118 protein-coding genes, 4 tRNA genes and 1 pseudogene (1 of these 123 running past the window's edge) are annotated in these 114,557 nt (G+C 45.9%); 56 read left to right on the top strand and 67 right to left on the bottom strand.

From position 1 onward, the window contains the following. The 6 genes from tig to ACIQZ3_RS00590 form a co-directional block, all read left to right on the top strand. Nucleotides 1-427, top strand: the 3' end of a protein-coding gene (gene tig / locus ACIQZ3_RS00615; protein ID WP_397389654.1) for a trigger factor. Its footprint begins 911 nt before the window's first position; 427 of the gene's 1,338 nt are visible here — the last part of the coding sequence; its start codon lies beyond the left edge, outside the window; the stop codon is at nt 425-427. Nucleotides 428-453: 26 nt separating this feature from the next. Beyond that, a complete protein-coding gene (clpP, locus tag ACIQZ3_RS00610) occupies nt 454-1,083 on the top strand; it encodes an ATP-dependent Clp endopeptidase proteolytic subunit ClpP (protein WP_215306976.1) in 630 nt (209 codons plus the stop codon). A 26-nt stretch (nt 1,084-1,109) separates the two neighbouring features. Beyond that, entirely contained in the window at nt 1,110-2,471 is a 1,362-nt protein-coding gene (gene clpX, locus ACIQZ3_RS00605) for an ATP-dependent Clp protease ATP-binding subunit ClpX (protein WP_397389653.1), read from the top strand. 178 nt (nt 2,472-2,649) lie between these two features. Next, on the top strand, nt 2,650-5,082 hold the full coding sequence (lon, locus tag ACIQZ3_RS00600) for an endopeptidase La (protein WP_397389652.1): 2,433 nt from the start codon (nt 2,650-2,652) through the stop codon (nt 5,080-5,082). A gap of 118 nt (nt 5,083-5,200) precedes the next feature. Then, nucleotides 5,201-5,276: transfer RNA gene (locus tag ACIQZ3_RS00595), tRNA-Val, on the top strand. Nucleotides 5,277-5,380: 104 nt separating this feature from the next. Then, complete coding sequence (locus ACIQZ3_RS00590; protein WP_397389651.1) at nt 5,381-6,847, top strand: peptidylprolyl isomerase; 1,467 nt, start codon at nt 5,381-5,383, stop codon at nt 6,845-6,847. Between the two features lie 2 nt (nt 6,848-6,849). On the opposite strand, the gene ACIQZ3_RS00585 is transcribed toward ACIQZ3_RS00590, so the two are convergent. Beyond that, nucleotides 6,850-7,443, bottom strand: a complete 594-nt coding sequence (locus ACIQZ3_RS00585) for an arylesterase (protein WP_397389650.1) — start codon at nt 7,441-7,443, stop codon at nt 6,850-6,852. 81 nt (nt 7,444-7,524) lie between these two features. On the opposite strand from ACIQZ3_RS00585, the gene ACIQZ3_RS00580 reads away from it, so the two are divergent. Genes ACIQZ3_RS00580 through ACIQZ3_RS00570 form a run of 3 tightly spaced genes read left to right on the top strand, consistent with a single transcriptional unit; the run spans nt 7,525 to nt 13,038 of the window. Further along, the gene (locus tag ACIQZ3_RS00580; protein ID WP_397389649.1) at nt 7,525-8,205 is read left to right on the top strand and encodes an ABC transporter ATP-binding protein; all 681 of its coding nucleotides are present in this window, start codon (nt 7,525-7,527) and stop codon (nt 8,203-8,205) included. A 21-nt stretch (nt 8,206-8,226) separates the two neighbouring features. Then, nucleotides 8,227-12,258, top strand: a complete 4,032-nt coding sequence (purL, locus tag ACIQZ3_RS00575) for a phosphoribosylformylglycinamidine synthase (protein ID WP_397389648.1) — start codon at nt 8,227-8,229, stop codon at nt 12,256-12,258. Nucleotides 12,259-12,261: 3 nt separating this feature from the next. Further along, nucleotides 12,262-13,038 (top strand): spermidine synthase, encoded by a 777-nt coding sequence (locus ACIQZ3_RS00570; protein WP_397389647.1) that lies wholly within the window; start codon nt 12,262-12,264, stop codon nt 13,036-13,038. 74 nt (nt 13,039-13,112) lie between these two features. Here ACIQZ3_RS00570 and ACIQZ3_RS00565 read toward each other — a convergent pair whose 3' ends face one another. Further along, nucleotides 13,113-15,698: a bifunctional aconitate hydratase 2/2-methylisocitrate dehydratase gene (locus ACIQZ3_RS00565; protein WP_397389646.1), complete on the bottom strand. Its 2,586-nt coding sequence runs from the start codon at nt 15,696-15,698 to the stop codon at nt 13,113-13,115. A gap of 389 nt (nt 15,699-16,087) precedes the next feature. Between ACIQZ3_RS00565 and ACIQZ3_RS00560 the strand changes: the two genes are divergently transcribed. Genes ACIQZ3_RS00560 through ftsB form a run of 4 tightly spaced genes read left to right on the top strand, consistent with a single transcriptional unit; the run spans nt 16,088 to nt 20,293 of the window. Beyond that, complete coding sequence (locus ACIQZ3_RS00560; RefSeq protein WP_397389645.1) at nt 16,088-17,749, top strand: CTP synthase; 1,662 nt, start codon at nt 16,088-16,090, stop codon at nt 17,747-17,749. 9 nt (nt 17,750-17,758) lie between these two features. Beyond that, nucleotides 17,759-18,622 carry a 3-deoxy-8-phosphooctulonate synthase gene (kdsA, locus tag ACIQZ3_RS00555; protein WP_397389644.1) on the top strand — a complete coding sequence of 288 codons (864 nt, stop codon included), beginning with the start codon at nt 17,759-17,761 and terminating at the stop codon, nt 18,620-18,622. A gap of 36 nt (nt 18,623-18,658) precedes the next feature. Beyond that, nucleotides 18,659-19,945, top strand: coding sequence for a phosphopyruvate hydratase (gene eno, locus ACIQZ3_RS00550; protein ID WP_216272022.1), 1,287 nt, complete (start codon nt 18,659-18,661; stop codon nt 19,943-19,945). A 21-nt stretch (nt 19,946-19,966) separates the two neighbouring features. Next, nucleotides 19,967-20,293 (top strand): cell division protein FtsB, encoded by a 327-nt coding sequence (gene ftsB / locus ACIQZ3_RS00545; RefSeq protein WP_397389643.1) that lies wholly within the window; start codon nt 19,967-19,969, stop codon nt 20,291-20,293. Nucleotides 20,294-20,300: 7 nt separating this feature from the next. On the opposite strand, the gene ACIQZ3_RS00540 is transcribed toward ftsB, so the two are convergent. Continuing rightward, on the bottom strand, nt 20,301-21,266 hold the full coding sequence (locus ACIQZ3_RS00540; RefSeq protein WP_397389642.1) for an Hsp33 family molecular chaperone HslO: 966 nt from the start codon (nt 21,264-21,266) through the stop codon (nt 20,301-20,303). A gap of 69 nt (nt 21,267-21,335) precedes the next feature. Here ACIQZ3_RS00540 and gltX point away from each other — a divergent pair, with 69 nt between their 5' ends. From gltX to ACIQZ3_RS00520, 4 genes are all read left to right on the top strand, one after another. Further along, nucleotides 21,336-22,739 carry a glutamate--tRNA ligase gene (gene gltX / locus ACIQZ3_RS00535; protein ID WP_397389641.1) on the top strand — a complete coding sequence of 468 codons (1,404 nt, stop codon included), beginning with the start codon at nt 21,336-21,338 and terminating at the stop codon, nt 22,737-22,739. Between the two features lie 81 nt (nt 22,740-22,820). Then, a tRNA-Ala gene (locus ACIQZ3_RS00530) sits at nt 22,821-22,896 on the top strand. A gap of 40 nt (nt 22,897-22,936) precedes the next feature. Next, nucleotides 22,937-23,012, top strand: a tRNA-Glu gene (locus ACIQZ3_RS00525). Between the two features lie 57 nt (nt 23,013-23,069). Beyond that, a tRNA-Asp gene (locus ACIQZ3_RS00520) sits at nt 23,070-23,146 on the top strand. 53 nt (nt 23,147-23,199) lie between these two features. On the opposite strand, the gene ACIQZ3_RS00515 is transcribed toward ACIQZ3_RS00520, so the two are convergent. Together ACIQZ3_RS00515 and ACIQZ3_RS00510 are read right to left on the bottom strand one after the other, a co-directional pair. Then, the gene (locus ACIQZ3_RS00515) at nt 23,200-23,922 is read right to left on the bottom strand and encodes a M48 family metallopeptidase (protein ID WP_397389640.1); all 723 of its coding nucleotides are present in this window, start codon (nt 23,920-23,922) and stop codon (nt 23,200-23,202) included. Nucleotides 23,923-24,061: 139 nt separating this feature from the next. After that, nucleotides 24,062-24,661 carry a hypothetical protein gene (locus tag ACIQZ3_RS00510; RefSeq protein ID WP_397389639.1) on the bottom strand — a complete coding sequence of 200 codons (600 nt, stop codon included), beginning with the start codon at nt 24,659-24,661 and terminating at the stop codon, nt 24,062-24,064. 152 nt (nt 24,662-24,813) lie between these two features. Here ACIQZ3_RS00510 and hyi point away from each other — a divergent pair, with 152 nt between their 5' ends. From hyi to ACIQZ3_RS00490, 4 genes are read left to right on the top strand one after another with little or no spacing between them, the layout of a single operon-like run. Further along, nucleotides 24,814-25,596: a hydroxypyruvate isomerase gene (gene hyi / locus ACIQZ3_RS00505; protein WP_397389638.1), complete on the top strand. Its 783-nt coding sequence runs from the start codon at nt 24,814-24,816 to the stop codon at nt 25,594-25,596. 13 nt (nt 25,597-25,609) lie between these two features. Then, nucleotides 25,610-26,506, top strand: a complete 897-nt coding sequence (locus ACIQZ3_RS00500) for a 2-hydroxy-3-oxopropionate reductase (protein WP_397389637.1) — start codon at nt 25,610-25,612, stop codon at nt 26,504-26,506. A gap of 9 nt (nt 26,507-26,515) precedes the next feature. Next, nucleotides 26,516-27,103, top strand: a complete 588-nt coding sequence (locus ACIQZ3_RS00495; protein WP_397389636.1) for a YqiA/YcfP family alpha/beta fold hydrolase — start codon at nt 26,516-26,518, stop codon at nt 27,101-27,103. 4 nt (nt 27,104-27,107) lie between these two features. Then, nucleotides 27,108-28,112: a DUF3108 domain-containing protein gene (locus ACIQZ3_RS00490; protein WP_397389635.1), complete on the top strand. Its 1,005-nt coding sequence runs from the start codon at nt 27,108-27,110 to the stop codon at nt 28,110-28,112. Between the two features lie 27 nt (nt 28,113-28,139). On the opposite strand, the gene ACIQZ3_RS00485 is transcribed toward ACIQZ3_RS00490, so the two are convergent. The 6 genes from ACIQZ3_RS00485 to mltG all read right to left on the bottom strand — a co-directional run bounded on the left by ACIQZ3_RS00485 (nt 28,140) and on the right by mltG (nt 33,129). Further along, nucleotides 28,140-28,679, bottom strand: coding sequence for an ion channel (locus ACIQZ3_RS00485; protein WP_397389634.1), 540 nt, complete (start codon nt 28,677-28,679; stop codon nt 28,140-28,142). 85 nt (nt 28,680-28,764) lie between these two features. Beyond that, the gene (locus tag ACIQZ3_RS00480) at nt 28,765-29,466 is read right to left on the bottom strand and encodes an ankyrin repeat domain-containing protein (RefSeq protein WP_397389633.1); all 702 of its coding nucleotides are present in this window, start codon (nt 29,464-29,466) and stop codon (nt 28,765-28,767) included. Then, nucleotides 29,463-30,251: a TatD family hydrolase gene (locus ACIQZ3_RS00475; RefSeq protein WP_397389632.1), complete on the bottom strand. Its 789-nt coding sequence runs from the start codon at nt 30,249-30,251 to the stop codon at nt 29,463-29,465. The genes ACIQZ3_RS00480 and ACIQZ3_RS00475 overlap by 4 nt, the downstream gene beginning before the upstream one ends. A gap of 11 nt (nt 30,252-30,262) precedes the next feature. After that, entirely contained in the window at nt 30,263-31,336 is a 1,074-nt protein-coding gene (locus tag ACIQZ3_RS00470; RefSeq protein WP_397389631.1) for a DNA polymerase III subunit delta', read from the bottom strand. Nucleotides 31,337-31,408: 72 nt separating this feature from the next. Beyond that, nucleotides 31,409-32,047, bottom strand: coding sequence for a dTMP kinase (tmk, locus tag ACIQZ3_RS00465; RefSeq protein ID WP_397389630.1), 639 nt, complete (start codon nt 32,045-32,047; stop codon nt 31,409-31,411). 5 nt (nt 32,048-32,052) lie between these two features. Beyond that, the gene (gene mltG, locus ACIQZ3_RS00460) at nt 32,053-33,129 is read right to left on the bottom strand and encodes an endolytic transglycosylase MltG (protein ID WP_397389629.1); all 1,077 of its coding nucleotides are present in this window, start codon (nt 33,127-33,129) and stop codon (nt 32,053-32,055) included. Between the two features lie 19 nt (nt 33,130-33,148). On the opposite strand from mltG, the gene ACIQZ3_RS00455 reads away from it, so the two are divergent. Then, nucleotides 33,149-34,156 carry a YgfZ/GcvT domain-containing protein gene (locus ACIQZ3_RS00455; RefSeq protein ID WP_397389628.1) on the top strand — a complete coding sequence of 336 codons (1,008 nt, stop codon included), beginning with the start codon at nt 33,149-33,151 and terminating at the stop codon, nt 34,154-34,156. A 27-nt stretch (nt 34,157-34,183) separates the two neighbouring features. Continuing rightward, a complete protein-coding gene (locus tag ACIQZ3_RS00450; RefSeq protein WP_397389627.1) occupies nt 34,184-35,041 on the top strand; it encodes an NRDE family protein in 858 nt (285 codons plus the stop codon). 16 nt (nt 35,042-35,057) lie between these two features. Here the strand turns inward: ACIQZ3_RS00450 and ACIQZ3_RS00445 are convergent, their stop codons facing one another. Continuing rightward, a complete protein-coding gene (locus ACIQZ3_RS00445; RefSeq protein WP_216229058.1) occupies nt 35,058-35,540 on the bottom strand; it encodes a PaaI family thioesterase in 483 nt (160 codons plus the stop codon). Nucleotides 35,541-35,595: 55 nt separating this feature from the next. Between ACIQZ3_RS00445 and ACIQZ3_RS00440 the strand changes: the two genes are divergently transcribed. The 8 genes from ACIQZ3_RS00440 (at nt 35,596) to ACIQZ3_RS00405 (ending at nt 41,108) form a co-directional block, all read left to right on the top strand. Further along, the gene (locus ACIQZ3_RS00440) at nt 35,596-37,062 is read left to right on the top strand and encodes a YdiU family protein (protein WP_397389626.1); all 1,467 of its coding nucleotides are present in this window, start codon (nt 35,596-35,598) and stop codon (nt 37,060-37,062) included. 18 nt (nt 37,063-37,080) lie between these two features. Continuing rightward, the gene (gene msrB / locus ACIQZ3_RS00435) at nt 37,081-37,494 is read left to right on the top strand and encodes a peptide-methionine (R)-S-oxide reductase MsrB (protein WP_397389625.1); all 414 of its coding nucleotides are present in this window, start codon (nt 37,081-37,083) and stop codon (nt 37,492-37,494) included. A 26-nt stretch (nt 37,495-37,520) separates the two neighbouring features. Next, a complete protein-coding gene (locus ACIQZ3_RS00430) occupies nt 37,521-38,069 on the top strand; it encodes a septation protein A (RefSeq protein ID WP_216229055.1) in 549 nt (182 codons plus the stop codon). After that, the gene (locus ACIQZ3_RS00425; protein ID WP_397389624.1) at nt 38,066-38,350 is read left to right on the top strand and encodes a BolA family protein; all 285 of its coding nucleotides are present in this window, start codon (nt 38,066-38,068) and stop codon (nt 38,348-38,350) included. The genes ACIQZ3_RS00430 and ACIQZ3_RS00425 overlap by 4 nt, the downstream gene beginning before the upstream one ends. 52 nt (nt 38,351-38,402) lie before the next feature. Continuing rightward, nucleotides 38,403-39,197: a peptidylprolyl isomerase gene (locus ACIQZ3_RS00420; RefSeq protein WP_397389623.1), complete on the top strand. Its 795-nt coding sequence runs from the start codon at nt 38,403-38,405 to the stop codon at nt 39,195-39,197. A gap of 91 nt (nt 39,198-39,288) precedes the next feature. Continuing rightward, nucleotides 39,289-39,675: a lactoylglutathione lyase gene (gloA, locus tag ACIQZ3_RS00415; protein WP_397389622.1), complete on the top strand. Its 387-nt coding sequence runs from the start codon at nt 39,289-39,291 to the stop codon at nt 39,673-39,675. A gap of 9 nt (nt 39,676-39,684) precedes the next feature. Then, nucleotides 39,685-40,857, top strand: coding sequence for a GNAT family N-acetyltransferase (locus ACIQZ3_RS00410; protein ID WP_397389620.1), 1,173 nt, complete (start codon nt 39,685-39,687; stop codon nt 40,855-40,857). Next, a complete protein-coding gene (locus ACIQZ3_RS00405) occupies nt 40,854-41,108 on the top strand; it encodes a DUF1289 domain-containing protein (protein ID WP_397389619.1) in 255 nt (84 codons plus the stop codon). The genes ACIQZ3_RS00410 and ACIQZ3_RS00405 overlap by 4 nt, the downstream gene beginning before the upstream one ends. Here the strand turns inward: ACIQZ3_RS00405 and ACIQZ3_RS00400 are convergent. Both ACIQZ3_RS00400 and ACIQZ3_RS00395 read right to left on the bottom strand, forming a co-directional pair. After that, nucleotides 41,105-42,712 (bottom strand): ABC-F family ATPase, encoded by a 1,608-nt coding sequence (locus ACIQZ3_RS00400; RefSeq protein ID WP_397389618.1) that lies wholly within the window; start codon nt 42,710-42,712, stop codon nt 41,105-41,107. The two genes, ACIQZ3_RS00405 and ACIQZ3_RS00400, sit on opposite strands and share 4 nt — an antisense overlap. Nucleotides 42,713-42,814: 102 nt before the next feature. Next, complete coding sequence (locus ACIQZ3_RS00395) at nt 42,815-43,525, bottom strand: queuosine precursor transporter (RefSeq protein ID WP_397389617.1); 711 nt, start codon at nt 43,523-43,525, stop codon at nt 42,815-42,817. Between the two features lie 95 nt (nt 43,526-43,620). Here ACIQZ3_RS00395 and ACIQZ3_RS00390 point away from each other — a divergent pair, with 95 nt between their 5' ends. Further along, nucleotides 43,621-44,799, top strand: coding sequence for an acyl-CoA dehydrogenase (locus ACIQZ3_RS00390; RefSeq protein WP_397389616.1), 1,179 nt, complete (start codon nt 43,621-43,623; stop codon nt 44,797-44,799). On the opposite strand, the gene mnmH is transcribed toward ACIQZ3_RS00390, so the two are convergent. From mnmH to ACIQZ3_RS00305, 17 genes are all read right to left on the bottom strand, one after another. Further along, nucleotides 44,796-45,869: a tRNA 2-selenouridine(34) synthase MnmH gene (mnmH, locus tag ACIQZ3_RS00385; RefSeq protein WP_397389615.1), complete on the bottom strand. Its 1,074-nt coding sequence runs from the start codon at nt 45,867-45,869 to the stop codon at nt 44,796-44,798. The genes ACIQZ3_RS00390 and mnmH overlap by 4 nt on opposite strands. 8 nt (nt 45,870-45,877) lie before the next feature. Beyond that, nucleotides 45,878-46,297, bottom strand: coding sequence for an acyl-CoA thioesterase (locus tag ACIQZ3_RS00380; RefSeq protein WP_397389614.1), 420 nt, complete (start codon nt 46,295-46,297; stop codon nt 45,878-45,880). Between the two features lie 17 nt (nt 46,298-46,314). After that, nucleotides 46,315-46,659, bottom strand: a complete 345-nt coding sequence (locus tag ACIQZ3_RS00375) for a TIGR01244 family sulfur transferase (RefSeq protein ID WP_397389613.1) — start codon at nt 46,657-46,659, stop codon at nt 46,315-46,317. Between the two features lie 60 nt (nt 46,660-46,719). Next, entirely contained in the window at nt 46,720-47,151 is a 432-nt protein-coding gene (locus tag ACIQZ3_RS00370) for a DUF6691 family protein (protein ID WP_397389612.1), read from the bottom strand. Nucleotides 47,152-47,154: 3 nt separating this feature from the next. Continuing rightward, on the bottom strand, nt 47,155-47,592 hold the full coding sequence (locus tag ACIQZ3_RS00365; RefSeq protein ID WP_397389611.1) for a YeeE/YedE family protein: 438 nt from the start codon (nt 47,590-47,592) through the stop codon (nt 47,155-47,157). A gap of 23 nt (nt 47,593-47,615) precedes the next feature. After that, nucleotides 47,616-48,737 (bottom strand): YeeE/YedE family protein, encoded by a 1,122-nt coding sequence (locus tag ACIQZ3_RS00360; protein ID WP_397389610.1) that lies wholly within the window; start codon nt 48,735-48,737, stop codon nt 47,616-47,618. 21 nt (nt 48,738-48,758) lie between these two features. Continuing rightward, entirely contained in the window at nt 48,759-49,073 is a 315-nt protein-coding gene (locus ACIQZ3_RS00355) for a hypothetical protein (protein WP_397389609.1), read from the bottom strand. Between the two features lie 60 nt (nt 49,074-49,133). Beyond that, the gene (locus tag ACIQZ3_RS00350) at nt 49,134-50,078 is read right to left on the bottom strand and encodes an MBL fold metallo-hydrolase (RefSeq protein WP_397389608.1); all 945 of its coding nucleotides are present in this window, start codon (nt 50,076-50,078) and stop codon (nt 49,134-49,136) included. A 12-nt stretch (nt 50,079-50,090) separates the two neighbouring features. Continuing rightward, a complete protein-coding gene (locus ACIQZ3_RS00345; RefSeq protein WP_397389607.1) occupies nt 50,091-50,516 on the bottom strand; it encodes a DsrE family protein in 426 nt (141 codons plus the stop codon). Between the two features lie 23 nt (nt 50,517-50,539). Next, nucleotides 50,540-52,270, bottom strand: a complete 1,731-nt coding sequence (gene soxB / locus ACIQZ3_RS00340; protein WP_397389606.1) for a thiosulfohydrolase SoxB — start codon at nt 52,268-52,270, stop codon at nt 50,540-50,542. 43 nt (nt 52,271-52,313) lie between these two features. After that, complete coding sequence (gene soxX / locus ACIQZ3_RS00335) at nt 52,314-52,952, bottom strand: sulfur oxidation c-type cytochrome SoxX (protein WP_397389605.1); 639 nt, start codon at nt 52,950-52,952, stop codon at nt 52,314-52,316. 19 nt (nt 52,953-52,971) lie between these two features. After that, entirely contained in the window at nt 52,972-53,787 is an 816-nt protein-coding gene (gene soxA, locus ACIQZ3_RS00330; RefSeq protein WP_397389604.1) for a sulfur oxidation c-type cytochrome SoxA, read from the bottom strand. A gap of 54 nt (nt 53,788-53,841) precedes the next feature. Further along, nucleotides 53,842-54,150 (bottom strand): thiosulfate oxidation carrier complex protein SoxZ, encoded by a 309-nt coding sequence (gene soxZ / locus ACIQZ3_RS00325; protein WP_088527539.1) that lies wholly within the window; start codon nt 54,148-54,150, stop codon nt 53,842-53,844. Nucleotides 54,151-54,206: 56 nt separating this feature from the next. Further along, the gene (soxY, locus tag ACIQZ3_RS00320; protein WP_216274026.1) at nt 54,207-54,659 is read right to left on the bottom strand and encodes a thiosulfate oxidation carrier protein SoxY; all 453 of its coding nucleotides are present in this window, start codon (nt 54,657-54,659) and stop codon (nt 54,207-54,209) included. Nucleotides 54,660-54,745: 86 nt separating this feature from the next. Next, nucleotides 54,746-55,825, bottom strand: coding sequence for a c-type cytochrome (locus ACIQZ3_RS00315; protein ID WP_397389603.1), 1,080 nt, complete (start codon nt 55,823-55,825; stop codon nt 54,746-54,748). Beyond that, complete coding sequence (soxC, locus tag ACIQZ3_RS00310) at nt 55,809-57,164, bottom strand: sulfite dehydrogenase (RefSeq protein WP_397389707.1); 1,356 nt, start codon at nt 57,162-57,164, stop codon at nt 55,809-55,811. Before soxC ends, ACIQZ3_RS00315 begins: the two co-directional genes overlap by 17 nt. 81 nt (nt 57,165-57,245) lie before the next feature. Beyond that, nucleotides 57,246-57,533 (bottom strand): ArsR/SmtB family transcription factor, encoded by a 288-nt coding sequence (locus ACIQZ3_RS00305; RefSeq protein WP_397389602.1) that lies wholly within the window; start codon nt 57,531-57,533, stop codon nt 57,246-57,248. Nucleotides 57,534-57,691: 158 nt separating this feature from the next. Between ACIQZ3_RS00305 and modB the strand changes: the two genes are divergently transcribed. The 3 genes from modB to ACIQZ3_RS00290 are packed head-to-tail and all read left to right on the top strand — an operon-like array spanning nt 57,692 to nt 60,394. Next, nucleotides 57,692-58,342 (top strand): molybdate ABC transporter permease subunit, encoded by a 651-nt coding sequence (gene modB / locus ACIQZ3_RS00300; protein ID WP_397389601.1) that lies wholly within the window; start codon nt 57,692-57,694, stop codon nt 58,340-58,342. Then, nucleotides 58,342-59,451: an ABC transporter ATP-binding protein gene (locus ACIQZ3_RS00295; protein WP_397389600.1), complete on the top strand. Its 1,110-nt coding sequence runs from the start codon at nt 58,342-58,344 to the stop codon at nt 59,449-59,451. Before modB ends, ACIQZ3_RS00295 begins: the two co-directional genes overlap by 1 nt. Nucleotides 59,452-59,494: 43 nt before the next feature. Further along, a complete protein-coding gene (locus ACIQZ3_RS00290; RefSeq protein WP_397389599.1) occupies nt 59,495-60,394 on the top strand; it encodes a prenyltransferase in 900 nt (299 codons plus the stop codon). Between the two features lie 58 nt (nt 60,395-60,452). On the opposite strand, the gene ACIQZ3_RS00285 is transcribed toward ACIQZ3_RS00290, so the two are convergent. Then, nucleotides 60,453-60,533: a YgaP-like transmembrane domain gene (locus ACIQZ3_RS00285; protein WP_397389706.1), complete on the bottom strand. Its 81-nt coding sequence runs from the start codon at nt 60,531-60,533 to the stop codon at nt 60,453-60,455. Nucleotides 60,534-60,554: 21 nt separating this feature from the next. Here ACIQZ3_RS00285 and ACIQZ3_RS00280 point away from each other — a divergent pair, with 21 nt between their 5' ends. Further along, complete coding sequence (locus ACIQZ3_RS00280) at nt 60,555-60,839, top strand: high-potential iron-sulfur protein (protein ID WP_397389598.1); 285 nt, start codon at nt 60,555-60,557, stop codon at nt 60,837-60,839. 64 nt (nt 60,840-60,903) lie between these two features. Here ACIQZ3_RS00280 and ACIQZ3_RS00275 read toward each other — a convergent pair whose 3' ends face one another. The 28 genes from ACIQZ3_RS00275 to ACIQZ3_RS00140 form a co-directional block, all read right to left on the bottom strand. Then, entirely contained in the window at nt 60,904-61,425 is a 522-nt protein-coding gene (locus tag ACIQZ3_RS00275; protein ID WP_397389597.1) for a Crp/Fnr family transcriptional regulator, read from the bottom strand. A 9-nt stretch (nt 61,426-61,434) separates the two neighbouring features. Continuing rightward, nucleotides 61,435-61,620, bottom strand: coding sequence for a hypothetical protein (locus ACIQZ3_RS00270; protein WP_397389596.1), 186 nt, complete (start codon nt 61,618-61,620; stop codon nt 61,435-61,437). After that, complete coding sequence (locus ACIQZ3_RS00265) at nt 61,617-62,240, bottom strand: class I SAM-dependent methyltransferase (protein WP_397389595.1); 624 nt, start codon at nt 62,238-62,240, stop codon at nt 61,617-61,619. Before ACIQZ3_RS00265 ends, ACIQZ3_RS00270 begins: the two co-directional genes overlap by 4 nt. A 33-nt stretch (nt 62,241-62,273) precedes the next feature. Further along, nucleotides 62,274-63,482, bottom strand: coding sequence for an O-succinylhomoserine sulfhydrylase (locus tag ACIQZ3_RS00260; RefSeq protein WP_397389594.1), 1,209 nt, complete (start codon nt 63,480-63,482; stop codon nt 62,274-62,276). A 69-nt stretch (nt 63,483-63,551) separates the two neighbouring features. After that, nucleotides 63,552-65,090 carry an amidophosphoribosyltransferase gene (gene purF / locus ACIQZ3_RS00255; RefSeq protein WP_397389593.1) on the bottom strand — a complete coding sequence of 513 codons (1,539 nt, stop codon included), beginning with the start codon at nt 65,088-65,090 and terminating at the stop codon, nt 63,552-63,554. Between the two features lie 4 nt (nt 65,091-65,094). Then, nucleotides 65,095-65,661, bottom strand: a complete 567-nt coding sequence (locus ACIQZ3_RS00250; RefSeq protein ID WP_397389592.1) for a CvpA family protein — start codon at nt 65,659-65,661, stop codon at nt 65,095-65,097. Beyond that, nucleotides 65,661-66,467, bottom strand: coding sequence for an SPOR domain-containing protein (locus tag ACIQZ3_RS00245; RefSeq protein WP_397389591.1), 807 nt, complete (start codon nt 66,465-66,467; stop codon nt 65,661-65,663). The genes ACIQZ3_RS00250 and ACIQZ3_RS00245 overlap by 1 nt, the downstream gene beginning before the upstream one ends. Before the next feature lie 3 nt (nt 66,468-66,470). Beyond that, nucleotides 66,471-67,796 carry a bifunctional tetrahydrofolate synthase/dihydrofolate synthase gene (gene folC, locus ACIQZ3_RS00240; RefSeq protein ID WP_397389590.1) on the bottom strand — a complete coding sequence of 442 codons (1,326 nt, stop codon included), beginning with the start codon at nt 67,794-67,796 and terminating at the stop codon, nt 66,471-66,473. A 5-nt stretch (nt 67,797-67,801) separates the two neighbouring features. Then, nucleotides 67,802-68,689 (bottom strand): acetyl-CoA carboxylase, carboxyltransferase subunit beta, encoded by an 888-nt coding sequence (gene accD, locus ACIQZ3_RS00235; protein WP_397389589.1) that lies wholly within the window; start codon nt 68,687-68,689, stop codon nt 67,802-67,804. Nucleotides 68,690-68,711: 22 nt separating this feature from the next. Further along, nucleotides 68,712-69,509 carry a tryptophan synthase subunit alpha gene (gene trpA / locus ACIQZ3_RS00230; protein WP_397389588.1) on the bottom strand — a complete coding sequence of 266 codons (798 nt, stop codon included), beginning with the start codon at nt 69,507-69,509 and terminating at the stop codon, nt 68,712-68,714. Nucleotides 69,510-69,557: 48 nt separating this feature from the next. Then, a complete protein-coding gene (trpB, locus tag ACIQZ3_RS00225; protein ID WP_397389587.1) occupies nt 69,558-70,751 on the bottom strand; it encodes a tryptophan synthase subunit beta in 1,194 nt (397 codons plus the stop codon). Between the two features lie 32 nt (nt 70,752-70,783). Next, nucleotides 70,784-71,458: a phosphoribosylanthranilate isomerase gene (locus tag ACIQZ3_RS00220; protein ID WP_397389586.1), complete on the bottom strand. Its 675-nt coding sequence runs from the start codon at nt 71,456-71,458 to the stop codon at nt 70,784-70,786. 36 nt (nt 71,459-71,494) lie between these two features. Continuing rightward, entirely contained in the window at nt 71,495-72,421 is a 927-nt protein-coding gene (locus ACIQZ3_RS00215; protein ID WP_397389585.1) for a M23 family metallopeptidase, read from the bottom strand. A 15-nt stretch (nt 72,422-72,436) separates the two neighbouring features. Beyond that, complete coding sequence (locus ACIQZ3_RS00210) at nt 72,437-72,865, bottom strand: polymer-forming cytoskeletal protein (RefSeq protein WP_397389584.1); 429 nt, start codon at nt 72,863-72,865, stop codon at nt 72,437-72,439. Between the two features lie 91 nt (nt 72,866-72,956). After that, nucleotides 72,957-73,793 carry a tRNA pseudouridine(38-40) synthase TruA gene (gene truA, locus ACIQZ3_RS00205; RefSeq protein WP_397389583.1) on the bottom strand — a complete coding sequence of 279 codons (837 nt, stop codon included), beginning with the start codon at nt 73,791-73,793 and terminating at the stop codon, nt 72,957-72,959. An 8-nt stretch (nt 73,794-73,801) separates the two neighbouring features. Continuing rightward, complete coding sequence (locus tag ACIQZ3_RS00200) at nt 73,802-75,187, bottom strand: FimV family protein (RefSeq protein WP_397389582.1); 1,386 nt, start codon at nt 75,185-75,187, stop codon at nt 73,802-73,804. Beyond that, nucleotides 75,187-76,344, bottom strand: a complete 1,158-nt coding sequence (asd, locus tag ACIQZ3_RS00195; protein WP_397389581.1) for an aspartate-semialdehyde dehydrogenase — start codon at nt 76,342-76,344, stop codon at nt 75,187-75,189. The genes ACIQZ3_RS00200 and asd overlap by 1 nt, the downstream gene beginning before the upstream one ends. Nucleotides 76,345-76,384: 40 nt before the next feature. Further along, nucleotides 76,385-77,458: a 3-isopropylmalate dehydrogenase gene (gene leuB / locus ACIQZ3_RS00190; RefSeq protein WP_397389580.1), complete on the bottom strand. Its 1,074-nt coding sequence runs from the start codon at nt 77,456-77,458 to the stop codon at nt 76,385-76,387. 23 nt (nt 77,459-77,481) lie between these two features. Beyond that, the gene (gene leuD, locus ACIQZ3_RS00185; RefSeq protein ID WP_397389579.1) at nt 77,482-78,129 is read right to left on the bottom strand and encodes a 3-isopropylmalate dehydratase small subunit; all 648 of its coding nucleotides are present in this window, start codon (nt 78,127-78,129) and stop codon (nt 77,482-77,484) included. A 27-nt stretch (nt 78,130-78,156) separates the two neighbouring features. Further along, nucleotides 78,157-78,363, bottom strand: a complete 207-nt coding sequence (locus ACIQZ3_RS00180) for a hypothetical protein (RefSeq protein WP_397389578.1) — start codon at nt 78,361-78,363, stop codon at nt 78,157-78,159. Between the two features lie 9 nt (nt 78,364-78,372). Further along, complete coding sequence (leuC, locus tag ACIQZ3_RS00175; protein WP_397389577.1) at nt 78,373-79,782, bottom strand: 3-isopropylmalate dehydratase large subunit; 1,410 nt, start codon at nt 79,780-79,782, stop codon at nt 78,373-78,375. A gap of 18 nt (nt 79,783-79,800) precedes the next feature. After that, nucleotides 79,801-81,114 (bottom strand): citrate synthase, encoded by a 1,314-nt coding sequence (gltA, locus tag ACIQZ3_RS00170; protein ID WP_397389576.1) that lies wholly within the window; start codon nt 81,112-81,114, stop codon nt 79,801-79,803. A gap of 82 nt (nt 81,115-81,196) precedes the next feature. Continuing rightward, complete coding sequence (locus ACIQZ3_RS00165) at nt 81,197-81,466, bottom strand: succinate dehydrogenase assembly factor 2 (protein ID WP_397389575.1); 270 nt, start codon at nt 81,464-81,466, stop codon at nt 81,197-81,199. Further along, nucleotides 81,463-82,167: a succinate dehydrogenase iron-sulfur subunit gene (locus ACIQZ3_RS00160; RefSeq protein ID WP_216269319.1), complete on the bottom strand. Its 705-nt coding sequence runs from the start codon at nt 82,165-82,167 to the stop codon at nt 81,463-81,465. The genes ACIQZ3_RS00165 and ACIQZ3_RS00160 overlap by 4 nt, the downstream gene beginning before the upstream one ends. 16 nt (nt 82,168-82,183) lie before the next feature. Next, nucleotides 82,184-83,962 carry a succinate dehydrogenase flavoprotein subunit gene (gene sdhA, locus ACIQZ3_RS00155; RefSeq protein WP_397389574.1) on the bottom strand — a complete coding sequence of 593 codons (1,779 nt, stop codon included), beginning with the start codon at nt 83,960-83,962 and terminating at the stop codon, nt 82,184-82,186. Nucleotides 83,963-83,965: 3 nt separating this feature from the next. Continuing rightward, nucleotides 83,966-84,331: a succinate dehydrogenase, hydrophobic membrane anchor protein gene (sdhD, locus tag ACIQZ3_RS00150; RefSeq protein WP_397389573.1), complete on the bottom strand. Its 366-nt coding sequence runs from the start codon at nt 84,329-84,331 to the stop codon at nt 83,966-83,968. Between the two features lie 24 nt (nt 84,332-84,355). Continuing rightward, nucleotides 84,356-84,775: a succinate dehydrogenase, cytochrome b556 subunit gene (gene sdhC / locus ACIQZ3_RS00145; RefSeq protein WP_397389572.1), complete on the bottom strand. Its 420-nt coding sequence runs from the start codon at nt 84,773-84,775 to the stop codon at nt 84,356-84,358. A 142-nt stretch (nt 84,776-84,917) separates the two neighbouring features. Beyond that, the gene (locus ACIQZ3_RS00140) at nt 84,918-85,661 is read right to left on the bottom strand and encodes a GntR family transcriptional regulator (protein WP_397389571.1); all 744 of its coding nucleotides are present in this window, start codon (nt 85,659-85,661) and stop codon (nt 84,918-84,920) included. Between the two features lie 145 nt (nt 85,662-85,806). On the opposite strand from ACIQZ3_RS00140, the gene ACIQZ3_RS00135 reads away from it, so the two are divergent. Together ACIQZ3_RS00135 and ACIQZ3_RS00130 are read left to right on the top strand one after the other, a co-directional pair. Further along, nucleotides 85,807-86,796, top strand: a complete 990-nt coding sequence (locus ACIQZ3_RS00135; protein WP_397389570.1) for a malate dehydrogenase — start codon at nt 85,807-85,809, stop codon at nt 86,794-86,796. A gap of 12 nt (nt 86,797-86,808) precedes the next feature. After that, nucleotides 86,809-87,183 (top strand): hypothetical protein, encoded by a 375-nt coding sequence (locus ACIQZ3_RS00130; RefSeq protein ID WP_397389569.1) that lies wholly within the window; start codon nt 86,809-86,811, stop codon nt 87,181-87,183. A gap of 78 nt (nt 87,184-87,261) precedes the next feature. Here ACIQZ3_RS00130 and ACIQZ3_RS00125 read toward each other — a convergent pair whose 3' ends face one another. Continuing rightward, complete coding sequence (locus ACIQZ3_RS00125) at nt 87,262-88,473, bottom strand: DUF2863 family protein (RefSeq protein ID WP_397389568.1); 1,212 nt, start codon at nt 88,471-88,473, stop codon at nt 87,262-87,264. A gap of 11 nt (nt 88,474-88,484) precedes the next feature. Continuing rightward, nucleotides 88,485-89,261 carry a peroxide stress protein YaaA gene (yaaA, locus tag ACIQZ3_RS00120; RefSeq protein WP_397389567.1) on the bottom strand — a complete coding sequence of 259 codons (777 nt, stop codon included), beginning with the start codon at nt 89,259-89,261 and terminating at the stop codon, nt 88,485-88,487. Nucleotides 89,262-89,329: 68 nt separating this feature from the next. Here yaaA and ACIQZ3_RS00115 point away from each other — a divergent pair, with 68 nt between their 5' ends. The 13 genes from ACIQZ3_RS00115 to ACIQZ3_RS00055 all read left to right on the top strand — a co-directional run bounded on the left by ACIQZ3_RS00115 (nt 89,330) and on the right by ACIQZ3_RS00055 (nt 101,142). Then, on the top strand, nt 89,330-90,532 hold the full coding sequence (locus ACIQZ3_RS00115; protein WP_397389566.1) for a methionine aminotransferase: 1,203 nt from the start codon (nt 89,330-89,332) through the stop codon (nt 90,530-90,532). A gap of 40 nt (nt 90,533-90,572) precedes the next feature. Beyond that, a complete protein-coding gene (locus ACIQZ3_RS00110) occupies nt 90,573-91,280 on the top strand; it encodes a glutathione binding-like protein (RefSeq protein WP_397389705.1) in 708 nt (235 codons plus the stop codon). 1 nt (nt 91,281) lies between these two features. Beyond that, on the top strand, nt 91,282-92,136 hold the full coding sequence (locus tag ACIQZ3_RS00105) for a 3-hydroxybutyryl-CoA dehydrogenase (protein ID WP_397389565.1): 855 nt from the start codon (nt 91,282-91,284) through the stop codon (nt 92,134-92,136). Between the two features lie 42 nt (nt 92,137-92,178). Beyond that, nucleotides 92,179-92,658: a DUF3429 domain-containing protein gene (locus tag ACIQZ3_RS00100; RefSeq protein WP_397389564.1), complete on the top strand. Its 480-nt coding sequence runs from the start codon at nt 92,179-92,181 to the stop codon at nt 92,656-92,658. Between the two features lie 10 nt (nt 92,659-92,668). Beyond that, complete coding sequence (locus ACIQZ3_RS00095) at nt 92,669-93,982, top strand: replication-associated recombination protein A (RefSeq protein WP_397389563.1); 1,314 nt, start codon at nt 92,669-92,671, stop codon at nt 93,980-93,982. Then, entirely contained in the window at nt 93,979-94,626 is a 648-nt protein-coding gene (locus ACIQZ3_RS00090; RefSeq protein ID WP_397389562.1) for a 2-hydroxychromene-2-carboxylate isomerase, read from the top strand. The genes ACIQZ3_RS00095 and ACIQZ3_RS00090 overlap by 4 nt, the downstream gene beginning before the upstream one ends. A gap of 79 nt (nt 94,627-94,705) precedes the next feature. Further along, nucleotides 94,706-95,254, top strand: coding sequence for a peptidylprolyl isomerase (locus ACIQZ3_RS00085; RefSeq protein ID WP_397389704.1), 549 nt, complete (start codon nt 94,706-94,708; stop codon nt 95,252-95,254). A 37-nt stretch (nt 95,255-95,291) separates the two neighbouring features. After that, nucleotides 95,292-97,118, top strand: coding sequence for a chorismate-binding protein (locus tag ACIQZ3_RS00080; protein WP_397389561.1), 1,827 nt, complete (start codon nt 95,292-95,294; stop codon nt 97,116-97,118). 9 nt (nt 97,119-97,127) lie between these two features. Beyond that, on the top strand, nt 97,128-97,688 hold the full coding sequence (locus ACIQZ3_RS00075) for an NUDIX hydrolase (protein WP_397389560.1): 561 nt from the start codon (nt 97,128-97,130) through the stop codon (nt 97,686-97,688). Nucleotides 97,689-97,701: 13 nt separating this feature from the next. Then, on the top strand, nt 97,702-98,439 hold the full coding sequence (aat, locus tag ACIQZ3_RS00070; RefSeq protein WP_397389559.1) for a leucyl/phenylalanyl-tRNA--protein transferase: 738 nt from the start codon (nt 97,702-97,704) through the stop codon (nt 98,437-98,439). Beyond that, a complete protein-coding gene (locus ACIQZ3_RS00065; protein ID WP_397389558.1) occupies nt 98,436-99,191 on the top strand; it encodes an arginyltransferase in 756 nt (251 codons plus the stop codon). The genes aat and ACIQZ3_RS00065 overlap by 4 nt, the downstream gene beginning before the upstream one ends. Before the next feature lie 9 nt (nt 99,192-99,200). Beyond that, nucleotides 99,201-100,232 (top strand): quinone-dependent dihydroorotate dehydrogenase, encoded by a 1,032-nt coding sequence (locus tag ACIQZ3_RS00060; protein ID WP_397389557.1) that lies wholly within the window; start codon nt 99,201-99,203, stop codon nt 100,230-100,232. A gap of 85 nt (nt 100,233-100,317) precedes the next feature. Next, on the top strand, nt 100,318-101,142 hold the full coding sequence (locus ACIQZ3_RS00055; protein ID WP_397389556.1) for an IclR family transcriptional regulator: 825 nt from the start codon (nt 100,318-100,320) through the stop codon (nt 101,140-101,142). Between the two features lie 23 nt (nt 101,143-101,165). Here the strand turns inward: ACIQZ3_RS00055 and ACIQZ3_RS00050 are convergent, their stop codons facing one another. After that, complete coding sequence (locus tag ACIQZ3_RS00050; protein WP_397389555.1) at nt 101,166-102,164, bottom strand: serine hydrolase; 999 nt, start codon at nt 102,162-102,164, stop codon at nt 101,166-101,168. A 152-nt stretch (nt 102,165-102,316) separates the two neighbouring features. Next, nucleotides 102,317-103,204, bottom strand: coding sequence for a DMT family transporter (locus tag ACIQZ3_RS00045; RefSeq protein ID WP_397389554.1), 888 nt, complete (start codon nt 103,202-103,204; stop codon nt 102,317-102,319). Nucleotides 103,205-103,409: 205 nt separating this feature from the next. Here ACIQZ3_RS00045 and ACIQZ3_RS00040 point away from each other — a divergent pair, with 205 nt between their 5' ends. Beyond that, nucleotides 103,410-103,976, top strand: coding sequence for a phasin family protein (locus tag ACIQZ3_RS00040; protein ID WP_397389553.1), 567 nt, complete (start codon nt 103,410-103,412; stop codon nt 103,974-103,976). Nucleotides 103,977-104,079: 103 nt separating this feature from the next. Here ACIQZ3_RS00040 and lpdA read toward each other — a convergent pair whose 3' ends face one another. Genes lpdA through aceE form a run of 3 tightly spaced genes read right to left on the bottom strand, consistent with a single transcriptional unit; the run spans nt 104,080 to nt 109,905 of the window. Further along, complete coding sequence (gene lpdA / locus ACIQZ3_RS00035; RefSeq protein WP_397389552.1) at nt 104,080-105,876, bottom strand: dihydrolipoyl dehydrogenase; 1,797 nt, start codon at nt 105,874-105,876, stop codon at nt 104,080-104,082. A gap of 9 nt (nt 105,877-105,885) precedes the next feature. Next, complete coding sequence (gene aceF, locus ACIQZ3_RS00030; protein WP_397389551.1) at nt 105,886-107,193, bottom strand: dihydrolipoyllysine-residue acetyltransferase; 1,308 nt, start codon at nt 107,191-107,193, stop codon at nt 105,886-105,888. Between the two features lie 15 nt (nt 107,194-107,208). Then, nucleotides 107,209-109,905, bottom strand: coding sequence for a pyruvate dehydrogenase (acetyl-transferring), homodimeric type (gene aceE, locus ACIQZ3_RS00025; protein ID WP_397389550.1), 2,697 nt, complete (start codon nt 109,903-109,905; stop codon nt 107,209-107,211). A gap of 203 nt (nt 109,906-110,108) precedes the next feature. Here aceE and ACIQZ3_RS00020 point away from each other — a divergent pair, with 203 nt between their 5' ends. From ACIQZ3_RS00020 to ACIQZ3_RS00005, 4 genes and pseudogenes are all read left to right on the top strand, one after another. Further along, nucleotides 110,109-112,613 (top strand): PAS domain S-box protein, encoded by a 2,505-nt coding sequence (locus tag ACIQZ3_RS00020; protein WP_397389549.1) that lies wholly within the window; start codon nt 110,109-110,111, stop codon nt 112,611-112,613. A gap of 43 nt (nt 112,614-112,656) precedes the next feature. Continuing rightward, the gene (locus ACIQZ3_RS00015; RefSeq protein WP_216224466.1) at nt 112,657-113,304 is read left to right on the top strand and encodes a response regulator transcription factor; all 648 of its coding nucleotides are present in this window, start codon (nt 112,657-112,659) and stop codon (nt 113,302-113,304) included. A 7-nt stretch (nt 113,305-113,311) separates the two neighbouring features. Next, complete coding sequence (gene folD / locus ACIQZ3_RS00010; RefSeq protein ID WP_397389548.1) at nt 113,312-114,172, top strand: bifunctional methylenetetrahydrofolate dehydrogenase/methenyltetrahydrofolate cyclohydrolase FolD; 861 nt, start codon at nt 113,312-113,314, stop codon at nt 114,170-114,172. Nucleotides 114,173-114,240: 68 nt separating this feature from the next. Then, nucleotides 114,241-114,557, top strand: a pseudogene (locus ACIQZ3_RS00005) (oligopeptidase A); the annotation flags it as partial.

Here is a 114,557-nt window from a genome sequence, read left to right as displayed (position 1 = left end):
GCTCAATAGCCTTTGCGAACTCGACGCACCGAAATCTTTGGTTGCTCAAGAGCAAGAACGTTTAGTTGAGTCTGCACGTCAAGACCTCATTCAGCGTGGCATTCCTAACGCTAAAGATGCTCCAATTCCTGCTGAGATATTTGCTGAGCAAGCTCTCAAGCGCGTTCGTCTTGGTTTGATTTTGAGCGACTTGGTTAAGCAACAGAACTTGGCTGCAACTGCCGATCAAATCAAAGCTGAGATTGATGAACAAGCCGCTACTTACGAAGATCCTAAAGAAGTAGTGCGTTGGTTCTACAGCAATCCAAGCCGCCTCAAAGATATCGAGAACTTGGTATTAGAAGATAACGTGATTAAGTATTTCACTTCGCAAGCTAAAGTGATCGATAAGGTAGTTACCTTCGAAGAACTCAGCAAACTCAACTAAGCATTAATTAATTAAGGCCTGATCACATGAACCAGAATCATTTCCAGTCTGAGAATTTAGAGCCCAAAGGTTTGGGTTTAGTTCCAATGGTGATTGAAACCTCTGGTCGAGGTGAGAGAGCCTATGACATTTACTCTCGCTTACTGAGAGAGCGCGTTGTTTTCTTGGTTGGCGAAGTAAATGATCAAACTGCAAATTTAGTAATTGCTCAGTTGCTATTCCTTGAGAGTGAAAATCCAGATAAAGAAATTTCTCTGTACATTAATTCTCCTGGCGGCTCCGTTTCTGCTGGTCTAGCAATCTACGACACGATGCAATTTATCAAGCCGCACGTCAGCACTTTGTGTATGGGTATGGCTGCTAGCATGGGTGCATTCCTATTGTGTGCTGGCGAGAAGGGTAAGCGTTATGCATTACCTAATTCACGCGTGATGATTCATCAACCATTAGGTGGTGCACGTGGCCAAGCTTCTGATATTGAAATTCAAGCTCGTGAGATTCTTTACTTGCGTGAGCGCTTGAATAAGATTTTGTCTGACCGCACTGGTCAAACAATTGAGACGATTGCCAAAGACACTGATCGCGATAACTTCATGTCTGCAGATCAAGCTCAAGAGTATGGCTTGATCGACAAAGTAATCGATAAGCGCCCTTAATACGTATTCATTTTTAGATATTTACCTTGAGCGATAAAAATACTACCAATAGCGCAGATAAAGTTCTGTATTGTTCTTTCTGCGGTAAGAGTCAGCATGAAGTGAAGAAACTGATTGCTGGACCTTCTGTATTTATTTGCGATGAGTGCATCGACTTATGCACCGACGTTATTCAAGAAGAGCTCGCTAAGCTTCCTAATGCAGAGGGCGATGACGCTTTACCAACGCCACACGAAATTCGTGAAAATCTAGATCAGTACGTAATCGGTCAAGATCATGCGAAGAAGGCTTTGGCTGTAGCGGTTTACAACCACTACAAGCGTTTGCAGTATTTGCCAAAACCTAAAAAAGAGAAGCTTGATAAAGACGGCAAGCCTGTCGAGGTTGGTGGCAAAAAGGAATCCAAGGTTCCTGCTAAAGCAATGGTTGACGGTGTTGAATTAGCAAAGAGCAATATTTTGCTGATCGGCCCAACTGGCTCGGGTAAAACATTATTAGCGCAAACTTTAGCGCGCATGTTGGACGTTCCATTTGTCATGGCTGATGCAACGACATTGACTGAAGCTGGTTATGTTGGTGAAGACGTAGAAAACATCATTCAAAAGTTATTGCAAGCTTGTGACTACAACGTAGAAAAAGCGCAGCGCGGTATTGTATATATCGATGAGATCGATAAGATCTCCCGTAAGTCAGACAACCCATCCATTACTCGCGACGTATCGGGCGAGGGTGTTCAGCAAGCATTGCTAAAGCTTGTCGAGGGCACAATGGCTTCCGTGCCCCCTCAAGGTGGACGCAAGCATCCGAACCAAGATTTCTTGCAAGTGGATACCACCAACATCCTATTTATCTGTGGCGGAGCATTTGATGGCCTTGAGAAGGTCATTCAACAGCGTACCGCGAAGACAGGCATCGGATTTAACGCCACGGTTCCAGGTAAAGACGATCGCGGCGTGAGCGACCTTCTAATCGAAGTAGAGCCAGAGGATTTAATCAAATTTGGCCTCATTCCGGAGTTGATTGGTCGTTTGCCTGTTGTGGCGACTTTGGTGCAATTGGATGAAACGGCTTTAATACAGATCCTGACTGAGCCTAAGAATGCCCTGGTTAAGCAATACCAAGCGCTATTAACGATGGAAGGCTCCGAGCTTGAAGTTCGCCCAGCGGCACTATCAGCTATAGCTAAGAAGGCTATTGCACGCAAAACTGGTGCCCGTGGCCTGCGTTCCATTCTTGAGGGATCCCTCATGGATGTAATGTATGACCTGCCATCTTTGAAGAATGTTCAAAAGGTGGTTGTCGATGAAAATACCATCGCTGAGGGTGGAAAGCCCATTTTGGTCTACAAGCAGGGTGACGAATCCACGGAAATGAGCAGAAAAACCTAATTTCTCGTCTTTTTTGCTGTTTTCACAGTGTTTTTGCTCACTTTTTGCATATTTACCCCTTGTTTTTCACTTGGCGGCACCCATATAGGTAGTATCCTATTCCTTAATAATGTGCGTATGTAGTAGCGCGGCATTTTTAGAGATTTTTACGGAACGACTATTTTGGAGGAATTGCCCCATGCCTGGACACTTATTACTACCCTCTGAACCTATTCGACTCCCACTTCTCCCTTTAAGGGATGTCGTGGTGTTTCCGCATATGGTTATCCCCTTATTTGTGGGCCGCCCAAAATCGATCAAAGCCCTAGAAGCCGCCATGGAAACTGGCAAAAATGTGCTTTTAGTTGCTCAAAAGACTGCCGCGAAGGATGAGCCTGGCGTAGAGGATCTCTATGAGGCCGGTTGTATCGCCAACATTCTGCAAATGCTCAAACTGCCAGACGGCACTGTCAAGGTATTGGTTGAGGGTGTGCAACGTGCTGAAGTCGGTCAAGTTGAAGATATCCAGGGCTATTTCTGCTGTGAAGCTACGCCAACCTCAATGTCAGCATTGGACGCTCATGAAACTGAAGCATTGCGTCGCGCCATCATGGCGCAGTTCGACCAATACGTAAAACTGAACAAAAAAGTTCCCCAAGAGATTCTGTCTTCACTCGGTGGCATCGATGATCCAAGTCGTTTGGCGGATACGATTTGTGCACACCTCCCAGTTAAGCTCGAGCAGAAGCAGCGTTTGTTGGAGATGACTGACGTAGTTCAACGTTTAGAAAGTCTCTTAGCTGATCTCGAAAGCGAAATAGATATTTTGCAAGTTGAGAAGCGCATTCGTGGACGTGTAAAACGTCAGATGGAAAAGAGTCAACGCGAGTACTACTTGAATGAACAAGTTAAGGCCATTCAAAAAGAATTAGGTGAGGGCCAAGAGGGTGCCGATCTCGAGGAACTTGAGAAGAAAATTAAAGCTGCTCGCATGCCTAAAGAGGCTTTGAAGAAGGCTGAGTCTGAGTTGAAGAAACTCAAACTTATGTCGCCAATGTCTGCCGAGGCAACCGTGATTCGCAATTTCATTGACACCTTGGTGACCCTTCCTTGGAAAAAGAAAACCAAGATCAACAATGACTTAACTAATGCTGAAAAAGTATTGGATGAAGATCATTACGGTCTTGATAAAGTAAAAGAACGCATCTTGGAGTATCTCGCAGTTCAACAACGTGTTGAACGCGTTAAGGCTCCGATCCTTTGTTTGGTTGGGCCTCCTGGTGTCGGTAAAACTTCTCTAGGTCAATCCATTGCACGCGCAACAAACCGTAAATTTGTTCGTATGGCATTGGGTGGTGTGCGTGATGAGTCTGAGATCCGCGGTCATCGCCGAACTTATATTGGTTCTATGCCCGGCAAAATTCTGTCTAGCTTGACCAAGGTAGGTGTTCGCAATCCTTTATTCCTCTTGGACGAAGTAGATAAGATGGGTATGGACTTCCGTGGTGATCCTGCGAGTGCATTACTTGAGGTCTTGGATCCAGAGCAAAACCACACATTTCAAGATCACTATGTTGAGGTTGACTTTGACCTTTCCGATGTGATGTTTGTTGCAACATCCAACTCCTTGAATATTCCCGGCCCTTTATTGGATCGCTTGGAAATCATTCGTCTCGCCGGCTATACAGAGGATGAGAAGACCAGCATTGCCATTAGCTATTTAATTCCTAAACAAATTAAAAATAATGGCTTGAAGAAGGATGAGTTGAAGATTGAGGAATCCGCTGTTCGCAGCATGATTCGTTACTACACACGTGAAGCTGGTGTTCGTTCTTTAGAGCGTGAAATTAGCAAGATCTGTCGTAAGGTAGTGAAGTTGCTTCTCCTGAAGAAAGAGGCCGCACCAGTCACTGTGAATGCTGATAATTTAGAGAGGTTCCTATCCGTGAAGATGTATGACTTTGGTCTTGCCGCAAAAGAGAATCAAGTCGGCCAGGTCACTGGTTTGGCTTGGACCGAAGTTGGCGGTGATCTATTGACCATCGAGGCAGCGGTGATGCCAGGTAAGGGTGTCATTACTCGCACTGGTTCTATTGGTGATGTGATGAAGGAATCTGTCGAGGCAGCTAAGACTGTGGTCCGTTCCAGAGCGAGAGCTTTGGGTATTGCCGATGAAGCTTTTGAGAAGAAAGATATTCATATTCACTTCCCAGATGGCGCGACACCTAAGGATGGCCCATCGGCTGGTATTGCGATCACTACAGCTCTGGTGTCCGTATTTACAGGCATTCCGATTCGCTCTGATGTTGCCATGACTGGTGAGATTACATTGCGTGGTGAGGTATTGCCAATTGGCGGCCTAAAAGAGAAGTTGCTGGCTGCCCATCGTGGCGGTATCAAGCTAGCTTTAATTCCTGAGGAAAACGTCAAGGATTTGATCGATATTCCGGATAACGTTAAGAATGCGATTGAAATTGTTCCAGTACGTTGGATTGATAAAGTTTTGGAATTGGCTTTAGAGCGAAAACCGGTTGCTTTGCCAGATCCAACGCCAGAAGAGCTTGCCAAAAAGGCTGCAGAAGCTAGCAAAGCCAATGAAAAGATTTCTTCTGGAGAGGCCATAAAGCATTGATGCCTAGGGGATATTTGAGGGATTTTGAGTCATATTGAACGGTTTATTTAAGTCCATTTTGATGAAGAATCTCTCTTTTATTCCCGCACTAGGTTACAATCTCGTTTGTATTAATTTGGGGCGCTTAGCTCAGATGGTAGAGCGTCTGCCTTACACGCAGAATGTCGGCGGTTCGATCCCGTCAGCGCCCACCAGTTTCCCAAATCGTATTTGCCTTTCCTCTAATAGGCCTCTAGTTCCTCTAGACCTTCTGCCTAGAACACTCGCATTATTGACTTCACTTCCTATCGATTAATTCATGTTTGATACCGTACGTAAGCACCAAAAGATTCTTCAGCTTGTGCTGATGTTATTCATCGTTCCTTCATTTGCCATGTTTGGTATTTCTAGCTATTCCAGCTTCATGGATAAAGAAACAGATATTGTTAAGGTAAACGGCAAACCAATTACTGCGCAAGAAGTGGATATGGCTGCTAAGCGTCAAGCTGAGCGTGTCGGTGGCAATATGCAAATTGCTCAAAGCCTACCGTTTCGTCAGGCCATTTTGAATGAGTTACTCCAGCAGCGTATTTTAGGATTTGCAGTGAGTGACCTGCGCTTGCAAGTCGGCAAGCAAGAGCTTGTAAATAGTCTTCAAAAGATTCCTCAGATTCGCGCTTTATATCGTCAAGATGGCACCTTTGATGACGCCCGCTTTAAGCAGTTGTTGGCGAGTAACGGCATGAATGAAGAGCAGTTTTATGCTGGCCAAAGCTTTGACTTAAAAATTCAGCAGTTAGTGAATTCGGTAGCCCGTACAGAACTGGCTAGCCCGAAGTTATCTGAAATCGTTTCATCTTTGTATGAGACCGAAAGACAGGTTCAGACCTTGCAGTTCAATGCCAAAGATTATTTGTCTAAAGTAAATCCAAGCTCAGAAGAGCTAAAAGCTTTTTACGAAGCAAATGCCAAATTATTTGAGCGCCCTGAATATATTGATGTTGAGTACACTGTTCTCAAGGCGGATTCAAAAGAAGATTCCAAATCCTTTAATGAAAAGGCAGATCAGTTTGCGAATGTGACTTACGACCAGTCTGATAGCCTGAAGCCTGCTGCTGATAAATTAAAGCTCAGCATTCAATCCCAGAAGGGCGTAACTCGCGGTGGTGCACCAGGCGTATCCAAAGACCATCCCTTAGCTAACCCTAAGGTCATTCAATCTCTCTATGGTGATGAGGCCCTTAAGAACAAGCGCAATACTGAAGCTGTACAAACAGCGCCCGGTGTATTTGTATCTGCTCGGGTTGTGACTTTGCACCCAGCACAAATTTTGCCGTACAACGAGGTTGCTGCAGAAGTGAAGCGTCAAGTTAGTCAACGTGCCGCAGAGAAGTTGGCTATTGCTGCTGCAAGCGAGAAATTAGCCGCGCTTGAAAAAGATCCAAAGAATGCGACTGGTTTCGCAAGTCCTAGCTGGATCTCACGTAATAAGCCCGGTAGCTTGGTTGGCCCATCAATGGATGAAGTTATGTCCGTGAATGCAAATAACTTACCAGCTGTAGTTTCGGTTGCTAATCCAGGTGTTGGCACTACGATTTATCGTATTGATCAAGTTCGTCAGCCACCAGCAGTTGATGCCAAGGCGCATAAGGCTCAGGCCCAACAGATTCAAGCGCTAGCTGCACAATCAGAATTCGCTGGCTTTATGGGCTACTGGCGTAATAGTGCTGGCGTTAAAGTCATCAACCCGCTAAAGCAGGCAAGCTCAGGTACTGCAGGTAGTTAAAGCTAAGGTAGTTTTTTAAGCAAGTTACTGTATGGGGCCATTGAGCCCCATACGTTTTTAAAGATCATGCTTTGTGCTGCCACATTGGGATGTAGGCGATCCGCTTGAAATAATTCTGGTTTAGTGGCAACACCTTCTAAGAAAAATGGCAGCAACTCGATGCGCTCTTGAGTTGCAAGCAATGGATAGAGATTCTTAAATTGCATGGTGTAGGTTTGGCCATAGTTCGTAGGAATCTGTATGCCGCAGAGCAAAACCTTTGCACCCGATTTTTTGCTCATCTGAATCATCTTGCGAAGATTGGCTTCGGTTTGATTTACAGGCAATCCTCGCAAGGCATCATTTGCCCCCAGCTCTATAAGCACAATTCCTGGTTTTTTCTGATCCAAGAGATTGGGGAGGCGGCTTAGACCGCCCGAGCTAGTTTCTCCGCTAATGCTGGCGTTAAACACACTCCAGGGGCTTTGATCTTTGGCTAATTGCTCTTGGAGCAGGGTGACCCACCCCGTGCCACGCGGCAGGCCGTATTCAGCGGAAAGGCTATCACCCAGCATCAGGACTACTGGCTTTACTTGAGCCCAGGAAGAAATGCTCAATACAAGGCAAAATAGCCCTGTAATGAATTTATTCACAGTTAAAAGCCTAATCCGCATTTTTCCACTCTAGAAAATTTTCACATGAACAAACAGTCTAATTCCATTGTTGCCGATCGCGTTGGCAAGCTGGTAAATACGGCTGATGGCGACTTGGCTATTTTGCACGACTTAAGTTTTCAAATTGAGCAAGGTGAAAGTGCGGCAATTATTGGTGCTTCCGGTTCTGGAAAAAGTACCTTATTAAGCCTCTTGGCTGGTTTAGATCTGTCAAGCACTGGTCAAATTGCTTTAATGGGGCAAAGCCTCAATCTGCTGGACGAAGATGGTAGGGCACGTTTGCGCGGTCAGTTTGTTGGCTTTGTATTTCAATCATTTCAGCTATTGCCACATCTAACAGCCCTAGAGAACGTCATGCTTCCCCTAGAGATGGCTGGTGTAGACCATGCTGAAGCTAGGCTACAGGCTCATCAATGGCTGGAAAAGGTTGGGTTAAGCCTTAGGGCGAATCACTTTCCTAAGACGCTGTCGGGCGGTGAGCAGCAACGGGTGGCGTTAGCCCGGGCTTTCATTAATAAACCTGCCATTCTGTTTGCCGATGAGCCTACTGGGAGCCTAGACGAAGCCAGCGGAAATCGGGTGATTGAACTCCTTTTTGAGCTCAATCGGGAGAATTCCTCAACCCTGGTTCTGGTGACCCATGATCCAACCTTAGCTGCTCGGTGCGGACGCCAATTGAGCCTTCATGGTGGGCGCCTGGTTTAAGCAAAACCTTATAATCTTGGCATGTCATCATTCTGTTGCTTGCCCGGGGCAAATGCCCTTTCAGCCTTCCGCCAACAGCGACTTTTAGCTTCGCTCGCAGCCCAAGGAATTCAACTTGAGTCCATTGAGGCTCAATACCTTCATTTCGTTTGGTCTGAGTCAGAACTCAATGCCAAAGACAGAGAGGTGCTCGAGAGTCTTCTGACTTACGGCCAACCTTTCATAACTCAGTTGAAGGGCGGCTCCTTATTTAGTAAAGCCGCAGATAAACAATCTGCGATTGCCATTCCCCGATTTGGCACAGTTTCTCCATGGGCTAGTAAAGCAACTGATATTGCGCGTCAATGTGGACTTCAAGTTTTACGTATTGAGCGTGGTGTTCAATATGCATGGCAGAGCAAAAAAGCACTCAGCACAGAGCAAGAGCAATTGGTATTGACAGCTTTGCATGATCGGATGACCGAGGCGGTTATCTCAGATATCAATGAAGCTAGTGCTTTGTATCAATCTCTACCTGACCGCCCATTTGTTCGCATCCCGGTATTAACCGAGGGAAGGGCCGCTTTAGATAAAGCAAATCAAGAGCTAGGTCTCGCCTTGTCAGAAGATGAGGTGCTTTATCTCGTTGAGAATTTCATTCGCTTAGAACGCAATCCGAGTGATGTTGAATTAATTATGTTTGCCCAAGCGAATAGCGAGCATTGCCGTCACAAGATTTTCAACTCTAGTTGGACTATCGATGGCGATGATCAAGAGAAATCTCTATTTGCGATGATTCGCAATACGCATCAACTTCAGCCAGAAGGCACGATCGTTGCCTACTCCGACAACTCAGCGGTGATGGTGGGAGCCGAGTCAGAAACTTGGTCATCCAAAGGCGAGGGTCGTCGTTACGAAAAAGACACACGTTTAGTACATACCTTGATGAAGGTAGAGACACACAATCACCCAACAGCAATTGCTCCGTTCCCTGGCGCCTCTACAGGTGCTGGTGGCGAGATTCGTGATGAAGGTGCGACTGGTGTTGGTGGGCGCCCTAAGGCAGGTCTAACCGGGTTCTCTGTTTCAAACTTGAATATCCCTGGTACTGATTTGCCGTGGGAGTCTGAGAAGTATGGCAAGCCAGAGCGCATTGCCACGCCACTACAAATCATGATTGATGGTCCATTGGGTGGCGCCGCATTTAATAATGAATTTGGTCGCCCCATTCTTGGTGGTTATTTCCGCGTCTTTGAGCAAACCTTAGAAGGTGTTCGTCGTGGTTATCACAAGCCAATCATGATTGCTGGTGGTATTGGTAGTATTGATTCGATTCATACCGCAAAGAAGCAAATTAAAGCGGGGCACTTGTTTATTCAATTGGGTGGCCCTGGTATGCGTATTGGTATGGGTGGCGCAACTGGCAGTTCTGTTGCAACTGGAACCAATACTGCGGATTTAGATTTTGATTCTGTCCAACGCGGCAACCCTGAAATGGAACGTCGTGCACAAGAAGTGATCAATTCTTGTATCGCAATGGGTCAGGGCAATCCTATTGTTTCTATTCATGACGTCGGTGCAGGCGGTATTTCTAATGCATTCCCAGAGCTAGCCGATGGTGCCGGCTTAGGCGCACAATTTCAGTTGCGCAAGGTACCGCTTGAGGAAAGCGGCATGAGTCCTGCTGAGATTTGGTGTAACGAATCTCAAGAGCGTTATGTTCTAGCAATTGAAGCCAAAGATTTGGAGCTTTTCAAATCTATGTGTGAGCGCGAACGATGCCCATTTGCTGTAGTTGGTGAGGCAACAGTTGAGCGTCAGCTTCAGTTAAGTGATAGTAAAGAAGCTGCTGGTACCGATGCTGCTATGCCGATTGATATGCCAATGGAAGTATTGCTTGGCAAGCCACCGCGTATGCATCGTGATGTGACGCGTATTGCACAAGAGTTTGAAGAGTTAAATGTTACTGACGCCGATCTTGCCCAATGCATTGCTTGGGTTCTGCAGCAACCAACAGTTGCTAGCAAATCCTTCTTAATTACTATTGGCGATCGTACCGTTGGCGGTCTCAATGCTCGTGATCCATTTGTTGGGCCATGGCAAGTTCCTGTTGCGGACTGTGCAGTTACCTTGATGGATTACAAGGGCTACCGTGGTGAAGTAATGACCATGGGCGAGCGCACTCCATTGGCTGTGATTGATGCACCAGCTGCCGCCAAGATGGCCGTTGGTGAAGCTATTACCAATCTATTGGCTGCAGATATTCGTCGCTTAGAAGACGTCAAGCTTTCTGCTAATTGGATGGCTGCTTGTGGTGCACCCGGAGAAGATGCAAAGCTGTATGACTCCGTTAAAGCAATTGGCATGGATTTATGCCCAGCGCTTGGAATTTCTATTCCAGTTGGTAAAGATTCTTTATCGATGGCAACTGCATGGCAAGAGGGTGATCAAGCCAAGAAAGTGGTTTCCCCGGTTTCACTCATTATTTCTGCTTTTGCTGCAGTTCAGGACGTTCGTAAAACCACAACGCCTTTACTTAAACTCAAAGATGAGTCTGGAGCAGCATTAGAAACTGAATTAATTTTGATTGACTTGGGCCGCGGTAAAAACCGGATGGCTGGAAGCATTCTGGCTCAAGTACTTAACCAATCCGGTAAATCAACCCCTAATGTAGACAACCCAGAAGATCTGAAAGCGCTTGCTAATGCCATCATTGAGCTGCGTAAAGCTGATCAGTTGCTGGCTTACCATGACCGTTCTGACGGCGGCTTGTTTGCCTGTATTGCAGAGATGGCTTTTGCATCGCATACCGGCATTTCAATGAATGTCGACATGATTGCTGTTGATGTTGGCCAAGAGGCTGACTGGGGTGATGCTAAGAACTGGGCGCAACAGGTGTCCGGTCGACGTCATGGGCAAACCCTACGCGCTTTATTTAATGAAGAGCTTGGTGCGGTAATTCAGATTCGTAAAGCAGATCGCGATGCAGTATTTGCTGTGTTGCGTAAATTGAACCTGAGCGCCTACAGCCATGTGATTGCAAAACCAAATACCAATGGTCGCATTGAAATTTGGCGTGATGCGAAAAATATCTTTGCTGAGCCACGCGAAGTCCTGCAAAAGATGTGGGCTAACACGAGTTATCAGATCGCTCGCTTACGCGATAACCCAGATTGTGCTGATAGTGAGTTTGCGCTACTCGATAACGTTGCAGATACTGGAATGTCGCCAAAGCTGACATTTGATATTGCGGACGATATTGCGGCACCATTCATTAATAAGAATGCTAGACCTACAGTCGCTATCTTGCGCGAGCAGGGTGTTAACTCTCATGTAGAGATGGCTTATGCCATGAATTGGGCTGGCTTTGATAGCTATGACGTTCATATGTCAGACCTGCTTTCAGGTAAATCCAAGTTAGATGATTTCCGTGGCCTAGTTGCCTGCGGTGGATTTAGCTATGGAGATGTATTGGGTGCCGGCGAGGGTTGGGCGAAGACCATTCTCTTTAATGCTCAATTACGCGATCAGTTCTCCTCATTCTTTAATCGCCAGGATAGTTTTGCATTAGGCGTCTGTAATGGTTGCCAAATGATGAGTAATCTAGCGGGAATCATTCCTGGCGCTGAAGCCTGGCCTAAATTTACCCGCAATCAATCCGAGCAGTACGAGGCTCGATTAGTGATGGCCGAAGTGACGACATCGCCTTCTATCTTCACTCAAGGCATGACAGGAAGTCAGCTTCCGATTGCTATTGCGCATGGCGAGGGCTTTGCTAACTTTAGCCAGCAAGGTAATTTGGAGACACTTCAGAAACAAGGGTTGGCTGCTCTACGTTTTGTAGATCACCAAGGTAACCCAACTGAAACTTATCCAATGAACCCAAATGGTTCACCTGGCGGCTTGACTGGGGTTACTACTCCTGATGGTCGCTTCACAGTCATGATGCCGCATCCTGAGCGTGTCTTTAGGGCCGTACAGATGAGCTGGGCGCCAAGTGAATGGCTCGACACTCCAGATGGTGCTAGCCCATGGATGCGCCTATTCCGCAACGCTAGAGTTTGGGCGAAATAATTAATGTCTGATTCATCCATGGCGATGGAGCCAGTCACGTTTTCTGAGAGTGGTGGGGTGCGTTATTTGCACTTTGGTAGCGAGTTGATTCAGGGTGCAATGCGAATTCGTGATCCAGATGAGATTTATCTGGAATACAACCAGCAAATGATGGCTTGGTTACTTTTCTTGGAAACTAGGCCGGGTATGCGCATTGCTCAACTCGGCTTGGGTACTGGTGCACTGACAAAGTTTGCTCATCGCCATTGCCCGGCTGTAAAAACTACGGTTGTTGAGCTCAATCCTGCTGTGATTGTTTCTGCTCGCAGCATGTTTTTTACGCCCGATGATGATCGCCGTCTAGAGACATTGCAAGCTGATGCCAAGGCTTTTGTTCAGAACAAGAAGAATCAGGATCGCTTTGATGCAGTTCAGGTTGATTTATATGACGCTATTTGTGATGGCCCGGCCGCTAGTTCCTTGGAGTTCTACAAGGGTTGTTACGACATTCTCAAGTCACCTGGCGTACTAACGGTGAATTTGTTTTCTCGTCATAAGAGCTTTGATATTAATTTAAATAATATCTGTGAAGCATTTAATAACCGGGTTTTACTCTTTCCAGAGTCCCATGATTGTAATGTGGTTGCAATTGCGTTCAAAGGACCTCAATTGGATGTGGAGTGGAAAGAAGTTTCCAGGCGCGCCAAATTAATTATGGAAAAAACAGGCCTGCCAACTAATAATTGGGCTTCTGGTTTGAATCGTGAAAATGCCCATCAAGATAATAAGCTTTGCATCTAATCAAATTTAGATAAGAAAAAAGGCGATCAACTGATCGCCTTTTTTACTGCCCCAAACTTCGGGGCTGCTGATACTTAGATTGTTACTGTGTCAGCAACATCACTGAATGACTTAATCTTGTCAAAGTTCATATATTTATAAACTTCGCCAGATTTGGCATTCAAGGACTCAACTTGCTCGAAATATTCCTGAGGCGTTGGTAGGCGACCCAAGAGTGCTGCAACTGCTGATAGCTCAGCAGAAGCCAAATACACACGAGTATCGATACCTAAACGATTCGGGAAGTTACGTGTTGATGTAGAAACTGCTGTCGAGCCTTTACGGATTTGAGCCTGGTTACCCATACAGAGTGAGCAGCCTGGAGTTTCCATGCGAGCACCTGTTGCACCCAGAATGCCGTAATAGCCTTCTTCGGTCAAAATCATCTGGTCCATCTTGGTTGGAGGGGCTACCCATAAGCGAGTAGGCATATCCTTTTTGCCCTGAAGAACTTGACCTGCAGCGCGGAAGTGGCCGATGTTTGTCATGCAAGAACCGATAAATACTTCGTCGATTTTCTCGCCAGAAACTTCAGATAGGAACTTCACATCGTCTGGATCGTTAGGGCATGCCAAGATCGGTTCTTTGATCTCGCTCATATCAATTTCAATAATCTCTGTGTACTGAGCATCAGCGTCTGCCTTAAGCAAATCAGGTTTAGCAATCCAAGCTTCCATCGCCTTGATACGACGACCCAAAGTGCGCTTATCTTCATAACCATTGGCAATCATCCACTTCATCAAAGTGATGTTAGAGCGCATGTACTCAATGATTGGCTCTTTACTGAGGGCAATTGCACAACCTGCAGCTGAACGCTCTGCTGAAGCATCGGACAATTCAAATGCTTGTTCAACTTTGAGGTCAGGCAAACCTTCGATTTCTAAGATGCGGCCAGAGAAAATATTCTTCTTATTTTGTTTTTCAACAGTCAACAGGCCTTTCTTGATGGCATACAAAGGAATCGCATTCACCAAGTCACGCAAAGTGATACCAGGCTGCATTTTTCCTTTGAAGCGAATCAATACAGACTCAGGCATATCCAAAGGCATTACGCCAGTAGCTGCAGCAAAGGCAACTAAGCCAGAGCCGGCAGGGAAGGAGATGCCGATTGGAAAACGAGTATGGCTATCGCCACCAGTACCACAGGTATCAGGCAAGAGTAAGCGGTTTAACCAGCTGTGAATCACGCCATCACCTGGACGTAATGCAACACCACCGCGGTTAGTCATAAATGCTGGCAACTCATGGTGAGTGCGAATATCAACTGGTTTTGGGTAAGCAGATGTATGGCAGAAAGATTGCATTACCAAGTCGGCAGAGAAGCCTAAGCAAGCCAAGTCTTTCAATTCATCACGGGTCATCGGACCAGTGGTGTCTTGTGAACCAACAGTAGTCATGTGTGGCTCGCAATAAGTATCTGGGCGTACGCCTTGACCTTCTGGCAATCCACAAGCACGACCAACCATCTTTTGCGCCAAGCTGAAACCTTTTTTGTTATCAGGCGGGCTAACGGGAATGCGGAATTCTGTAGAAGCTGGCAAGCCAAGTGCAGCACGAGCCTTAGCTGTGAGACCACGACCGACGATCAAAGGAATACGACCGCCTGCACGAACTTCATCCAAGATCACTGGTGACTTAAGTGAGAAAGCAGCAATTTCTTTACCGTTCTTAAATGCCTTACCTTCGTATGGACGCAATTCAATTTCGTCGCCCATATTCATATCGGAAACATCTAGCTCAATTGGTAGTGCGCCAGCATCTTCCATCGTATTAAAGAAGATTGGAGCAATTTTTGTACCTAAGCAAACACCACCAAAGCGTTTATTTGGAACAAATGGGATATCTTGGCCAGTCCACCACAGCACGGAGTTTGTTGCAGATTTACGTGAAGATCCTGTACCAACAACGTCTCCAACGTAGGCAATTTGATTGCCTTTCTTCTGGAGAGCTTCGATTTGTTTCATCGGGCCACGAACACCAGCCTCGTCTGGCTCAATGCCTGGACGTGGATTCTTCAGCATGATGGTTGCATGCAATGGAATATCTGGACGACTCCATGCGTCAGGAGCAGGTGAGAGGTCGTCGGTATTGGTTTCGCCAGTAACTTTAAATACGGTGAGCTTCATACTCTCTGGAACGGCGGGGCGGCTAGTAAACCACTCGGCATCAGCCCAGCTTTGCAGAACACCCTGAGCCTCTGTATTCCCTTTTTCAGCTAACTCTTGTACGTCATGGAAATAGTCAAACATCAACAAAGTCTTTTTCAAGGCTGCTGCTGCAGTAGCTGCACACTCTGAATCAGAGAGCAATTCAACCAATGGCTTAATGTTGTAACCGCCAAGCATGGTACCCAAAAGCTCAGTAGCTTTGATGCGTGAAATCAAAGGGGACTTCTCAGTTCCTTTAGCAACAGCATCCAAAAATTCTGCTTTAACTTTAGCTGCTTCATCAACACCAGCGGGAACACGATTGGTAATGAGTTCAAGTAATTCCGCTTCCTTACCCCTTGGTGGATTTTTAAGCAAACCAACTAGTTCAGCGGTTTGATCTTTAGTCAGGGGGAGGGCTGGAATTCCAAGGGCTGCGCGTTCGGCAACTTGGGCGTTATAGGCTTCTAGCATCGTATTTCCTATCGGGTAAGAGTTATCAACTTAAGGCTCGGCAGGGCTTTATTCCCTATCCAGTCTATTGTAATTGGTAATTCATGTCTTATATAAGACTTAATTGCTAAAAGTTCTCAAAAAATGCCCTAAAAAAGGGCTAAATAGGGGTTAATTCGGATAAATCGTAAATTTTGAATAAATCAACACTATTGGAAGAGGGGGATTAGATCTGGTTAATGATGGATTTGTGGGTGGTTAAAGAGTCTCAATATGGGAAGATATTGCCCATAAAACAGGCAAGTATTTCAGTGAACTAGCTGACAGCCTCAGAGCTATTGGGCGCACCAAGAATTTATCCCTAGAGAGTCGCTATCGTTATAATTACTTTTTCCAACAGAGCTTAAGCGATGACCAAATACGTTTTTGTCACTGGTGGTGTGGTTTCTTCTTTAGGGAAAGGAATCGCAGCTGCCTCGCTTGCCGCGATTCTTGAATCCCGCGGCCTGAAAGTCACCCTCCTAAAATTAGACCCTTATATCAACGTTGATCCTGGGACCATGAGCCCACTTCAACATGGCGAAGTCTTTGTTACTGAAGATGGCGCGGAAACTGACCTCGATCTTGGACATTACGAGCGTTTTGTCTCTGCAAAGATGCGTAAGAGCAATAACTTTACGACTGGCCAGATCTACGAATCTGTCATTAGCAAAGAGCGACGCGGTGAATATCTAGGCAAGACAGTTCAAGTGATTCCTCATATTACGAATGAGATTCAAGCATTCGTAGAGCGCGGCGCAAAAGCAAGTCACGACGGTAAAGCTGACATTGCTATTTGTGAGATCGGTGGAACAGTGGGTGATATTGAATCCCTCCCATTCCTTGAGGCAGCTCGTCAAATGAGCATTCGCCTACCAAGGCACAGCTGTGCCTTTGTACACCTTACTTTGGTACCTTACCTGAGTAGCGCTGGCGAATTAAAAACTAAGCCGACCCAGCACTCCGTCCAGAAGCTTCGTGAAATTGGCATCATGCCAACCGTACTCTTATGCCGTGCAGACCGTCCAATTCCAGAAGATGAGCGCGCAAAGATTTCGCTGTTCTCTAACGTACGGGAAGAGGCTGTAATTTCGGTATGGGATGTTGATACCATCTATAAGATTCCTGAGATGCTTCAAGCCCAGGGTATGGACGATTTGATTTGTCGCGAGTTAGATATCGAGGCTAAGCCTGCAGATTTATCTGTATGGGCAAATCTTGTTTACGAACTAGCCAATCCACAACACGAAGTTACCATTGGTATGGTTGGCAAGTATGTTGAGCTAACTGAATCCTATAAATCTTTGATCGAAGCTTTACGTCATGCAGGTATTCATAATCACGCACGGGTAAATATCAACTACATTGATTCTGAATCGATTGAAAAGGATGGTGTAGATTGTCTTCAGAATTTAGATGCGATTTTAGTTCCGGGTGGTTTTGGTAAGCGCGGAACCGAAGGTAAGGTTGCTGCCATTCGTTATGCCCGTGAGAACAATGTTCCTTACCTGGGTATCTGCTTGGGTATGCAGTTAGCTGTGATCGAATTCGCGCGTCATGTTGCCAATATTGCTCAGGCAAATAGCACGGAGTTTGATCCCGAAACAGAGAGCCCAGTTGTTGCTTTGATTGCTGAGTGGGTTGATCGCGAAGGTCGCGTTGAGAGGCGTACTAATGATTCCGATCTAGGTGGAACTATGCGTTTAGGCTCACAACGTTGTCCTGTGAAGTCAGGCACTTTGGCCCATGAAATCTATGGTCCCGAGGTGAATGAGCGTCACCGCCATCGCTATGAAGTGAATAACGTCTACGTACCACGTCTTGAGAAGTCTGGCCTGATTATTTCTGCGAGAACTCCTAACGAATCCTTGCCTGAAATGATGGAGTTGCCCAAAGCAATGCACCCTTGGTTCTTTGGTGTCCAGTTCCATCCAGAGTTCACATCAACTCCACGTGATGGACATCCATTGTTTTCTGCTTTTATTAAGGCGTCATTGATTCATCAAGCTGCTTCCCAAAAGCAAGCAGCCTAGGAGATCGTTATGAGTGCATTTAAGTTATGTGGTTTCGATGTTGGCTTGGATCATCGCTTTTTTCTCATTGCAGGTCCTTGCGTTATTGAGTCCGAACAATCTGCTTTAGATATTGCTGGCGAGCTCAAAGAAATTACTTCTGCACTAGGCATTCCATTTATCTATAAGTCATCTTTTGATAAAGCCAATCGCTCATCCGGTACTTCCTTCCGTGGCTTAGGCATGGAAAAGGGGCTCGAGATACTGGCACGTGTAAAACGTGAAATTGGCGTGCCGGTTTTGACCGATATCCATGACATCAGCGAAATTACCCCAGTATCAAAAGTGGTAGATGTTCTTCAGACCCCAGCCTTTTTATGCAGACAAACTGATTTCATTCGAGCCTGCGCTCAGAGCGGTAAGCCGGTGAATTTTAAGAAGGGTCAATTCTTATCTCCACATGAAATGCTGAACGTAATTGATAAAGCACGCGCAGCAGCCGCTGAAATGAACCTGGCAGATCAGTTTATGGTTTGCGAACGTGGTGCTTCTTTCGGCTACAACAACTTAGTTTCAGATATGCGTAGCTTGGCAATTTTGCGTGAAGCAAAGGCGCCGGTTGTTTTTGATGCGACGCATTCAGTTCAGCTTCCTGGCGGTCAAGGTAATGCGAGTGGTGGGCAGCGGGAGTTTGTTCCTGTATTGGCTCGTGCTGCTGTTGCAGTGGGTATTAGTGGCTTATTCATGGAAACACATCCAGATCCAGCAAAAGCACTTTCTGATGGCCCCAATGCTGTACCGCTTAACCGCATGAAAGAACTGTTGGAATCTCTAGTTGCAATTGATTCTGTTGTTAAGAAGCCCGGATCATTTTTAGAAGATAGTTTTAAGTAACACCCCCAAATTCATTTTTTACTTAGGAGAAGGTGCATGAGCGCCATTGTTGACATCATCGGTAGAGAAGTTTTAGATTCACGCGGCAACCCAACGGTTGAGTGCGATGTGTTGCTTGAATCTGGCGTCATGGGACGTGCTGCAGTGCCATCAGGCGCTTCAACTGGTTCGCGCGAAGCTATTGAGCTCCGTGATGGAGATAAAGCGCGTTACCTAGGTAAGGGCGTTCTTAAGGCGGTTCAAAATATCAATATCGAGATTGCTGAATCTATCTTAGGTCTTGATGCTAGCGAACAAGCTTTCCTTGATCACACCTTAATTGAATTAGATGGAACTCATAACAAAGCTCGCTTAGGCGCTAACGCAACTTTAGCTGTCTCTATGGCTGTGGCACGTGCTGCTGCAGAAGAAGCTGGCTTGCCTTTGTATCGCTATTTTGGCGGATCTGGCGGCATGCAATTGCCAGTGCCAATGATGAACATCGTCAATGGTGGCGCGCACGCCAATAACAGCTTGGATATTCAAGAATTTATGGTGATGCCAGTTGGCGCTCAAAGTTTCCGTGAAGCCCTGCGTTGTGGCGCAGAAATTTTCCATGAGCTGAAGAAAATTTTAGGTGCGCAAGGTATGCCAACTACTGTTGGAGATGAGGGTGGGTTTGCCCCGAACTTCAAGAGTAATCAAGAGTGCTTACAGACCATCATGAAGGCCATTGAAGGTGCTGGTTATCAAGCTGGTGAAGATGTCTTATTGGCTTTGGACTGCGCTGCTAGTGAGTTCTATAAAGATGGTAAGTACCATTTATCAGGTGAAGGCTTGCAGCTGACTTCTAGTGAATTCTCAGACTACCTCGGTAACTTAGCTGACCAATTCCCGATCGTATCCATTGAAGATGGAATGCATGAGAGTGACTGGGATGGATGGGCTGACATTACCCAAAAATTGGGTAAGAAAATCCAATTGGTTGGAGATGATCTCTTTGTTACTAACACGCGCATTCTTAAAGAGGGTATCGAGAAGGGCATTGCCAACTCCATCCTCATTAAGATTAATCAAATTGGTACATTGACAGAGACCTTTGCTGCGATTGAAATGGCTAAGCGTGCTAATTACACTGCAGTCATTTCTCACCGCTCTGGTGAAACAGAAGACAGCACGATTGCTGATATTGCCGTTGGTACGAATGCTGGCCAGATTAAGACGGGCTCACTGTCTCGCTCTGATCGCATTGCTAAGTACAACCAATTGCTGCGTATCGAAGAAGATTTGGGTGATGTTGCTACTTATCCAGGTAAATCTGTTTTCTACAACCTTAAGCGCTAATTAGTAGCAACTTTATTTCTTATGCGGATTGTCATCTACTCTATGCTGCTATTGCTTATCGCAATACAGTACCCACTGTGGTTGGGTAAGGGTGGATGGCTTAAGGTTTACGATATGGAAAAACAGCTTGAGTTACAGCAGGCCAAAAATAGCTTGCTGAGCTTACGCAATGCAAAACTTACTGGTGATGTTAAGGATTTAAAAGACGGTACCCGCGCCATTGAAGAGCGAGCTCGTGTTGAGCACGGCATGATTAAGGAAGGCGAGTTCTTCGTGCAAATTCTGCCAACCGAAAAATCAGCTGCTAATGCTGCGGATGGGGTGAAACCAACAACTACCAAGCAATAACTACTGCCTAATGTCCGCTTGATGGCGGTCTTGTAGCATCAGCCAATAAGTCTGTTTTAAATACTTGCCTGCAATCAACAGCATCAAAGCGATAGGCTTTTGCGCAAAAATCACACTCAGTTTCTACAGCACCTTGTTCGGCAAGAATGCTTTCAACCCCCTCTTCGCCAAGCATTCTAAGGACATCAGCAACCTTAGCGCGGGAGCACCGGCACCCAAAGCGAACAGGGCGTGCCGGAAAGCTGCGAACACCACTTTCGGCGGATTCCTCTAAAAACAGACGGCGGAGAATGGTTTCTGGGGATAGGGTTAATAACTCTTCATTGGTGATGGTTTCACCAAGCGTCTGAATTCTTGTCCATCCCTCTGCGGCAAGCTGAGGATCTAGATGGGCATGGCCGCCAGAATCGGGTAATCGCTGCAAAAGCAATCCACCAACATGGGTATCGTTTGATGCCAGCCAAATACGGGTATCTAACTGCTCTGAATTTTGCATGTACAAAGCGATGGCCTCAGCAGCGCTAGTAACGGGCTTAATGACCGCACCACGATGCTCTTGAAGCGCCACAATGCCTTGATAGGGTGGTTGACCGGGCTGACGGTCAGATGGGTCAAGAGTGATTACGAGGCGGCCTGTATTGTCCGCATCCAGTAACTCACCAAGGGTGGCTTCGGGATCAATGCTGGCAGCATCAACAGAGAGCTTAACGGTAGCTCGCATCGTCAGATCAGACTTGCATTCGACAACCAGAAGCTGGATAGGGCCTTTGCTTTGGGCTTGAATAATCAAGGTTCCATCAAATTTGAGGCTGGCACTTAAGAGCGTCGCTGCGCCTACGAAATCACCTAGGATTCGCCGTATGACAGGGGGGTCATTACGGCGCTCTAAAACGGCCTGCCAGGCACTGCTAATAGAAACAATTTCCCCGCGGACTGGGGCGCCATCACACATAAAGACAAGTAATTCATTCATAGGTGAAAGTATCCACTTTTTTTGAGAGCTAGGGTGCTAAATGATGAAATCCTAGGCCAACCTGAGATAATGGCATTTATGCATATACGTACACGTTTCGCCCCTAGTCCAACGGGCTTCATTCATTTGGGCAACCTTCGCAGCGCTTTGTATCCGTGGGCTTTTGCCCGTCACAACAAAGGCGATTTCATTTTGCGTATCGAGGATACCGATCTAGAGCGCTCTACCCAAGAGGCGGTTGACGTCATTATTGAAGGCATGGCCTGGCTTGGCCTAGATTTAGATGAAGGTCCGATTTATCAAATGCAACGCATTGATCGTTATCGTGCAGTCGTTAAGCAGATGCTAGATGCTGGACTTGCTTACCCTTGCTATATGAGTGAGGAAGAGCTCAATAAGCTGCGCGATCAACAGATGGCCAATAAGGAAAAGCCTCGCTACAACGGGCAATGGAGACCTGAGCCAGGTAAAACTTTGCCAGAAGTTCCGGATGGCGTTTTGCCGGTGATTCGCTTTAAGAATCCTATTGGCGGATCCGTTATTTGGGACGATGCAGTTAAAGGCAAAATTGAAATTAGCAACGATGAGTTAGACGATTTGGTGATTGCTCGTCCTGATGGCACGCCAACCTATAACTTTTGCGTTGTAGTGGACGACCTTGATATGAACATCACACACGTAATTCGCGGTGATGATCATGTGAATAACACGCCACGCCAAATTAATATCATGAAGGCGCTTGGTGGCGCGCCGCCGGTGTACGCCCATTTGCCAACAGTCTTAAATGACTCTGGCGAAAAAATGAGTAAGCGCAATGGCGCTATGAGCGTTCGTGATTATCAAAAAGCCGGATACTTGCCTGAGGCTATTCTGAATTACCTTGCAAGGCTAGGGTGGTCTCATGGTGATGCGGAGATATTCACGAAAGAGCAGTTTGTGAATTGGTTTGACTTGGACAGCCTTGGTAAATCGCCAGCACAACATAATCCTGAAAAATTGCTTTGGCTGAATCATCAATACATTCAGAATTCGGATCCAGCAATTCTTGCTGAGGCAACTAAGCCATTTGCACATGAGTTAGGTATTGATACAGAAAATGGTCCAGACTTTATTCAAGCGGTAGCGCTGTTGAAGGACCGTGCAAATACCCTGATTGAAATAGCTGAAGGAGCAAAGCTTTTTTACTTGCCTGCACCAACGCACAATGCTGAACAAATCGCCGCAAATATCCCAGCTGAAATCATTCCAGCACTAAAAGATTTAATTGAAGCGGTGAAATCTGCTGAACATACAAAAACAGCCTATGGTGCAGCTTTTAAAGAAGTTTTAGCTAAGCATCAGATCAAAATGCCAGCATTAGCAATGCCTGTCCGTTACGCCTTATTTGCTACAATACAGACTCCAGCGATTGATTCTGTCTTGGTGGTTCTGGGTAAGGATGAAGCTTTACAAAGGCTCTCCAAGGTCGTCTAAGATAGAATTTGCGTCCTCCTACAAAAATAGGATAAAATCTTGGATTGTTTTGAGTGTCTTGTAGATTTTTAGCGAGATTACGGGGGTATAGCTCAGCTGGGAGAGCGCTTGCATGGCATGCAAGAGGTCAGCGGTTCGATCCCGCTTATCTCCACCAAGCATTTAAAATAGCAGCATTAGTTTTAGTAGTAGTCCAGGTCCCCATCGTCTAGAGGCCTAGGACATCACCCTTTCACGGTGAGTACGGGGGTTCGAATCCCCCTGGGGACGCCAAATTTTTTGGCTAGTTGTGAGTAGTAAGAAGTGACACAAGTAGCATGCGATGTACTTGGAGCGGTAGTTCAGTTGGTTAGAATATCGGCCTGTCACGCCGAGGGTCGCGGGTTCGAGTCCCGTCCGCTCCGCCAAGTAAGTTTAAAAAGCCCCTGCAGAGGGGCTTTTTTCATTTCAAGAGATCTCTTTACAACTTCTTAGTAGGCGCTGGTTTAGGTGCAGCTTTATACAGAGGTTCAACCGAAGGCATTAGCGCGGTCAATTGCTCAATTCGGGTTTCGCCAGAAGGGTGGGTAGATAAAAACTCTGGAGTGCTCTTATCTTTTGTTGCCTTCAGCATCTTTTGCCAAACACTGATAGCACCCATGGGGTTATAGCCAGCTCTTGCTGCTAGCTCTAAACCGATTGCATCAGCCTCAGATTCATTTTCCCTGGAATTCGGCAGAACAATGGCGTACTGAGCTACTTGGTTTGCGGCGCTCACGGCAGAGCCATAGGGTCCTGCTAACGCCAAGGCAATATTGACCAATACATTTTGAGCTGCTGCTTGAGATACCCGCTCTCTGCCATGTTCTCTTAACGCATGGGCGATTTCATGACCCATAATGGCGGCAATTTCATCATCATTGAGATTGAGTTGTTCAATAATCCCTGTGTAGAAAGTTATCTTTCCACCTGGTGCGCAGCTTGCATTGAGTATTGGCTCATCAATAAGAGTTAAGCGCCAATCCCATTGTCTGGTGTCATCTCGGAAAGCCTCGGTCTGCGGAATGAGTCGATTCGCAATGAACTTCAACCGATCATAGGTAGGTCCTGACGTGACCAATATATTTTTTTCTTTTGCTTTTTGATTTTGCTCGCTATAACTTGCAGCGGAGAGGCGATTTACATCCTCTGAAGAGGCTATCATGAACTGCGATCGATTTACGCCGACAGCTCCAGGCCTGGTGGTATTAGCGCAAGCGGAGAGGAGGGCGGAAACTGCAAGGATCCAAAAGATGCGAACGCTCAAGTGAGATCCCTGCATTTACAACGAATTACTTGACGCCTTATTTCTTTTTAGGCGCTGTAATGGATGCAGCCATAGCATCGAAATAAATTACTTTAACCTGTTCGCCAACATTCACATCAGCTAACAATTGTGAATTCTTTACCGTTACTACAGTAACTTTTCCGCTTGGACCCTTAACTGAAACTAGTTTCTTAGTACCATCAATTGCAACAATGTCAGCAATAATCGTTGTTGTGTTTGTAATGGTGCGAGTTGGCTTTTCGCCAGGCTTAGAAGCTACTTCTGATGAAGTTTCTACTTTGCTACGAATACCATCGCCCTTAGTTTTAATCAGCTCAATTGCTACAGCCAATTCATAAGTAACGCTTAGATGATCACCTTTTTTGATTTGATCAAAATTCTTAATCTCAGGGCCGGCAACAAATTTAGATTCACCTTCATTGTTTTTAAAGAAAATCGTACGAGTTTTCTTATCAATCTTGGTAACTGTGCCTTCATATAGCTGGTAAACATTGTCGCTAACAGCTGCATCCACCACTACGGCATTTGCTGCGCTAGGTGTTTGAGCCATAACAAGCGCTGGGCCTGATAGTAGGGCGGCGGCTACAAGGGTAATTGGGGCGAATTTAATTTTCATAGCTTTCCTTATTATTAAGTGCTCCTATAGAGATATTAGCGTATTTTTATCCCTAATTTGACCTAAAACGCTAACCTTTGGCTCTCAAAGAAATTTATAGGCTTCTTTGATAACATCAGCTCTTTTGCAGCGACTTGATCAAAAGGAATGAGATGCCCCATTTTGCCGCTAACCTCACCATGCTTTTTAATGAAGTTCCATTTTTGGAGCGCTTTGCACTTGCTAAAACTGGCGGGTTTAAAGCTGTCGAATTTCTCTTCCCTTATGAATTTGATGTTCAAGAGATCAAATCCGCTTTAGATAACAACGCACTCAAGCTAGTGCTTCACAATCTGCCTGCTGGCGATTGGAATGCGGGCGAGCGAGGAATTGCCTGTTTACCCGATCGCGTTGCTGAGTTCCGCTCTGGGGTATCCAACGCCATTGAGTACGCAACTATTCTTGAGGTACCCCAATTAAATTGTCTTGCTGGGAAGACTCCGGAAGGATCTGATCCAAAAGTGCTTCTCAACACTTTTGTAGCCAATCTTCAATATGCAGCTCGCGAACTGAAGAAAGTTGGCTTAAAGTTATTGATTGAGCCAATCAATACGTTCGATATTCCTGGCTTTTATCTCTCCAAGACGGAGCAGGGGATTGCCATTTTGGATGCTGTGGGTGCTGATAATGCATTTCTGCAATACGACATCTATCATGCACAACGCATGGAAGGTGAGTTAGGCAGCACCATTCAAAAGCACCTCAGCCGAATAGCGCATATTCAATTGGCTGACAACCCAGGGCGCAATGAACCTGGTACCGGTGAAATCAACTACGAATACCTTTTCGGATTATTAGATCGCCTTGGTTACGACGGCTATATTGGCTGTGAATACAAGCCCCTGAAATCCACCGAAGCTGGCCTAGGATGGATGAGCCAATACGAACAAGAATAAAAAGGGAGACATCATGAGTAAGTTAAAGTTAGGATTTGTTGGTCTCGGGATTATGGGTGCGCCCATGGCGGGTCACTTGGTTGCTGCAGGCCACGAAGTGTTTATCAATACCCGCAGCAAGATTCCAGAAGAAGTATCTAACAGCACTGCAATTTCATGTGCTACCCCCGCAGAAGTTGCCAGAAAGGCAGACATCATCATCACAATGGTGCCGGATACTCCCGATGTTGAAAAAGTGTTATTTGGTGAGAACGGTATTGCTGCCGGATTGAGCAAGGGCAAGATTGTTGTCGATATGAGCTCGATCTCACCAATCGCAACAAAAGAGTTTGCTCAAAAAATTAATGCCCTTGGATGCGAGTATTTGGATGCTCCTGTTTCTGGCGGTCAACTTGGTGCCAAAGGTGCAACGCTCACCATCATGGTGGGTGGCAGCGATGCAACCTTTGCAAAAGTAAAGCCTGTATTTGAATTAATGGGTAAAAACATTACCCTGGTTGGCGCAAATGGTGCCGGTCAAATCACGAAGGTTGCCAATCAAATTATCGTGGCTTTAAATATTGAAGCGGTTGCTGAAGCACTCGTTTTTGCCTCTAAGGCTGGCGCCGATCCCGCCAAAGTTCGTGAAGCATTAATGGGTGGCTTTGCTAGCTCCAAGATTTTGGAGGTTCATGGTGAGCGAATGATTAAACGCACATTTGATCCTGGATTCAGAATTGAGTTACATCAAAAAGATTTAAATCTTGCACTAAGTAGCGCAAAAGCCTTGGGCGTCTCCTTACCCAATACCGCAACTGCTCAAGAATTGTTGAATTCCTGTAGTGCCCATGGTGGCAAGGCTTGGGATCATTCGGCAATGGTAAAGGCCTTAGAGAAAATGGCGAACTTTGAAATTGGTCAGAAGGCTTAAAAGAAGATTATGAGAACGACGCTGTTGGTTTATCTTCATGGCTTTCGCTCATCTCCAAATTCAACTAAGGCGGTGATGACTGGTGAGGCGGTGAGGGCGCTTTCAACGCCTGAAAATGCCTATGAATGGTATTGCCCTCAACTGTTGGCATCTCCTAAAGAAAGTATCGATATGGTGGTTAAACATATCGACAAATCCAAAGTGGACCGCATAGTCATCATCGGATCTTCTCTGGGTGGTTTCTACACAAACTACCTTACTGAGAAATATCAATGCAAAGGTGTTGCCTTAAATCCTGCTGTTTATGCGGCAAGAGAATTAGAGCCCCATGTTGGCATGATGACTGCTTACGATAGTGAAGAGCCATTTCATTTTAAGGCTGAGTACATTGATGAGCTTCGCGCTTTGCAAGTTGATCAGATCACTAATCCAGATCGATATTTTGTAATCGCTGCAAAGGGTGATGAGCTCCTAGACTGGAAAGAGATGTCTGCTTTTTATCCTGAAGCCAAGCAATTGATTCTTGAAGGTAGTGATCATGGTATTGCTGACTACGCCAATCATCTACCAGCAGTAATTGAATTCATCGAGCATTGATTTCTTGATTGATTCACTTGGCAGTTTATTTAAATCTATACGCAGAAGATCACTGTGGATTCTGATTGCTGCCATTTTTCTATCAGTCCTTGGGCACCTGGTTTTATTTGCTGGCCTGCCTTTTATTTCTTTTAGTAGCGCACCTCCCATGGCCGAAGATCTGATTATCAAAACAGATCTTCGTTTTGAGCCTCCTAAAAAGATTCAACTCACATCTACCCCAAAGAAAAAAACTACGCCTAAGAAAACCAATGCTGTATCAGCGGATCCTTTGGAGGATGAGGGCAAAGGAGGGCGGGGGGCATTTGGCAATCAATCTGGTCAGGCATTTCGTCTTCCAGATTCTGGAACCTATTACTTCGATGCCTACGTCGATGGACAACTCTATCAAACTGCGCAATTGGACTGGATTACGGAAGGCAATAACTACCGTTTGTATATCAACATACCTTACGCAGTTGTTGGCCCATTTGTATTCGAATCTCGTGGCTCGGTTGATGCCTACGGAATAGCGCCTTCAATTTACTGGACCCAACGAGGAACGAAACCGCCCCGTTACTCTAGATTTGATCGAGCTCAGAATGGAGCAGGGAAGGTGTACTTTTCTGAGAAGCCAGAATTTACCCCAGATTTACTGCCGGGAACTCAAGATCGATTTAGTCTGATGTTCCAATTTGCCTCACTCTTAAATGGAAGCGACAAAATTGATGAGGCCGGGAGCATTCGGGTGCTTCCCGTGGTGGACTACAACACTCTAGAAATGTGGCAATTCAAAAGCTATGGGGAGGAAGAATCTGAAGCTATTCCAAGTCTAGGAAAGTCAGTGAATCGGCATTACGCTCTCATGCAGCGTGAAAACGATCCATATAAGCGCCAGGTTGATATTTGGCTTGCCAAGGACCTTGATTGGCTGCCCGGCAGAATGCGCTCACTGGAGTCCAGTGGACGCGTTTTAGAGCTAGTCTTCAAGCAGAAGGCGCCTATTGATAAGGCAAAACTTATTAATTAGGCTCGAAACTGTCAATTCAAGCTTTTCTTAGAAGCCAGCGCCGGACTTGGGGTTCTGGTTTGACCGGTTTAGTAAGGCGCCCATCATGGAATACAGGGCTGCCCCTGACATCGATACGGCAAAGATTCCCGAGAACGAGATGATGATGGGCAGGATTCTCCAGCGCTCTGTTACCGTGTAATCTCCATAACCAACCGTGGTGTACATTTCGCCTGCGAAGTAGAAGGTCTGCGGATTGGTTGGGAATACCTGTAAAGCAACGCAAATATAGGACCAGGCCACGATTTCTCCGAAATGGCTGCCGATAATCAACAAAATAGCGATGAAATAAGGCAGGAAATTTGACCCATATACGCGCTTATTTTCGAGTTTGCGATCGAGCCAGTGAAATGCGCCCGCAATCATCAAAACAGCAACACCATGCATTGTCAGCATCAGGCAAGCCAGAATCAATGCAAACCAAATCTCGCTATTGCCCATGTCTGTATTAATCTCGGAGAACAGGGTGCTGAAACTAGGCAAGCTACCAAAGCCAGGAAGTTTCATGAAATGATCAATGAGGTTCATAAGTGGTGCTTATTTGATGATGCTTTCTTAGTCATGTTTCTTATTTGACATAATAATGATTATACGCAAGTAATAGATATGTTACTTATGAAGGAATCTTCTTGGGACCGCCTGGATATGGCTGCTTATAAAGCTTCTCCCAGCGTGAAATCAAACCCTCGCGGATGTCTTCCTTGCTAAATAACGCAGCTACATCGATAGCTGAATAGCCTTCATGATTACGCATAAGCAAGTCAGCACCGTTATCCAACAAGAACTTGATCAGCTGATCATTACCGGAGCTTACTGCCATCATTAATGGCGTTGTTTCACTTTGACTTAAGGCGTTTACTTTGGCTCCATTGGCAACTAAGAATTGAGCAACACTCAGCTTTCCAGTAGTACAGGCGTAATGTAAAGGCGTCCAACCAGACTTATTTACATCCGCCTTCTTTTTGAGCACCAAGGTCTCTACCAAAGGCAATTCACCCTCAATAGAAGCCATCATGAGTGGGTTTTCACCGCTTTTATTGGTTAAATTGACATCTGTAGCTGGGTTAGCCATCAGCAGATCTGCAACCTTGAGAGATTTATCCCGAATGGCAACAATCAGCATCGTATTGCCCTTGGGATCCAATGTATTAGGACTAACGCCAGCCTTAATCAGGGATTGAACCTCTGAAACATCGTCAAATTTAGCCGCTTTAGTGAAATCAGCAATTTGATCTGCAGTTTGAGCAAAAGTAAGGCTTGAGAATCCTAAAAATGCGGCGCATAATGCGCAAATTAATTTAAATGAATTTCTCATGAAAGCGGTCTATTTATATGAAAACATTGGAAAAAGTTACTAGAAGTCTGTTCTGCAAGTGTCTCAATTGAAACGCCCTTCAAATCGGCAATAAATTCACCAACTTTAGAGACCCAGGCAGGCTCATTGGTCTTGCCGCGATATGGAATTGGGGCTAAATACGGTGAGTCCGTTTCGATAAGCATGCGTTCTAAAGGCACTTGCTTGCAAGTTTCCTGAAGGTCTTTGGCGCTCTTAAAGGTCACAATTCCAGAAAAAGAGATGTAAAAGCCCATTTCAATGGCCGCCTTTGCAACCTCAGTAGATTCTGTAAAGCAGTGCATCACGCCACCAATGCGATCAGCGCCCTCTTCTTTTAGGATTCGGAGCGTATCGGCTGAAGAGGAACGCGTATGGATGATGAGAGGCTTTTTAGATGCAATAGCCGCCCTGATATGGGTCCTGAAGCGCTCTCTTTGCCATTCCATGGATTCATAGCTTCTATCGCCCATGCGATAGTAATCAAGCCCAGTTTCACCAATGGCAACGATTTTGGGGTGCTTAGCCTCTTCGACCAGGAATTCAAAGCTAGGCTCTGGCGTATCTTCGTAATCAGGATGAACACCAACGGAGGCATACAAATGGGCATGATCCTCAGCAAGCTTTTTCACACTAGGAAAGTCAGGGATGTCGACTGATACGCAAAGAGCGTGAGTTACCTTGCAGGCGGCCATATTGGCTAAAACCTCAGGTAAGCGAGTTTGAAATTCTGGGAAATCGAGGTGGCAATGGGAGTCTATAAACATGACTCACTATTTTAGTCTTCAAATACCTGCTGGTATTGAGAAAGCAAGGCTTCAAGCTGAATGCGAGTGGCCAGAGGGTGATTTTCATGGCGGCGCGCCTGTATTAAGGACTTCCAGAAACGCAGCAGCTTCGGTAGACGTGCTTCTTTAGTGAGAGTCTTTATCGCCGCTTCATGTTTGGGGTAATAGCGAGGGGAGCCCATTTGAACGCAACTTTGTAGATCAGAGACCCAGCGTTGCATCGTGGCTAACAAAACTGAATAACGTGCTTTTTGTGTCTTATCAGCAGCATCTAGCCAATTAATTCGAGCGCCCTGCGACATCGACTGTAATAAATAACGCGATGCTTGAATTGCAATCGTGAGTTCATCTTTTTCATCTTTATTGTGACGTGCAATTAATGAATCCAAAACGGCATAGGGCGCCCCACCCTGCTCGTCATAAATAGATTCAATATCAGCATCACTAATTTTCATGCCGGTAACTGAGGCGAGCTGATTGCGCAACCAATTCAATCCACTGATTCGATCTGGGCGTGGTGCTGACAACAAACGACAACGCGATCGAATCGTTGGTAAAACGCGATCGAGGCGATCTGCTAGCAAAATAAAGATTGTATTTTTTGGCGGCTCTTCAAGAGATTTAAGTAAGGTATTTGCAGAGTCTGCTCTGAGCATCTCCAATGGATAAACTAAGATGACGCGATTGCCACCACGATGAGTTCCGATTGAAAGACCTTCAATTGCACTTCGCGCATCTTCAATCGAAATACTTTTTTTCTCTTTCTTCTCGGGTGCATCACCATCGCCATCAGCTTGGCTCGACTTTGATTTTTTGGGTGAGTCAGATTCAGGATCCAAATTACCATGCGGCAGGAGTTTGCGATGCGTTTCGGGGACAAGTGCAATAAAGTCTGGATGGTTAGCTGAGTCGAACCACCTGCAAGCCTCACAGTGATTGCAGGGCTTTGCCCCCACAGATGCCTCGCATAAAAGGGCCTTAGCCAACTCGATAGAAAACTCAAACTTGCCAATGCCAGATTGGCCATGAATCAGAACCGCATTGGGAAATGTGGAGAAATTCATTCCATCCCAGACGGGCTCTAGCCAAGGAGCTATTTTTTTAGCGGACCCATGTGGAAACATCAAGTCATTCATTTACAGCTTGATCTCCAATGATTCAAGATCACTCCAAATTACTTCTGGTGTACGGGTAGCATCAACTAAATAAAATCGGTTTGGATCTACCTTTTCTCTGCGGAGATATTCTTGGCGAACCTTTTCAAAAAAATCTAAATCCATCTTCTCAAACTTATCTGGCGCCCTCACCTTTGATCTTCTGGCCTCGGCAACAGAACCAGGCAAGTCAAACAAGAAAGTAAGATTGGGTTGGAGCAAAGAGCCATCTGGACGGCCCTGTACCCAACGCTCTAAATCATTTAACTTCTCCAGGCTTAAGCCGCGACCACCGCCTTGATAAGCAAAGCTAGCATCCGTAAAACGATCGGAGATAACAATCTTTCCAGCTTTTAGTGCCGGCTCAATTACTTGCGCAATATGCTCCCGACGTGCCGCAAACATCAACAGCGCCTCGGTTTCTATATTCATGGGGGCGTCAAGCAATAAGACGCGTAGTTGTTCGCCTAACTGAGTGCCACCCGGCTCCCTGGTCATCACAACTTCACGTTCTGGATAACGTTCTTTTAAAAGCTTTGCAAAGGAGTCAATGTGCGTACTTTTCCCTGCACCATCGATGCCCTCAAAGCTAATGAAATAACCTGGAAATGGAGTTGTCATAACGATTACTGTGAATTCGATTTAGCAGTTACATTGCGTTTGCGTTGAAATTGATCAACAGCATTTTCATGTTCTTTTAAGGTTTTAGAGAAATGGCTACTGCCATCACCACGGGCGACAAAATAGATCGCATCACTTTTTGCTGGATGCATGACAGCTAGGAGAGATTCCTTGCTTGGCATTGCTATTGGCGTTGGTGGTAAACCTTTATGCATATAAGTATTGTAGGGACTGCCTTTACGTAAATCTGCTTTTCGAAGATTGCCATCAAATTTTGGGCCAATACCGTAAATCACAGTTGGATCGGTCTGAAGTGGCATATTGATCTTGAGGCGATTAACAAAGACAGCGGCAACCAGGGATCTATCACTAGAGCGCCCCGTCTCTTTTTCAACGATAGACCCCAAAATGAGGAGGTCGTATGGGGTTTTTAATGGGGAAATGGCCTCTTTTTGCTCCCAGGCCGATGTCAGTTGTTTTTGCATTGCCTGCGATGCTCTGCGGTAAATTGAAATGTCTGAGTCGTCTGGATCAAAAATGTAAGTATCGGGATAGAAAAGACCCTCATCGCCTGGATAAGATAGGCTAATAGCTTGGAGCAATTCTTTAGAGCTCATCCCCTTGGTTTGATGAATCAGGGCCGGATGGCTGTCTATTAGGCTTCTCAGCTGCCATATAGTCATGCCAGGAATAATCGCTAGGCTCTCCCTAACCCGATCGCCTCGAGCAATTTGCAGCAATACATTTCCCAGGCTTGCACGGGGTGTCAATAGGTAGGTACCTGGCTTAAGCTTGGAGCCAACAAAAAGGGTTCTTGCTGCGATCTGCAGGGTTAGTGGATTAGTCGATACACCTTGCTCGGATAGCTGGCTTGAGATAGCTGATAGCCCTGATTGAGGGGCAATCTTGACTTTGTAAGCTGAGCCCTCTGGAACATTTGATGTGCCCGGCACAACAGGCCAGAAGAAGATAGCGCCGTACATAAGAATAAGAAGGCTAGCCAGGTAGATTGCATAAGATTTCCATGCTCCACCATTGGAATGCTTTATAAAAAGAGTTCTTCTCTGAAATTTTCTGCTCATCGAGCTATGATAAAAGACCATGACTACAAGCCCAGAAAATACCGCCATAGCCGCTACCAGCCTTAATCATGGATTTACCCCTCTGACTAGTTGGGGTTTGATCCTGGTTGAGGGGTCTGATGCCGCCGCCTTACTTCAAGGTCAATTAAGTAATTCCGTAATCGGCCTTAAACACACTCTTTCAGGGGAAACCGCCCAAGGCCCTGGAGCTGTTCGCCTAGTTGGTTACTGCAATCCGAAGGGGCGACTTTTAGCCAGCGCTTGGCTTGGCTTGTTCCCGGAGTCTGTCGATTCTGATGATCGTTTTGCTCTTTTCGTCTCTAGAGATATTGCGGCCAGCACTGCTAAACGATTATCGATGTACGTACTGCGTTCAAAGGTAAAGGTGCTGGATGCTTCAAACGACTGGGACGTGTTTGGCTCCTATCAAAGCTCTCAAGGCGAGCAATCGACTGTGCTGCCCAATGAGGCTCTCGCATTGCGAATGCCTGATGTGCTTGCACAAGGTCAATCCTTTCAACGCACCCTGATTGCAAAAAGAAAGACCGATACCAATACATCCCCAGTTGATGAGGCCGCCCTCATACAGTGGAATTCTTTAGAGGTGTTGAGTGCAATTCCGCGGATTGTGCTGGCCACCCAAGAACAGTTTGTTCCGCAGATGATTAACTTTGAATCGGTTGCTGGGGTTGATTTTAAAAAAGGTTGTTACCCGGGACAAGAAATCGTTGCTCGGAGTCAATATCGTGGCGCAGTAAAGCGCCGACTGCAACTCGCACATAAGGAAGCAAGTGAATCGTCATTAGATCTCGCAAAGCCTGGTATGGAGTTATTCCATGATGCTGATGCTAGCCAACCCTGCGGTATGGTGGTCCTAGCAGCTGGCAACCCAAGCCATCCCGATCGGATTGATCTTCAGGTGGAGTGCAAGTTGGACGCTCTTGAATCAGGAGAAATCCACCTAGCCATGAGTAATGGCCCTGTGTTAAAAATAGACCAACTGCCCTACCCTTTATTAGAAATTTAATTTCATTACCGTACCAATTATTTTGTTATGTGCCTAATTCTCTTCGCCTGGAAATCACACCCAGACTACCCTTTGGTTGTAGCGGCGAATCGAGATGAATTTTATGAGCGCGATACGGATCCAATGGGATGGTGGTCAGAGCACCCCAATGTCTTAGCGGGAAAAGATAGAGCGGATGTATTGGGTAGTCCTGGCACATGGCTTGGCTTTACCAAAACTGGCCGCTTTGCTGCGCTCACTAATGTAAGAGCGCCGAGTGAAAAAAATCCTGACGCAAGAACACGTGGAGAGCTCAGCCTACGCTACCTCACAGGGCAGCATAAACCCCATGCTTACATTCAAGAAAATTCAAAACGCTTTGAGCAATACAACGGCTTTAATCTCTTAATGGCAGATCTCAGCGATCCAGAGAATGCAGAAATGCACTGGGTCAGCAATCGTCTCATGATGGGTCAAAACATTCGCCCGCGAAAAGTATTTCCCGAGCAAGCCCTGAGCCCCGGTGTCTATGGACTTTCAAATGCCATGCTCGACACGCCATGGCCTAAAGTGAATCATCGAGTGGCGGCGTTTGCTCAGACGCTGGCCATGGATAGTGGGCAACTTAAAAACGCAGATCACTATTTACGCGTATTGGCCGATACACATGAAGCAAGCCCTCAAGAGCTGCCAGCTACCGGTGTAAGTCCGGATTGGGAAAAAGCCTTATCTGCCGCATTTATTAAGACGCCTTCTTACGGAACACGTTCCAGCACTATTTTGCGTGTTCGCAAGGATGGTCAGTTTGAGATGGTGGAAAGACGGTTCGACGCAAACGGCACCGTAGGTCACGATGTTGTCACTGGAGAGCTCAGCGCTGCTCCAGGATCAAACCTCTCTGTTTAAGAGGTCAAAACGCAGATTATTTCTGCCGCGAGTCCTCGTTCACTACTCGCTCACCATTTGCATCTTTAGTTGCCAGCCGCTTTAGAAACTGGAATGTACCCGTAGCCATACAGCAGATTTCGCCTTGATCGTTATAGAGCTTGGCTTCACAAAAGGCCATCGTAGCGGTACGGCGTACAGTATCTGCTTTTACTCTCAAGATGCCATTGGCAGCCTGCATAAAATTATTCTTCATCTCTACTGTTACGACACTGCGATCACTAGGATCGCTGGAACGCGCAGCTACAGCCATAGCCACGTCCATTAGGGTGAGTAATACGCCTCCATGAGCCACATCCCAGGTATTGGTATGCTCGGGCTTGAGGGCTAGGAGTATTTCACCCTTACCCATTTCGGCGCTAATAAGACGTACGCCAAGGAGCTTTAAAAAAGGGACATTGAGCTCTTCACCCAGATTGGCAAGCTGAGTTGCCGCATTCAGTTGTACTTTATTTGTCATAGGGTCATTTTAGAGGCTTCTGCGACGCTTGTGAATTACCCATAGAATACAAAATATGCCTTTTAACCTTCGTGGCGATGATGTCTGTCAGCCCACCCCACCTACCCCATTGCCCAATCCTTATTGGGTGGCATTTTCACCATCCGTCGCCAGACTAATTGACGTGGAACTTGGGGTTGACGGCTTGCCTAAAGATCCAGCGTGGCTAGATGTGTTGGCGGGAAATCAACTAAATGCTGGTGAACATACCTTTCTAAACCCAATTTCCACTGTCTATAGCGGTCATCAGTTTGGCTCTTGGGCTGGTCAGTTAGGTGATGGACGAGCCATTCTGCTTGGAGATATCAATCATTTAGAGCTCCAATTAAAAGGTGCTGGTAGAACTCACTATTCCAGAATGGGGGATGGCAGAGCGGTCCTGAGATCCTCCATTCGCGAGTTCCTGTGCAGTGAAGCAATGCATGCTCTTGGCATTCCAACAAGTCGAGCTCTTGCGATAGTGGGATCGAAGCAAGGCGTCAGGCGAGAAACTATGGAAACGGCAGCAGTTTGTTCCCGCGTTGCACCAAGCTTTATACGTGTCGGTCATTTTGAACACTTTGCATCCTTGCAAAATATTGTGCGCCTGCAAGAATTGGCCGATCTGTTGATTGCCGAATTCTATCCAGAATGCCGTGCTAAAAAAGATCCCTACTTAAATCTATTCAAAGAGATCAGCGCTCGCAATGCAAAATTAGTTGCTCAGTGGCAATCGGTAGGATTTTGTCATGGGGTTATGAATAGCGACAACATCAGCGCCCTGGGTCTCACTATCGACTATGGCCCATTTGGTTTTCTAGATCACTTTGAAATTGACCATATCTGCAACCATAGCGATCATGGTGGCCGATATGCTTATCACCGCCAACCGCAGATCATGCATTGGAATATGGCTTGTCTTGCCAGCGCAATGCTGCCCTTGCTAGAGTTAGATCATTCAGCAGAGGATTCCCAAAACCTCCTTCGCTCCACACTCGAAGAATTTCCTGTTATTTATGTAACAGAGTGGCAACAGATTTTTCGCTCCAAATTAGGCCTGCAGTCAAAGGGGGATGGTGACACTGGATTAATTGAGCATCTACTGCAAGCGATGAACGACTCCAGAGTAGATTTCACAAATTTCTTTCGCAGTCTGAGTGATGTTAAGAAAAACTCGAAGCCAACAGAAATCTTCCTAAGAAATGAATTTGTCGATCGTGAAAATATCGATCAATGGTTTGCGGATTACATAAATAGACTGCAATCCGAGACCTCAAGTGATGAAGCAAGAAAAGGCTTGATGGATCAAGTCAATCCGAAGTACATCCTACGCAATCATTTAGCCCAAGTCGCCATTGAAAAGGCTCAGCAGGATGACTTTACGGAAGTTGAAAGATTGCATCAAATACTCATGAATCCGTTTGATGAACAGGAAGCGTTCGAACATTATTCAAAACCACCGCCTGTGGATATGCATCGCATCGCAGTAAGCTGCTCCTCATAACCAAATACATTTACTCCAATGACCAAGAAAACAGATCAAGAATATAAAAACTCACTCAGCGATATTCAGTATCGCGTAACGCGTGAGGCTGCCACTGAAAGGCCTTTTACCGGTGAGTATTGGGACCACTGGAACTCCGGTCAATATCGCTGCATCTGTTGCGACACACCGTTATTTCAATCTTCTACCAAGTTCGATGCAGGTTGCGGCTGGCCGAGCTATAACGCACCAGAAAATAATGAAGTAATTACTGAAATACGCGATAGCTCACATGGAATGATTCGCACGGAAGTACGCTGTAGCAAATGTGATGCCCATTTGGGGCATGTGTTTGATGATGGGCCCCAACCTACGGGATTAAGGTACTGCATTAACTCCGCATCCTTGAAATTTGAGCCATCTGAGAATGCCACTTCCACTAATGCAAAATAATTCTTAAATAGCGAGATAATCACTGCATGAAATTTTTATTCGACCTCTTCCCCATCATCCTCTTTTTTATTGCCTTTAAATTTGGTGATATCTACACAGCAACTATCGTAGCTATGGTTGCTACCATCGGTCAGATTTTGTGGGTTTACTACCGCCATCGCAAAATAGATGCAATGCAATGGGTCAGCCTTGTCATGATTTTGGTTTTCGGTAGCCTAACTATCTTCTTGCATGACAAAACCTTTATTCAACTAAAACCAACCGCTCTTTACTGGTTATTTGCCGGCGCCCTATTTATTAGCGCTCAATTCTTCCAAAAGAATTGGATTCAAGTTCTGATGGGCAAGCAGATTACCCTAAAAGAGCACAGCTCTAAATCCGTTTGGCATCAAGTGAATATGGCTTGGGCAACGTTCTTCTTTTTTATGGGCGCCCTCAACCTTTATATTGCCTTTGAATATTCTGAGGAAACTTGGGTCAACTTCAAGTTATTTGGTAGCACAGGATTGCTAGTGATTTTTGTCATCCTTCAAGGGGTCTGGCTCAGTCGCCATATGGAGCACCCTGCTGAATGAGCATCAATCAAGAACGAATTACCCTATTTGAAGCGGATTTAAGGTCGGCTTTTCAGGCTGTCCAATTAAATATTGAAGACGAAAGTCATCTCCATGCAGGCCACGCTGGAGCAGCATCTGGTGGTGGGCACTTTAAACTCACTATCGTAGCTCCAGAATTCGAGGGAATGAGCAAGGTAGCCCGTCATAGAGCCATCTATGCCGCTTTAAATAAGCACTTTCCAGCTGCGATCCACGCCCTCACCATCTTGGCATTCACACCTAGTGAAAGCACTAATTAGCCCCAGATTGCTTTAAGATTCGTTCTTTATCTTCATTTATATTGCCCAGCCCATGTTGAACACACGCCAAATTTTGACTATCAGCGCTTTTAGCGCCGCCCTTCTCTCAACAGCTGTTTATGCACAAAATGCTGCCATTGTAAATGGCAAAGCAATTCCTAAAGCACAGCTGGATAAATTGGTTCAAAAATCAAATCAACCTGATAACCCGCAAGTGCGAGATCAAGCCAGGGAAATGCTCGTCACTCGTGAGCTCATTTTGCAAGAAGCCAATAATCGTGGCGTGATGCAAAAAGAGTCAGTTCGCGAGCAGCTTGAGCAATCCAAAATGGGTATTTTGATTGCGGCAGTATTTGAAGACTATGTTGAAAAAGAAGGTGCTGCAGAGGCTGAGCTGAAAGCTGCTTACGAACAAGTTAAGAGTCAGTACACCGGTAAGGAATATCACGTAGAACATATTCTGGTTGAAAAAGAAGCTGATGCAAAAGCAATAACAGCGCAAATTAAAGCCGGCGGTAACTTTGAGCAAATCGCTAAAGAGAAGTCAAAGGATCCTGGCTCTGCTCCTAAGGGTGGCGATCTCGGCTGGGTAAGCGACAAAGCCCTAGTACCTGAATTTTCCAAGGCGATGGTCCAGCTGAAAAAAGGTCAAGTTACTGACAAGCCAGTCAAGACTCAATATGGTTGGCACATTATTAAATTAGATGATGTACGCGATGTAAAAGCACCAAGCATGGAAGAAATCAAAGACCAGCTCAAACAGATGATCACAGCAGATCAAAATTGGCAGAAAGCTAAATTTTCTGAGTTGATGCAAAAGTTGCGCGCTAAGGCCAAGATCCAATAAAGTCAGATGAGTCGCACCCCTATAAACCCAGGCTTCCCCCTGGGTTTTTTCATGTCCAACGAGAAACTACGTTTACCTTTATATTTAAGGAATGATGATCCTACACACCATGCTGAGAGTCGGCAATATGACTCGCTCGATTGATTTCTACACCAAAGTATTAGGAATGAACCTGCTACGCACAACTGAGCGTCCAGAGCAGAAATATTCTTTGGCATTTGTAGGTTTTGGTAAAGGTAATGTTGATGGACAATCTGAGATTGAGCTGACCTATAACCATGGTGTCGATAGCTATGACTTGGGTACTGCTTATGGCCACATTGCAATTAGCGTTCCAGATGCTTATGCTGCTTGCGAGAAGATCAAGGCCTCAGGTGGCAACGTTACTCGAGAAGCGGGCCCAGTAATGGGTGGCGATACTGTTATCGCGTTCGTTACCGATCCAGATGGTTACAAGATTGAGTTAATTCAGCACTGATTTTTTCAGTTGAAACAAGATGACCTCCAGCTTCGTGTAATTCAAAGCCTTTCAGAAATTGCTGAGGCCGACTGGAATACGCTACTTTCCCCCGACGCAGGACCATTCTTAAAGTATGCGTTCTTAAATGCTTTAGAAGCAACTGGAAGTGTAGGTGGCAATACTGGTTGGCAAGTGGCTCACCTTTTAGTTGAAGATTCCAATTCAACACTTCTTGGAGCGATGCCCCTCTATTTAAAACAGCACTCCTATGGGGAGTTTGTGTTTGACTGGGCATGGGCTCAGGCATACGAACAGAACGGCATGCTTTACTACCCAAAGGCACTATCAGCTATCCCATTTACACCCATTCGCGGGCCAAGACTTCTTGTATCGTCAAATGCAGGTAAAAGCGCCATTCAAGAGATACTAGTCTCGAGCTTGAAAACGCTAGTAACGCAAAATGCACTCTCCTCTGCACATGTTCTTTTCCCAGAGATGGATGAAATCGATGAACTCAAGAAGCAAGGATTTATGCTGCGTGACTCCGTACAGTTTCATTGGCATAACGCGGGATACCAAGATTTTGAGCATTTTCTCGCTGACTTGACGATGAAGCGCCGCAAGAATATTCGGCGAGAACGCGCTGCCGTAGAAAATCATCAAATTACTTATCGTCATATTCCGGGATCGATTGCAACACCTGATGATTGGGCCTTCTTTTATCGCTGCTATGAAAACACCTACATTGAGCACCGCTCTTCGCCTTATTTGACGGAAGAATGCATTCAGCTGCTTGGTAAAACCATGCCTGAGAATTTTCATCTCATTATTGCCTTTCGGAATGAAAAACCCATTGCATCATCACTGCTAGTAGTTGATCGATTGACCTCAAAAGCATATGGCCGCTATTGGGGCGCCATTGAACATATCCCATGCCTACATTTTGAATTAGCCTACTACCAAGCTATTGAATATTGCATCAAGGAAGGCATTGAGATATTTGAAGGTGGTGCCCAGGGTGAGCACAAGATGGCTAGGGGATTCTTACCCACTACTCTGCAATCAGCTCATTGGATTGAGGATCCAGGCTTTTCCAATGCAGTGAAGCGCTTCTTGGAACGCGAACATGAGGGTATGGCAGCGTATGTTGATGAGCTTGAGCAACACATTCCCCTGAAATCGTCTAAAGTACTGCCATGACTTCATACAACAACTCACCAGAGCAAGCGGGAGCCAATTCCTTAGCAGTTGGTGACGATGCCTCTGACTCGCCCTGTATCGGAGTCTGCACCACTTTGTATGACGAAATCTGCCAAGGCTGCGGTCGCACTCTAGGCGAGGTCAGCAATTGGGTATTTTTTAGTCAGGAAGAAAAAAGTTCAGTCTGGAAACGCATCCGCGCCGATGGCACTGCAATGCGATTCCAACGTCAAGCCAAAGAGAATACTTAGCCAGCTAGAGCTTGGCTACGCAAATACTCTTCATAAGTTCCGGAGTAGTCAGCGATTGTTCCATCCATCTTCACTTCGAGGATGCGATTAGCCAAAGCAGAAACAAACTCGCGATCATGGGATACGAAAATGAGAGTACCCTCGTATTTCTCAAGTGCGATTTGTAAGCTCTCAATGGATTCCATATCCATGTGGTTGGTTGGCTCGTCCATTGCAAGGACGTTATATTTTTGAAGCATCAATTTGCCCCAAATCATTCTGCCCTTCTCGCCACCGGATAACACTTTGACGGACTTGCCAATATCATCGCCAGAGAAAAGCAAACGGCCTAAAGTGCCACGAATCACTTGATCATCGTCGCCTGTACTGCGCCAGTTATTCATCCAGTCCATGAGCAATTCGTCTTTTGCGAACATCTCAGTATTGTCTTGGGGCATCACGCCTACATAAGCATTTTCTGCCCACTTGACATCACCGCTATCGGCCGCGATTCCATCAAAGCGTTTGCTCAAAATAGTTTTTAGCAGTGTTGTCTTGCCTGCGCCGTTTTGTCCAATGATGGCAATCTTTTCACCGGCACGCACACCTAGCTTAAAGTTTTTGAAGATAGTGCGGTCATAAGCCTTTGTAAGTCCATTGCACTCAACAGCCATATTGTGCAACTTCTTCTCAGAGTCAAAACGAATGAATGGGTTCTGACGTGAAGAAGGTTTTACTTCAACAATCTCAATTTTCTCTAACTGCTTTTGACGTGAAGTAGCCTGACGTGCCTTCGATGCATTTGCAGAGAATCGGGCTACGAAAGCCGCTAATTCAGCAATTTTTTCCTTGGCTTTAACGTTATTACTCAACTGCTGCGTTCTTGCCTGAACAGATGCCAGCATGTAGGAGTCATAATTTCCGGGATAGACCTTCAGCGTTCCAAAGTCCATATCCGCCATATGTGTGCACACTTCATTGAGGAAGTGGCGATCATGGGAGATGATGACAATCGTGCTCTTAATTTGATTCAGAATATCTTCAAGCCAATGAATGGAGTGAATATCCAAGTTATTGGTTGGCTCATCAAGCAGAAGCACATCTGGATCGGAGAATAAGGCTTGCGCTAACAATACGCGTAACTTCCAGCCCGGAGCAACAGCACTCATTGGGCCATTGTGTTGCTCAATTGGAATGCCAATACCTAACAGCAACTCCCCTGCTTTGGCCTCTGCGGTATAACCACCATACTCGGCGTATTTACCTTCGAGCTCAGCAGCCTTCATGTAATCTTCATCAGTAGCATCTGCGTTAGCGTAGATAGCATCGCGCTCAGCTGCAGCCTTCCACATCTCTTCGTGACCCATCATCACCACATCCAGTACGCGCACATCTTCATACGCAAACTGATCTTGGCGTAATTTACCCAAGCGAATACCAGGGTCCAGGCTGACGTTTCCACTGGTTGGCTCTAGCTCGCCACCCAAAATCTTCATGAAAGTAGATTTACCGCAACCGTTGGCACCGATCAGGCCATAGCGATTACCGCCGCCAAACTTTACGGAGATGTTTTCAAACAGGGGTTTTGCCCCAAACTGCATAGTGATATTAGATGCTGACAGCACGGATGTGTTCTTACTTTCTGATAGGTCAAATACGAGGGTGCGGATGCAGGTTTTGCATCAAAGACCGTTATTTTAACGGCTTGTGCCTAAAAAAGCCGTAAATTAGACTTTTAGCTTAAATGGCGTGAAATCGGTATGCAGGTCATAGTGATCCTGATTTTCCTTGCGCTTCAGAAAACCCACTACCCAGTACGTTAAAGGGGTTGCTAGAACCTCCCAGGCAGTCTTCAGGACATATTCAGAGGCCGCGACAGCCAGAACCTCATTTAAGGGCCAGAGGCCGTAAAAAGCCAGCATATAGAACAGGGATGAATCCACCAACTCCCCGCAGGCTGTAGAGCCGATTGTGCGCATCCAGAGGTGGCGACCTTGGGTCAAAATCTTCATCTTTGCCAAGGTGTAGCTGTTTACGAAACTGCCACACCAAAATGCAATCATGGAAGCAAGTGCGACACGCCAGGAATTACCAAAGACCGTCTCCATACCCTGCTGATAATTAGCCATATAGGATCCAGGCGCTACAGGCAAAGCAATGACCAGTTGAGCCATGATGGCCGCAAAGGCCAGAGCTGTAAAGCCAGCCCAAACTGCACGGCGATCATAGGCATAGCCATACACTTCGGTCAAAATGTCGCCAAAAAAATAGGCAATCGGGAAAAAGAGAATGCCAGCCCCGAAGGTCACATTGCCAAAATAAGGTAGGTCCATAGACGCAGCCTTACCAGCACCGATAAAGTTGGAGCACAGCAACACCACGACAAAGGCTGTCAATATCAGGTCGTAATAGCGATGGTGACGTCTAGGTGCGTCCATAAGTCTAGAAAAATGGATAATAGAAACAAGAATATCTGCATTCTTGGAAATTCACAGGGTGCATATTAAAAACCAAGATGGGACGACTAAGAATCATGAGTAAAGCTAGTTTTAACTGGGCTGACCCCCTACTCCTCGATACCCAATTGACAGAAGATGAGCGCATGGTGCGCGATGCTGCCGCTGAATATGCGCAGGGCCGTCTAATGCCACGCATACATGACGCCTATCGCAATGAAACAACTGACCCAGCCATCTTCCGTGAAATGGGTGAACTGGGTCTTTTAGGAATCACTATTCCAGAGCAATACGGTGGTGCAAACCTCAATTACGTTTCTTACGGATTAATCGCCCGAGAAATTGAGCGCGTGGATTCTGGCTACCGCTCGATGATGAGTGTGCAGTCTTCCTTGGTCATGGTTCCAATCAATGAATTTGGTAGCGAAGCTCAGAAACAAAAGTACCTTCCAAAGTTGGCTACTGGTGAATGGATTGGATGCTTTGGTTTGACTGAGCCTAACTATGGTTCAGATGCAGGAGGAATGATCACGAGAGCGAGAAAAGTTCCCGGCGGCTTCTCGCTTACCGGCTCCAAGATGTGGATCTCCAACTCCCCAATTGCTGACGTATTTGTTGTGTGGGCTAAAAACGATGAGGGCTTGATTAGAGGCTTTATCTTAGAAAAAGGCATGATGGGTCTATCTGCGCCCAAGATCAGCGGCAAGATGGGTCTACGCGCCTCTATTACCGGCGAAATCGTGATGGATGAAGTATTTGTTCCTGCCGAAAATGAATTCCCAGAAATCACTGGCCTCAAGGGCCCGTTTACTTGTTTGAACTCAGCTCGTTACGGCATCGCCTGGGGAACCCTAGGAGCTGCTGAGTGGTGTTGGTATGCAGCACGTCAATACACGATGGACCGTAAGCAATTTGATCGCCCTCTAGCTGCTAATCAGCTAATCCAGAAAAAGCTTGCAGATATGCAAACCGAAATTACGCTAGCACTTCAAGGCTGCCTACGCTTAGGTCGCATGAAAGATGAGGGAATCGCTGCACCAGAAATCACTTCTATGATGAAGCGTAACTCCTGCGGAAAATCTTTAGACGTAGCTCGTTTGGCTAGAGATATGCATGGTGGCAATGGCATCTCAGATGAATATGGCGTAGTGCGTCATATGCTCAATCTGGAAGTCGTTAACACCTATGAAGGTACGCATGATATTCACGCCCTGATTTTGGGTCGTGCACAAACTGGAATTCAGGCCTTTAGTTAAAGACCGAGTTTGGTGATGAGGTCTTTTGCTGTTTTTGCAAAAGCTTCATCACTATCATTTTCAAGTTGCACGAAATGATCTTCGCGATAGCTCGGAAAATTGCGAACGATTGAAGACTGGTAGGACGGGTCGTAATGCATCACCAATAATTCTTCAACCAAACCATCAAAATCCCCCGCATCAATTGCCTCATGCCATTTAGCAATTTGAACCTTGCCATAACGCGATGTTAGCAAGCCAAGCTTTTCCTTAAAGCTTTCAGGATTTGATAAAAAATGATGGTACTCACGCAATAGCCAAGAAACGCGTGTAGCAGTACTTGAACGAAGTTCAATGCATTGACCTTCACGAATCCGCTCCATTAGTGGATCCGGAATATGTAAGCCACCTACCTTTTTACTTTCGGATTCCACATAGACAATTTTGCTGGGGTCTAATTTATTGAATGCATCCCACAGATTGGTTTCAAAGCCCTTTTGTGAAGGCTGCTCAATGTTCGGCTCATTACCAAGTACGGAGCCACGGTGAATAGCCAAACCCTCAAGATCCAATATTTGCTGATCAAGTAAGCCAATCTCTTGGAGGATGCGAGTCTTGCCGCTGCCAGTCATTCCAGCGATCACTTGGAAAGAAAAGTCTTTAGCAGCCTGATCGAGGCCATCAATCACAACACGCCGAAAGCCTTGGTATCCACTTTGCAGCTGCATCGCCTTCCAGCCAATGCGATTAAGGATATGGGTGAAAGCGCCGCTGCGCTCACCACCACGCCAACAGTAAATCAAAGGACACCACTCTCTCGGAAAATCGATCAGCGATTTTTCTAAATGATTTGCAATATTTCGTGAGACATAAGCAGCACCTAATTTCTTGGCGGCAAATGGCGACACTTGCTTGTACAGGGTGCCAATCTCAATGCGCTCTTCGTTGTTCAATACCGGGAGATTAATAGCCCTGGGAATATGGTCTAAAGCAAATTCCGCTGGAGAGCGAACATCGATAATGGCATCAAACTCATCTAAAGAAGATGCTAGTTTTTCAATGTTCAGAATGTGTGGATTGCTAGGTTGCAAATAATGTCCTAGCGCAGTTTATTGATTACGTGATCAGGCCAAGGCGTCGATTTACCTAACTTCAGATCCACCCAAACCATGGTGGCGCCGCCAACCGCAGCCATCGAATCTGGTTCGGTGGTTAACGCCATAGTTGTGTAGACATCTAAACTTGACCGTCCAATGTTGCCGATATACGTTTTTAGTATCAACTCACCTGGATAGGCCAGTTGTTGATGAAAATTACAAAACCCATTAATCATCAACATCGATTCATCACCAGGAGCAACGCTATAACCAAGGGAAGCAATCCACTCCACCCTAGCCTGCTCCATGTAGCGAAAGTACACTGTATTGTTGACGTGACCAAATGCGTCCATGTCACCCCAACGAATTGGCATGTTCATTTGATGAACAAACTTTTTCTCTTCCGGGATCTCAATGCGCATAAGTTCTTAATTAAAGCTTAGCGAACTTGTAAGGCCATTTGATACAAATTGGTAGAGCGAGCACCTGAACGGCAAAAGGCCAATACCGGCCCAGGCATTGTTTTTAACAAGCGCGCCATTTCGACAACTTGATCTTGTGTAAATGCACCAGCAATAACTGGCAAATAAGCGTAGTTCAAGCCCAGCGCTTCTGCTTGCGCCTGAATTTGTGCATTAGTAGGTTGGTCTGGACCACCCTCAAAATCAGGGCGATTATTGATTACACTTTTGTAACCCTGTTTAACAATCTCGGCTAAGTGACTTGGGTCGATTTGACCAAGCGTACCGAATTGATCGGTATGGCAAGCAATAGGAAGACTCATTTAGACCTCAAAAAGTAAAAAAAGTATTTAAAAACTAATAGCTTAGATTCTAAATCAGACTTACTTTTTGTGGCCCGTAAAGAAGCGGTTGCACAATGCCATGCCGGCTAGCATTGCCAATACAAACACTAGAGCCTTTATATGCCCCGCCCCAAGAGCAACAATTGCAGGGCCAGGACAGAAGCCAGCAATACCCCACCCCGCCCCAAATATCAGACTACCAATGACAAGCGGCTTAGAGATATCTCTTCTAGTTGGAATGTGGAGAGCGCCACCAAAAAAAGCTTCTGTACGCTTGGAGACCAAATAAAAACCTCCCAGACCAACAAGAATTGCTCCGCCCATCACAAACATCAAAGATGGATCCCAACTACCAGCGAGATCTAGAAAATTAAGAATCTTTTGTGGGCTACTCATGCCGGAAATGATCAGACCGATTCCGAATAAAACACCGATCAAATACTGGCTATAGAAATTAAAATGTCTTCTCATGATTTATAGACCCAATACATGACGAATGACAAACACGGTAATAAATCCAGCGGCCATAAAAGAGATCGTGGCAACTAAGGATCTTGGGGATAAACGAGATAAACCACACACACCATGTCCACTAGTACAACCAGACCCGTAGTGAGCGCCGAAGCCCACTAAAAGGCCGGCAACAATAATGGCAAGCCAATCCGCATCAATCACGGTAGTGGTGTGAAGATCAAGCAACAAGCTCGCCCAAAATGGTGCGCTTAGCAAACCTAATATAAGACTTAAGCGCCAATTAACATCACCCTCTTGTGGTGACAACAAACCAGAAACGATTCCGCTGATACCAAGAATGCGGCCATGCAAAATGACATATAGGGCTGCTGCAATGCCCAGTAGCACTCCACCAAGAAATGCGGGGCCAGGAGTAAAGGCCAACCAGTCTATCTGCATATGAATAATCTAAGTATAAAAAGTTAACTGCAAGGATTGGGCGCATTGCGCGACTCTAAATAACGTAGAGCCAAGTACGCACCAAAGATAAATCCTGGCAAGGCAAGCATTGAGCCGATAGCCAATGTAGAGATACCACTCAAGCCTTGACCAACTGTACAACCAAGTGCAGTCACGCCACCAAAGCCCATTAAGCTTGCACCAACCAAGTGGTTGGCTGTGTCTTCAGTATTGCGAAAGCTCTCCCATCGGAAAGACTTGGTGAAAATAGAAACACAAGCAGATCCTGAAATCATGCCAATAACGGCAGCAATACCAACAGTAATAACCTTAGATGTATCGCTGTACATCATTAACCAATCTAGTGAGTACGCATAAGGAGCAACAAAAGAAAGGCTCTCCATACGACCAGAGTTGGTCACCAAAAAGACCTCTTCTAGGGTGTTCGGATCCTCAGCGACATAGCCTAAGTTGCCAGATACCCACCATACTGCGCAGATAGCGAGACCAACAAATATTCCAGCAAAGAGGTTTTCTGCTGTCCAAAAAGCCTTTCTGGCTAATGCATATGCAATAAAGGCAAAACCAACTATTAGGCCGAGAGCCAGATGCAAATTAGTGCGAGCAATACCAGTTATAGGACTAAGAATGCTTGGCAAGTCCTGTGGCGTATTCAGCGCTATGAAAACAGAATCTAGTGTGTTGATACGAATGACCCCAAGGAAGCCCTTCATAGTCATATAGGCAGATAGACCGAGAACCATAAACACGACGATGGACTTCAGATTGCCGCCGCCAATGCGAACTAGAGTTTTGCTTCCACAACCAGAGGCAAGCACCATACCAAAACCAAATAGCGTGCTACCCACAATGGTAGATAGCCACAAGAACTTGCTGCCGGTATACATACTCTTTAATGGATCAATCAACCCAACATAAGACATCAAAGCAAAACCAACAATAGCAACGCCAATGGCTAGGAACCATTGCTTCAAGCGTCCCCAGCTAGACATAATAAAAATATCTGAAACTGCTCCCATGCTGCAAAAACCAGTTTTCTGCATAACCGCACCAAGCAAAAAGGTAATTGCAAAGGTAGCAAGCAAAACGGATTTGCTAAGGGAGGAAATATCTACCGCATCCATATTCAAAATTCTTTACTGATATTATTTAAATTTATAAAACTGTTTATTGAGAAAGGCTGTGACATCCGCCTCATCCTCAGGGAAAAGATCAAGGCGAAGTTCTGTGTTGCACATTGCAACCATCGACTTTAAATTCTGGAGATTCTTAACCTTGCTATCGCTGCGCGTGTAGATCATATCGCCATTACCAAAGCCGGATTTCTTAGCGTGGCAGGCGTAGCATTTCTGTTGATCAATTTTCTTACCGTTTGCAAGATCTGGTGTTGCATAGGCGGACAAATGCAGCCCGAAAAGAGCAACAAGAGTAAAGCCAAGCTTAATCAGTGGTAATTTCATTTGAAATCAGTCATTTAGCCAAGTAAACAACTATTTTAAAGCCCAGATGACAAATCTGCCCTATTCCGCCTGAATAGAAAGATAGACGTTATAGGCATTCATGCGGTTCGCAGCCCTAAATAAGGGCATCCCTTCGTATTCTGACCAATCCGTCTGTTTATAGGCATCCTCGAAAGGATCCATATTTATAGCCGATTTGGTCATCGATTCACGTAGATACTTCAAATATTCCCTAGTGAAGCGGATATCTTCAGTTGGATTGGTTGAATAAGCGCCATGACCTGGAATGACGATACTGGGATTCGAGGCCTGAATTTCATCCAAGGCATGTAGCCACCCCCTGCTATCTGCATTGCCAACAAAAGGAATGCGCCCTCGGAATACCAAATCCCCCGCAAAAAGGACTTTTTCGGAGGGAACGTAAATAATTAAGTCTTCCGGAGCATGGGCGGGCCCCACTCTCCCAATCTTGAGTTCAATTCCGCCGACTGTCAACGTATAGCTTTGATTTATCCATACGTCAGCCCCCGTTAATCTAGTCGAGGCATTCACCCAGGGTGCAAAATCAACTCGAGAAGCAATGAGTCGCTGCTTGGCGGTTTCAGAAGAGAGGTAATTTCTACCCTCACCTTGCGCATAAATCTTTGCGCCAATATTTCTAAACTCTTGCAGACCATACACGTGATCGGCATGGTAGTGAGTCACAATGACTGCGACTACTTTCTGAGGCGTGATCTTTTTAATTTCAGCAATGAGCTTTTTTGCAAGAACTGGTGAACCTAAAGCATCAATAACTACTACACCCTTAGGCGTGATAACAAGGCCCGCATTGGAAATGAAATTCTGATTCTTACTGCTACCCATTTCTGCAAGGCCTTGCACGAAATAAGTGTGTGGCGCTACCTGGATAGGCTTAAGAATTAAATCATCCGCAGCAAAAGCTGTGGTTACAAAAAAGAAAAGTGAAAAGGCGCCTAGGAGAAGCGATCGCATCTTAATGGCCATCACAGCTAAAAATTAAGGCTTTATGTAAGCGAAATGATTTTGGTACTGAAGGTCAGCAACACGAACAACCCCAGATGGTGTGAAGTCAGTATCGAGAATAAATTGATCTTTCTTGAGATTGCGATTCTTTAAGGTAATTTCACAGACCTCAAAACGAACGCCACGAGACTTCAATGCGCCAACTAGGGGTGCATATTCAATTCCATTCTTCTTATCTTTTGCACCTTCCATCATGATGTCCACCCCATTGGCATGAGTAACAACAATGATCTTGGTTTGTGGGGATACATCCAAATGATTGCGGATAGTACGCAGGCCTTTAATGCCTTGAGTCTCCGCATCATCAATGTGATAAACCACTTCAGTGGGACCTGCAGCATGAGCAGCAAAAGTAAAAAAAGCAAAAGAAGCTACGAGGCACTGAAGTAATTTTTTCATGATGTATCTCTGATTAGTAATAATTAGATTGAAACCATTCCAGGATTATTTTTTACACCTTTAATGGTTGGCTCGTTTAGCTTCACAGCTTTCACAACCTTCACATCGCGTAAATGACGCTCGATTACATCCCAGATCGGCTCACCACCAACATTTCTAGCCTCTTCACTTACCGGAGCCCAACCAGCGACCTTATATGTCTTGCTTGGGTCTATGTCCTTGCCATTTAAACGCATATCGCTAATGCGTTTACCTGCAGATGCAGCTGGATCAATGGTGTATTGCATACCACCGACGCGCACCATGTCACCACCCTGCTGGTAATACGGATCAGGGTTAAATAAGTTATCTGCAACGTCTTCAAGAATTGTCTTGATAGTCTCACCAGTCATATTCGTAACTGTGGTGTATGGATAGGTAATAGCAGTTTGATCTAATAGGTTCTCACGGGTGATGGCCTGACCTGGCAATAAGCTGGTACCCCAACGGAAGCCTGGAGAGAATGCAATCTCGGCATTCTTCTGAGCCATTAATCCATCCAAAATTAATTGGTCGAAGCTACCATTAAAGTTGCCACGACGATATAAGAGACCATCTGTAGTGGCTAACTTTTCATTCAACTTTGTCTCATAGGGAGCGCGAACTTTGGCGATCAGCTTATTCATGGCCGGATCAGCCGGAATCATGTTCGAAAAGATTGGGAAAAGCTTGTAACGAAAATCTACTGGCTTGCCACCCTTAACGTCAAAGTCGAGCACGCCCAAGAACTTGCTATTGGAGCCTGCATTGGTAACCAAAGTGACGCCACCGGAATTCTTCACCTTAACAGGAATTGGTACGCCGTCATGTGTATGGCCACCCATGATGGCATCCAAACCAGTAACGCGAGAAGCCATCTTCAAATCAACGTCCATGCCATTATGAGAAAGCAATACGACAACCTTTGCTCCCTTGGCCTTCACTTCATTAATTGTTTTTTGAAGATTCTCTTCCTGAATACCAAATGTCCAGTCAGGCGTGAAATAACGTGGATTGGCAATAGGCGTGTACGGGAATGCTTGACCAATGATGGCCACTTGAATTCCGTTCTGTACTTTCATCACATAGGGATTAAATACAGAGTCACCAAAGTCTGCCGTCTTAATATTTTGCGCAACAAAAGAAACCTTGCCCTTGAAGTCACCATTGACGATTTCCATAACGCGCTTCTCACCAAGAGTCATCTCCCAGTGCGGCGTCATAACATCAACACCCAACAGCAAAGCTGCATCAACCATATCCTGGCCATTAGTCCAAAGCGCTGTACCGGAACCCTGCCAAGTATCACCACCATCCAATAGTAATGCGCCTGGACGGCTGGATTTAATTTGCTTAATCAAGGTTGCCATATGGGCGAAGCCACCCATCTTGCCGTAATTTTGTGCTGCAGCCACATAATCTAAATAAGTGAATGCATGCGCATCACGTGTGCCCGCTGCAATACCGTTAGCCTTGAGGAAGTACTCGCCCACCAAGTGCGGTGTCTTACCCTCTTGAGCGCCAATACCAAGGTTAACGTTAGGTTCGCGGAAATAGATTGGTAGGAGTTGCGCATGGCAATCTGTGAAATGAAGAAAGTGCACGTTGCCAAATTTGGGCAAGTCATAGAATTTTTGCGCAGTAGTTTGTGCGCTAGCAAAATTGGATTGCAAACTCATGCCACCAGCAGAAGCAATGGCTAGTGCTTGCAAAAACTCACGACGATTTAAAGACATAGTATTTCCTTAAAAAACAGGCCTTTCGGCCTGTTTAGATTTGCTATTTATTCACAGGTGATTCTGGGTTAAGCAATAAAGCCATGACATCCTGAATCTGCTGCTCATTCAATAACTTGAAGTGAGCAAAACGAGGCATGTTACTGCAAGCGTTATATGCCTTGGAATTGTTAATGCGATTCCAGGTATAAGTCACAACCTCTTTAGAATAGCCACGCAATTTTCCATAACCAGTCAAGGATGGGCCAATATTCCCATAAGAAATTTCTTTAGGATCGATTTGATGACAGTTATAACAACCACCGCCAATTACCGTATCAGCCTTATCTGACCAAGTAGCGCCACGGCCACTTTGAGCAATCTTTTCACCATTGTTCCAGTCGCCGATGTACTTGCCATCAGACGGTTGTTGAATCGAGTCCATATTGATCTTCTGGATTTTTTCACGCATCGCTTCACCCTGCTTGCTATTGGCAAACTGCGGGTCTGAGCAAAACTTCTGAGTCGGATCTTGATCAATGCGGTTCAATCCAGCAATTCCTTCAGCTCGGAAGCTATCCTGAATCATCTTATTGAATTTAGGATCATTCTTTTGCTGAGCCAGCGCAGGAGAATGCGCCAAGCCAAACGCAAATACAAGTCCAGCAATAGTTAAGAGCTGTTTTAAGTGTGTCATTTTCATGTGTGTCATCTCTTATCCATTAACGCTTTAAGCCAGGTGTTTCAACGGTGCCGCCATTAGCTGTCTTAGCCATATACATAGACAGAGCGATAGTGACATCAGACCCATAAATCGGGAATGGGAAACGTTGTTGGCGGAAGCAATCATTTAGACGTTGTTGCATCGTCCAAAATTGCCCACTTGAAACGCGATAAGCAGGCCAATAGCCCCAGCCCAAAGCTGCGCCTTTTTGTTCTGTAATGTTTGGTAAATCTTGCAAGCGAATGCGCTTTCCATTTTCGGAGTGGCAAGATGCGCATGAGAAGTCCATCGGGCCACCCTGGAAGAAAAAGGCACGCTTACCGAGGTCATACATTTCTTTTTCTTTTGGATGGGCAGTACTTACCTTGATTTTGTCACCCTTAGACTGGGTTGCAACGTAAGCAACAATTGCCTCCATGTCTTTCTTAGGGCCCTTTTGAAATGGTGCATCAATCATCTCTTGCGGATCGCGACCTTGTAAAACTTGCATACAGGTCATCAAGCGGGATTCAAGATCCTGAACCTTATTGGTATCTTTAAAGTAGCGCGGTAGTTGTGCTGCAGCGCCTTTAACTACGCCTGGGCCTAAGCCTAAATTACATTTTTCAAGCGTGGCATTTTTAGGGCCCGCTGGTTTCTTCCACAAATCCTCGCCAGCCGCCTCGTAAAGCTCTGAAGGGTTTCCATCGGCGATCATCTCTCGATATTTAGCAATATCGTCTGTAGCACTTTTTTGTGCTGACACCGAAGATGTCATTGTTAATAAAGTTGCTACTAAACCAGTAGCTAACCCTAAGGTCAATTTACGCTGCATTTCCTACCCTTTCAGAACCACGGAGGCGGTGATGATATTTAAAGCAAATAATAATTAAGAAGCAGTAGCTTCATCGGTGCGCTTGTCACCTTTGCTATCGATCCAGGTTACAGCAATCTTGTCGCCCTTAGCGCCCTTGTACTTAAAGTTCAAGAATGGATCCTTAGAAACTGCTGGGCCAAATTGACCATTAAACACATCTTTACCGTTGGCTTTTACATTAATTGTGCTGATAAACCAAGCTGGAATAGTTTTGCCAGAAGCGTCTTTGCGCTGGCCTGATTCCATATCATGCTTCATCAAAATTTTTACATCTACAGTACCGCCGTTTTCAGCGGCTCTTACGCGCATTGGATCAGCCATTTTGGGTCCTCTTTATCTCTATATAAGTGAATTTTGTTTATCTACTTGCTTAGGCATTAACCGCCGCAACCACCAAGCGTTACTTTGACTTCTTTAACAGTCATGAGCCACTTACCGTCAGCCTTAACTAAGCCATATACGTTAGATGTTTGACCCATCTTGATGCGAGTTGTCACAAATGAATCAGTACCGGCTGGAATAAAGAATTGAGCTGCGAGTGAGCTTGGGTTCTTTTCAACCAAGATAGCCATTTGCTCTGCTTTTAGTGTGGAAGTAATTCCAACAGGAACAACTGCGCCGTTTTCAGCGATATCTGGAGCGTTCAAAGTCACTGCAGATGATTTCTCTGGACTACCAGCACCCAAGATCTTAAATACATCATCAATACCTTTACCCTCAAAAGCGGCTTTGTTCCACTCTTGAGCTTGTGCGGTGCTAATGAGACCTGCTGAAGCCATCAAGCCAAATACTGCTGAATACTTCAATAAACTACGACGCTGCTGATTCATAAAAACTCCTTTATTAATCTTTACTTCTATCAATTTATTACCTATTTTGCATTAAAACATGGTGGTTACTACTTAGTTGGCAATTTTTATTTGCCACCAGATAGCACCCACGTTACTAAAGTCTTGCGGTCTTCATCCGAAAGCTGGGCTTGTGGTGGCATTGGAATAGAACCCCACACACCAGCACCCCCAGATTTCACCTTTGCCATCAGCTTATCAACCGCTCCGCTTTGACCTTCATATTTCTTTGCAATCTCAGCAATTGAAGGCCCCACCAACTTTGCATTAGGAGCGTGGCAAGCCGAGCAGTTTTCACTTTGGAATAAAGCAGCAGGGCCTTTTTTAGCGGCTGAATGCGTATCTTTAGCATGAGCCAAGCCCTCGCCGGCTGCGCCAGGTAATGCTTTTAATGGTGGCTTGGTTGAATCTGCGCCACGATATGGGCCATACATGCGGTTTTGCTCTGCAATATTGTCATGTGCATTTCGAGCAAAGTCAGGCAATGTTGAGCCGATTTGGACAAATGGTACGCAGTTATGCATACAAGCATTTCCATTAACGTCTGGCTTGTCCTTTACATTCCAGAAGCCGTGCTTTGTGGTCATGCCATTACGATTAGGCATTTTGACATCGGCAATATTTTTATCGCTCAGCACAAAATCATCAGGAACAATCTCGCCTAGACTCAAAATAAATGCAACAACCGCGTAAGTATCGTCAGGTGTTAGTGATCTTGGTGCATTCCATGGCATCGCACGATAAATGTAATCCCACAATGTAGAGACCGTAGATACCTTCATGAGAGTTGTACGCTGTGGCTGCTTCATATCCTTTAATGAAGCTACCTTACCCGTCTTGACATCATCCTTAGTAGTACCACCAGCAATCGGAGTGAAGATCTCATTAGATTCACCAAATGTGCCGTGACAGCTCGCACACTTAGCCTCCCAAATTACCTGACCTTTTTCGACAGAGCCAGATCCCTTTGGCAAACCTTTAAAGTCGGGGCGAACATCAATATCCCAAGCGGCAACTTCCGCAGGAGTAGCCGCTCTACCAATACCAGGGAATTTGGCTGAACCAGACTGCGCTAACGCTTGTTGCGCAGTAATTGCGATGAGCGCCGTAAAGCCTAGGCCAATACTAAATTTATCCAACTTGAACATTGCTCACCTCGCCATTTGAATCCAATTTCCATGATTGAATTGCATTGTTGTGATAAATCGATCGAGTGCCGCGAACATTGCGCAGGGTCTTGATCGAGGGTTGAATATAGCCAGTGTCATCCATCGCGCGCGACTGCAAAATCGCGGGAGAGCCATCCCAAACCCAATCGATATTGAAGCGAGTAATAGACTTCGTAAGAACCGGAGCCTCTAGGCGTGCAGTACGCCAGTTATTGCCGCCATCAAATGAAACGTCTACACGTGTAATTTTTCCACGGCCTGACCAAGCCATGCCGCTCACGTTGTAGAAACCTTTATCTAACAACTGCTGACCACCTGATGGCGTGGTGATAACTGATTTACATTCTTGAACTGATGCGTATTGGCGATGATCGCCGTTAGGCATGAGCTCGATATAGTGAACCGCCTCATCTTTAGAGTTCCATGGAGCATCTCCCACTTCAAGGCGACGCAACCATTTGACCCAGCTAACACCCTGTACGCCAGGAACTACCAAGCGCAATGGGAATCCATTTTCTGGGCGAAGCATCTCACCATTCATAGCCCAAGCAACAATCGTATCATTCAGGCAACTCTCAAGGTTAATGGTACGAGTCATGCCTGAACCGTCACCGCCTTCAGCTAGCATGAACTTGCCTTTTTTAAGGTCAGCACCACACTCGTCGAGCAACACTTTTAAAGGAACTCCCGTGAACTCACAGCAAGAAAGCATGCCGTGTGTGTACTGAACAGTGGGAACAGCAACGTTGCCCCACTCTAATCCAGTGTTAGCGCCACACTCAATAAAGTGCGTGCGAGAAACGGATGGCAATCTCATCAAATCATTCATCGTGAAAACACGTGGGTTTTTCACCAAACCATTCACCATCAAGCGATGGGTTTCTGGATTAAGGTTGTACCAACCTTGATGGTGACGTTCAAAGTGCAAACCATTAGGAGTGATTGTTCCGAACAAACCTTGGAGCGGCGTAAAGGCAACCGAAGCCGCAGACACACGCGTTAAACCTGGAGACTCACGACGAATCAAGTTGGACTCATAAATAGATGGCACGCCATAAGGCATTGTTGCCACATTCTTACCAAGAGTGGTTTGCCATTCTTGCTTCTCAAGGATCGCAGGATCACCCTCGCCTGCAGCCATAGCCAGTGGTGCTGTTAAGCCAGCCGCCGCACCGCCTAGAGCAGACATAAAGCCCTTGCGCAAAAAGCCGCGACGATTCTCATCTAAACCATTGGCATTGATATCGGCGATAAGCTCTTGAGAAATGAAATGCTCGGGCGCCCTAACAAGGCGTGCCTGGTTAGCCGGCTTTTCGATAGCACCAATATCCTGCGCACTAATCTCTATTTGTTTTTTGGTCATGTGAGCTCTACTTTGATGAATAGATACTTAAAAAAATTAATGCAAACTTTCGGCCATCTTCGCGCAAACTGTTTGGCACATCTCTACAGTAGCGTTGTCAGCGATTGAGTAAAAAACAGTCGTGCCCTCTTTGCGTCTCAGCAATATTCCTGCTTTGTGAAGCGCTGAAAGATGACGTGAAACATTTGCCTGACTGGAGCCGCACAACTCAATAACTTCAGAAACAGATTTTTCACCGCTACACACTGCATACATGATGCGCAAACGTGATGGTTCAGAAAGTACGCTGAAATAATCTGCTACGCGCGCGAAAACCTTTTCCATCGCTTTTGGAGAAAGATCCTTAGTGGCTTTTTTGACTTTTGCTTTAATATTCACTGGCTAAAAATAATATATGCGTATACGTGCATATATTGGACACCCAAGACCAAAACACTTATATAGTGGGATACCCTAGTCCGCAAAGGCAATACAATCAAAAAATGGATATTGATGCAATTCTGCTGTCCTTAAAGCTTGCTTTTTGGACTATGGCTTTGATGCTCCCATTTGGGGTTTGGGTTGCCCATAAGCTAACCAAGCTCAATAAAAGCCGTCCATGGCTTGAGGCCGCTCTAGCCCTTCCCCTAGTTCTTCCGCCCACTGTTTTGGGTTACTACTTTCTAGTTTCATTCGGAAATACCAGCATTTTCGGCTTTCCTCTTGTATTTTCATTCACAGGCATCCTTCTTGCCTCGCTGATTGTGAATATCCCATTTGCAATTCAACCCATTCAAAGAGCATTTGAGGCAATCAATCCTGAAATTCGTGAGGCCGCCCAAGTCAGCGGTCTAAGCAACTGGCAAATCTTTTGCTTGATTGAGCTACCGCTATCCTGGCGAGGAATTACTGGTGCTGCCGCCCTAACCTTCGCTCATACCCTTGGTGAGTTCGGCGTTGTCCTCATGGTTGGTGGCGCAATTCCAGGAGAGACAAAAACTGCCTCCATTGCAATATATGACAAGGTACAGAGTTTTGATACCTCAGGTGCAGGATCTTTAGCGCTCGTACTCTTGGGTATATCTTTAGTGTGCATAGCACTCTCATACGGAATATTCGGGCGCAACCCAAATCGTCGCAGAGGTATCAGCTAATGCTCAAGGTAAAGATTAGCCAAAACACCCCTAGTCCACTACAAATTAGTCTGGAATGCGCACCTGGAGACTTGCATGCCTTGGTTGGCCCCTCCGGCAGCGGTAAAACTACAGCTCTTAGAACCATAGCCGGCCTAAATACGCCATCTAGAGGAAAAATTGAATGTAATGGCGAGGTTTGGTTTGAGGCTGATGATCTTGGCGGCAAGGTCCGGCAGCTTTCGCCTGCGGAACGCTCATGTGGATTCTTATTCCAGCAGTACGCTCTCTTTCCACATCTCAACGCAGTAGGCAATGTGGCAATTCCTTTGCAAAATTCTGGTCTCAATACATCTGAACGCAAGAAAGTCAGTCTGGATCTACTGGATCGCATGGGTATAGTTGATCTTGCAGATAGGTTGCCACACCAACTATCTGGCGGACAGCAGCAACGTGTTGCCCTCGCCAGGGCCCTGGCTAGACATCCTAAAGTCTTGCTACTAGATGAGCCATTTTCAGCAATCGACGCTCCAACACGTCAAGGCCTTTATAAGACATTGGCACAGCTTCGAACAGACTTAAATATTCCCATGATCTTAGTAACGCATGACTTACGTGAGGCTGATTTATTGGCTGATCGAATTACCGTCATAGACCAGGGCATTAGTTTGCAAACTGCCGCCCCAAGAGTTTTATTTGAAAGACCTAGGAATTCCCGAGTTGCGGAATTAGTTGGTATTAGCAATATGTTTCAGGGCGTATTTGACTCTGGTAGCTTGAGTTGGGATGGGTGCAACACCACTTTTAGTGTTGCAGATAAAGGAAAGATTCCCCCCAAAGCACGTGTCGCCTGGGTTATTCCTCATAGCGGCTTGAGTGTACATAACAATTCGACTCAGACTAGCGTGCCTGCATTGGTTGAGAAGATGAGCGCGCTAGGCCAGATAGCAGTCATTCAATTGCGAATACAAAATAGCGAAAATACTGTTGAATGGGAAGCCTCTGCAGCTGAAGTTAACCGATTGCAGATGCAGACTGGAGCGCTAATGCATCTCGAGCTCGATGGAAATCAAATTCATATCATGCCGCTAAGGCCAATCAACGATCCACGACGATTTATCGATCATTAATTTAGCCCCTTAGATTGCTTACGATAAGATTTCTAAATTACTGATGAGTAGTATCAAAAATTTCTTTTTGGCAACAAGGCCAAACTTCTTAATCATCACCCTATTGGGCTGCTGTATTGGCCTGTCATTTCCAAGTCTTGGAATTAAATCATCATGGATTGTTAATCTCCTGGCAATCTTAGTAGCGATGCTTGCACATTCAGGTGCAAATCTACTAAATGACTACTGTGATCATCGCAATGGTAGCGATGAGAATAATGATGAGCGCATCACCCCCTATACAGGTGGTGGTCGATATATACAGAATCAAATCTTAAGTCCTAGACAAATTTACTTATCAGCACTCGTATTGCTGGGTCTAGCTGCAATTTCAGGTCTCTATATCTGTAGCGTTACAACTTGGGAGCTACTCCCCATTGGGCTGGTTGGCATCTGCATGGCTTGGGGATACTCGGCGCCACCCTTACAGCTCATGTCTAGAGGCATCTTGGGTGAACTGGCAATTGCGATTGCATGGTCCAGCCTTGTAGTGGGTATGGCAAGTTTACAGATTGCTAAATTGGCGGCATCAGCAATTCCCGTTGGCTTGACGTTTGGATTAATGATATCGAACATCCTATTGGTCAATCAAATACCCGACATCAATGCAGATAAAGCGGCTGGCAAGAATACCTTGGCAGTTCAATGCAAAAATAAACAAATATGGGTCTGGCAAATCCTAATTTTGTTAAGTGGATTCGCGCTTCAATTCATGAGTATTTATGATGGAACACTACCAAAATACACCTTGATAACATTGGCCTGTGTTCCGGGGTTTGCTTATTGCGCTTCTATACTTCGCAATCGCGCCAACATAAAGGCTCAGCTGAAATTGACGATACAAGTCAATCTATTAACTGTGCATTTGTATGCAATATTGCTATTGACTGGAATGTTTCTCTAGAAATAAAAAATGCGCTTACTAGATTTTCATCCAAGCAAGCGCATCAATATGAGTGGGATTATTTAGAGCAACTGCTACCGCTTGTATTGATTCCTAATAATATATAGGCTGGACAGAATTTGAATAATCCAGTTGCCAAAGGAACAGTCGTCGCCAATTTATGATTTTGTCCGCTGCTGGCGCTTGCACCTTGGCTTTGAACGGAAAAGTTCAAGCTCAAGCAATGGTTTCTGAAGCTGATCCGCAAGCTGCTGCTTTGGGTTACAAAGCTGTTGCCACATCAGTTGATAAAGCAAAGTATGCAAAATACGCAGCTGGACAAGAATGCGATAACTGCGCTTTGTTCCAAGGCAAAGTTGGCGATGCAACTGGCGGCTGCTCTTTGTTTGGCACTAAGAAAGTTGCTGGCAAAGGCTGGTGCTCTGCTTATGCTAAAAAGGCTTAATACCAAATTAGCTTCTGTATTGAATAAAAAAGCTGCTTCGGCAGCTTTTTTATCGCCTAGCAATTTATGCGCTAGCTTGTGAGAACGCTTTTAACTTCTCAATACTTGGTATTTGAACGCTCAAGCGAGAGGCATTTGAAATGATTCCCTGGTCTGCCATAGAGGCTAGAGCCCTGCTAATAGTCTCAAATTTCACATCCATCATAAGACCCATATCCTCACGCTTAAATGCAGGTGCGACAGCCATATCACCAGAAACCTTAGCAACCCTTAAAAAGAAACGAGCTAAACGCACTTCAATGCGACCGGTATTGATTTCAGAGAACCAAGACTCCGATTGAGCAAGAGCTTCGCCCCATTTCTTAACAATCTGGCGATGTAAACGCGGCGACTCTTCGCCTAAGGATGAAATAATCCTCTTAGGAATGCGGCAAAGATGAATATTGGATAGTGCAGCAGCTGAATGTGTGTAGGTATCGCCTAGCAATGATTCCATGCCAAATAAGTCACCAGGGACTACAAGACGGACAATTCTTCCGGAGCCGTCGGAATTGATGTGAAGTAATTTGATGTAACCATCCCTCAAGGTATATACCTAATCAGCCGCATCACCTTGTGTATAAATTCTGGAGTTAGCCTCAAATCTTAAATCGTCAATCGGCTCATGGATCTTAGAAAAGTCTTCTTCATTTAGCTCGGCAAAAAGAACTGAACTACGTATTGAGCAAGCATTGCAATCGCTATTACCTTGCCAGGCACTCTTAATTTCGATGGTCTTCATGCGCTCTTTTTAGCAACCATACCGAGTAAGGCTGACATTCCAGTATGTCTCGGCCCCTCAGATAACTCTTTTTCGTAGCACTCTAGTTCGAGGATTTCAAATCCTTGACTGAGTTCACGCATCATTTCTTCAGTGTACAGGTGCTCAATTAAAGATGGGCCACCCGTTTTATATTCCAATTGCTTGGGTGTATAGCCTTGCAGAATAAATAGGCCGCCAGGCTTCAAAGTCTGATGTACTTGCTTAAAAATCCTGGCACGCATTTCTGGGTCAGCAAATTGGATGAAGATACCAATGACTGCATCATAAGTATTCTCCCGCCAATCAAAACCATCGGTATCACAGAGGCTATATTGGATGCTAACTTGATTCTCATTGGCAAATTGCTTAGCCTTAGCAAGAGCAATATCAGAAACATCAAAGCCGGTGACACGCATTCCCTGCTTTGCAAGCCAAACGCCATTACGCCCTTCTCCATCGGCAATGCAGAGAACAGAATTATTGGGTTTTAGATATTGAGCAGTTTTCTGAACAAGGAATTCATTTGGCTCTTTGCCAAAGATAAATTCTTCCTTATCAAAACGCTCATTCCAGAACTGGGTAGCATCAGCAAAACTCATTTAGGCTCTGACCTTCACTTAGCGTTTATGAAATTACTTCTTCAGACCGCCAACGAGGTCATTCTTTAAATCAAGCACATTTTCAAGTCCAACCGCGATACGAACAAGGCCATCGGTAATGCCGGCAGCTTTACGTGCTTCTGGAGTAACGCGGCAGTGAGTTGTAGTTGCAGGATGCGTAATCGTGGTGCGAGTGTCACCCAGATTTGCAGTGATTGAACAAAGCCTGGTTTGATTGATGAGTTTGAATGCAGCCTTCTTGCCACCCTTCAAAGTGAAAGACAAGATGGCGCCACTCGCTTTTTGTTGACGTTTAGCCAAAGCATGCTGAGGATGTGACTTCAGGCCAGGATGATAGACACGATCTACCCCTGGCTGCTTTTCTAGCCATTGAGCGATTTCTAAAGCATTCTGACTCTGCTGCTTCATGCGCAGCTCAAGAGTCTCTAAACCTTTTAAGAATACCCAAGCATTGAACGCTGAGAGTGTTGGTCCAGCTGTTCTTACATAGGGAAATACTTTACCCATGATGAAATCATTGCTACCCACAATAGCGCCGCCAACCACTCTGCCCTGACCATCTAAATACTTCGTTGCCGAATGAATGACTACATCAGCGCCTAATACTAGCGGTCTTTGTAAAGCTGGTGTGCAGAAACAGTTATCGACCGCAAACAGAGCCTTTGCCTTCTTTGCAATCTTAGAAATAGCTTTGATATCTGCAATTTCAGTTAATGGATTTGAAGGCGTTTCCAAATAAAACAACTTGGTATTTTCTTGAACGGCATTCTGCCAAGCCTTGGTATTAGCCAAGTCTACATAAGTAGTGGTGATGCCAAAGCGTCCCAAGATGTTGCTAAACAATTGGATGGTGGCACCAAATACAGAGCGAGAGCAAACCACATGGTCACCCGCCTGCAGATGAGACATTGCCATTGTCAAAATCGCAGCCATTCCTGAGGAAGTTGCAATGCAGGCTTCACCACCCTCTAAGGCAGCAAGACGATCCTGAAACATGCTGACTGTAGGATTGGTGAAACGAGAATAAATAAAGCCTTGATCTGCATGAGCAAATCCATCTGCAGCCAATTCAGCGCTATCGAAGCAAAAGCTAGAAGTCAGGAACATCGCCTCTGAATGCTCTTGATATTCAGCGGTGCGACGAGTTCCAGCGCGAACCGCTAAGGTTTCAAGCGCAAGTTTTGAGAAATCAGGTTTTTTGCGGGTAGTTTTACTCTTCATACCGCTATTTTGACACCGAATTACAGAATTGCCTCAGACACGCATGTCTGAGGAACTCGATCGTTGTTTTTAGTCTTCTGTAGCCAAATGCAAATGCAGTTGTGAACGCGCAAAGTCGCTGGAGTCACGTTGGCGATCGGCCTTGGCTTCAGAGGTATTTCGAGCCGCCTCTAAAGCATCCAGATAGGATTCATTAATGTCGCCCGTGACGTAGAAACCATCGAAACACGAGGCTTCAAAGTGCTGGATGTTTGGGTTGATATCTTTCACAGCCTGCTTCATATCTTCAACGCTTTGGTAGATCAACTGATCGGCGCCGATCATCTTATTGATCTCTTCATCTGTACGACCATAGGCAACCAACTCGCTACGGGTCGGCATATCAATGCCATAGACATTCGGGAACCGAACGGGAGGTGCAGCAGAAGCAAAAATGACTTTCTTGGCACCAGACTCACGCGCCATCTGAACAATCTCAAATGAAGTTGTGCCGCGGACAATAGAGTCATCCACGATCAAGACCGTCTTATCCTTGAACTCAATACGCATGGCATTCAGTTTTTGACGAACAGATTTCTTGCGAACAGCCTGACCAGGCATGATGAAGGTTCTACCAATATAGCGGTTCTTAAAGAAGCCTTCACGGTAATCGACACCCAAACGTTTAGCAACTTGCATTGCCGCTGGACGACTAGAATCCGGTATCGGCATCACAACATCAATCTCACCTGGAATCGTTTCTTTACGAATTTTCTCGGCAAGGTAATCACCCATGCGCATGCGCACGTTGTAAACGGTAACGCCATCAATTGTCGAATCAGGACGAGCCATGTAAACGTATTCGAAAATGCAAGGCGTCAGAACTGCATCGACTACGCATTGACGTGAATAAAAATTACCGTCTAAATCAATATAAATAGCCTCGCCAGGGTTTACATCGCGAACAAAAGTAAAGCCAAGACCGTCAAGTGCGACTGACTCAGAGGCAATCATCCACTCTGGTCCCTTAGGTGTGTCAATACGTCCAATACATAAAGGGCGAATACCAAATGGATCGCGGAAAGCCAATAAGCCATAACCAGCTATCAACGAAACAACAGCATAGGAACCCTTAACGCGCTTAGCAACCTGGGTAACGGCGTTAAACATAGCGCCCTCATCTAATGCAGCGCTATTAGTTTCTTTTTGAAGTTCATCAGCAAGCACATTCAAAAGAACTTCTGTATCAGAGCTGGTATTGATATGGCGACGATCGCGATAAGCCATCTCTACGCGTAAGCTGGCTGCATTGGTAAGGTTGCCGTTGTGCGCCAAGATAATTCCATATGGAGCGCTAACGTAAAACGGTTGCGCCTCTTCTTCGCTACTAGCAGAGCCAGCGGTTGGGTAGCGCACCTGACCAATGCCGGCGCTACCTATCAAACTACGCATATTGCGGGTTCTAAATACATCTCGCACCAAACCATTTGCCTTATGCATCGTGAATGAGTTGCCATTCATTGTTGCCATGCCGGCAGCATCTTGGCCGCGATGTTGCAAGAGCAACAAAGCGTCATATATGAGTTGATTAACTGGGGAGTGGGAAACTGTTCCAACGACGCCGCACATAAGCCTAGATCCCTATTGTTAATGAAGGTGTAATGGTGGGTGTAATTTTAGGCATTGCATCACCTAATTGTTTTGCCCAATCGGCTGGAAGCCAATTTTTAATTAAACCAGTTGCCATATCGATAGCTGGGCGGGTAATTGCTTTTTGCCAAGCCACGCTTTGAGGAATTGGGGTCAAAGCCGCTAATGTTGCCATGACAACCACCACTAAACCGCCACGAGCTAAGCCAAAAATAAGACCCAGAAAACGATCTGTCATGCTGAGCCCAGCAGACAAGATGATTTTTTGAATCACATTACCAACCAAACCACAAACAATCAAAGTCAAAATAAATAAAATCAGAAAGCTCACGCCCAAGCTTAGGAGCTCATCCATATGAAAGGTCGATAACCACTCAACAGAAAGATAGTTGGTGTAGTGATAAGCAACCCAGGATGCAACAAACCAAGACGCCAGTGCCAGCACTTCTTTAAACAGACCTCGAGAAATGCCTACCAAAGCAGAAACCAATAGCACTACTAGGGTGAAGTAATCCACCGTAGTTAACTTCAAGGTGGATAAATATTCCATTAAGGCGCTCCAACCTCAACAAGCCTTGGAGATAAGCCCATAGCTTTGACTTTTTTCTCAGCAGCTTCAGCCGCATCCTTGTCAGCAAATGGACCCGCTCTCAGAACATAAAGCTTTACACCGTCAGTACCCGTTTTGTTGATTACGTAATTCGGAATCTTTTGATCCTTCATCTTCGCGATCCAACCTTTAGCGCGATCTTCTGAAGCAAAGGCGCCAATCTGAATAACGTACTTACCAGTACCTACCTTTTTCGGAAGCTCTTCAGGTTTTGCTTTGGCAGTTGTATTGGGTGCAGCAACCACCTCTTCACCAGCAGCCAATCCAATAGAGTTAGCTTTAGCTGTTGCGGGCGCTGGTTTAGAGTCTGCCTTAGCCTCAGGTTTTGCTTCGGGAGTTGGCGTAACTACAACTTCTTTTGTTTGAACGACTTCTTTTTGTTTTGCAGGGGTTTCAACTGCTGTAACTGGCTTCGCTTTTTCATCATTTGCAGGCATTGCAGCATTAGGCGCTGGGAGGCTAGTAACGATATTTACAGCAATGTCGTTGTTTACAGACTTTGACTTGTTATCCAAGACACGAGGTAAGCCAACTACTGCGATTAATACCAATACAGCGGCACCAATAAGACGATGTCGGGCACGCTGCTGCTCAGGATCTTCGGTAAGTGCAAGCTCTTCATTTTCTTGAGCGCGCTGAAAACTGCGGGGGGCTAATTTATTGACGGTACGACGACCCCTCACTGAACCTCGATCAAGGTCTTCAGTCTCAGGGTTTCGCTTAAAAAGCTTCGGTAAACGAATCATGGATCAATGCGCCTGGTTGTTTCGATATGCCATTACGCCGGCAACGGTATAGAAGGATCCGAAGATGACAATTCTATCACCCTCACCCGCCTTAGAAAGGGCTTTTTGATACGCTGCAGCAGGATCTGGGAAGCATTCAATGCCGCCATCTTCACCTTTTTTTACGGATACACCCAGCTCTACTAGCTTCTCGGATAAAACGGTAGCACTAGCGGCACGTGAGGTTGGTAAATCCGTACAAAACCAGAAGTCCACGCTACCCAATAGGGGTTTAACAACACCAGCAATATCCTTATCCACCATTGCACCAAAGATGGCGTAGGTGTAGGGGTGATAGCCCATTTTCTCCAAGCCCTGACCCAGAGTGGCAGCCGCATGCGGATTGTGGGCGACATCCAGAACAACGGTAGGTTGGCCAGGAAGTACCTGGAAGCGGCCAGGCAGCTCTACTAATGCAAACCCATTACGAATATCTTGGGCGCTAACTGGTAGGCGCTGATGCAATGCCATCAGAGCTGCGATGACCGCAGAGGCATTCAGAATCTGATTGGCACCCCGTAGAGCGGGATAACCAAGGCCACTAAAGCGTTTTTGACGCCCTGCCCAACCCCACTGCTGTTTATCGCCTTGGAAGTTATAGTCACGGCCTTGTAACCATAAGTCACAACCTAGGCTTTCGGCGTAATCAATAAGAGATTGTGGCGGCACTGGATCGCCACAAACCGCTATCGCACCAGGGCGAAAAATTCCTGCTTTTTCCCGTCCAATAGCTTCACGAGTTCCACCCAGAAAATCAGCATGGTCAATATCAATGCTGGTCACTATTGCGCAATCCGCATCAACGATATTGACGGCATCAAGGCGTCCACCCATACCAACCTCAAGCACAACAGCATCTAAATTCGCTTTAGAAAATAAATGCATGATTGCTAAGGTGGTGAATTCAAAATACGTCAGAGTTGGAGCATCTACCAGGCTGACTCGAGCCTTTTCAACGACAGCAAAATGCTCTACTAAGAGATCATCTTTTACCTCTTCACCATTGACTCGAGCGCGCTCGTTGAAGCTGAGCAAATGTGGTGACATATGGCAACCAACCTTATAGCCAGATGCCAACAAAATGCTTTCGAGATAAGCGCAAGTTGAGCCCTTGCCATTGGTGCCGGCCACTGTAATAACGGGGCATTCGAAATGAAGACCTAAGGCTGCCTTGACGCGATTAATGCGGTCAAGACCCATGTCGATACCGACGGGGTGAGCTGTTTCGAGGTGGCTAAGCCAAGCCGTTAGGCTAGAAAAAAGAATGGGGGGTTGGTGTGCGGAACTCAAGCGCTTTATACAGCTGCGCTACCCGCAATCGCAGGCTCAGGAAGCTGCTGGAGTAAAGCCAACAGTCGGGCAATTTCACCGCGCATTTGGCGACGATCCACAATCATGTCAATGCCACCCTTTTGCATCAAAAACTCAGAACGCTGAAAGCCTTCGGGTAATTTTTCACGAACAGTTTGCTCGATAACGCGTGGGCCTGCAAAACCAATTAATGCCTTTGGCTCAGCCATCACGACATCCCCCATAAAGGCGAAGCTAGCAGAAATTCCACCCATCGTTGGATCGGTTAAGACGCTGATATATGGCAAACCTTTTTTAGATAGCAAGGTCAACATCGAGTTCGTCTTAGCCATCTGAAATAAGGAAAGCAAGCTTTCTTGCATGCGCGCACCGCCAGTTGCCGTGATGCAAATGAAGGCACACTTCTTAGCGATGGCTTCTTGAACACCACGCGCAAACCGCTCACCAACTACTGAACCCATTGAGCCGCCCATGTACTGGAACTCGAAACACGCTGCTACAACAGGAATGCTTTCAATCTTGCCACCAAGAACGATTAAGGCCTCAGACTCACCAGAGGCATCATTAGCCTCTTTAATACGGTCTGGATATTTCTTGGAATCTTTGAAATTCAGTGGGTCAGTTGGATAGATGTCAGCACCAATTTCGTAGCGACCCTTTTCATCCAACAAACTATCCAAACGCAAACGCGCACCGATGCGCATATGGTGACTGCATTTAGGGCAAACCGAGAGATTAGCTTCAATATCTGTGCTGTAAAGGACGGTTTCACAGCTGGGGCACTTCACCCAAAGTCCTTCGGGAACGGATTTGCGGTTAGCGGGATCCGTATGTTGGATTTGTGGGGGTAGTAATTTATCGATCCAGCTCATCAGTTTTTAACTATCCAGTGCATTAACTATCTAAAGCGACGCGAATTTCACGTATGAAGGTTTCAAGTGATTGTACCGCCTGGCCAGGGGCAGAATCCTCCAAAAGTCGAATAATTCGGCTACCAATTACCACCGCATCCGCTGTTTTTGATACCGCACGGGCACTTTCAGCGTCATTAATGCCAAAACCCACGGCAATTGGGATGGAGGTGGCTTCACGGATCTTAGGAATGATGCTGGCGACATCCTGGGTATTGAGATGGGATGCACCAGTTACACCGCGCATGGACACGTAATAGATATAACCAGAAGCCATTTTGGCCGCATCCTTTATACGTTCTGGTGATGAAGTCGGTGCCAATAGAAAAATTGGATCAACTCCGGCAATCTTCATACGGGCAGCGAAGTCCTCGCACTCTTCCGGAGGGTAGTCCACCACAAGAACACCATCCACACCGGCGGCTTTGGCTTCAGTTGCAAAGCGCTCTGCCCCCATTTGTTCCACAGGATTAGCGTAGCCCATCAAAACTACCGGGGTATTGGTATCCAGCTTCCGAAACTCTTTCACCATATCCAAGCAACCGTGCAAGGTAACGCCCTGAATAAGCGCCCTTTCAGATGATCGCTGAATTACAGGGCCATCAGCCATCGGGTCAGAAAAAGGAACTCCGAGCTCGATCACATTTGCGCCACCACGAACCATTGCATGCATTAACTCAACTGTGAGTTTTGGATCTGGGTCTCCGGCAGTAATAAAAGGAATGAGACCTTTCTTGCCAGAAGCTTTTAGTTCATTAAAGAGTGCGGTAATTTTTGACATGGCAATTCGTAATTATTATTTTTATGTGAGTTCGTGAGTGACTTCGAATTAACCTTCGGAGCCAGTAGCTTGTGCAACGGTATGCATATCTTTATCACCACGGCCAGACAGATTCACCAAGATTGTTTTATCTTTAGAGAGTGTTGGCGCCAATTTGCAAGCATATGCAATAGCATGTGAAGACTCTAAAGCAGGAATGATGCCCTCAATGCGACAGCAATCATGGAAAGCCTTCAGAGCCTCTTCGTCAGTTACTGCAACATAATCAGCGCGACCTGAATCTTTTAACCAAGCATGCTCAGGTCCAACGCCGGGATAGTCCATACCAGCAGAAACAGAATGTGTTTCAGAGATCTGACCATTCTCATCTTGTAATAGATAAGTGCGGTTACCATGCAATACGCCTGGCTTACCAACGCAAAGTGCAGCGGAGTGAAGGCCGCTATTTAGGCCATGGCCTGCCGCTTCAACACCAACCAATTTCACCTCTGGGTAATCGATGTAGGGATAGAAAATACCCATTGCATTAGAGCCGCCACCAACACATGCCATGACAAAGTCAGGCTGACGCCCAGTCATTTCAGGCATCTGCACTTTGCACTCTTCACCGATCACACTCTGAAAATCTCGGACCATCATCGGATATGGGTGAGGACCTGCAACAGTGCCAATGATGTAGAAAGTGTCTTCCACGTTGGTAACCCAATCTCGCATTGCCTCATTGAGCGCATCTTTGAGGGTTTTTGTTCCTGATTCAACAGGTACTACTTTTGCACCAAGCAATTTCATACGAAATACGTTTTGAGCTTGACGCGCTACGTCAACAGACCCTTGATACACGGTGCAATCCAAGCCAAAGCGTGCGCAAATAGTTGCAGTAGCAACACCATGCTGCCCTGCTCCCGTTTCAGCAATGATGCGTGGTTTACCCATACGCTTAGCCAGCATCGCTTGACCAATGACGTTATTAATTTTATGTGCGCCGGTGTGATTTAAATCTTCGCGCTTGAGATAGATTTGCGCACCACCCAGCATCTCACTCCAACGCTTGGCGTGATAGACCGGCGATGGGCGACCTACAAAATGCTTGAGCTCGTAATGAAACTCTTCTAAGAATTCTGGATCGTATTGGTATTTTGCATAAGCCGCTTTGAGTTCATCCAAAGCGAACATGAGTGTCTCAGAAACAAATACGCCACCGTAAGGACCGAAGTGTCCTCGTGCATCTGGCTTATCGTACATAAATACCTCTTTTGATTAGTTGCAGCAAATAATTAGGATGATGTGCTTGCATCTGCGGCTCGCACTGCCTCAATAAACTGCTTCATCAAGGCGTGATCTTTTACACCCTTGCTAATTTCAACGCCGCTAGAGACGTCAACCGCGCAAGGATGCAGGCGAGCAATCGCTTCGCCCACGTTGTGAACGTTCAATCCACCACTCAAAACGACCCGAGGCGCGTTTGCGATTATCCATGCTTGTGGAATTCCTGACCAATCAAAAGGAGCGCCCCCTCCACCGTATCCCTCAACGAGAGCGTCGAGCAAAAAGGCGTTTGCTAGCCTATATTGTAGGGAAAAATCATCAAATGCGAAGCCTGCCCCAACGCGTGCAGCCTTCATCCATGGCCGCCCTGCAGCCAGGCGCTCACAGTCCTCAGGGGACTCATCCCCATGAAACTGCCATAAGGTAATGGAGGCGGCCGCCCTGATAGCCTCAAATTCAGCATCTGTGGCATTAACAACCAAGCCAACGGCATCAACCCCTGCTGGTAGCCTGGAAATTAATGCGGCGGCAATATTGGGGGTAACAGACCTTGGGCTCGGTGCATAGAAGACGAAGCCAACGGCATCCACCCCGGCGGCAACCGCAGCATCCACATCTGCAGGTGTCTTGAGACCGCAGATTTTGACCCTGGTACGGCCAGGAGAGTTGGTAAGTAAGCCCATAAGCCCTAATAATAAGGGGTATGGAGATTCTGCGCCCTATTGGCTGATGAACTGACCTATCAGGATCTGGGATGGATCAATTAACCTGCCATCCTTTAGCACCTCGTAGTGAAGGTGCGGACCCGTAGCTCTTCCAGTTGAACCAACACGAGCAACCATTTGACCCCTCCGAACTTCTTGCCCTTCCGCCGCCAGAAGTTCGCTGGCATGGGCATACCTAGTTTGAATACCATCCCGGTGGTCTATCACGAGCAAGTTTCCATAGACCGGGTCACGCAATGCTTTTGATACCCTGCCAATGCCGGCGGACACGATCGGAGTTCCAGGAGGCGCCTGAAAATCAACACCTAAATGCTCACTCCAAGTATTTTTGAAAGGGTCCAGCCTTTTTCCATAGCCGCTAGAAATTGAAATGCGGTCCTGTAGTGGCATACCTGTTGGTGAGGCCTCAAGCCAAGAAACATAACTTACCCAATGCTCGGATAATTTATTTAAGTGCTCGTTATTTCGCCTCATGTCCTGCAGAGAATCTTGAAGTGCATTCATGAGGCTGGGGGTTTTCTCAGAACGAGTTGGGCTGATAAATGGGCCACCAACTGAATGTGCTTTAGGTCTGTCCTTTTGGATTACCGGCGGTGTAGCAAGTACTGATAACTTTTGATTGCTAATTTGCAAGTCGTTAATCTTAAGCTGGTAGATAGAAACTTGTTTTTCTATCTCTATTAACTTTTGACGATAAAAGGTATTGAGGTTTTCAAGCTCAACTGCAGTATGAACATTTCCAAGCTTACGGGCAAGCTGAGGGTTGTATTCAATTGCCATCTGAAAACCCATGTATTGCAGAAAAACGCCTAATAAAATTAACGATAAAGCAAATCCACAAGCACCAAACAACAGATGTTTTAGTGTTAAATTAACACGGTGTATCTTGCCAACAGCACCTGAGACCCAAAAAATTTGCATTTGAATTAAGCGGTATTAAATTTTTTGCATTGCCTGAGCAATCAGTACATCTGCAGTTTGTGAAGGCGACTCACTATCAGCTTGTCTAAGCTTGCCTTCAAGCCTGGCGCCTACCTGCATACCCAGAGTGCCGTAAGTTATATCACCGCTAACAAAGGCGGTATCAAGCAATTCAACACGGTCGGAAGAAAAAATATTGCCTTGGAGATTCCCAGAAACAATTACATGCTTAGCTCGAATATCCCCAGTTACAGTTGCACCCTTTGCAATAGCAACAGTTGTTTCGTAACCATCTTCCTGCAGAATATTTCCATTCACAAGACCGTCAATTCGAACGCTACTACGTAGCAATAAGTTGCCGTCGACCCTTAAACTGGAACCAATAATTGTTTCAAAACTCTCAACGGATTTACCTAGCGTTTGATTGGATTTGGACTTGAACATGAGACACCCATTAATTTGCAGATGGTGATCATCTCAAAAAAAACTATTCATGCCATTGCCCTAGGGGCTAATAGACGGAGTTAATACGACTCTAGACTTGATCCAAAGTCAAAAAAGGAGGCAACCAAGAATTTGAAAGCCAGGGTTTTGGGATGTGAAACTCGTCTGGATAGGCTATTTTAGCCAAATAAAGCCCTGCCGGCGAAAACGTAGGTGCAGCAATGCTACGATCTTTGGCAGCCAAGACTTCTGCCATCCATTCCGCTTTTTGCTTGCCAACGCCGATTTGAATAAAGCTGCCGACTAGATTGCGCACCATGTGATGCAAGAAGGCATTACCTTTGATCTTGAAATACAGCCAGGGTTCATTCGAGAAAATCTCAATGGAATACATTGTTTTTACTGGAGTCTTACTTTGACACTCTGAAGATCGAAATGAGGTGAAATCATGTTCACCAATTAAACATTCGGCAGCTTCTCTCATAGATTCAACATCAAACCAACGATCTGCTGGAAGCATGACATAGCCCGCACGATCTGCCGCCATTGGAGAGCGGCATGGGCCGGCATGTAATGCATAGATATAGGTACGCTCATGCGCCGAATATCGAGCGCTAAATTCTTCAGAGACAGCTTGAGCCCAATTGACCACAATCGACTCAGGCAAGAAGGCATTCACTCCCCTGACCCACGACCAGTTTTCTCGCTCAACTTCAACATCAAAGTGAACAACCTGGCCTAGAGCATGAACTCCCGTATCTGTCCTGCCGGCGGTGATTACGCGAATGGGATTGGATTTCAGCGCATCAATACCAACAAAAGCTGAAATTGCTTTTTCTAGTTCATCTTGAATCGTATTCTGATTAACTTGTGACTGCCATCCTGAATAAGGGCTGCCATCATATTGGAGGCCTAGTGCGATGCGCATAGTGCCGCTTAAGAATTACGGCGTGACAGCTCAGCCAATAAACCCTGAGCCTCTATCGTTATTTCAGGATCAATTGAACTGCCAATATGGACGATTTCTTGAAGTGACTTCTTGGCAGCTGAAAAATCTTCTATGGTGATGTAGGCTCGGGCTAGATTGAGCTTGACACGAAGGGCATCAGCAAGTGGATTGACCTCAGCAACTGGAGGCTGAGTAGATTTCTTAATAGGCGTTAAATCCAGATCAATTCCTGTGAATAATGCTTTTGCACGATCAGGCATTGCACTATGAGCCGGATGATGCTCCTTGGTAATTGAGGTAACTTTAGGTATTTCACCTGAAAAATTGGGCACTTCAGAACGACGGGCATTTTTGGCCAACAACCACAACAGTAGACCCGTAAGACCCATTAATACCAGCGCAAAGATCGCCGGCGCAAATCCGCCCAAATCAAAAGAGCCATCATTGTTTGTGGATGAGGCCGACTTACCCTTAGCCTGGTCAATCAATCGCTGTAAATCAGCAATATTCTTTTCAAGTTCGGCGACACGCACCCGCGTCTGCTCCAGCACTTTTTCTTGCGCAACCAAATCTTCTGTGTAGCGGAGCTCTTCAGAGCCACCTTCAGCACTTGATCCAATTTTGAGTCGATCTTTTGCAGGAGTATCCGTACCATTTTTTAAAATGGTACTACCCTGCGCCCCACCCCTTGCATCTTGAATAGCTAACCACTGAGCATTAGACTCGGCTAAAAATTGCTGAGCCTCTGCGGGACTAATAGAGCGCAATAAAGCCTGATTGGGTTGATTAAGTTCAGCGCCGGCCTCGAGACGATTGATGCCGCCACTAGCAAATGCATCTGGATTAGCTTTAAACAAAGCCATCATGGTTTGATCCAATGTGGCACCCTGCATTTGCGGTGCTAATTGCGCCGCAATTTCTGATAAGGTTTGACCGGGTCTGACTAGAATTTTCTGAACATCGCCCAATAGCAATGTATAGGTTTTGGTAACACTGCCCGCAGACCAATTCAGAGTTACCAAGACATCCAAAAATGGATCATCTGTCATTGGTACCGACTCAACTGTCTCCAACAAGACCATCAACCGCTCTTGTTGGTTACGATAAATCATCGCTTGAGGATTCAGGGCAAGTATCTTTTGTGAGATCCCTAAACGATCGTAGGCCGTCTTGTTCGAAATCGCAACATTCAAACTCGAGAGTGCGGATTGTTCATCCACGCCAACTCGAATCGGAAACTCTACCTTGAGCGGCTCACCAGGTCCGGAAAGTAGCTTTGGAGAACCAAGAGAAATGGCCCCTACCGCACACGACCAACTTAGCCAAACTAAGCAAAGCGCTCTTGCAAACTGAATTTGGCTAAATCTGAACATTAGTGCTCAAGCAAGATGCGGAGCATACGGCGCAATGGCTCTGCAGCGCCCCACAAGAGTTGATCACCAACAGTAAAGGCACCAAGGTATTCAGGGCCCATCGCCATCTTATGGAGACGGCCAATAGGTACAGACAAGGTGCCGCTAATTGCAGCTGGAGACAATTCGCGCTCAGTGGTCTCACGATCATTTGGAATAACCTTAACCCACTGATTATCGTTAGCCAAAATAGTTTCGATTTCATTTAACGGAATATCTTTTTTGAGTTTGACTGTTAGGCCCTGAGAGTGGCAACGCATCGCGCCAACACGAACGCACAAGCCATCAATTGGAATACTTCCAGTAGTTCTAAATGCAGGTCGACCTAAGATCTTATTAAATTCAGCACCGCCCTTCCACTCCTCTTTAGTCTGACCATTCTCAACAGGAACATCAATCCAAGGAATCAAGCTACCAGCTAAAGGTGTATTGCGGAAGTTTTTCTTAGGAAAATCTGGTGAACGCAACGTCTCGGTAATTTTTCGATCGATATCTAAGATCCAAGAAGATGGATCGGCTAACTCTATGGCAACGCTGTCACGTAATGCACCCATTTGCAATAGAAGTTCGCGCATATTCTGTGCACCAGCACCAGAAGCTGCCTGATAAGTCATAGCGCTAATCCACTCAACCATGTCAGCCTTAACTAAGCCACCCATAGCCATCATCATTAAGCTAACTGTACAGTTACTACCAACCCAGTTTTTTCCACCAGCAGCCAATGCCTTATCAATCACTGGACGATTTACCGGATCCAAAACTAAAACAGCATCTTCCTTCATGCGCAATGCACTAGCCGCATCAATCCAATGACCTTGCCATCCAGCAGCGCGAAGTTTAGGGAAAATCTCATTGGTGTAGTCACCACCCTGGCAAGTCAAAATAATGTCGCAACGCGAGAGTGCTTTGATGTCATTCGCATCAAGCAAAGTATTTTCACTCTTGGTAACTTTCTGGCCATTCAAGCGCGGTACTTCACCGCCAGCCTGACTAGTGCTAAAAAATACAGGTTCAATAAGATCAAAATCCCTCTCAGCGAGCATTCTCCCCATGAGAACGCTACCAACCATACCGCGCCAGCCAACTAAGCCTACCAATGGAGTTTTTGTATTTGCCATGATGAATGATCTATTGAGTGTATTTAAGTAAGGTGATGCGTTATTTTGAAAGAACGGCAACTACAGCATCGCCCATTTCAACAGTAGAAACTTTTTTCGTGCCTTCGGTATAGATGTCAGCAGTACGCAAGCCTTGCGATAAGACCTTTTGCACTGCCGCCTCAATGCGATCGGCTTCTGACGGCATGCCCAATGAATAACGCAACATCATGGCAGCAGAAAGAATGGTTGCCAATGGATTGGCGATACCTTTGCCAGCAATATCCGGCGCAGACCCATGGCTTGGCTCGTACAAACCTTTATTGTTTTTATCTAATGATGCTGATGGCAACATACCAATGGATCCAGTCAACATAGACGCTTCATCAGAGAGAATATCTCCGAACAAGTTGCCAGTGACTACAACATCAAATGCTTTAGGTGCCTTTACTAATTGCATCGCTGCGTTATCAACATACATATGCGATAACTCAACGTCCTGATATTCTTTTCCCACACGAATCATGACATCACGCCACAGTTGCGATGTCTCAAGAACGTTAGCTTTATCCACGCTACATACTTTTTTACCGCGCTTACGTGCAGCTTCAAAAGCAACACGGCCAATGCGCTCTACCTCTGGCTCGCTGTAATGCATCATGTCGTAGCCTTCACGTGCGCCCTTAAACAACGGGAGCTCAGAAGTACGAATACCGCGTGGCTGACCAAAGTAGATATCGCCATTGAGCTCACGAATAATTAAGATATCTAAGCCGCTAACGATTTCAGGCTTCAGGCTAGAAGCAGCAGTTAATTCGTCATAACAAATTGCAGGTCTGAAATTGGCAAACAATTCCAAATGTTTGCGTAAACCCAAGATAGCCTGTTCAGGCCGGAGTTCACGAGCCAAGGTGTCATATTTCCAGTCACCTACAGCGCCGAACAAAATGGCATCGGATTTTTTAGCAAGCTCTAATGTTGCGGGTGGCAATGGATGGCCTGCAACATCGTAAGCGGCACCGCCAACTGTGGCAAACTCAAGGTCAAATATAAGGCCGAGCGCGTTTAGTACCTTAACGGCTTCAGCAACGATTTCCGGGCCGATACCATCGCCCGGTAGGACTGCAATTTTCATGAAAGACCTTTAACTCTATAAAACTACGGCAGTTGTGTCGCAAGCCAAGGCATCTTGAGGATGCGCTCAGCTTCGTAAGCCTTGATTTTATCTGCATGTTGCAGGGTTAAGCCAATATCGTCTAAGCCGTTCAGCAGGCAATGCTTTCTGAATGGGGCCACATCAAAGCTATAGGCGGTCCCGTCAGGGGTAATGACTTGCTGGGCTTCCAGGTCAATAGTGAGCTGATAGCCACTAAAAGCGAGGGTTTCATTGAATAAATGGTCAAGCTGTATCTCTGAAAGAACAATAGGTAGAAGACCATTTTTAAAGCAATTGTTGTAAAAGATGTCCGCAAAGCTAGGCGTAATAACAGCTCTAAAGCCATATTGATCCAAAGCCCAAGGGGCGTGCTCACGGGAACTGCCGCAGCCAAAGTTCTTACGAGCCAGCAAAATACCGGCATCTTTATAGCGTGGCTGATTTAAAACAAAATCTGGGTTCATTGGGCGGTTACTGCAATCCTGACCAGGCTCGCCATGGTCTAAATAGCGCCACTCATCAAACAAATTTTGCCCAAAACCTGTTTTCTTAATGGATTTTAAGAATTGCTTAGGAATGATGGCGTCGGTATCCACGTTCTCGCGATTAAGCGGAGCAACCAATCCTTTGTATACCGTAAATTTTTCCATAATGATCTTCTGCTGAATTTCTAATACTTACTTAACGGGGGTTACAACAACATCTTTCCCCTTAGTTTGGGATTGGTTGTTATTGCTGTTGCCGCTACCGCCCATTGAATTACCCATGGTCTGCAGATCTTTTCCAACACCTTCCATAGTATTGGCGCAGGCTGAGAGAATGATGCCGATAACAGCAACGATTGTTAATTTTTTAATCATTGAGAAAGAAGAGTATTTAAACACTGTAGTTCCTTAAGAAATCTTACGAACATCAACAAAGTGACCTTCAATCGCAGCAGCGGCTGCCATTGCTGGGCTTACTAAATGCGTTCTTCCGCCGTTGCCTTGGCGGCCTTCAAAATTCCGGTTAGAGGTTGATGCACAGCGCTCACCCGACTCAAGTCGATCAGCATTCATTGCCAAACACATGGAGCAACCAGGTTCGCGCCACTCAAAGCCGGCAGCCTTAAAGACGCGATCCAAACCTTCACGTTCTGCCTGAGCTTTTACCAAGCCAGAGCCAGGAACCACCATTGCTAATTTGACGTTGGCGGCAACCTTCTTACCGAGGCGATCAACCACCTTAGCAGCAGCACGAATATCTTCAATGCGGCTGTTAGTGCAAGATCCTATGAATACTTTATCAATTGAAATATTGCTTAATGGCGTATTGGGAACTAGCCCCATGTACTCGAGGGCACGCTCCATTGCGGAACGTTTATTCGCATCACGCTCTTTTTCGGGATCAGGAACGCGATCGCTAATAGATAAAACCATTTCAGGTGATGTGCCCCAAGTTACTTGTGGGGCAATCTCTTCAGCACGCACCTCCACAACCGCATCAAACTTGGCATCCACATCCGAATGCAAGGTGCGCCAGTATTGCAAAGCATGGCGCATAGCCTCGCCCTTAGGTGCGTAAGGTCTACCTTGAATATATTCGATAGTAGTTTCATCAACAGCCACAAGTCCGGCGCGAGCACCTGCCTCAATTGCCATATTGCAGAGGGTCATGCGACCTTCCATGGACAAATTGCGAATCGCTTCACCTGCAAACTCAATCGTGTAACCGGTTCCGCCCGCAGTACCAATCTTGCCAATGACGGCAAGCACAATATCTTTTGCAGTGGAACCTGGCTGAAGGCGTCCATCGACTTTGACCAGCATGTTCTTACTTTTTTTCATGAGCAAGGTTTGGGTGGCCAATACATGCTCCACTTCTGAAGTACCAATGCCAAATGCCAGCGCGCCAAAAGCACCGTGAGTACTCGTATGTGAATCACCGCAGACCACGGTCATACCAGGCAAGGTAGCGCCCTGCTCCGGCCCAATAACGTGAACAATTCCCTGGCGGAGATCGTTCATTTTGTATTGAGTAATGCCAAAGGCATCACAATTTTGATCCAGTGTATCTACTTGTAATTTAGAAATCGGATCCGTGATTCCTTCGGAGCGATCTGTCGTTGGAACATTGTGATCTGAAACCGCCAGATTGGCAGAAATTCGCCACACTGGACGGCCAGCTAAATTTAGTCCTTCAAAAGCTTGAGGACTTGTCACCTCGTGCAGTAATTGACGATCTATATAAATCGTGGCCGTGCCGTCTTGTTCAGAATAGACGACATGGTCATCCCACAATTTGTCGTAAAGCGTACGTGACATGTAAACCCTCTAAAACTTTTATTTACGTACAGAAATGTTGGGAACCTTACGTGAAGTTTCTCCAACATATAACTGACGTGGACGACCAATCTTGTACTCAGGATCAGTGATCATTTCTTCCCACTGAGCAATCCAACCTACCGTTCTTGCTAAAGCAAAAATACAGGTAAACATTTCTGTTGGAACACCCAATGCGCGCTGAACAATTCCGGAATAGAAATCGACGTTTGGATAGAGCTTGCGGTTAACGAAGTAATCGTCTTCCAATGCAATCTTCTCAAGTGTCATAGCCAACTTGAACAATGGATCATTCTCGAGGCCCATTTCCTTCAAGACTTCATGGCATGTTTCACGCATGAGTTTTGCACGTGGATCAAAGTTCTTGTACACACGATGACCAAAACCCATCAAACGAACACTAGAGTTCTTGTCTTTGACTTGGGCGATAAATTCGTGAATCTTATCTACGCCACCATTTTCTTGGATTTCATTGAGCATCTGCAAGCAAGCTTCGTTAGCGCCACCGTGAGCTGGACCCCATAAACAGGCAATACCAGCAGAGATAGCAGCGAATGGATTGGTACCAGAAGATCCGCACAAGCGCACCGTTGATGTGGATGCGTTTTGCTCATGATCAGCATGCAATGTAAAGATGCGATCTAGAGCACGTACCAATACTGGATTAACTTTGTAGTCTTCGCAAGGTGTTGCGAACATCATGCGCATGAAGTTGGCTGTGTATGACAAAGAATTGTCAGGGTAGATGAATGGTTGACCAACAGAATACTTATAGGCCATCGCAACCAAAGTTGGCATCTTCGCTATCAAACGAATCTGAGCAACTTCGCGAGCATGCGGCTCGCTGTAATCAATCTCATCATGGTAGAAAGCAGCCATTGCACCAACCAAGCCAGTTAATACAGACATCGGGTGAGCATCACGACGGAAGCCGCGCAAGAAGAATTGCATTTGCTCATGAACCATCGTGTGGTGCATGACCAACTCTTCGAAATCTTTTTTCTGTTTAGCGTTTGGCAAGTCGCCATTCAGCAATAGGTAGCAAACTTCTAAGAAGTCGCAGTTATGGGCAAGATCTTCAATTGGGTAACCGCGGTAGAGCAACTCACCTTTATCGCCATCGATGTAAGTGATTTTGCTATTACATGAGGCTGTAGACAGAAAGCCTGAATCGTAGGTGAATTTACCGGTTTGACCGTAAAGCTTACGAATATCAATTACGTCAGGACCAATCGTGCCTTTGTAAATTGGCAATTCGATATCTGGTGTCCCGTCCGAAAACGATAATTTTGCCTTGATGTCCGATTCAATCATTTCTAATCCTTAGTCATTCAAATTGATGATTAATACACTATTTGATCATGCGTTCGCACTGCTATTGCACCAAAAAGCTGAATTACTTCTGTCTCAGCTTTTGTAACACCGCCCTAAATGGGGCTTCCTGTGATTCTTTATCAAGTGCTGGTACTGAATCCTTGCGACCGATTAATAAGTCCATCAAGTCGTTATCTTCTAGAGCCAGCAACTGAGTTAATACTTTTCCATCTTCTGCATTCAGTTGGGCGCCGTAACGCTCAAAAAAACGCTGCAGAATTAAATCGTTTTCAAGCAAGCCTCTACGGGCATCACTCTTTAAGCGATATATCTCTGCATTTGTAAGGGTCATACCGCCCTACGTACCATCAATTCTTTGATCTTTCCAATTGCCTTGGTTGGATTCAAATGCTTTGGACAAACGTCCACACAATTCATGATGGTGTGGCAACGGAACAAACGGTATGGGTCTTCCAAGTTATCCAAACGCTGTGCAGTATCTTCGTCGCGGCTATCAGCAATAAAGCGATAAGCCTGCAACAGACCAGCTGGACCAACGAACTTATCTGGATTCCACCAGAAAGATGGGCATGAGGTTGAGCATGATGCACACAAGATGCACTCATACAAACCATTCAACTCTTCACGCTCCTCAGGACTCTGGAGACGCTCTTTCTCGGGAAATGGATTGTCATTTACCAAGTAGGGCTTGATAGACAGGTATTGCTTGAAGAACAAAGTCATATCGACGATCAAGTCGCGCACAACTGGCAAACCAGGTAATGGGCGCAATGTGATCACCTTAGGTAAGGTCAACATATTAGTTAAGCAAGCCAAACCATTCTTACCGTTAATGTTCATAGCATCGGAGCCACAAACACCTTCGCGGCATGAACGACGATAAGAAATCGATTCGTCCTGCTTCTTAAGAGAAATCAGGGCATCCAACAACATGCGCTCACCAGTTAATTCGAGCTCGTAACGCTCCATGCGTGGGGCTGCGTCGACATCTGGATCGTAGCGGTAAATTTCAAATATACGAATATCACTCATTTTAATTTCTCTTCGCTTAGAAAGTACGTTCTTTAGGAGGGAAAGACTCAACCGTCAATGGCTTGAGGACAACTGGCTTGTAATCCAAGCGATTGCCTTCGCTATACCAAAGCGTGTGCTTCATCCAATTGCCATCATCACGCTCTTGATGATCATCATGCGAGTGCGCACCACGACTTTCAGTACGCGCCGCAGCTGAGATCATGGTTGCGTTTGCCGCTTCAATTAAGTTAGCGACTTCTAAAGCTTCGATACGTGCTGTATTGAAAATCTCTGACTTATCTTTGAGCCACAAATGCTTAGCGCGCTCAGTGAGCTTGGCCATTTGACGAACACCTTCATCCATCAACTCTTGGTTACGGAATACGCCAGCATATTTCTGCATGGTTTTGCGAATATCGTTCGCAACGTCTTGCGCATACTCACCAGATGTTGAATTATCAAGCGCAGCAATGCGCGCCATTGTTTGTTCACCAGCATTTGCAGGCAATGGTTTGAATTCGCGATTCTTGAGATCCATCGCAACAATGTGATTACCTGCTGCGCGACCGAATACTAACAAGTCGAGCAATGAGTTGGTGCCCAAACGGTTAGCACCGTGAACGGATACGCAAGAGCACTCACCAATTGCATACAAGCCATTAACGATGTCGTTATGCTTGCCGTTAGCAGGCACAACCACTTGACCATTGATATTGGTAGGAATACCGCCCATCTGGTAGTGGATGGTTGGCACAACAGGAATCGGTTGCTTGGTAACGTCCACGTTCGCAAAGTTAATACCAATTTCGTAGACAGAAGGCAAGCGCTTCATGATTGTCTCGGCGCCAATGTGCGTCAAGTCGAGAACCACATAATCACCGTTAGGGCCACAACCGCGCCCTTCTTTGATTTCCTGATCCATGCAACGAGAAACGAAATCGCGCGGCGCTAAATCTTTATAGGTTGGAGCATAACGTTCCATAAAACGCTCGCCATCCTTGTTACGCAAGATGCCGCCTTCACCACGACAGCCCTCAGTCAACAACACACCTGCACCAGCTACGCCAGTTGGGTGGAATTGCCAGAACTCCATATCTTCCAATGGAATGCCTGCACGAGCTGCGAGACCCATACCGTCACCGGTATTAATAAATGCGTTTGTAGATGCATCCCAAATGCGGCCTGCACCACCAGTAGCCATCATGACTACTTTAGTTTCCAAGATATAAACCTGGCCTGTTTCCATTTCGAGTGCAGTGACGCCAACAACATCACCTGCGTCATCACGAATGAGATCAAGTGCTAACCACTCTACGAAGAAATTTGTTTTTGCACGTACGTTACGCTGATACAAAGTGTGCAACATTGCATGACCAGTTCGGTCAGCAGCTGCGCAAGCACGTTGCACGGCCTTCTCACCGTAATTAGCTGTATGACCACCAAATGGACGCTGATAAATCGTGCCATCTGGGTTACGGTCAAAAGGCATACCAAAATGCTCTAACTCATAAACAACTTTAGGAGCTTCGCGACACATAAATTCGATCACGTCTTGGTCACCTAACCAGTCGGAGCCTTTGATGGTGTCGTAGAAGTGATAGTGCCAATTGTCTTCACTCATATTGCCCAGTGATGCACCGATACCGCCCTGTGCGGCAACCGTATGTGAGCGAGTTGGGAAAACTTTGGTTAATACCGCAACGTTCAAGCCAGCTTCCGCCAATTGCAAAGAAGCGCGCATACCTGAACCGCCTGCACCAATAATTACCGCGTCGAAACGGCGGCGTGGCAATGCTTTTTTAATCGCAGTCATGAATTACACTTTCCACAAAATTTGAACGGCATAGGCCGCACAGGCTACGAGATACAAAACAGTTAACACTTGCAGTGTTAAACGAATGCTGACTGGCTTGATGTAATCCATCCAAATATCGCGGATACCAATCCAAGCGTGATAGAACAAGCTGATGAAGAATAAAAGCGTCAAGAGCTTCATGAACTGATTGCTAAACAATGCAGCCCAGCCTTCATAAGTTGCACTACCAGTGATGCAGTAGTCAACCACTAAAACGACTGTGAAGACGACCATCACGATGGCGGTTACACGTTGAATAATCCACTCTTTAAGGCCGTAATGCGCACCAACAACTAAGCGCTTAGGTCCAATTTGATAAATAGGCATTAGATTTCCTTAATAAAGAAGTGCTTAGTACAAGCCAAACAGTTTGAGACCAACAACCGCAGTCAAAGCAAGACCTAAGAAAAATACAAAGATCGCTGAGCGGTTGGCATCAACCTTTTCAACACCAATCTCTAAATCCAACAAGAGATAGCGAATACCGGCGCAGAAATGGTGCAAGAAAGACCAAATTAATCCAAGCAGAATGATCTTTACAAGATCATGACCTGTAATGGCTTGGAACTTTTGGTAACTCATCTCAGAAGCCAAACTTTGATCTAAGAGATAGAGTAGGAATGGCAACATCAAAAACAATGCCGCTCCACTAATACGATGAAGAATTGACACTTTTCCAGCCCAAGGAAGGCGGTATTTAATCAACTGGGCAAGACCAATATTTCGATAAACCGGTCTATCTTTTTTTACGTTTTGCTGCGCATCAACCATGGGTAATCTCAATCTTTCGGTGGAGGTTTGGTGTGGTTTTGTTGTGTTGCAACATATTCTATTGGAAACCTTGAAGGTGGTGGGGACTTTTTAGCGTTTAAAGGGGTTAAATAGTGGTTTTTACTGATTTTGAGTGTACTACCTAGTTCAATTTATTGTCGTAGTGCTGATCCGAAGTGTCATACCTTGCGTGACGAATTTCTACTGGTTTATTCCCGTAGGTAAAAGCCACACGCTCAACCGAAAGCAAGGCTGCTCCTTCTGGAACTTCTAGGTGCTTGGAAAGCTCTGAATTCGCCACCACAGCTTTTATCTTTTCTTCTGCCCGCACCATATGAGTGGCGTACTCACTCTCATAGAAGGCGTACATTGGGCCAGGCCATGCATTCAAGGCATCGAGTGTCAGACCCTTAAAGCGACCTTCAGGCAGCCAAATCTCCTCAAAAACGATCGGGCGCCCTGCAGAGCTTTGAACACGATCGATTCTAATTACAGGGTCACCTGCCTTTAATTTAAGCAACTTTGCGATATAGGCATCAGATTGTTTGTTTTCACAGGCTAAAAACTGGTTTTTGAGATGTAACTTATCGCCAGAATCAGGCTCTAACCGTAAAAAACGGTATTGAAAGTCCTCTTCTTGATGGGTTGCTACAAAAGTACCCTTGCCTTGACGTCTCACCAGTAGATTTTGGGCGGCTAACTCATCAATCGCCTTGCGCACCGTCCCCTGACTTACTGCATATCGGGCTGCAAGCTCCATTTCACTGGGGATAGCATCACCAGGCAACCATTCGGAGGTCTGCAAACTCGCCAAAATCATGGCTTTGATTTGCTCATAAAGGGGGCTAAATGAGGCTATGGGTTCAGATATCAATGACAAATTCACTCCAGGGCAGCTTCTATTGGATAAAATTCAAGCTTATCTCATATCTTATATAAGACATGATTGACAGTGTAAATGGAAAGTCCATACACTTGAATGGATAATAGAAAAGATTTCAATTAATTAACCTCAACTGGAGTTATTAGTAATGGCAAAAGCCCCAATGCGTGTCGCAGTCACCGGTGCAGCCGGTCAAATCGGATATTCCCTCCTCTTTCGCATCGCCAACGGCGACTTGTTAGGCAAGGATCAGCCGGTAATCCTCCAGTTACTTGAAATTCCAGATGAAAAAGCTCAAAAAGCCTTAACTGGCGTAATGATGGAATTAGAAGATTGCGCATTCCCATTGTTGGCTGGAATGACAGCCCACTCTGACCCAATGACGGCATTTAAAGATATCGACGTTGCTTTGTTGGTTGGCGCACGTCCACGTGGCCCTGGGATGGAGCGCAAAGATTTGCTCTCAGCCAATGCCCAGATTTTCACTGCGCAAGGCAAAGCATTGAATGCAGTTGCCAAGAAGACTGTAAAGGTATTGGTTGTTGGTAACCCAGCAAACACCAATGCTTATATTGCTATGAAATCTGCTCCAGATATTCCTGCGAAGAATTTCACAGCAATGTTGCGCTTGGATCACAACCGCGCTCTTTCACAATTGGGTAACAAGTTAAACAAGCCTGTTGCTGATATCGAGAAATTGGTTGTTTGGGGTAACCACAGCCCAACAATGTACCCAGACTATCGCTTTGCAACCATTGATGGCAAGTCTGTGAAAGACAGCATCAACGATGCAGCATGGAATAAAGACACATTTATTCCTACAGTTGGAAAACGTGGTGCGGCAATTATTGAAGCGCGTGGCCTCTCCTCTGCAGCGTCTGCAGCCAATGCAGCAATTGATCACATTCGTGACTGGGTTCTTGGCACAAATGGCAAGTGGGTCACTATGGGCATTCCATCCAAAGGTGAATATGGCATTCCTGCCGAAGTAATCTACGGCTATCCAGTAGTTTGCGAAAACGGCGAGTACAAAATGGTTGAAGGTTTGGAGATCGATGAATTCTCACGTGAACGCATGAACCATACCCTCAACGAATTGCTTGAAGAACAAGCTGGCGTTAAGCACCTTCTCTCTTAAGGATTGCTACACATGAAGAAATCCCTTCTCATCGTTAGCCTAGCAACAGCTGGCCTCTTGGGTTCAGCATCCGCTATTGCTAATGAAGAAGTTACCACTTGGACCTGTAGTGAAAGCAAGCAATTCAAAACTTCAGGTACAACTGAATTGGTTCGCCTTACTTGGGAATCCAAAACATTTGACCTGAAACGCGAAAATTCCTTACCAGGAAGTTTGCGTTACAAAAACAGCAGCAGTGGGCATGACCTTGTGGTGCTGGGTAACAAAGCAATGTTGCTTAACATCAAGTCTGGAACTCGTCTTGCTGATTTCTGCCAAACTGCAGAAATGAAAACAGGCAAGCCCCCACACTTGTTTGCTAATTCAGAGCCCTTTACTCAGAACTAAAAGCAATCGCATCAAAATTAAAAGCCGAGAATTTCTCGGCTTTTTTATCGCTATCTTTTTCAGATAAATGAATTAGGTTTAGTGAAATAAAGGCTGCTGTGTAGGCGCATCATCTGGCAACTCAGCGTGAACAGCATCCCCCGATCGATCAGGAAACAGTGGCGCTCCGCAATCATCGCAAAGCTCTGGATCAAATAACATTGCGTGACGAAAGACATCTTCAACGCCAGCATTATGAAGCGCATCTGCAATCCGCTTCATAGGACCTTCATCATCAGATAAATCATTCAGAGCATCATTAGCGACGCTCTCGCGATCATAGAGCGGCCAGATTACGCCATAGACCACCTCAGATGAGCCTTTCAAGCTAAATGAAATGCGGTACTCATCGGCCTGCTCCTCACCAAATGCACCGACTACACATGACAATCCAGCAGGCAAAACTCCCAGCGTACTCTCAAGAAAATTGACGCCAGCACGAATGCTCAATGGACGCACTTGCTTATCCGCCAAGCGGCAGTTTGTGAAATAGGCTTCTGGCAACAAAAGTTCAAACTCACAACCCGGTAAGAGCGAGGCAATGGGTTCTTGCATTGTGTTTTGCCAACCAATCAAACTGACGCCCCGCTCTTGTCGCGTTGGCGCTTCAGCCTGCCAACGGAAAAGCGGAGTTCCTAATGGCGCAGCAACAGCTGCGATGATGAAACGAGGATCAGCTAACACTGCAATCGTCTCCGACATCTCACGCAACTCCAACTTAACTTCGCTTGAAGAGATGGCAGCGGTTGCCAGCGCCTCAGTCAACAAGCGAGTTTGGCAATGTGAATGCGGCATCTGATCAATGCTGTAGAGCCAAGGAACAATTGCTAAACGAGCTTCTGTAGAAGCAATTGAGTTATGCAATGCATCGGCAGTGGATTCAATGACACTCAATGGCAGCGCGCCGGAGGGAATCTGATAGCGTGTGTGTGCAACGATTGGTAGAGCCAGTAACAGCACATCCCAACTCTGACCTTCATGCTCTATGGTGAGTGATTCAGCAAGCGTTTCTGCAGAATCTGCTAGCACTTCAAAAGCTACGGTATTAATACGGAAGGTTTGATCTAATGCAGCATCAATCACATTCTGATTTTGACTTTTCAGCAAGCGCATTAAACGAACATTTAAACGCTCTTCCCAAAAACGATCTTCGATTTGACTGCCAGAGGCGGCCAAAGAGATAGCGTCAGCTACCAGGCGCTCTACATCTGGTGAAGCGCGTTGGGAGGATTTAGTGCGATGAACAGCCATGGTGCATTCTCCTACTTTCTTTCGGGACGTCTAAATAGCGGTTTTTCTGGTTTTGATTCAGAGGCGACATATTTGTAGCCATCCAAATTAAAGTTCTTCAAATCCGCAGGTTCAGTAATGCGATTTTCGACAACGTAGCGAGCCATTAATCCCCTAGCCCTCTTGGCATAAAAAGAAATAATTTTGTACTTACCGTCCTTGCCATCCTGAAACACCGGAGAAATCACTGGGCAATCTAAGTTCTTTGCTTGCAAAACCTTGAAATACTCTTCAGAGGCTAAATTGAGGAGCACGGGCTTCTTTTGTTTCTCTAGGACGCTCTTCAGGGAATCGGTCACACGCTCGCCCCAAAATGCGTATAAATCTTTTCCTCGGGCATTCTTAAACGATGTCCCCATCTCTAAGCGATAAGCCTGCATTAAATCTAAGGGGCGTAATGCGCCATATAAGCCAGAGAGAATGCGAACATGGTCCTGCGCAAAATCAATGGCCTTGGTATTGAGGCTCTTTACTTCAAATCCATCATAGACATCACCGTTGAAGGCATAAATAGCGGGTTTGCTATTGTCATCGGTAAATTTCTTGGACCAGTCACGATATCGGCCGACATTCAGAGCGGCCAACCGATCAGATAGACCCATGAGGTTGGCGACTTCTTGGGGCGAAAGCTTCTTTAGCTCAGCTATCAGCTTTGCCGATTCCGAAACAAACTCCGGCAGAGTCGGGGCTTTGACCTTGACGGGGGTTTTGTAATCTAGAGATTTAGCGGGTGAAAGTACGATCAGCATGGCACAATTTGAATATGAATTTCTACCATTCTAGCGACTACCTACCTTATTTGCCCTAAACCGCCTGCATGGACCAAAACCCACCTCTGACCCCTGTATTCCCCAGCCGCCTACCCGAGGTAGAAACAACGGTATTTACGGTGATGTCTACCCTTGCTGCAAAACACCAGGCCATCAACCTGGGTCAAGGCTTTCCAGACTTTCCATGTGATCGGGGGCTTATATCCCTCGTCAATACAGCGATGCTGGCTGATCACAATCAATACCCGCAAATGGTCGGAGTTGCCGAGTTACGTCAGGGCATCTCACAGAAAATTTCTACGCTATATGGTCATGACTACGATCCTGACACTGAGATCACTATCACTGCTGGTGGCACTCAAGGAATCTTCACGGCAATCTTGTCATGCGTCAGTCCAGGCGATGAAGTTGTGATTATAGAACCAGCTTATGACAGCTATCGCCCATCAATCGAATTAGCTGGTGGCAAAACCGTCGCCGTATCTTTGACCGCCAATTGCGATGAGCAAGGAAGCGTTAATTCTTATTCGATTCCTTGGGACGAATTAGCAAAAGCAGTCAATTCAAAAACACGACTTGTCATCATTAATACACCACACAATCCAACCGGTCTGGTGTGGCAGAAATCTGATCTTGATCATTTGGCCAGTTTAGTCAGAAGCACTAACGCGCTGGTCTTAAGCGACGAAGTCTATGAGCACATGGTGTTTGACGGGTTCAAACATATCAGCCTTGCGAGCCATACGGAATTAGCGGCAAGAAGCTTTGTAATAACGAGCTTTGGTAAAACCTACCATGTCACCGGCTGGAAGGTGGGCTATGTAGCCGCACCCGCAGCAATCATGAAAGAGTTTCGCAAGGTCCATCAGTTCAATGTATTTACGGTGAACACACCAATGCAATATGGTTTGGCGGAATACCTCAAAAATGCAGATCATTATTTGGCACTGCCATCTTTTTACCAAGCTAAGCGGGATTTTTTTAGCAAAGAGCTGGAGCGCACTGGTTTCAAATTATTACCTTCCCCAGCAACCTATTTTCAATGTGTTAATTACACCAAGTTAAATATTCCCCAAGCCAAGATGAGCGAAGCCGATTTTTGCTCCTGGCTAACTACCGAGGTTGGCGTAGCCGCTATTCCTGTTTCTGCTTTTTATTCCAAGCCTGTTGAGTCAGGCGTTATCCGTTTTTGTTTTGCTAAAGAAGAAAAAACGCTTTCTGCAGCATTAGAGCGTTTACAAACCCTGTAATAGAGGAAGGATTATGGCAATAAGTAAACCCAATAATGACATCATTGATGTTTATAGCTGGCCAACCCCAAATGGGCACAAGGTGCACATCATGCTCGAGGAGTGTGGCTATAAATTAGGTAAAGATTGGATTGCACATCCAATTGATATTGGAGCCGGCGATCAGTTCAAATTCGACTTCTTAGCAATTAGTCCAAATAACAAGATTCCAGCGATTACGGATCCCAACGGCCCGGATGGCAAACCCATCCACCTCTTTGAGTCTGGCGCAATCCTGCTCTATCTAGCAGCCAAAACAGGGAAGTTTTTGCCCAAATCCACACGGGCTAAATACGAGGTCTTGCAATGGCTCATGTTCCAAATGGGGGGGGTGGGGCCACTTTTAGGCCAAAACCACCATTTTCGGATCTACGCACCGGAAAAAATTGAGTATGCAATCAATCGCTACACTAATGAAGCTAAGCGCTTATATGGAGTGATCGATCATCAGCTGAAAGATAATCCCTATATTGCTGGAAAGAGTTACTCCATTGCCGATATTGCCATATTCCCATGGGCGCGCAATTGGAAGAATCAAGGTATTGATATCAATGAGTATCCGCATTTCAAGCGCTGGTTTGAAATGATTGGTGAGCGCCCTGCTGTAAAGCGTGGCGTTGAAGTATTAACTGCATTGCGCAAGCCCTTGCATGATGACAAAGCAAGAGAGCAATTATTTGGTTCATCACAGTATCAAAAAAGGAAATAGCATGAAGATTCAATCGGTCGGAGTTATTGGTGCGGGTACGATGGGCAACGGTATCGCGCAAGTGTTCGCAGTTGCTGGGCTAGATGTTGTGATGGTAGATATGAGTGATGCAGCGGTTGAGCGTGGTTTGAACCAGATCAGCAAGAGCCTGGATCGGCTAGTCAAAAAAGAAACGCTGACTACCGACGGAAAAGATGCGGCATTAAAGCGCATCAAAGGCAGCACTTCATATGCTGACTTCAAGGGCCTTCAATTGGTGATCGAAGCCGCTACTGAAAATCAAGCCATCAAAGAAAAGATTTTGAAACAAGTTGATGAGATCGTCAGCAAAGAAACTATTATTGCTACCAACACCTCTTCACTCTCCATTACCAAGCTTGCCGCCCTAGATTCCAACCCAGGCCGCTGTATTGGTATGCACTTTTTTAATCCGCCACCCATGATGGCATTGGTTGAAGTGATTCGCGGCTTGCAAACTTCCGATGCGACACACGCAGCCATCATTGAAATGGCTAAGCGTATTGGCAAAGAGCCGATCACTGTAAAGAGCTCCCCTGGATTTGTTGTGAATCGCATTTTGCTGCCAATGATTAACGAGGCCTTCTTCGTGCTTCACGAAGGTCTCGCCAGCCCTGAGGATATTGATGCCGGCATGAAGTTAGGCTGCAATCAACCGATTGGCCCCCTTGCCTTAGCTGACTTAATTGGTTTGGATACCTGCCTTGCGGTGATGGAGGTCTATTTTGAGAACTTTAGTGACTCTAAGTATCGCCCTTGCCCACTGCTGCGCGAGATGGTTGCCGCAGGGTATCTTGGTCGTAAGACTGGGCGCGGTGTCTATAACTACGACCAGTAATTATTCAACTCACCATCAATCAATTTAAGTAAAGAATTTTTTGTGAACCCATTACCTCCGCTAGTCCGTAAATTAGCTTACGCTGGCCTAATCCCATTTATTGGTCTCGCTTTAATGGTGCAGCTGGCACCAACCCCACTCAATTATTTAAGCGCAGAGTCCTTGGCGGGTTATGGGGCCGTGATTACTGCGTTCATGGGCGCATTACATTGGGGCGCTAATTTGCACGCATTAGGTAAGGCGCTTCCGGGTGGTCGTTGGGAAGATCGGAATGCCTGGATTTGGGGCGTGATACCAGCATTGGTAGCCTGGCTTGCGCTACACATTTATATTCCAGTTGGCCTGGTAATCCTGGCATCAGCTTTGGTTATCCAGCGCAATATCGACAAAGAAACCTATCAATACTATTTTTCAAGTGAAGAGGCGTGTGCAGCTTTTATCACTTTACGCAATCGACTTACATTGGTTTCTGCCAGCTGCTTAATTTGGGCAGCTTTAGTAATTTTGTTTGTACAGAATTAAATCGACAGTTATGGGCAATCTTTTTGATCAAGCGCCTCCGCCTCCATTGGCGGAAGCCTTGCGCCCAAAAACGATTGAAGAAGTTATTGGACAGACACATCTGCTGGCTTCAGGCAAGCCACTCAATTTAGCCTTTGCTTCAGGCAAGCCTCACTCAATGATTCTGTGGGGTCCGCCAGGGGTTGGTAAGACCACCCTAGCAAGACTTTCTGCAAAGGCTTTTGATAGAGAGTTCATCGCGATATCGGCCGTACTTGCAGGCGTAAAAGAAATCCGCGAGTCTATTGAGCAAGCGCAACAGAGCATGTCTCAATACGGCAGACAAACTATTTTGTTTGTAGACGAGATACATCGCTTTAATAAGAGCCAACAAGATGCTTTATTGCCGCATGTGGAGTCTGGCTTATTTACCTTTATTGGTGCCACTACCGAAAATCCATCATTTGAGGTCAACTCAGCCCTGCTCTCGCGAGCACAGGTATATGTACTGAAATCCTTAGGCGCTTCAGAGTTAAAGCAATTATTTAATCGTGCGCGTGAGTATGCAATGCCTGAGAATGCTTTCGAGGCAGATGCAATTGATAGCCTAATCTCACATGCAGATGGCGATGCTAGGCGACTACTCAATTTAGTAGAGCAAGTGCGCAATGCAGTTACCACTCCCAACTCCAAGGTAACAACTGTTGATCAACAGTTTATTGAAAACGCTTTAACTGTTCAAGCCCGCCGTTTTGATAAAGGCGGAGATCATTTTTATGATCAAATCTCTGCCCTGCATAAATCGGTACGTGGCTCTAATCCGGATGCAGCGTTGTATTGGTTTTGCCGAATGCTAGATGGTGGTGCAGATCCGCGCTATCTCGCCCGAAGAATTATTCGCATGGCCTGGGAAGATATTGGTCTTGCTGATCCAAGGGCAATGCAGCTCGCAAATGATGCCGCACAAACTTTTGAGCGGCTGGGATCACCTGAGGGTGAGTTGGCGCTTGGACAAGCGGTTGTGTATTTAGCCATTGCCGCCAAAAGTAATGCTGGCTATAAGGCATATAACGCAGCACGAGCCTATGTTGCAAACGATCAAAGCAAGCCAGTACCCAATCATTTGCGCAATGCCCCAACCAAACTCATGAAGGAGTTAGGCCACGGCAAGGAATATCGCTATGCACATGATGAGCCACATGCTTATGCTGCCAGAGAGTCTTATCTTCCGGAGGGAATGGCAGAGCCACATTGGTATGAGCCAGTTGATCGCGGGTTAGAGAGTCAGATTGCCCAGAAGATGGCCTTCTTACGCAAGTTAGATGAGGAATCGAATAAGAAATGATTCAAGAGCCAAAGAGTGCAAGCCCGATTGCTGGGACTTTTTATTACGACATCATCTCTCCTTTTTCATATTTCTACATCAAGCAGCGCCATCGCCTAGCTAAGCGCGTAGATATTAAACCCGCCCCGATCCTGCTCGGCGGCCTCTTTCGATCAACCGATAATCGCGGGCCAGGTGAAGTGGAAGCCAAGCGTCCCCACACCTACCAATACTGCGTATGGCGCGCTGACAAGCTGGGCTTACCATTTCAGTTTCCAGATCACCACCCTTTTCTGACTGCAGCTGCGCAGCGACTTCTGGCACAGCAAGACGCTCAATGGGAAATGGTTGAACGTGCATTTGAATATGTTTGGGTAGAAGGCAAAGATCCCAATTTATCTTGGCCACAATTTTGCCAATACCTTGGTTTGGCATCTGACACTCCAAAACCGGATGCCCCGGAGATCAAGGCCAAGCTGATTAGCAATACAGAAAAAGCAAAAGTAGATGGTGCATTTGGTCTGCCAACTCTAGTAATTCAAGGTCATGCGTTTTTTTGGGGGGGGGTAGATACCATCGACTGGGCCTTGGATTATCTAGACCGACCCGAGATGTTCGAAGAAGTGACCTATCAGCATGACGGTCAACTACCATCCGGCCTTTGAGCAATACAATAAGATTTACCCTATTTTTACTAGACTTTTAAGGACATTCACTATGCGCAAAATCATTGCCTCCCTATTCATGATTTCAAGTCTGATTGCAAGCGCCACAAGCTTTGCAGGCCCTAAAGTGGAATTCAAAACCACCATGGGTAATTTTGTTGTTGAACTTGATTCTGTCAAGGCACCAAAAACAACCGCCAACTTTTTAAACTACGTCAATAGTGGGTTTTATAACGGCACTATCTTTCACCGTGTGATCGATGGCTTCATGATTCAGGGTGGCGGCTTTACTCCAGACTTAGTTCAAAAGCCAACTAATGCCCCGGTAGTTTCAGAAGCTCAAAATGGACTCAAGAATGATACTTACACCATTTCCATGGCCCGTACTTCCGATCCTGATTCCGCAACAGCACAGTTCTTTATTAATGTTAAGGACAATGAAGGTCTAAATTATCCAAATGCAATGGGCAATGGCTACACGGTATTCGGCAAAGTGATTTCTGGCACACAAACAATTGATGCAATCCGCAAAATTCCTACTATGGTTGCACCAGCACCAAAAATGGGGCGTATGTCTGATGTTCCTAGCAAGACGGTCACGATTGAATCCGCTACTGTTCTCAAGTAATTTCTACAGATCTATTTGAGTTCTGACGGTCAATAGCATGATCTTGCTGGATGATGCCCAGAGTACTCAGGCACAACCTAGTAGCCGCCTCTATGAAAATGCACTTCAGTGCTGGACTGCTTACCCTCAGTCCAGCTTCTCAGAGACGCTAGCCACCGTAGATCAATGCCTAGGTTATATCAATGAAGCATTGCGTCAGGGCGAATATGTTGTTGCCGCATTTGCTTATGAATTGGGTCTATACATTCATAAAATTGACCGGCCTATAGCTGGGGGTAAGAAAAGTCACCCATTAATACAAGCATGGTCTTTTAAATCCTATGAAAGCTTCAGCAAGCAGGATGCTGATGCCCTGATTAAGAGCGCGATTGCGTCCCAGGATTCCGACTCTCAAGCTGCAGGCGTTGCGAATCTTCATTTTTCTATCAATGAAGACCAGTTCAAGTCCGATATTGAGACTATCCAAGAGTACATTCGTAATGGCGACACTTACCAAATAAACCATACCTTTCGGATTGCGGGAGAGGCCTATGGTGACCCGCTCGCACTGTATGCGCGATTAAGAAGTCGCCAGCCAGGAAGATTTGGCGCATTTATTGAGAGTGACTCGAATTACATTCTTTCCCAGTCGCCCGAATTATTTATTCAGAAGCATGGCAATACCCTAAAAGCTATGCCCATGAAAGGCACTGCTAGCGCATTGAATGATTCAGCAGAGCACTTGTCAGCAGATGCTAAGAATCAAGCAGAAAACGTCATGATTGTTGATTTGCTGCGCAATGATCTAAGCCGCTTGGCCTTACCGGGAACCGTTACTGTTCCAGAACTGTTTGAAGTTGCCAGGTACGGTGATGTATTGCAAATGACATCAACTATTCAGGCTGAGATAAAACCTGGCATTGAATTACGTGATGTACTCAATGCTGTCTTTCCTTGTGGCTCTGTAACTGGAGCACCCAAGAAACGCAGCATGCAAATCATCCAAGAATTGGAGTCACAAGATCGCGGCTTCTATTGCGGTGCACTTGGCTGGATGGATCCCAGTGGTGACTTTGCATTTAGCGTTCCCATTCGTACACTTGAAATTGAACGTAATATTGATTCACATGCGGCACCATTTACTTTGGGCATCGGCGCCGGCATTACGATTGATTCTGAAGCCTCGCAAGAGTGGGAGGAATGCCAAATCAAAGCAGCCTTCTTAAGCAATCTCCCTAGTGAGCTAGGTTTATTTGAAACTATCTTAGTTCATCAAGGCAAACCCCAACATCTACAACTTCACTTAGGGCGCTTATCTGATTCAGCTCTAGCGCTTGGCATTCCCCACTCCATGACTGACATAACTAAGATTATTGAGAGTGCTTGCGAAAAAGTCGCGAACGATATCGACTATCGGTTGCGATTGGATTTGGGCCATTCTGGAAAACCCAGTTACCAAATCTCTCCAATCAGCTCATTGCCTGAATCAGTGAAGATTTTTTGGGCTAGCGACCTTCTTCCCAATGCCAAGATGGCCACTCTTCACTCGGGTAATGTTTTGCTGAGACATAAAGTGATTAGTAGAGATATTTATGACCAGGCCTGGAAATTAGCCGAAGACTTGGGTGGCTTTGATGCTCTTTTTGTAAATGAGCATGGATTTGTTACTGAAGGTGGAAGAAGCAGCATCTTTATTAAGTCCGGCGATCGCTGGCTTACACCACCTGTTACAGCAGGTCTACTTCCAGGGGTAATGAGGTCAATCATATTGAATGATCCCAAATGGAATGCCCATGAGGCAAACCTGACTATTGCCGATGTTCAAAATGCAAAAGAGATTATGCTTAGCAATGCACTACGTGGCCACATCCCCGCCCATTTTTAGAAAGTCCGCATGAAGTTTTGCTCGCACTGCGCAGCGCCTATTAGCATCAAGATTCCCGTGGATGATTCGCGGGAGCGTCATGTTTGTGATTCTTGCGGAAGTATTCATTATTTCAATCCACGCAATGTGGTTGGCAGCATTCCCGTCTTTGGTAAGCAAGTTTTATTGTGTCGTCGTGCCATAGAGCCTCGCTATGGCTATTGGACTCTTCCCGCTGGATTTATGGAACTTGGCGAAAGCACGTGCACTGGGGCAGCAAGGGAAACTCAAGAGGAGGCTGGCGCCATTGTTGAGATCGGCCCACTGTACTCGCTACTCAATGTGCCACATGCAGAGCAAATACACCTCTTCTATTTAGCCACCATGACCTCTCCCGACTTTAACGCAGGTGAAGAAAGTCTTGAAGTCGCTCTATTTAGTGAACAAGAAATTCCGTGGAGTGAGATTGCCTTTCCAACAGTAAAACAAACTTTAGAGTGGTTCTTTGCTGATCGCGCAGCTGGAGTATTCGATTCAGGTATTGAGTTCGGCGTTCGCAGCAGAGATATTCTGCCAACAGAAAAAATCTAAGCATCGCAAGCGCATGAGCAATATCAACTGGCTAGGATCTCAGGATGCATTTCCTAACCCAATTGATTGCCCAGATCCCGACCCGAGCGTTCCCGGCTTAATAGCCGTAAGTGAGCGTATTTATCCAGGACAGCTAGCTCGCGCATACCGAATGGGAATATTTCCCTGGTACTCAGATAATCAGCCAGTCTTATGGTGGTCGCCGAACCCCCGAATGGTATTAAAACCTAAGCACTTTAAGTGCCATGACTCCCTGAAGAAAACCATTCGACACTTTTTAACCGATCCACAAAAAAATATCTGCGTTGATGATGATTTTGGGGCAGTCGTTCGCTCTTGTGCAACTGCCAGAAGAAAAGATCAAGATGGAACATGGATCACCCATGAAATCATGGATGCCTATACCCAGCTTCACGAACAAGGTCATGCCCACAGTATTGCGGTAACAGAAGATGAGTTGCTGATTGGCGGTCTCTATTGTGTTGCATTTGGTGGGATGGTTTTCGGAGAATCGATGTTTAGCCATCAATCCGATGCGTCCAAAATCGCCTTAGCCGCTCTCGCCGCTTGGTGTGAGCAACATCAAGTTGAAATGATTGACTGCCAGCAAGAAACTGCTCACCTTGATTCTCTGGGTGCCGCACCAATATCTCGAGATGAATTTTTGACTCATCTGCAAATTGCATTAAAGCAAACTAATATAGAGATTCCCTGGACATTTGATAAAGCAATTTTGCGTCACTGGCTATGACCCAATTAAAAGAACTCCCCTTAACCGAGCTTCAGTTCTACGCGACAGCACCCTATCCTTGCAGCTATCTGCCAGGAAAAACTGCTCGCTCGCAGGTAGCAACGCCCTCACACTTAATACATGCAGATTTATATGGTGAACTAGTCAATGCAGGTTTTCGTCGTAGTGGTTTACACGCCTACCGACCTTATTGCGATGAATGCAATGCCTGTAAAGCAACCCGCATTCCAGTTAAGCAGTTCTCACCCAACCGCAGCCAAAAACGCTCCTGGAAAAAACATGCGGGGCTTGATATTCGCGTTCTGAATTTGGGTTACCAAGAGGAGCACTATCAGCTTTATCAAGCCTACCAAAGTAACCGCCATTCTGGTGGCGATATGGATCAAGGCAACGAAGATAGCCAAGATCAATACATGCAGTTTCTATTGCAAAGTCGAGTGAACTCGAGAATCGTTGAATTTCGTGATGGGCCGCATGATCCCCATCCAGGACGTCTTCGAATGGTCAGCATGATTGATATCTTGGATCAAGGCATCTCTTCTGTGTATGCCTTCTTTGATACCAGCAATACCTCTGCCAGCTACGGGAGCTTTAGCATCCTTTGGCAAATTCAGCAGGCCCTAGAATTAGACCTCCCCTATCTTTATCTCGGCTACTACATTGAGAATAGTGAAAAAATGTCCTACAAGGCCAAGTTCCAGTCTATTGAAGGATTAATGGATGACCATTGGCAACCCATCATTGGGCCATAATATCTACCCATGATCGATAGTTACCCTCTTCTACGCCCCTGGCTATTTTCTTTAGATCCAGAGCAAGCGCACAACCTGACTCTTAGCAATCTTGATCGCGCTCAGCGCTGGGGCTTATTGCGCCACCTAGTTGAGCAACCAGCTGCTGATCCCCGCAACTTATGTGGCATCACCTTTCCAAACCCAGTTGGGCTTGCCGCGGGACTAGATAAAGATGGTAAACATATTGATGCACTTGGCTCCTTAGGTTTTGGCTTTCTAGAAATCGGCACAGTCACGCCGAAGCCACAACCCGGCAATCCAAAGCCCCGCATGTTTCGCTTACCGCAAGTGCAGGCCATTATTAATCGCATGGGCTTTAATAATGATGGCGTCGATGCGTGCGTCAAACGTGTTCGAAACTCCTCATATTGGCAAAATGGGGGCATCGTTGGTTTAAATATCGGCAAGAACGCTAGCACCCCGATCGAGAACGCTGCTAGCGATTACGTCACGGCCATGGAGGCGGTATATGAAGTTGCCTCATACATTACCGTCAATATCTCCTCCCCCAATACACAGAATTTACGAGCCCTTCAAGGTGAAGAGATGTTGCGTGCATTACTAGGCTCGCTTCATTTAGCCCGTGAAGCACTCTGTGATCAGTATGGCGTTCGCAAGCCTCTCTTTTTAAAAATTGCACCAGACCTAGATCACAGCGACATCAAACTCATCGCGGATCTTTTGCTCGAATTTAAGATTGATGCAATCATCGCAACAAATACAACGATTGCCCGCGAAGCAGTGCAAGGTCTAGAATTTGGACGAGAAGCTGGCGGCTTGTCTGGCGCTCCAGTTCGTATTGCCTCTACCGAAGTGGTCAAAAGTCTAAAGCAGTATTTGGGCGATGCCATTCCGGTTATTGGCGTTGGCGGCATTCTGTCTGGCAATGATGCAGAGGAAAAAATGGGGGCTGGCGCAAGCCTGATCCAGATCTATAGCGGCCTAATCTATCGTGGCCCAAAACTGATTGCTGAGTGTGCATCTGCATTAAGAAAGTAACTTAGCGGACCCTAAAACGCTTTTTTGGCATTGAAATGCCGTTTCATATTGTGCAATTTTGCTAAAAATCGCTACAATTAACAGCATGACTGCAAGTAAATCCGAAAAAGTAGCAAAAGTACCTGGCGAGGCTGGAAAAACAGCCATCCAGGTGGTTGAGCGCATGATGAACCTGCTTGATGCCCTAGCTACACACGAAGAGTCTAGTAGCCTTAAAAACCTCGCTGAGGAGACTGATTTACATCCCTCTACAGCGCATCGCATCCTAAATGATCTAGTTGCCTGCCGCCTAGTAGAGCGTGGTGACGGTGGCACCTATCGTCTTGGCCTTAAATTACTCGAGCTTGGAAATTTAGTTAAGGCGCGCCTCTCAGTTCGGGAGGCGGCGCAAGCCCCCATGCGAGCTCTACACAAACTGACTGGCGAGACCATCAATCTTTCAGTTCGCCAAGGCGATGAGATTGTTTATATTGATCGCGCCTATAGCGAGCGCTCTGGTATGCAAGTAGTTCGCGCTATTGGTGGCCGCGCACGACTACACCTCACATCAGTTGGTAAATTATTTTTGGCGAGCGATGACCCAAGCCAAGTTCGAGCGTATGTCACTAGGACTGGCTTAGCTGGGCACACTAGAAATAGCATTACTGAATTAGGAAAATTGGATTCAGAACTTAATCAAGTGCGCAAACTAGGTCACGCTCGGGATAACGAAGAATTGGAACTCGGTGTAAGCTGTGTCGCTGCTGAGATTTTTGATGACAGTGGCAAGTTAGTAGCAGGACTGTCGTTAAGCTCCCCTACAGATCGCATCAAAGAGGATTGGTTGAAGCTTTTACAAGATACAGCGCTACAGATTTCCAAAGGCATGGGTTACAAACCCAAGGTCAACGACCAAAACACTCAAAACTGAATTTCGTTCGTTAATGTAATTCTTTACATTAAGCGACGAATTGCATGCGGCTCACCCGAAGGCATACGCTCATACCAGTCACGCACCCTAACAGCATCAGCAAAGCGTGACTGTGTACCAACAGAGTCCAAGAAAACCAGTAGTAAAGGCGTGTTATTTACCCTAGCTTGCATAACCAAGCACTTGCCAGCCGCATTAATAAAGCCCGTTTTTTGGAGGCCGATATTCATATCACCAGCGCGCACTAGACGATTGGTATTCAAGAACTTCTGTGGACGTTTTGCAATCACCATTGTTAAATCTGGCCAAGTCGAAAACTCGCGAATCATTTTGTATTGATAAGCAGCGCTCAACATACGCGTGAGATCTTCTGCGGATGCTACGTTCTCACTCATTAATCCAGTTGGGTCAGCAAAATGAGAATGTGTCATACCAATCTCTTTGGCCTTGCGATTCATGGCAGCCACAAATGCAGGAATGCCACCCGGGTAGTTTCGGCCAAGAGTATATGCGGCGCGGTTCTCAGAGGACATTAGTGCCAACAACAAGGCTTCTTCTCGGGTTAGGACTGTGCCACCGGCAAGGCGGGAGGTTCTATAGATATGAATATCATCCGCATTAATGACAATAGTTTCATCCAGCGGCAATTTAGAGTCGAGGACCACCATCGCAGTCATTAACTTCGTAATGGAGGCAATCGGAAGACTGACAGAGGAGTTCTTTTCAAAATACACTTCTTTGGTATCTTGATTAACCACCATTGCCACACTGGACTTCAGGCTAAGGTCATCATGCTGCCCGCGCAATCCCAATGCGGTCGCAAATGAAGGTCTAGCTTCTGCAACTGGGTCACTGGATCGTGTAACTGTAGTGCGAACGGCTTTTGATTTCTTGGAAGATTTAGCTACTTTCTTTATTTCTAGTTTGGTAGTTGTCTTCGCTGATGATTTAGATGTCTTCGCTGTTTGAGAGTTCTTGTTGGCCGCACTTACCTGAAAAGAAGTGGCTACGCCAAATGACATTGATACAGCTAGAGCGATGAGCCTAAATCGATTCAAATGCATCCCCAAATACCTTCCAAAACTTTTAACATACCGAATAATAAATAACTTTTGCTTCCATGCAGCAATTATTGCCTACTTGCACCGTAAAAATACCCGCTTACAGTGCAGTCTTACTCCGCAATCGTTGCAACAGCACTAGTTTGTCCACGATTCACCAAGACTATGCCAGTCATCGTCAGCATTAAGCCCCCTGCCATCATTAAAGTGAACGGCTCATCGAATAGGAGCCACGCCATTACTGCTGTAGTTGGCGGCGTCAAATACAACAGGCTTGTTACCTTGGTTGCTGCCCCTTTACGAATCATCATGAAGAGCAGGCTAATAGATCCAATGGATAAAGGGAAAATTGCCCAGAGCAATGCACCAACAACGGAAGCATTCCAAACCATGAGTCCAGATTCAAAGTAATACATGCAAATAAAGCAGAGGACCGCCGATACACTAAACTGAATTGATGAGCCGGCTCGAAGATCGAAGACTGGACAGAATTTCTTCTGATAAAGGGTTCCAAACGTAATGGAAAGTAAGGCGGCAAAAGCGAGGACATAACTAAGTAATGGGATATGGGTAAAACCAATTTTTTCTGCCACCACCAATGCCACGCCAGCAAAGCCAAAACCTAAACCAATCCACTGTCGTCCAGCAACTCTTTCAGAAACCCAGGCCGCAAACCAAGCAGTCAAAATTGGTTGCAGACCGACGATGATCGCCACTAGACCAGCTGTCATTCCCAAACGAACGGCGAACCATACACCCAGTAGGTATCCAAACTGCAGCAACATTCCAGCAACTGCAATGTGTTTCATTTGAGACCAGCTAGGCCAGCTGATTCTCCAAACCAGGCTAAGGCATGCCATAGCCATCAAAACTCCTACAAAGCGCCAAAATAAGAAGGTGGCTGGCTCAACATAAGGCATGGCTAAACGTGCAATCACAAAGCCTGTACTCCAGATCACTACGAATAGCGGTGCAATTAGGCTGTCTAGCTTCAATTTCATGGATAACTTATTGAAAATGTGGGATTTTTTAATTAACTACCGATTTTAGGCTTTTTTTGTACGTCCCTCATCCCGTTTCTAAGCATCCGCATTACTATGTTGCACTGCACCATTATTGCTGTAAAATAGTGCCAAATTAAAATAACAAGCTACAGATATGGCTCATAGTGAGCAAAGAGATTGAGTCCACAAGAAAGGGATTGAAATGAACTTAACGCCAGAACAGATAGCAGCAGCGCAAAAAGCAAATTTAGAGACTTTGGGTGGGCTGACCAATCAAGCGTTCCAAAGCATTGAGAAATTGGTGGAACTGAATATGCATATTGTCAAGCAAAGCTTGGGCGATAGCATGAGCAGCGCAAAGAAAGCTTTGGAAGTAAAAGGTATACAGCAACTCCTCGCGCATCAAGCGGAAGCTGTACAACCAATGGCAGAAAAAATCATGGCCTACAGTCGCCATCTATATGAATTAGCCCATGAGACACAAGCTAGTTTTACAAAGTCTGCTGAAAAAGAACTTGAAGCGGGTCAAACAAAAATGAATGCCTTGGTAGAAGATTGGACAAAAAATGCCCCAGCAGGATCTGAATCTGCCGCGCATGTCATCAAGCAAGTTATCGCTTCGACCAATAACGTTTTTGAAACAAGCCAAAAAGCAGTAAAGCATGCGGTTGAAGTTGCTCAAACAAACTTAAGCAATGCGACCAGCACAGTTGAAAAGACCGTCAAAACAAGTAACAAGCCTGGGACCAAAACTAGCAAGAAAAAGTAATCCTTACATTGTTGCTACAGCTCTCTTGTTGCAACAGTAGTAATAAAAAAGCCCCGATCTCTCGGGGCCTTTTCTTATCAAACCAATAGTAAAGAGACGTTGTTTAATGCGCTTTCTTTTTGACGGGCGGTAAATCAGTACAGTGGCCAAGAGCAGCCTCAGCAGCCAAGCCAACTGACTCACCTAAGGTTGGATGAGGATGAATAGTTTTACCAATATCTACAGCATCAGCACCCATCTCAATTGCAAGGCACACTTCACCAATTAAATCGCCAGCATGAGTACCTACGATTCCACCGCCAATAATGCGCTTTGTTGTGGCATCAAAAATAAGCTTCGTGAAACCTTCATCACGTCCGTTAGCAATCGCCCTGCCGCTTGCCGCCCAAGGAAATAAGCCCTTCTCATAAGCAATACCTTTGGACTTACATTGCTCCTCAGTCAAGCCAGCCCAAGCCACTTCAGGATCGGTATACGCTACGGATGGAATCTGCTTGGCATCGAAGTAGGATTTCTCACCAGCCGCAACTTCAGCTGCAACGTGACCCTCATGCACTGCTTTGTGGGCCAGCATAGGTTGACCAATGATATCGCCAATTGCAAAGATATTGTTTACATTAGTGCGCATTTGATTATCGACTGGGATAAAACCACGCTCATCCACAATGACGCCTGCAGCTGATGCATCAATCTTTTTGCCATTAGGTGTGCGCCCCACCGCAACCAATACCAGATCGTAAGTCTGCAGTTCTGATGGAGCACTCTCTCCTTCAAAGCTCACTTGAATGCCATCGGCCTTAACTTCAGCCTTGGATGCGCGAGTCTTGAGCATGATCTTTTCAAAACGGCCGGCGTTAAATTTCTCCCAAACCTTTTCTAAATCTCGGTCTGCGCCCGCCATCAGGCCATCCATCATTTCAGCAATATCAATACGTGAACCTAAGGTGCTGTAGACAGTAGCCATCTCCAAACCAATAATGCCACCGCCAATGACTAACATACGCTTTGGAATGCTCTTGAGCAATAAAGCGCCTGTACTGTCAACAATGCGCGGATCCTCTGGCAAGAACGGAAGTTTTACTGGCTGACTTCCAGCGGCAATGATTGCCTTCTGAAAACGCACCACTTCTTTTTGACCAGCTAAATCTTGGCCATCACCCTTGGTCAACTCAACCTCAACGTGATTCGCATCCAAGAAACGACCAAGGCCACGAACAACGGTCACCTTACGTGCCTTGGCCATGCCAGCCAATCCACCCGTTAACTTGGCGATGACAGAATCTTTATAGCCACGCAGTTGATCAATTTCAATTTTTGGAGCGCCATAACTAATGCCATGTTTAGACATTGTCCTCACTTCATCCATCACGGAGGTCGTATGAAGCAATGCTTTTGATGGGATGCAACCCACGTTTAAGCACACACCACCCAAAGTGGAGTAACGCTCTACCAAGATGGTGCTCATACCCAAGTCCGCACTTCGGAATGCAGCGCTATAACCGCCCGGGCCAGCACCTAAGACCAGCACTTCGCACTCGTGATCAACCTTACCGCTATATTGACCAGCGATTGGAGCGCTCATCACAGGAGCAGCCGCTGGTGCGGGTGCAGGAGATGGACTTGCTGCAGGTGTAGCAGCCTGAGGCACAGCTGCCGCTGCAGCTCCAACCTCAACTTCAGCAACCATGCTTCCTTTGCCAACCTTATCGCCAGCCTTGACGGAAATACTCAGAATAGTTCCAGCAACATCAGCAGGAACTTCCATCGTTGCTTTGTCAGATTCCAGAACGAGCAAGGGCTGTTCTTTTTCAATGACGTCGCCTACCTTGATCAGAACCTCAATAACCGGCACTTCTGAATAATCACCAATATCTGGTACGAGAATAAATTGCTTAGCCATATCTTTTCCTTATAGCGCTGCGCGACGGAAGTCGGACATCAGCTGAGCGATATAGACATTGAAACGTGTTGCCAAAGCACCATCAATTACACGATGATCAGCACTCAATGACAATGGGCAAATTAAGCGTGGGACAAATTGCTTACCATCCCAAACAGGTTTCATGGCAGCCTTGCTTACACCCAAGATTGCGACCTCAGGTGCATTTACGATTGGTGAGAAATAGGTACCGCCGATTCCACCCAAAGAGGAAATGGTGAAACTAGCACCTTGCATTTGATCTGGTTTTAATTTTCCATCTCGTGCAAGCGCAGCTAATTCCGAGGTTTCTCGAGCAAGCTCAAAAATACCTTTTTTGTCTGCATCACGAATCACTGGCACCACTAAACCATTTGGCGTATCTGCGGCAAATGCAATATTGAAGTACTTCTTCAATACCAAGTCATCACCATCAATAGAGCTATTGAACTCAGGGAACTTCTTGAGTGCAGCCACAGCAGCTTTCATTAAGAAAGCCAGCATCGTGATTTTTAGGCCCTGCCTTTCATTCTCTTTATTAGTGAGAACTCTAAAAGCCTCAAGATCAGTAATGTCTGCATCTTCGTGATAAGTCACAGCAGGAATCATCACCCAATTGCGACCTAGGTTTGCTGCAGTCAATTTCTTAATACGATTCAGTGGCTGACGCTCTGTTTCTCCAAATTTTGAGAAATCCACTTTAGGCCAAGGAATCAGATTCAATCCACCCAAGCTTCCGCCAGATGTGTTTGATGCACTGCCAGCCCCACCACTCATAGCAGCCTTTACAAAGGCTTGCACGTCTTCCTGAGTAATTCTTCCTTTGAGGCCAGATCCTTTGACCTGATGAACGGCCACGCCAAGTTCACGAGCAAATTTGCGCACGGAAGGACTTGCATGACTTGCTGTTGGATCAACTTCAACTGGAGTATTACCAACTGGAGGCGGTGCAGGTGCACGCACAATTGGTGGCTCCACTTTTGGAGCTGGAGCTGAAGTAGGGTCAGCTTTTGCAACTGCAGGAGCGGCAACTGGTGCTGCGACCGGAGCGACGGAACCACTCTCTTCAAGGACCAAAACAATGGCGCCCTCTGAAATCGAGTCGCCCACCTTAACCTTGACCTCTTTCACCACACCAGAGTGTGATGAGGGAACGTCCATAGTTGCCTTATCTGATTCCAGAACAACAATAGACTGCTCTTTTTCAATGCGATCACCGGCTTTTACCAATACTTCGATGACAGGCACATCTGTGTAATCCCCAATATCCGGGACTTTAATATCAATTAGTTGGCTCATAGTCTCCGTCTCCTATCAAACCGTCATTGGGTTTGGTTTAGTGCTATCGATTTCATATTTCTTAATCGCCTCGGCTAGTTTTTGACGGTCAAGCTGACCAGCATCCACCAATGAACGTAGCGCAGTTAATACAACCCAGCGGCGATCTACTTCAAAGAAATCACGTAATTTTTCACGAGTATCGGAACGACCAAAGCCATCAGTACCCAATACTTCGAAACGACGACCCATATGCTGAATTGCGGGACGAATTTGCTCGGCAAATAAACGAACATAGTCTGTAGCGGCAACAATTGGGCCTGCAGTATCTTTAAGGCACTTCTCTACATGTGATAAAGCGGGTGCAGTTGTTGGATTGAGAAGATTATTACGGTGAACTGCATTCCAATCTCGACCTAACTCTGTAAAACTTGGGCAGCCCCACAGATCAGACGCAACACCCCAATCTTTATGTAGGATTTCAGCGGCCTCAATTACTTCACGGAAAATTGTTCCCGAACCTAAAAGTTGTACACGTAATTTCGCATTAGCATCACCAACGGATTTAAGTTTGTACATACCTTTAATGATGTCTTGCTCTGCACCCTTTGGCATTGCTGGGTGGGCATAGTTTTCATTCATCAAAGTGATGTAGTAATACACATCTTCTTGCTCGGCTAGCATGCGACGCATACCATCCTGAATCACCACAGCAACTTCAAATGAGAATGAAGGGTCATAGCTGATGCAGTTTGGAATAGCAGCACTCCAAACCTGGCTGTGTCCATCTTCATGCTGAAGACCTTCGCCGTTCAGAGTAGTTCTCCCGGCAGTACCACCCAATAAGAAACCACGGCTGCGCATATCACCCGCAGCCCAGCAGAGATCGCCAATGCGTTGGAAACCAAACATGGAGTAGAAGATGTAGAACGGCAACATCGGCACGCCATGAGTTGAGTATGAAGTTGCAGCAGCGATCCAGTCGCACATACCACCCGCTTCATTAATACCTTCTTGCAAAATCTGACCAGTCTTGTCCTCTTTATAGAACATCAGTTGATCATGATCTTCTGGGGTATACAGCTGACCCAATTGATTCCAAATGCCTAGCTGGCGGAACATGCCTTCCATACCAAAGGTACGAGACTCATCCGGAACAATCGGAACTACACGCTTACCTAAAACCTTATCGCGCACGATCGTATTCAGAATGCGAACAAAAGCCATTGTTGTAGAGATCTCACGACCCTCTGAAGTTGCTTCTAACAATGCTGAGAATACGTCTAGCGCAGGAACTGGCAAGCTCTCCGCTTTCATGCGGCGCTGTGGTAAATATCCGCCCAACTCTTGGCGACGGGCTTTCATGTAGTCCAGCTCTGCACTACCCTCAGCAAACTTCACCAAAGGCATTTCATCGAGCTGCTCATCTTGAACTGGAATCTCAAAACGATCACGGAAGCGGCGTACGTCATCCGCATTCATCTTCTTGGCTTGGTGGGCAATATTCATCGCCTCACCAGAACCGCCCATACCGTAACCCTTAATGGTGTGAGCCAAAATAACTGTAGGTTGATTCTTGTGATTTACAGCTGAATGGAAAGCAGCAAATACTTTATGTGGATCATGGCCACCGCGATTGAGTTGCCAAATCTCATCATCACTCCAGTCGCTCACTAGGGACTTTAATTCAGGAGTATTGAAGACGATTTCACGAACGTAAGCACCGTTCTTAGCCTTCATAGTTTGATACTGACCGTCTACGATTTCTCCAAGACGCTGCATCAAGATACCTTTTTTGTCACGCGCAAACAAGGCGTCCCAATGGCCACCCCAAACAACTTTAATTACATTCCAACCGGCACCGCGGAACTCACCTTCGAGTTCCTGAATAATCTTGCCATTTCCGCGCACGGGTCCATCAAGGCGCTGCAAGTTACAGTTGACAACAAAAATGAGGTTATCCAATTTTTCACGGCCAGCCATACCAATAGCACCGAGTGATTCAGGCTCATCAGTCTCACCATCACCGAGGAAGGCCCAAACTTTGCGACCTTCTGCCTTAATAAATCCGCGGTCCTGCATGTAGCGCATAAAACGCGCCTGATAAATAGCCATGATTGGGCCAAGGCCCATAGAGACTGTTGGGAACTGCCAGAAATCTGGCATCAGCCAAGGATGTGGATAGCTAGAGATACCCTTACCGCCAACTTCTTGACGGAAATTATTCAACTGATCTTCTGATAAACGACCAAGCATATAAGCACGTGCGTAAACACCTGGCGATGAATGTCCTTGAACGAAGATGAGATCGCCGCCATGCTCTGGTGATGGCGCATGCCAGAAATGATTGAAGCCAACGTCATATAAAGTAGCTGCAGACTGGAAGGAAGAAATATGTCCGCCAACATTCGTATCTTTATTAGCACGCAGAACCATCGCCATCGCGTTCCAACGCGTGTAGGAGCGAATACGGTGCTCAACATTCTGATCTCCTGGTAGGCGTGCCTGCTGCTCTACTGGAATCGTATTGATGTAAGGAGTTTCAGCATGGAATGGTTGATTAACTCCATTCACACGTGCATGAGAAATTTGCTGGTCAATGAGATACGCAGCGCGCTCAGGGCCCTCATTCCGAATAACGCCGTCTAGCGCCTGTAACCACTCTTGGGTTTCACCTGGATCCGCGTCTTGTTTTCCCGCGCTACCCAAAATTTGATCTGGAACTGCTGCCATAAACTGCCTCCATTAGTCACATCGGTCTTATTTATTCACTCCATAGTCAATATTCTAGGAAGATCTATGGGTGTAAACAAGCAATTTTCCACATAATGATAATATTTATCACTATGTGGTATTTTGTTGCATCGCAATCAGATGCAGCAACACGACTAAATAGCCAAGATAAGGGCATCTATCAGGCAAAATGAGCGAATTATATGAAAAAAATCGCATTTTCAATCTGGCAACTCAAGCCCGTGAAATGGCTCCGGCAAATACGGGGTTTTAAGCTTGTCTACACACCATTAATAGCAATTGTTCTGTTTACCGTAGTAATGGGTGTCATTCTGGGCACCCTGCAGCTCCAGGAAAAGAGTCAACAAGAAGCCGCGCTATTTAGAGAGCTCTCTTTTGCAAAGCAACGCATTCAACTGCGGTTTGCTAACAATACCGACATACTTCAATCGATGGGACGTGACTACGTTGGCGGAGGCGATGCAGCAAAATCAAAAGATAACGTCATGATTCAGGCCGAAAATCTCCTGCAAAGTAATCATGAGATTGCGCAAATTGTCTGGATTAATGAAGCCTATGAGCGTCAGTGGAAAATTCCACTAGATAACTTAAAAACAGATTGGTTCAATAAGACCAATAATTCAAGCATCCTTAATCAAGCACTGAAAAAAACGCTAGAACTTAGTACCGCCACTAATAGACCAGCATTTAGTCAGTTCATTGCACTTGAAGTACCAAGTGATGAGTTAATTTCAAAAGAAATTCGAAATGTTTTTTGGCAAACAGTGCCTCAAATCTCTGGCAATGAAATTAAAGGCATGGTCGCCGTCTTATATACAACCCAGGGTTTGCTCGAAATGATCCCTGGAGAACTCAAAGGCCTATATCGATTCACTCTAATTACGGATGAGGATAAAGTCTTAGCAATTTCATCAGACAAAAATATACCTAAGCGCGCATTTAGCAATCAAACAAGTCTTGATATAGGAGTGCTCAGCCCAAACCTCAGTTTGCGTATTGATACCTATCCGCCACCCACCAATCTAACCTTCAGAATGTTAATTGGCGTGGTGCTGGGTTTAAGTGCATTCGTTGTTTGGAGCTTATGGTCAGTACTCAAACAAATGCAAGTTCGGCAAGAGGCTGAAGCGAATCTTCGTGCGGAAACTAACTTCCGTAGCGCAATGGAAAATTCCACTCCAGTGGGAATTCGTGCGCATGATATGAATAAGATGATCACCTATGTCAATCCCGCCTTTTGCGAGATGACGGGCTGGTCAGCGGGTGAACTGATTGGACTCAGCCCGCCCTTTGCCTTCTGGCCTGAAGATCAAAAGAGTGAACTCACCGAGAAATTTAATCAAGCGCTCAAGCTGGTGCTGAGTCAAGATAAAAAACTTGGGATCGAGGGATCAATCCTCCACCGCAATGGCTCGATCATTCAAACGCGCACCTTTATCTCGCCATTGATTAATGAAAAAGGCAGGCAAACGGGTTGGGTAACTTCATTAATTGATATTTCTGAACCAAAGAAAATTCGCGAAGAATTAGCAGCCTCACAAGAGCGCTTCATTACTGTTTTAGAAGGTCTCGATGCTGCAGTATCAGTAGTCTCTAATGAGACTGGTGAATTACTCTTTGCAAATCGCTTTTATCGAGAGCGATTTGGCAATACCGCTAAAGGCCATTTTGATTTGGCTGGCGGTGATATCAAACAAAATATCTTGCAATCTCTTGCTGAAAGTGCCACACCCTCTTCCCTTTATCAAGAAACAGAGTCAGAAGAAATTCAGTTGCTAGATGAATCACAGGGGACTTCAAAGTGGTATGAAGTTCGCAGACGTTTCGTGCCTTGGGTTGATGGGCAGTTGGCGCAATTGCTGATTGCCACTGATATTACAATTCGTATTGAAGCGGATGATTTAGTGCGCCAACAAGAAGAGCGTATGCAATTTAGTAGCCGCCTAACTACGATGGGTGAAATGGCTTCTTCATTAGCCCACGAATTAAATCAACCCCTTGCAGCCATCTCCAACTATTGCATGGGTGTAGCAAAACGCTTACAAGGCCACCTGGATCCTGTCATGCAGAAAGATATTCTGCCTGCATTAGAAAAAGCCTCAGACCAAGCGCATCGAGCTGGCACCATCATTCAGCGTATCAAAGGCTTTGTAAAACGCAGTGAACCACAACGAAAATCGTGTGATATCAGCGAAATCATTAATGATGCTACTGGCCTCGTAGAGATCGAAGCGCACCGTCATCGACTCAGCATCGCCACTGAAATTGCCGAAAATCTCCCCATGGTTGACGTCGATCCAGTCTTAATTCTGCAAGTGCTGGTTAATCTTCTCAAGAACTCCCTGGATAGCGTAAGAGAGGTTTACCCCCTATCCTCGCGCTGGTCGGCCCCCCCAGTTCGGATTGCGGCAGATCTGGATACCAGCACCTTTCCTGCTATGTTGCGCATCCAGGTGACGGATGCAGGGTCCGGAATTGCTGAATCCGTCATTAAACGCATGTTTGAGCCCTTTTTTAGTACTAAAAACGATGGCATGGGCATGGGTTTGAATATTTGTAGGTCTGTGATTGAGTCCCATCAGGGTCGTCTTTGGGCAAAAAATCACATGGATGCAGAACATACAAAGCTATCGGGCTGCACCTTTACAATACTATTACCCCTGGAAGCCCCGGGCTCCAAGGGGTAATAGTTAATTGATAGATTTTTTAGATTGATCTGCGAGAGCCAATATGAATACCAGTGCTAGCACCAAACCCAATCAAGCTGAAGTGGTTTATGTTGTGGATGACGATGAAGCTGTCCGCGACTCCCTCACCTGGTTGCTAGAAAGTAATGGTTATGTTGTTCGCTGCCATGCAAGCGCAGAACGATTCTTGCAGTCACTGCAAAGCACGGATAAATCGACTATCTCTTGTGCCATCCTAGATGTCCGCATGTCAGGGATGTCTGGTCTTGAATTGCAAGAACGTTTAATTAGTGAAAATCTGCCAATGCCAGTAGCTTTTATCACCGGTCACGGCGATGTATCAATGGCAGTCTCCACCATGAAGCGCGGTGCAGTTGATTTCATTGAAAAGCCTTTTAAAGAAAATGATCTCTGCGGCTTGGTAGATCGCATGCTTGCTAAAGCACGCATTGATTACTCACAAGCAAGCCAGCGCAAGATTACCCAAAGCCTCTTGAGCAAATTGACTGGCCGTGAGCGCCAAGTGCTCGAGCGCATTGTTGCGGGCCGCTTAAATAAGCAGATTGCAGATGATCTTGGTATCTCCATTAAAACTGTAGAGGCGCACCGCGCCAATATTATGGAAAAGCTCAACGTGAATACCGTTGCAGACTTACTCCGCCTGGCACTCTCAGACCCACAACCTAATTAATTCCTCTATGCCTGCACAGTTACTCGACGGTGTCGCCCTCTCTAAAAAATTACGCACTGAGATTGCAGCGCGTGGAGCCATCGTCACCGCCAAAGGTGTTAGACCGGGTTTAGCAGTGATTGTTGTTGGAGAAAATCCCGCTAGCCAGGTTTATGTCAGAAATAAAGTAAAAGCCTGTGAAGATGTAGGTTTTCATTCGGTACTCGAGCGTTACTCTGTAGAGTTAGGCGAAGAAGAATTACTTGCTCGCATCGCAACACTCAATGCCGATCCATCGATTCATGGAATCTTGGTTCAACTCCCCCTTCCTGAACATATTGCAGCCGAACGTGTACTCGAGGCAATTGCCCCGGAAAAAGATGTGGACGGCTTTCATGTAGCCAATGCTGGCGCCTTAATGGTCGGTCAGCCTGAATTCAAGCCATGCACGCCGTATGGTTGCATGAAGATCTTAGAGAGCATTGAATACCCCATTCGTGGCGCGCGCGCAGTGATCGTAGGCGCATCTAATATTGTAGGTAAACCAATGGCAATGCTTTTATTGCAAGCAGGCGCTACAGTCACGATTTGCAATAGCAAGACTCGCGACTTAGCTCACCACACTAAGGATGCAGATATTTTGGTAGTTGCTACTGGCAAACCCAAAATGATTACTGGTGATATGGTGAAAAATGGCGCGGCTGTAATTGACGTTGGTATCAATCGCATGCCGGATGGCAAGCTTTGTGGCGACGTGGATTTTGATGCTGCTCAATATGTCGCCGGCTGGATTACCCCCGTACCGGGAGGTGTTGGGCCAATGACTATCACGATGTTGCTCATGAATACCCTAGAAGCGGCAGAAAAAGCGGCTAAGCCTTCTAACTAAACCCCTCCGGTTTGCCCCTGATCAGCATCTAATTAGCAAAAGTTTGCGTCGTCCATTAAGCTATAGGGATGACTACATCAATACTTTTAAAGCCTTCTGCTGAACTCCAAAAAAATCCACTCATTTCATGTGGGAGAGGGATTTGCACCTACTCAGAGGTAAAACCTAAAGACATTGAGCCAGCAATTGATTTTTTGCTGAAACACGCAGAAAAAGCGGTAGCTCATGCAGTCGATCCGAGCACTCCAGCAAGCTGGAATGAATTGCTTGAACCACTTGAGGATGCAACTGAATTACTCAGCAGATCGTGGGGAGTTATTTCTCACTTAAATAGTGTGGCAGATACCCCAGAACTCAGAGCGGCTTACGGCGAGATGATGCCTAA

The sequence above is a fragment of the Polynucleobacter sp. genome (assembly GCF_044342855.1).
GTDB lineage: Bacteria > Pseudomonadota > Gammaproteobacteria > Burkholderiales > Burkholderiaceae > Polynucleobacter.
This window is presented reverse-complemented; position numbering and strand designations above follow the sequence as displayed.

Bases quoted from the DNA above. Each gene is read 5' to 3' on its own strand.
- sdhA (WP_397389574.1), bottom strand. From the start codon at position 83,962: ATGACTGCGATTAAAAAAGCATTGCCACGCCGCCGTTTCGACGCGGTA.
- ACIQZ3_RS00090 (WP_397389562.1), top strand. From the start codon at position 93,979: ATGATTCAAGAGCCAAAGAGTGCAAGCCCGATTGCTGGGACTTTTTAT.
- trpB (WP_397389587.1), bottom strand. From the start codon at position 70,751: ATGTACGATAAGCCAGATGCACGAGGACACTTCGGTCCTTACGGTGGC.
- sdhC (WP_397389572.1), bottom strand. From the start codon at position 84,775: ATGGTTGATGCGCAGCAAAACGTAAAAAAAGATAGACCGGTTTATCGA.
- ACIQZ3_RS00270 (WP_397389596.1), bottom strand. From the start codon at position 61,620: ATGAAGACCATCGAAATTAAGAGTGCCTGGCAAGGTAATAGCGATTGC.
- clpP (WP_215306976.1), top strand. From the start codon at position 454: ATGAACCAGAATCATTTCCAGTCTGAGAATTTAGAGCCCAAAGGTTTG.
- ACIQZ3_RS00485 (WP_397389634.1), bottom strand. From the start codon at position 28,679: ATGAACCTCATTGATCATTTCATGAAACTTCCTGGCTTTGGTAGCTTG.
- ACIQZ3_RS00565 (WP_397389646.1), bottom strand. From the start codon at position 15,698: ATGCTAGAAGCCTATAACGCCCAAGTTGCCGAACGCGCAGCCCTTGGA.
- ACIQZ3_RS00315 (WP_397389603.1), bottom strand. From the start codon at position 55,825: ATGTTCAAGTTGGATAAATTTAGTATTGGCCTAGGCTTTACGGCGCTC.
- ACIQZ3_RS00500 (WP_397389637.1), top strand. From the start codon at position 25,610: ATGAGTAAGTTAAAGTTAGGATTTGTTGGTCTCGGGATTATGGGTGCG.
- ACIQZ3_RS00210 (WP_397389584.1), bottom strand. From the start codon at position 72,865: ATGTTCAAGTCCAAATCCAATCAAACGCTAGGTAAATCCGTTGAGAGT.
- ACIQZ3_RS00365 (WP_397389611.1), bottom strand. From the start codon at position 47,592: ATGCAGATAGACTGGTTGGCCTTTACTCCTGGCCCCGCATTTCTTGGT.
- ACIQZ3_RS00420 (WP_397389623.1), top strand. From the start codon at position 38,403: ATGTTGAACACACGCCAAATTTTGACTATCAGCGCTTTTAGCGCCGCC.
- ACIQZ3_RS00390 (WP_397389616.1), top strand. From the start codon at position 43,621: ATGAGTAAAGCTAGTTTTAACTGGGCTGACCCCCTACTCCTCGATACC.
- gltX (WP_397389641.1), top strand. From the start codon at position 21,336: ATGGCATTTATGCATATACGTACACGTTTCGCCCCTAGTCCAACGGGC.
- aceE (WP_397389550.1), bottom strand. From the start codon at position 109,905: ATGGCAGCAGTTCCAGATCAAATTTTGGGTAGCGCGGGAAAACAAGAC.
- ACIQZ3_RS00125 (WP_397389568.1), bottom strand. From the start codon at position 88,473: ATGGCTGTTCATCGCACTAAATCCTCCCAACGCGCTTCACCAGATGTA.
- msrB (WP_397389625.1), top strand. From the start codon at position 37,081: ATGACCAAGAAAACAGATCAAGAATATAAAAACTCACTCAGCGATATT.
- lon (WP_397389652.1), top strand. From the start codon at position 2,650: ATGCCTGGACACTTATTACTACCCTCTGAACCTATTCGACTCCCACTT.
- modB (WP_397389601.1), top strand. From the start codon at position 57,692: ATGGATATTGATGCAATTCTGCTGTCCTTAAAGCTTGCTTTTTGGACT.
- ACIQZ3_RS00160 (WP_216269319.1), bottom strand. From the start codon at position 82,167: ATGAGTGATATTCGTATATTTGAAATTTACCGCTACGATCCAGATGTC.
- folD (WP_397389548.1), top strand. From the start codon at position 113,312: ATGCCTGCACAGTTACTCGACGGTGTCGCCCTCTCTAAAAAATTACGC.
- ACIQZ3_RS00220 (WP_397389586.1), bottom strand. From the start codon at position 71,458: ATGGGCTTACTTACCAACTCTCCTGGCCGTACCAGGGTCAAAATCTGC.
- ACIQZ3_RS00405 (WP_397389619.1), top strand. From the start codon at position 40,854: ATGACTTCATACAACAACTCACCAGAGCAAGCGGGAGCCAATTCCTTA.
- ACIQZ3_RS00540 (WP_397389642.1), bottom strand. From the start codon at position 21,266: ATGAATGAATTACTTGTCTTTATGTGTGATGGCGCCCCAGTCCGCGGG.
- ACIQZ3_RS00295 (WP_397389600.1), top strand. From the start codon at position 58,342: ATGCTCAAGGTAAAGATTAGCCAAAACACCCCTAGTCCACTACAAATT.
- mltG (WP_397389629.1), bottom strand. From the start codon at position 33,129: ATGAGCAGAAAATTTCAGAGAAGAACTCTTTTTATAAAGCATTCCAAT.
- ACIQZ3_RS00430 (WP_216229055.1), top strand. From the start codon at position 37,521: ATGAAATTTTTATTCGACCTCTTCCCCATCATCCTCTTTTTTATTGCC.
- ACIQZ3_RS00050 (WP_397389555.1), bottom strand. From the start codon at position 102,164: ATGTCATTTGGCGTAGCCACTTCTTTTCAGGTAAGTGCGGCCAACAAG.
- ACIQZ3_RS00130 (WP_397389569.1), top strand. From the start codon at position 86,809: ATGAAGAAATCCCTTCTCATCGTTAGCCTAGCAACAGCTGGCCTCTTG.
- asd (WP_397389581.1), bottom strand. From the start codon at position 76,344: ATGGCAAATACAAAAACTCCATTGGTAGGCTTAGTTGGCTGGCGCGGT.
- ACIQZ3_RS00345 (WP_397389607.1), bottom strand. From the start codon at position 50,516: ATGAAAAAATTACTTCAGTGCCTCGTAGCTTCTTTTGCTTTTTTTACT.
- trpA (WP_397389588.1), bottom strand. From the start codon at position 69,509: ATGTCAAAAATTACCGCACTCTTTAATGAACTAAAAGCTTCTGGCAAG.
- ACIQZ3_RS00445 (WP_216229058.1), bottom strand. From the start codon at position 35,540: ATGACAAATAAAGTACAACTGAATGCGGCAACTCAGCTTGCCAATCTG.
- ACIQZ3_RS00480 (WP_397389633.1), bottom strand. From the start codon at position 29,466: ATGAGAAATTCATTTAAATTAATTTGCGCATTATGCGCCGCATTTTTA.
- ACIQZ3_RS00470 (WP_397389631.1), bottom strand. From the start codon at position 31,336: ATGAATTTCTCCACATTTCCCAATGCGGTTCTGATTCATGGCCAATCT.
- ACIQZ3_RS00020 (WP_397389549.1), top strand. From the start codon at position 110,109: ATGAAAAAAATCGCATTTTCAATCTGGCAACTCAAGCCCGTGAAATGG.
- lpdA (WP_397389552.1), bottom strand. From the start codon at position 105,876: ATGGCTAAGCAATTTATTCTCGTACCAGATATTGGTGATTATTCAGAA.
- ACIQZ3_RS00055 (WP_397389556.1), top strand. From the start codon at position 100,318: ATGACTGCAAGTAAATCCGAAAAAGTAGCAAAAGTACCTGGCGAGGCT.
- ftsB (WP_397389643.1), top strand. From the start codon at position 19,967: ATGCGGATTGTCATCTACTCTATGCTGCTATTGCTTATCGCAATACAG.
- ACIQZ3_RS00065 (WP_397389558.1), top strand. From the start codon at position 98,436: ATGACCCAATTAAAAGAACTCCCCTTAACCGAGCTTCAGTTCTACGCG.
- ACIQZ3_RS00135 (WP_397389570.1), top strand. From the start codon at position 85,807: ATGGCAAAAGCCCCAATGCGTGTCGCAGTCACCGGTGCAGCCGGTCAA.
- aat (WP_397389559.1), top strand. From the start codon at position 97,702: ATGAGCAATATCAACTGGCTAGGATCTCAGGATGCATTTCCTAACCCA.
- ACIQZ3_RS00250 (WP_397389592.1), bottom strand. From the start codon at position 65,661: ATGGAATATTTATCCACCTTGAAGTTAACTACGGTGGATTACTTCACC.
- ACIQZ3_RS00375 (WP_397389613.1), bottom strand. From the start codon at position 46,659: ATGAGTCTTCCTATTGCTTGCCATACCGATCAATTCGGTACGCTTGGT.
- ACIQZ3_RS00115 (WP_397389566.1), top strand. From the start codon at position 89,330: ATGGACCAAAACCCACCTCTGACCCCTGTATTCCCCAGCCGCCTACCC.
- ACIQZ3_RS00200 (WP_397389582.1), bottom strand. From the start codon at position 75,187: ATGTTCAGATTTAGCCAAATTCAGTTTGCAAGAGCGCTTTGCTTAGTT.
- ACIQZ3_RS00350 (WP_397389608.1), bottom strand. From the start codon at position 50,078: ATGGCCATTAAGATGCGATCGCTTCTCCTAGGCGCCTTTTCACTTTTC.
- purL (WP_397389648.1), top strand. From the start codon at position 8,227: ATGTCATCATTCTGTTGCTTGCCCGGGGCAAATGCCCTTTCAGCCTTC.
- ACIQZ3_RS00395 (WP_397389617.1), bottom strand. From the start codon at position 43,525: ATGGACGCACCTAGACGTCACCATCGCTATTACGACCTGATATTGACA.
- hyi (WP_397389638.1), top strand. From the start codon at position 24,814: ATGCCCCATTTTGCCGCTAACCTCACCATGCTTTTTAATGAAGTTCCA.
- ACIQZ3_RS00560 (WP_397389645.1), top strand. From the start codon at position 16,088: ATGACCAAATACGTTTTTGTCACTGGTGGTGTGGTTTCTTCTTTAGGG.
- purF (WP_397389593.1), bottom strand. From the start codon at position 65,090: ATGTGCGGCGTCGTTGGAACAGTTTCCCACTCCCCAGTTAATCAACTC.
- ACIQZ3_RS00045 (WP_397389554.1), bottom strand. From the start codon at position 103,204: ATGAAATTGAAGCTAGACAGCCTAATTGCACCGCTATTCGTAGTGATC.
- ACIQZ3_RS00455 (WP_397389628.1), top strand. From the start codon at position 33,149: ATGACTACAAGCCCAGAAAATACCGCCATAGCCGCTACCAGCCTTAAT.
- ACIQZ3_RS00215 (WP_397389585.1), bottom strand. From the start codon at position 72,421: ATGCAAATTTTTTGGGTCTCAGGTGCTGTTGGCAAGATACACCGTGTT.
- ACIQZ3_RS00475 (WP_397389632.1), bottom strand. From the start codon at position 30,251: ATGTTTATAGACTCCCATTGCCACCTCGATTTCCCAGAATTTCAAACT.
- tmk (WP_397389630.1), bottom strand. From the start codon at position 32,047: ATGACAACTCCATTTCCAGGTTATTTCATTAGCTTTGAGGGCATCGAT.
- ACIQZ3_RS00245 (WP_397389591.1), bottom strand. From the start codon at position 66,467: ATGATTCGTTTACCGAAGCTTTTTAAGCGAAACCCTGAGACTGAAGAC.
- ACIQZ3_RS00265 (WP_397389595.1), bottom strand. From the start codon at position 62,240: ATGAGTTTTGCTGATGCTACCCAGTTCTGGAATGAGCGTTTTGATAAG.
- ACIQZ3_RS00380 (WP_397389614.1), bottom strand. From the start codon at position 46,297: ATGCGCATTGAGATCCCGGAAGAGAAAAAGTTTGTTCATCAAATGAAC.
- gloA (WP_397389622.1), top strand. From the start codon at position 39,289: ATGATGATCCTACACACCATGCTGAGAGTCGGCAATATGACTCGCTCG.
- ACIQZ3_RS00360 (WP_397389610.1), bottom strand. From the start codon at position 48,737: ATGGATGCGGTAGATATTTCCTCCCTTAGCAAATCCGTTTTGCTTGCT.
- soxY (WP_216274026.1), bottom strand. From the start codon at position 54,659: ATGAATCAGCAGCGTCGTAGTTTATTGAAGTATTCAGCAGTATTTGGC.
- truA (WP_397389583.1), bottom strand. From the start codon at position 73,793: ATGCGCATCGCACTAGGCCTCCAATATGATGGCAGCCCTTATTCAGGA.
- ACIQZ3_RS00590 (WP_397389651.1), top strand. From the start codon at position 5,381: ATGTTTGATACCGTACGTAAGCACCAAAAGATTCTTCAGCTTGTGCTG.
- ACIQZ3_RS00015 (WP_216224466.1), top strand. From the start codon at position 112,657: ATGAATACCAGTGCTAGCACCAAACCCAATCAAGCTGAAGTGGTTTAT.
- ACIQZ3_RS00080 (WP_397389561.1), top strand. From the start codon at position 95,292: ATGATCTTGCTGGATGATGCCCAGAGTACTCAGGCACAACCTAGTAGC.
- ACIQZ3_RS00495 (WP_397389636.1), top strand. From the start codon at position 26,516: ATGAGAACGACGCTGTTGGTTTATCTTCATGGCTTTCGCTCATCTCCA.
- ACIQZ3_RS00095 (WP_397389563.1), top strand. From the start codon at position 92,669: ATGGGCAATCTTTTTGATCAAGCGCCTCCGCCTCCATTGGCGGAAGCC.
- ACIQZ3_RS00060 (WP_397389557.1), top strand. From the start codon at position 99,201: ATGATCGATAGTTACCCTCTTCTACGCCCCTGGCTATTTTCTTTAGAT.
- kdsA (WP_397389644.1), top strand. From the start codon at position 17,759: ATGAGTGCATTTAAGTTATGTGGTTTCGATGTTGGCTTGGATCATCGC.
- leuC (WP_397389577.1), bottom strand. From the start codon at position 79,782: ATGTCACGTACGCTTTACGACAAATTGTGGGATGACCATGTCGTCTAT.
- soxZ (WP_088527539.1), bottom strand. From the start codon at position 54,150: ATGGCTGATCCAATGCGCGTAAGAGCCGCTGAAAACGGCGGTACTGTA.
- ACIQZ3_RS00425 (WP_397389624.1), top strand. From the start codon at position 38,066: ATGAGCATCAATCAAGAACGAATTACCCTATTTGAAGCGGATTTAAGG.
- ACIQZ3_RS00450 (WP_397389627.1), top strand. From the start codon at position 34,184: ATGTGCCTAATTCTCTTCGCCTGGAAATCACACCCAGACTACCCTTTG.
- ACIQZ3_RS00040 (WP_397389553.1), top strand. From the start codon at position 103,410: ATGAACTTAACGCCAGAACAGATAGCAGCAGCGCAAAAAGCAAATTTA.
- ACIQZ3_RS00370 (WP_397389612.1), bottom strand. From the start codon at position 47,151: ATGAGAAGACATTTTAATTTCTATAGCCAGTATTTGATCGGTGTTTTA.
- ACIQZ3_RS00165 (WP_397389575.1), bottom strand. From the start codon at position 81,466: ATGACCCTTACAAATGCAGAGATATATCGCTTAAAGAGTGATGCCCGT.
- sdhD (WP_397389573.1), bottom strand. From the start codon at position 84,331: ATGCCTATTTATCAAATTGGACCTAAGCGCTTAGTTGTTGGTGCGCAT.
- ACIQZ3_RS00290 (WP_397389599.1), top strand. From the start codon at position 59,495: ATGAGTAGTATCAAAAATTTCTTTTTGGCAACAAGGCCAAACTTCTTA.
- ACIQZ3_RS00515 (WP_397389640.1), bottom strand. From the start codon at position 23,922: ATGATAGCCTCTTCAGAGGATGTAAATCGCCTCTCCGCTGCAAGTTAT.
- ACIQZ3_RS00260 (WP_397389594.1), bottom strand. From the start codon at position 63,482: ATGAAGAGTAAAACTACCCGCAAAAAACCTGATTTCTCAAAACTTGCG.
- ACIQZ3_RS00305 (WP_397389602.1), bottom strand. From the start codon at position 57,533: ATGGAAAAGGTTTTCGCGCGCGTAGCAGATTATTTCAGCGTACTTTCT.
- gltA (WP_397389576.1), bottom strand. From the start codon at position 81,114: ATGATTGAATCGGACATCAAGGCAAAATTATCGTTTTCGGACGGGACA.
- yaaA (WP_397389567.1), bottom strand. From the start codon at position 89,261: ATGCTGATCGTACTTTCACCCGCTAAATCTCTAGATTACAAAACCCCC.
- eno (WP_216272022.1), top strand. From the start codon at position 18,659: ATGAGCGCCATTGTTGACATCATCGGTAGAGAAGTTTTAGATTCACGC.
- ACIQZ3_RS00580 (WP_397389649.1), top strand. From the start codon at position 7,525: ATGAACAAACAGTCTAATTCCATTGTTGCCGATCGCGTTGGCAAGCTG.
- leuB (WP_397389580.1), bottom strand. From the start codon at position 77,458: ATGAAAATTGCAGTCCTACCGGGCGATGGTATCGGCCCGGAAATCGTT.
- soxX (WP_397389605.1), bottom strand. From the start codon at position 52,952: ATGAAAATGACACACTTAAAACAGCTCTTAACTATTGCTGGACTTGTA.
- ACIQZ3_RS00510 (WP_397389639.1), bottom strand. From the start codon at position 24,661: ATGAAAATTAAATTCGCCCCAATTACCCTTGTAGCCGCCGCCCTACTA.
- ACIQZ3_RS00105 (WP_397389565.1), top strand. From the start codon at position 91,282: ATGAAGATTCAATCGGTCGGAGTTATTGGTGCGGGTACGATGGGCAAC.
- aceF (WP_397389551.1), bottom strand. From the start codon at position 107,193: ATGAGCCAACTAATTGATATTAAAGTCCCGGATATTGGGGATTACACA.
- accD (WP_397389589.1), bottom strand. From the start codon at position 68,689: ATGAGCTGGATCGATAAATTACTACCCCCACAAATCCAACATACGGAT.
- ACIQZ3_RS00075 (WP_397389560.1), top strand. From the start codon at position 97,128: ATGAAGTTTTGCTCGCACTGCGCAGCGCCTATTAGCATCAAGATTCCC.
- ACIQZ3_RS00280 (WP_397389598.1), top strand. From the start codon at position 60,555: ATGATTTTGTCCGCTGCTGGCGCTTGCACCTTGGCTTTGAACGGAAAA.
- ACIQZ3_RS00085 (WP_397389704.1), top strand. From the start codon at position 94,706: ATGATTTCAAGTCTGATTGCAAGCGCCACAAGCTTTGCAGGCCCTAAA.
- soxA (WP_397389604.1), bottom strand. From the start codon at position 53,787: ATGCAGCGTAAATTGACCTTAGGGTTAGCTACTGGTTTAGTAGCAACT.
- leuD (WP_397389579.1), bottom strand. From the start codon at position 78,129: ATGGAAAAATTTACGGTATACAAAGGATTGGTTGCTCCGCTTAATCGC.
- ACIQZ3_RS00440 (WP_397389626.1), top strand. From the start codon at position 35,596: ATGCCTTTTAACCTTCGTGGCGATGATGTCTGTCAGCCCACCCCACCT.
- soxB (WP_397389606.1), bottom strand. From the start codon at position 52,270: ATGTCTTTAAATCGTCGTGAGTTTTTGCAAGCACTAGCCATTGCTTCT.
- ACIQZ3_RS00570 (WP_397389647.1), top strand. From the start codon at position 12,262: ATGTCTGATTCATCCATGGCGATGGAGCCAGTCACGTTTTCTGAGAGT.
- ACIQZ3_RS00355 (WP_397389609.1), bottom strand. From the start codon at position 49,073: ATGAAATTACCACTGATTAAGCTTGGCTTTACTCTTGTTGCTCTTTTC.